107 protein-coding genes and 3 tRNA genes (2 of these 110 only partly in view) are annotated in these 112,326 nt (G+C 68.7%); 69 read left to right on the top strand and 41 right to left on the bottom strand.

Annotation, left to right across the window (positions count from 1 at the left end; translation table 11 throughout):
* From dnaE to MRBLMI1x_RS13465, 5 genes are all read left to right on the top strand, one after another.
* A protein-coding gene (gene dnaE / locus MRBLMI1x_RS13485) for a DNA polymerase III subunit alpha (protein ID WP_018186469.1) crosses the window boundary here: on the top strand, positions 1–2,563 show its 3' portion. It extends 956 nt beyond the left edge of the window; 2,563 of the gene's 3,519 nt are visible here — the last part of the coding sequence; its start codon lies beyond the left edge, outside the window; it ends in the stop codon at positions 2,561–2,563.
* A gap of 64 nt (positions 2,564–2,627) precedes the next feature.
* The gene (locus tag MRBLMI1x_RS13480; RefSeq protein WP_363459305.1) at positions 2,628–3,752 is read left to right on the top strand and encodes a hypothetical protein; all 1,125 of its coding nucleotides are present in this window, start codon (positions 2,628–2,630) and stop codon (positions 3,750–3,752) included.
* Positions 3,753–3,772: 20 nt separating this feature from the next.
* The gene (gene hisD / locus MRBLMI1x_RS13475) at positions 3,773–5,074 is read left to right on the top strand and encodes a histidinol dehydrogenase (protein ID WP_363459303.1); all 1,302 of its coding nucleotides are present in this window, start codon (positions 3,773–3,775) and stop codon (positions 5,072–5,074) included.
* Positions 5,075–5,087: 13 nt separating this feature from the next.
* On the top strand, positions 5,088–5,561 hold the full coding sequence (nrdR, locus tag MRBLMI1x_RS13470; protein WP_018186472.1) for a transcriptional regulator NrdR: 474 nt from the start codon (positions 5,088–5,090) through the stop codon (positions 5,559–5,561).
* Positions 5,562–5,586: 25 nt separating this feature from the next.
* A complete protein-coding gene (locus MRBLMI1x_RS13465) occupies positions 5,587–6,606 on the top strand; it encodes a quinone-dependent dihydroorotate dehydrogenase (protein ID WP_363459301.1) in 1,020 nt (339 codons plus the stop codon).
* Between the two features lie 67 nt (positions 6,607–6,673).
* On the opposite strand, the gene MRBLMI1x_RS13460 is transcribed toward MRBLMI1x_RS13465, so the two are convergent.
* Positions 6,674–7,234, bottom strand: coding sequence for a DUF3043 domain-containing protein (locus MRBLMI1x_RS13460; RefSeq protein ID WP_018186474.1), 561 nt, complete (start codon positions 7,232–7,234; stop codon positions 6,674–6,676).
* Between the two features lie 52 nt (positions 7,235–7,286).
* Between MRBLMI1x_RS13460 and MRBLMI1x_RS13455 the strand changes: the two genes are divergently transcribed.
* The 5 genes from MRBLMI1x_RS13455 to MRBLMI1x_RS13435 all read left to right on the top strand — a co-directional run bounded on the left by MRBLMI1x_RS13455 (position 7,287) and on the right by MRBLMI1x_RS13435 (position 12,353).
* A complete protein-coding gene (locus tag MRBLMI1x_RS13455; protein ID WP_018186475.1) occupies positions 7,287–8,678 on the top strand; it encodes a dipeptidase in 1,392 nt (463 codons plus the stop codon).
* A gap of 115 nt (positions 8,679–8,793) precedes the next feature.
* A complete protein-coding gene (gene erpA, locus MRBLMI1x_RS13450) occupies positions 8,794–9,159 on the top strand; it encodes an iron-sulfur cluster insertion protein ErpA (RefSeq protein WP_018186476.1) in 366 nt (121 codons plus the stop codon).
* A gap of 114 nt (positions 9,160–9,273) precedes the next feature.
* Positions 9,274–10,176 (top strand): cytochrome c oxidase subunit II, encoded by a 903-nt coding sequence (gene coxB, locus MRBLMI1x_RS13445; protein WP_018186477.1) that lies wholly within the window; start codon positions 9,274–9,276, stop codon positions 10,174–10,176.
* Positions 10,176–11,918 carry a cytochrome c oxidase subunit I gene (gene ctaD, locus MRBLMI1x_RS13440; protein ID WP_018186478.1) on the top strand — a complete coding sequence of 581 codons (1,743 nt, stop codon included), beginning with the start codon at positions 10,176–10,178 and terminating at the stop codon, positions 11,916–11,918. Before coxB ends, ctaD begins: the two co-directional genes overlap by 1 nt.
* Positions 11,919–12,353: a cytochrome c oxidase subunit 4 gene (locus tag MRBLMI1x_RS13435; protein ID WP_018186479.1), complete on the top strand. Its 435-nt coding sequence runs from the start codon at positions 11,919–11,921 to the stop codon at positions 12,351–12,353.
* Between the two features lie 424 nt (positions 12,354–12,777).
* Here MRBLMI1x_RS13435 and MRBLMI1x_RS13430 read toward each other — a convergent pair whose 3' ends face one another.
* The 5 genes from MRBLMI1x_RS13430 to MRBLMI1x_RS13410 form a co-directional block, all read right to left on the bottom strand.
* A complete protein-coding gene (locus MRBLMI1x_RS13430; RefSeq protein WP_020097529.1) occupies positions 12,778–13,203 on the bottom strand; it encodes a rhodanese-like domain-containing protein in 426 nt (141 codons plus the stop codon).
* Between the two features lie 79 nt (positions 13,204–13,282).
* On the bottom strand, positions 13,283–15,106 hold the full coding sequence (locus MRBLMI1x_RS13425; RefSeq protein ID WP_414685630.1) for a cytochrome b: 1,824 nt from the start codon (positions 15,104–15,106) through the stop codon (positions 13,283–13,285).
* Positions 15,103–16,179, bottom strand: coding sequence for a ubiquinol-cytochrome c reductase iron-sulfur subunit (locus MRBLMI1x_RS13420; RefSeq protein WP_018186482.1), 1,077 nt, complete (start codon positions 16,177–16,179; stop codon positions 15,103–15,105). The genes MRBLMI1x_RS13425 and MRBLMI1x_RS13420 overlap by 4 nt, the downstream gene beginning before the upstream one ends.
* Before the next feature lie 39 nt (positions 16,180–16,218).
* Positions 16,219–17,019, bottom strand: a complete 801-nt coding sequence (locus MRBLMI1x_RS13415) for a cytochrome c (protein WP_363459296.1) — start codon at positions 17,017–17,019, stop codon at positions 16,219–16,221.
* Between the two features lie 24 nt (positions 17,020–17,043).
* Entirely contained in the window at positions 17,044–17,688 is a 645-nt protein-coding gene (locus tag MRBLMI1x_RS13410; RefSeq protein ID WP_018186484.1) for a cytochrome c oxidase subunit 3, read from the bottom strand.
* Positions 17,689–17,810: 122 nt separating this feature from the next.
* On the opposite strand from MRBLMI1x_RS13410, the gene trpD reads away from it, so the two are divergent.
* Entirely contained in the window at positions 17,811–18,863 is a 1,053-nt protein-coding gene (gene trpD, locus MRBLMI1x_RS13405) for an anthranilate phosphoribosyltransferase (protein WP_363459293.1), read from the top strand.
* 9 nt (positions 18,864–18,872) lie between these two features.
* Positions 18,873–19,865, top strand: a complete 993-nt coding sequence (locus tag MRBLMI1x_RS13400) for a PHP domain-containing protein (RefSeq protein ID WP_311870598.1) — start codon at positions 18,873–18,875, stop codon at positions 19,863–19,865.
* A 4-nt stretch (positions 19,866–19,869) separates the two neighbouring features.
* Here the strand turns inward: MRBLMI1x_RS13400 and MRBLMI1x_RS13395 are convergent, their stop codons facing one another.
* A complete protein-coding gene (locus tag MRBLMI1x_RS13395; RefSeq protein WP_020097524.1) occupies positions 19,870–20,787 on the bottom strand; it encodes a 5'-3' exonuclease in 918 nt (305 codons plus the stop codon).
* Positions 20,788–20,803: 16 nt separating this feature from the next.
* The gene (locus MRBLMI1x_RS13390; protein ID WP_363459291.1) at positions 20,804–21,676 is read right to left on the bottom strand and encodes a hypothetical protein; all 873 of its coding nucleotides are present in this window, start codon (positions 21,674–21,676) and stop codon (positions 20,804–20,806) included.
* A gap of 769 nt (positions 21,677–22,445) precedes the next feature.
* Between MRBLMI1x_RS13390 and MRBLMI1x_RS13385 the strand changes: the two genes are divergently transcribed.
* From MRBLMI1x_RS13385 to uvrB, 6 genes are all read left to right on the top strand, one after another.
* On the top strand, positions 22,446–22,742 hold the full coding sequence (locus tag MRBLMI1x_RS13385; protein ID WP_018186490.1) for a YchJ family protein: 297 nt from the start codon (positions 22,446–22,448) through the stop codon (positions 22,740–22,742).
* 147 nt (positions 22,743–22,889) lie between these two features.
* Positions 22,890–24,341: a 30S ribosomal protein S1 gene (gene rpsA, locus MRBLMI1x_RS13380; protein WP_018186491.1), complete on the top strand. Its 1,452-nt coding sequence runs from the start codon at positions 22,890–22,892 to the stop codon at positions 24,339–24,341.
* A gap of 162 nt (positions 24,342–24,503) precedes the next feature.
* Positions 24,504–26,156 carry a sensor histidine kinase gene (locus tag MRBLMI1x_RS13375; RefSeq protein ID WP_363459288.1) on the top strand — a complete coding sequence of 551 codons (1,653 nt, stop codon included), beginning with the start codon at positions 24,504–24,506 and terminating at the stop codon, positions 26,154–26,156.
* Positions 26,153–27,340: a hypothetical protein gene (locus MRBLMI1x_RS13370; RefSeq protein ID WP_018186493.1), complete on the top strand. Its 1,188-nt coding sequence runs from the start codon at positions 26,153–26,155 to the stop codon at positions 27,338–27,340. Before MRBLMI1x_RS13375 ends, MRBLMI1x_RS13370 begins: the two co-directional genes overlap by 4 nt.
* A 23-nt stretch (positions 27,341–27,363) precedes the next feature.
* Entirely contained in the window at positions 27,364–27,960 is a 597-nt protein-coding gene (gene coaE / locus MRBLMI1x_RS13365) for a dephospho-CoA kinase (RefSeq protein ID WP_363459286.1), read from the top strand.
* 61 nt (positions 27,961–28,021) lie between these two features.
* Entirely contained in the window at positions 28,022–30,103 is a 2,082-nt protein-coding gene (uvrB, locus tag MRBLMI1x_RS13360) for an excinuclease ABC subunit UvrB (RefSeq protein ID WP_336123477.1), read from the top strand.
* A gap of 16 nt (positions 30,104–30,119) precedes the next feature.
* Here uvrB and MRBLMI1x_RS13355 read toward each other — a convergent pair whose 3' ends face one another.
* Entirely contained in the window at positions 30,120–30,356 is a 237-nt protein-coding gene (locus MRBLMI1x_RS13355; RefSeq protein ID WP_018186496.1) for a hypothetical protein, read from the bottom strand.
* Positions 30,357–30,396: 40 nt separating this feature from the next.
* Here MRBLMI1x_RS13355 and MRBLMI1x_RS13350 point away from each other — a divergent pair, with 40 nt between their 5' ends.
* The 11 genes from MRBLMI1x_RS13350 (at position 30,397) to MRBLMI1x_RS13300 (ending at position 42,227) form a co-directional block, all read left to right on the top strand.
* The gene (locus tag MRBLMI1x_RS13350) at positions 30,397–30,837 is read left to right on the top strand and encodes a MarR family winged helix-turn-helix transcriptional regulator (RefSeq protein ID WP_020097516.1); all 441 of its coding nucleotides are present in this window, start codon (positions 30,397–30,399) and stop codon (positions 30,835–30,837) included.
* Between the two features lie 54 nt (positions 30,838–30,891).
* Complete coding sequence (gene uvrA / locus MRBLMI1x_RS13345) at positions 30,892–33,777, top strand: excinuclease ABC subunit UvrA (RefSeq protein WP_116229253.1); 2,886 nt, start codon at positions 30,892–30,894, stop codon at positions 33,775–33,777.
* 1 nt (position 33,778) lies between these two features.
* On the top strand, positions 33,779–35,698 hold the full coding sequence (gene uvrC / locus MRBLMI1x_RS13340) for an excinuclease ABC subunit UvrC (protein ID WP_116229252.1): 1,920 nt from the start codon (positions 33,779–33,781) through the stop codon (positions 35,696–35,698).
* Positions 35,699–35,731: 33 nt separating this feature from the next.
* Positions 35,732–36,604: an RNase adapter RapZ gene (rapZ, locus tag MRBLMI1x_RS13335; protein ID WP_018186500.1), complete on the top strand. Its 873-nt coding sequence runs from the start codon at positions 35,732–35,734 to the stop codon at positions 36,602–36,604.
* A 56-nt stretch (positions 36,605–36,660) separates the two neighbouring features.
* Positions 36,661–37,638: a DNA-binding protein WhiA gene (gene whiA, locus MRBLMI1x_RS13330; protein WP_018186501.1), complete on the top strand. Its 978-nt coding sequence runs from the start codon at positions 36,661–36,663 to the stop codon at positions 37,636–37,638.
* 113 nt (positions 37,639–37,751) lie between these two features.
* Positions 37,752–38,378: a superoxide dismutase gene (locus MRBLMI1x_RS13325; protein ID WP_020097512.1), complete on the top strand. Its 627-nt coding sequence runs from the start codon at positions 37,752–37,754 to the stop codon at positions 38,376–38,378.
* A 137-nt stretch (positions 38,379–38,515) separates the two neighbouring features.
* Positions 38,516–39,526, top strand: coding sequence for a type I glyceraldehyde-3-phosphate dehydrogenase (gene gap / locus MRBLMI1x_RS13320; RefSeq protein ID WP_018186503.1), 1,011 nt, complete (start codon positions 38,516–38,518; stop codon positions 39,524–39,526).
* A 2-nt stretch (positions 39,527–39,528) separates the two neighbouring features.
* Positions 39,529–40,746 (top strand): phosphoglycerate kinase, encoded by a 1,218-nt coding sequence (locus tag MRBLMI1x_RS13315; RefSeq protein ID WP_018186504.1) that lies wholly within the window; start codon positions 39,529–39,531, stop codon positions 40,744–40,746.
* Positions 40,734–41,525, top strand: a complete 792-nt coding sequence (gene tpiA / locus MRBLMI1x_RS13310) for a triose-phosphate isomerase (RefSeq protein ID WP_363459281.1) — start codon at positions 40,734–40,736, stop codon at positions 41,523–41,525. The genes MRBLMI1x_RS13315 and tpiA overlap by 13 nt, the downstream gene beginning before the upstream one ends.
* Positions 41,526–41,622: 97 nt before the next feature.
* A complete protein-coding gene (secG, locus tag MRBLMI1x_RS13305) occupies positions 41,623–41,871 on the top strand; it encodes a preprotein translocase subunit SecG (RefSeq protein WP_018186506.1) in 249 nt (82 codons plus the stop codon).
* Positions 41,871–42,227 (top strand): RNA polymerase-binding protein RbpA, encoded by a 357-nt coding sequence (locus MRBLMI1x_RS13300; protein ID WP_018186507.1) that lies wholly within the window; start codon positions 41,871–41,873, stop codon positions 42,225–42,227. Before secG ends, MRBLMI1x_RS13300 begins: the two co-directional genes overlap by 1 nt.
* Positions 42,228–42,264: 37 nt before the next feature.
* Here MRBLMI1x_RS13300 and pgl read toward each other — a convergent pair whose 3' ends face one another.
* The 5 genes from pgl to tkt are packed head-to-tail and all read right to left on the bottom strand — an operon-like array spanning position 42,265 to position 48,722.
* A complete protein-coding gene (gene pgl, locus MRBLMI1x_RS13295; protein ID WP_363459278.1) occupies positions 42,265–43,044 on the bottom strand; it encodes a 6-phosphogluconolactonase in 780 nt (259 codons plus the stop codon).
* Positions 43,045–43,051: 7 nt separating this feature from the next.
* Positions 43,052–43,984: a glucose-6-phosphate dehydrogenase assembly protein OpcA gene (locus MRBLMI1x_RS13290; protein ID WP_018186509.1), complete on the bottom strand. Its 933-nt coding sequence runs from the start codon at positions 43,982–43,984 to the stop codon at positions 43,052–43,054.
* Positions 43,981–45,528, bottom strand: coding sequence for a glucose-6-phosphate dehydrogenase (gene zwf, locus MRBLMI1x_RS13285; RefSeq protein WP_116229246.1), 1,548 nt, complete (start codon positions 45,526–45,528; stop codon positions 43,981–43,983). Before zwf ends, MRBLMI1x_RS13290 begins: the two co-directional genes overlap by 4 nt.
* 3 nt (positions 45,529–45,531) lie before the next feature.
* Positions 45,532–46,644: a transaldolase gene (tal, locus tag MRBLMI1x_RS13280; protein ID WP_116229245.1), complete on the bottom strand. Its 1,113-nt coding sequence runs from the start codon at positions 46,642–46,644 to the stop codon at positions 45,532–45,534.
* Positions 46,641–48,722, bottom strand: coding sequence for a transketolase (tkt, locus tag MRBLMI1x_RS13275; protein ID WP_311870578.1), 2,082 nt, complete (start codon positions 48,720–48,722; stop codon positions 46,641–46,643). Before tkt ends, tal begins: the two co-directional genes overlap by 4 nt.
* Positions 48,723–48,941: 219 nt before the next feature.
* Between tkt and MRBLMI1x_RS13270 the strand changes: the two genes are divergently transcribed.
* Positions 48,942–49,868, top strand: a complete 927-nt coding sequence (locus MRBLMI1x_RS13270; protein WP_018186513.1) for a heme o synthase — start codon at positions 48,942–48,944, stop codon at positions 49,866–49,868.
* Between the two features lie 22 nt (positions 49,869–49,890).
* On the opposite strand, the gene MRBLMI1x_RS13265 is transcribed toward MRBLMI1x_RS13270, so the two are convergent.
* Together MRBLMI1x_RS13265 and MRBLMI1x_RS13260 are read right to left on the bottom strand one after the other, a co-directional pair.
* Positions 49,891–50,259 carry a dinucleotide-utilizing enzyme gene (locus MRBLMI1x_RS13265; RefSeq protein WP_363459274.1) on the bottom strand — a complete coding sequence of 123 codons (369 nt, stop codon included), beginning with the start codon at positions 50,257–50,259 and terminating at the stop codon, positions 49,891–49,893.
* 95 nt (positions 50,260–50,354) lie between these two features.
* A complete protein-coding gene (locus MRBLMI1x_RS13260) occupies positions 50,355–51,284 on the bottom strand; it encodes a COX15/CtaA family protein (RefSeq protein WP_018186515.1) in 930 nt (309 codons plus the stop codon).
* Positions 51,285–51,504: 220 nt separating this feature from the next.
* On the opposite strand from MRBLMI1x_RS13260, the gene sufB reads away from it, so the two are divergent.
* The 5 genes from sufB to MRBLMI1x_RS13235 are packed head-to-tail and all read left to right on the top strand — an operon-like array spanning position 51,505 to position 55,569.
* Positions 51,505–52,923 carry a Fe-S cluster assembly protein SufB gene (gene sufB, locus MRBLMI1x_RS13255; RefSeq protein ID WP_036308589.1) on the top strand — a complete coding sequence of 473 codons (1,419 nt, stop codon included), beginning with the start codon at positions 51,505–51,507 and terminating at the stop codon, positions 52,921–52,923.
* Complete coding sequence (gene sufD, locus MRBLMI1x_RS13250; RefSeq protein WP_363459272.1) at positions 52,923–54,119, top strand: Fe-S cluster assembly protein SufD; 1,197 nt, start codon at positions 52,923–52,925, stop codon at positions 54,117–54,119. The genes sufB and sufD overlap by 1 nt, the downstream gene beginning before the upstream one ends.
* The gene (locus MRBLMI1x_RS13245; protein ID WP_018186518.1) at positions 54,116–54,445 is read left to right on the top strand and encodes a non-heme iron oxygenase ferredoxin subunit; all 330 of its coding nucleotides are present in this window, start codon (positions 54,116–54,118) and stop codon (positions 54,443–54,445) included. Before sufD ends, MRBLMI1x_RS13245 begins: the two co-directional genes overlap by 4 nt.
* A gap of 14 nt (positions 54,446–54,459) precedes the next feature.
* On the top strand, positions 54,460–55,230 hold the full coding sequence (gene sufC, locus MRBLMI1x_RS13240; RefSeq protein ID WP_116229242.1) for a Fe-S cluster assembly ATPase SufC: 771 nt from the start codon (positions 54,460–54,462) through the stop codon (positions 55,228–55,230).
* Positions 55,231–55,239: 9 nt separating this feature from the next.
* Positions 55,240–55,569, top strand: a complete 330-nt coding sequence (locus MRBLMI1x_RS13235; protein ID WP_018186520.1) for a metal-sulfur cluster assembly factor — start codon at positions 55,240–55,242, stop codon at positions 55,567–55,569.
* 61 nt (positions 55,570–55,630) lie between these two features.
* On the opposite strand, the gene MRBLMI1x_RS13230 is transcribed toward MRBLMI1x_RS13235, so the two are convergent.
* The 7 genes from MRBLMI1x_RS13230 to MRBLMI1x_RS13200 form a co-directional block, all read right to left on the bottom strand.
* Positions 55,631–56,536 carry a siderophore-interacting protein gene (locus tag MRBLMI1x_RS13230; RefSeq protein ID WP_363459269.1) on the bottom strand — a complete coding sequence of 302 codons (906 nt, stop codon included), beginning with the start codon at positions 56,534–56,536 and terminating at the stop codon, positions 55,631–55,633.
* Between the two features lie 15 nt (positions 56,537–56,551).
* Entirely contained in the window at positions 56,552–57,376 is an 825-nt protein-coding gene (locus MRBLMI1x_RS13225; protein ID WP_363459267.1) for an ABC transporter ATP-binding protein, read from the bottom strand.
* Entirely contained in the window at positions 57,373–58,422 is a 1,050-nt protein-coding gene (locus MRBLMI1x_RS13220; RefSeq protein WP_020097498.1) for a FecCD family ABC transporter permease, read from the bottom strand. The genes MRBLMI1x_RS13225 and MRBLMI1x_RS13220 overlap by 4 nt, the downstream gene beginning before the upstream one ends.
* The gene (locus MRBLMI1x_RS13215; protein ID WP_414685626.1) at positions 58,419–59,465 is read right to left on the bottom strand and encodes a FecCD family ABC transporter permease; all 1,047 of its coding nucleotides are present in this window, start codon (positions 59,463–59,465) and stop codon (positions 58,419–58,421) included. Before MRBLMI1x_RS13215 ends, MRBLMI1x_RS13220 begins: the two co-directional genes overlap by 4 nt.
* Before the next feature lie 19 nt (positions 59,466–59,484).
* Positions 59,485–60,522 (bottom strand): iron-siderophore ABC transporter substrate-binding protein, encoded by a 1,038-nt coding sequence (locus MRBLMI1x_RS13210; protein ID WP_363459265.1) that lies wholly within the window; start codon positions 60,520–60,522, stop codon positions 59,485–59,487.
* A gap of 72 nt (positions 60,523–60,594) precedes the next feature.
* The gene (locus tag MRBLMI1x_RS13205) at positions 60,595–63,153 is read right to left on the bottom strand and encodes a bifunctional lysylphosphatidylglycerol flippase/synthetase MprF (protein WP_363459263.1); all 2,559 of its coding nucleotides are present in this window, start codon (positions 63,151–63,153) and stop codon (positions 60,595–60,597) included.
* Entirely contained in the window at positions 63,150–64,472 is a 1,323-nt protein-coding gene (locus tag MRBLMI1x_RS13200) for an alpha/beta hydrolase (protein ID WP_363459261.1), read from the bottom strand. Before MRBLMI1x_RS13200 ends, MRBLMI1x_RS13205 begins: the two co-directional genes overlap by 4 nt.
* Before the next feature lie 189 nt (positions 64,473–64,661).
* Here MRBLMI1x_RS13200 and MRBLMI1x_RS13195 point away from each other — a divergent pair, with 189 nt between their 5' ends.
* Positions 64,662–66,260, top strand: a complete 1,599-nt coding sequence (locus MRBLMI1x_RS13195) for an ABC-F family ATP-binding cassette domain-containing protein (RefSeq protein WP_026302832.1) — start codon at positions 64,662–64,664, stop codon at positions 66,258–66,260.
* Positions 66,261–66,285: 25 nt separating this feature from the next.
* On the opposite strand, the gene MRBLMI1x_RS13190 is transcribed toward MRBLMI1x_RS13195, so the two are convergent.
* From MRBLMI1x_RS13190 to MRBLMI1x_RS13175, 4 genes are read right to left on the bottom strand one after another with little or no spacing between them, the layout of a single operon-like run.
* Entirely contained in the window at positions 66,286–67,119 is an 834-nt protein-coding gene (locus tag MRBLMI1x_RS13190) for an SURF1 family protein (protein ID WP_018186529.1), read from the bottom strand.
* A complete protein-coding gene (locus tag MRBLMI1x_RS13185) occupies positions 67,116–67,319 on the bottom strand; it encodes a hypothetical protein (protein ID WP_363459259.1) in 204 nt (67 codons plus the stop codon). Before MRBLMI1x_RS13185 ends, MRBLMI1x_RS13190 begins: the two co-directional genes overlap by 4 nt.
* The gene (locus MRBLMI1x_RS13180; RefSeq protein ID WP_336123497.1) at positions 67,316–67,807 is read right to left on the bottom strand and encodes a DUF3099 domain-containing protein; all 492 of its coding nucleotides are present in this window, start codon (positions 67,805–67,807) and stop codon (positions 67,316–67,318) included. The genes MRBLMI1x_RS13185 and MRBLMI1x_RS13180 overlap by 4 nt, the downstream gene beginning before the upstream one ends.
* Positions 67,690–68,217, bottom strand: coding sequence for a DUF4190 domain-containing protein (locus tag MRBLMI1x_RS13175; protein WP_363459257.1), 528 nt, complete (start codon positions 68,215–68,217; stop codon positions 67,690–67,692). The genes MRBLMI1x_RS13180 and MRBLMI1x_RS13175 overlap by 118 nt, the downstream gene beginning before the upstream one ends.
* Before the next feature lie 91 nt (positions 68,218–68,308).
* On the opposite strand from MRBLMI1x_RS13175, the gene fabG reads away from it, so the two are divergent.
* Positions 68,309–69,019 carry a 3-oxoacyl-ACP reductase FabG gene (fabG, locus tag MRBLMI1x_RS13170; RefSeq protein ID WP_018186533.1) on the top strand — a complete coding sequence of 237 codons (711 nt, stop codon included), beginning with the start codon at positions 68,309–68,311 and terminating at the stop codon, positions 69,017–69,019.
* 6 nt (positions 69,020–69,025) lie between these two features.
* On the opposite strand, the gene MRBLMI1x_RS13165 is transcribed toward fabG, so the two are convergent.
* The 3 genes from MRBLMI1x_RS13165 to glgC are packed head-to-tail and all read right to left on the bottom strand — an operon-like array spanning position 69,026 to position 71,669.
* Entirely contained in the window at positions 69,026–69,709 is a 684-nt protein-coding gene (locus MRBLMI1x_RS13165) for an alpha/beta fold hydrolase (RefSeq protein ID WP_018186534.1), read from the bottom strand.
* A gap of 40 nt (positions 69,710–69,749) precedes the next feature.
* Entirely contained in the window at positions 69,750–70,385 is a 636-nt protein-coding gene (gene serB / locus MRBLMI1x_RS13160; protein WP_363459254.1) for a phosphoserine phosphatase SerB, read from the bottom strand.
* Positions 70,386–70,424: 39 nt separating this feature from the next.
* Positions 70,425–71,669 carry a glucose-1-phosphate adenylyltransferase gene (glgC, locus tag MRBLMI1x_RS13155; protein WP_018186536.1) on the bottom strand — a complete coding sequence of 415 codons (1,245 nt, stop codon included), beginning with the start codon at positions 71,667–71,669 and terminating at the stop codon, positions 70,425–70,427.
* Between the two features lie 76 nt (positions 71,670–71,745).
* Between glgC and glgA the strand changes: the two genes are divergently transcribed.
* The 3 genes from glgA (at position 71,746) to MRBLMI1x_RS13140 (ending at position 74,081) form a co-directional block, all read left to right on the top strand.
* Positions 71,746–72,954, top strand: coding sequence for a glycogen synthase (glgA, locus tag MRBLMI1x_RS13150; protein ID WP_018186537.1), 1,209 nt, complete (start codon positions 71,746–71,748; stop codon positions 72,952–72,954).
* Positions 72,955–72,963: 9 nt separating this feature from the next.
* Positions 72,964–73,749, top strand: coding sequence for an ABC transporter ATP-binding protein (locus MRBLMI1x_RS13145; protein WP_018186538.1), 786 nt, complete (start codon positions 72,964–72,966; stop codon positions 73,747–73,749).
* An 80-nt stretch (positions 73,750–73,829) separates the two neighbouring features.
* On the top strand, positions 73,830–74,081 hold the full coding sequence (locus MRBLMI1x_RS13140; RefSeq protein ID WP_018186539.1) for a type B 50S ribosomal protein L31: 252 nt from the start codon (positions 73,830–73,832) through the stop codon (positions 74,079–74,081).
* 60 nt (positions 74,082–74,141) lie between these two features.
* On the opposite strand, the gene MRBLMI1x_RS13135 is transcribed toward MRBLMI1x_RS13140, so the two are convergent.
* Entirely contained in the window at positions 74,142–74,969 is an 828-nt protein-coding gene (locus tag MRBLMI1x_RS13135) for an exonuclease domain-containing protein (RefSeq protein WP_363459251.1), read from the bottom strand.
* Between the two features lie 87 nt (positions 74,970–75,056).
* On the opposite strand from MRBLMI1x_RS13135, the gene MRBLMI1x_RS13130 reads away from it, so the two are divergent.
* Complete coding sequence (locus MRBLMI1x_RS13130; protein WP_363459249.1) at positions 75,057–75,953, top strand: alpha/beta fold hydrolase; 897 nt, start codon at positions 75,057–75,059, stop codon at positions 75,951–75,953.
* Here the strand turns inward: MRBLMI1x_RS13130 and MRBLMI1x_RS13125 are convergent.
* Entirely contained in the window at positions 75,913–76,470 is a 558-nt protein-coding gene (locus MRBLMI1x_RS13125; RefSeq protein WP_018186542.1) for a CGNR zinc finger domain-containing protein, read from the bottom strand. The genes MRBLMI1x_RS13130 and MRBLMI1x_RS13125 overlap by 41 nt on opposite strands.
* Before the next feature lie 103 nt (positions 76,471–76,573).
* Between MRBLMI1x_RS13125 and MRBLMI1x_RS13120 the strand changes: the two genes are divergently transcribed.
* Positions 76,574–77,563, top strand: a complete 990-nt coding sequence (locus tag MRBLMI1x_RS13120; RefSeq protein WP_363459247.1) for an EamA family transporter — start codon at positions 76,574–76,576, stop codon at positions 77,561–77,563.
* Here the strand turns inward: MRBLMI1x_RS13120 and MRBLMI1x_RS13115 are convergent.
* Entirely contained in the window at positions 77,511–77,984 is a 474-nt protein-coding gene (locus MRBLMI1x_RS13115; protein ID WP_018186544.1) for an Lrp/AsnC family transcriptional regulator, read from the bottom strand. The two genes, MRBLMI1x_RS13120 and MRBLMI1x_RS13115, sit on opposite strands and share 53 nt — an antisense overlap.
* 177 nt (positions 77,985–78,161) lie before the next feature.
* Here MRBLMI1x_RS13115 and pdhA point away from each other — a divergent pair, with 177 nt between their 5' ends.
* The 4 genes from pdhA to MRBLMI1x_RS13095 are packed head-to-tail and all read left to right on the top strand — an operon-like array spanning position 78,162 to position 82,772.
* A complete protein-coding gene (pdhA, locus tag MRBLMI1x_RS13110; protein WP_363459245.1) occupies positions 78,162–79,283 on the top strand; it encodes a pyruvate dehydrogenase (acetyl-transferring) E1 component subunit alpha in 1,122 nt (373 codons plus the stop codon).
* Complete coding sequence (locus MRBLMI1x_RS13105; protein ID WP_018186546.1) at positions 79,280–80,290, top strand: alpha-ketoacid dehydrogenase subunit beta; 1,011 nt, start codon at positions 79,280–79,282, stop codon at positions 80,288–80,290. The genes pdhA and MRBLMI1x_RS13105 overlap by 4 nt, the downstream gene beginning before the upstream one ends.
* Positions 80,287–81,609 (top strand): dihydrolipoamide acetyltransferase family protein, encoded by a 1,323-nt coding sequence (locus MRBLMI1x_RS13100; RefSeq protein ID WP_363459242.1) that lies wholly within the window; start codon positions 80,287–80,289, stop codon positions 81,607–81,609. The genes MRBLMI1x_RS13105 and MRBLMI1x_RS13100 overlap by 4 nt, the downstream gene beginning before the upstream one ends.
* Before the next feature lie 8 nt (positions 81,610–81,617).
* Positions 81,618–82,772 carry an acyl-CoA dehydrogenase family protein gene (locus MRBLMI1x_RS13095; protein WP_363459240.1) on the top strand — a complete coding sequence of 385 codons (1,155 nt, stop codon included), beginning with the start codon at positions 81,618–81,620 and terminating at the stop codon, positions 82,770–82,772.
* Positions 82,773–82,786: 14 nt separating this feature from the next.
* Here the strand turns inward: MRBLMI1x_RS13095 and MRBLMI1x_RS13090 are convergent, their stop codons facing one another.
* Entirely contained in the window at positions 82,787–83,392 is a 606-nt protein-coding gene (locus MRBLMI1x_RS13090) for a histidine phosphatase family protein (protein WP_363459238.1), read from the bottom strand.
* 28 nt (positions 83,393–83,420) lie between these two features.
* Positions 83,421–84,266: a Sir2 family NAD-dependent protein deacetylase gene (locus MRBLMI1x_RS13085; protein WP_020097480.1), complete on the bottom strand. Its 846-nt coding sequence runs from the start codon at positions 84,264–84,266 to the stop codon at positions 83,421–83,423.
* A gap of 103 nt (positions 84,267–84,369) precedes the next feature.
* On the opposite strand from MRBLMI1x_RS13085, the gene MRBLMI1x_RS13080 reads away from it, so the two are divergent.
* Complete coding sequence (locus tag MRBLMI1x_RS13080) at positions 84,370–85,161, top strand: TrmH family RNA methyltransferase (protein WP_018186551.1); 792 nt, start codon at positions 84,370–84,372, stop codon at positions 85,159–85,161.
* A 2-nt stretch (positions 85,162–85,163) separates the two neighbouring features.
* Here the strand turns inward: MRBLMI1x_RS13080 and MRBLMI1x_RS13075 are convergent, their stop codons facing one another.
* On the bottom strand, positions 85,164–86,006 hold the full coding sequence (locus MRBLMI1x_RS13075; RefSeq protein WP_363459236.1) for an SGNH/GDSL hydrolase family protein: 843 nt from the start codon (positions 86,004–86,006) through the stop codon (positions 85,164–85,166).
* Positions 86,007–86,104: 98 nt separating this feature from the next.
* On the opposite strand from MRBLMI1x_RS13075, the gene MRBLMI1x_RS13070 reads away from it, so the two are divergent.
* The 7 genes from MRBLMI1x_RS13070 to MRBLMI1x_RS13040 all read left to right on the top strand — a co-directional run bounded on the left by MRBLMI1x_RS13070 (position 86,105) and on the right by MRBLMI1x_RS13040 (position 93,662).
* Positions 86,105–87,949, top strand: coding sequence for a DEAD/DEAH box helicase (locus MRBLMI1x_RS13070; protein WP_026302836.1), 1,845 nt, complete (start codon positions 86,105–86,107; stop codon positions 87,947–87,949).
* Positions 87,950–88,029: 80 nt separating this feature from the next.
* The gene (locus tag MRBLMI1x_RS13065; protein WP_363459234.1) at positions 88,030–89,133 is read left to right on the top strand and encodes a VIT1/CCC1 transporter family protein; all 1,104 of its coding nucleotides are present in this window, start codon (positions 88,030–88,032) and stop codon (positions 89,131–89,133) included.
* Positions 89,134–89,238: 105 nt separating this feature from the next.
* A tRNA-Leu gene (locus MRBLMI1x_RS13060) sits at positions 89,239–89,323 on the top strand.
* 147 nt (positions 89,324–89,470) lie between these two features.
* The gene (locus tag MRBLMI1x_RS13055; protein ID WP_363459232.1) at positions 89,471–90,457 is read left to right on the top strand and encodes an ABC transporter ATP-binding protein; all 987 of its coding nucleotides are present in this window, start codon (positions 89,471–89,473) and stop codon (positions 90,455–90,457) included.
* Positions 90,450–91,478 (top strand): ABC transporter permease, encoded by a 1,029-nt coding sequence (locus MRBLMI1x_RS13050; protein WP_363459230.1) that lies wholly within the window; start codon positions 90,450–90,452, stop codon positions 91,476–91,478. The genes MRBLMI1x_RS13055 and MRBLMI1x_RS13050 overlap by 8 nt, the downstream gene beginning before the upstream one ends.
* Before the next feature lie 42 nt (positions 91,479–91,520).
* A complete protein-coding gene (locus MRBLMI1x_RS13045; protein ID WP_363459228.1) occupies positions 91,521–92,819 on the top strand; it encodes a M20/M25/M40 family metallo-hydrolase in 1,299 nt (432 codons plus the stop codon).
* 9 nt (positions 92,820–92,828) lie between these two features.
* Entirely contained in the window at positions 92,829–93,662 is an 834-nt protein-coding gene (locus MRBLMI1x_RS13040) for an undecaprenyl-diphosphate phosphatase (protein WP_363459226.1), read from the top strand.
* 10 nt (positions 93,663–93,672) lie between these two features.
* On the opposite strand, the gene MRBLMI1x_RS13035 is transcribed toward MRBLMI1x_RS13040, so the two are convergent.
* Positions 93,673–94,536 (bottom strand): PAC2 family protein, encoded by an 864-nt coding sequence (locus MRBLMI1x_RS13035; RefSeq protein WP_363459224.1) that lies wholly within the window; start codon positions 94,534–94,536, stop codon positions 93,673–93,675.
* 78 nt (positions 94,537–94,614) lie between these two features.
* On the opposite strand from MRBLMI1x_RS13035, the gene MRBLMI1x_RS13030 reads away from it, so the two are divergent.
* The 8 genes from MRBLMI1x_RS13030 to MRBLMI1x_RS12995 all read left to right on the top strand — a co-directional run bounded on the left by MRBLMI1x_RS13030 (position 94,615) and on the right by MRBLMI1x_RS12995 (position 102,866).
* Positions 94,615–95,295 carry an HAD family hydrolase gene (locus MRBLMI1x_RS13030; RefSeq protein WP_018186560.1) on the top strand — a complete coding sequence of 227 codons (681 nt, stop codon included), beginning with the start codon at positions 94,615–94,617 and terminating at the stop codon, positions 95,293–95,295.
* Positions 95,292–96,305: a tRNA (adenine-N1)-methyltransferase gene (locus MRBLMI1x_RS13025; protein WP_018186561.1), complete on the top strand. Its 1,014-nt coding sequence runs from the start codon at positions 95,292–95,294 to the stop codon at positions 96,303–96,305. The genes MRBLMI1x_RS13030 and MRBLMI1x_RS13025 overlap by 4 nt, the downstream gene beginning before the upstream one ends.
* A gap of 4 nt (positions 96,306–96,309) precedes the next feature.
* A complete protein-coding gene (locus MRBLMI1x_RS13020; protein ID WP_018186562.1) occupies positions 96,310–97,278 on the top strand; it encodes an FKBP-type peptidyl-prolyl cis-trans isomerase in 969 nt (322 codons plus the stop codon).
* Positions 97,279–97,322: 44 nt separating this feature from the next.
* A complete protein-coding gene (locus tag MRBLMI1x_RS13015; RefSeq protein WP_363459221.1) occupies positions 97,323–98,321 on the top strand; it encodes a helix-turn-helix transcriptional regulator in 999 nt (332 codons plus the stop codon).
* On the top strand, positions 98,318–99,277 hold the full coding sequence (locus MRBLMI1x_RS13010; RefSeq protein ID WP_018186564.1) for a helix-turn-helix transcriptional regulator: 960 nt from the start codon (positions 98,318–98,320) through the stop codon (positions 99,275–99,277). The genes MRBLMI1x_RS13015 and MRBLMI1x_RS13010 overlap by 4 nt, the downstream gene beginning before the upstream one ends.
* A gap of 58 nt (positions 99,278–99,335) precedes the next feature.
* The gene (gene tatA / locus MRBLMI1x_RS13005; RefSeq protein WP_018186565.1) at positions 99,336–99,590 is read left to right on the top strand and encodes a twin-arginine translocase TatA/TatE family subunit; all 255 of its coding nucleotides are present in this window, start codon (positions 99,336–99,338) and stop codon (positions 99,588–99,590) included.
* 64 nt (positions 99,591–99,654) lie between these two features.
* Entirely contained in the window at positions 99,655–100,410 is a 756-nt protein-coding gene (tatC, locus tag MRBLMI1x_RS13000) for a twin-arginine translocase subunit TatC (RefSeq protein WP_026302837.1), read from the top strand.
* Positions 100,407–102,866: a DEAD/DEAH box helicase gene (locus MRBLMI1x_RS12995; protein ID WP_363459218.1), complete on the top strand. Its 2,460-nt coding sequence runs from the start codon at positions 100,407–100,409 to the stop codon at positions 102,864–102,866. The genes tatC and MRBLMI1x_RS12995 overlap by 4 nt, the downstream gene beginning before the upstream one ends.
* A gap of 16 nt (positions 102,867–102,882) precedes the next feature.
* Here the strand turns inward: MRBLMI1x_RS12995 and MRBLMI1x_RS12990 are convergent.
* Positions 102,883–102,956, bottom strand: a tRNA-Gly gene (locus MRBLMI1x_RS12990).
* A 94-nt stretch (positions 102,957–103,050) separates the two neighbouring features.
* On the opposite strand from MRBLMI1x_RS12990, the gene MRBLMI1x_RS12985 reads away from it, so the two are divergent.
* The 5 genes from MRBLMI1x_RS12985 to clpX all read left to right on the top strand — a co-directional run bounded on the left by MRBLMI1x_RS12985 (position 103,051) and on the right by clpX (position 107,575).
* Positions 103,051–103,124: transfer RNA gene (locus MRBLMI1x_RS12985), tRNA-Pro, on the top strand.
* A gap of 70 nt (positions 103,125–103,194) precedes the next feature.
* On the top strand, positions 103,195–104,730 hold the full coding sequence (tig, locus tag MRBLMI1x_RS12980) for a trigger factor (RefSeq protein ID WP_363459216.1): 1,536 nt from the start codon (positions 103,195–103,197) through the stop codon (positions 104,728–104,730).
* Complete coding sequence (locus MRBLMI1x_RS12975) at positions 104,660–105,493, top strand: ATP-dependent Clp protease proteolytic subunit (protein WP_363459214.1); 834 nt, start codon at positions 104,660–104,662, stop codon at positions 105,491–105,493. The genes tig and MRBLMI1x_RS12975 overlap by 71 nt, the downstream gene beginning before the upstream one ends.
* A 17-nt stretch (positions 105,494–105,510) precedes the next feature.
* On the top strand, positions 105,511–106,176 hold the full coding sequence (locus tag MRBLMI1x_RS12970) for an ATP-dependent Clp protease proteolytic subunit (protein WP_018186570.1): 666 nt from the start codon (positions 105,511–105,513) through the stop codon (positions 106,174–106,176).
* 130 nt (positions 106,177–106,306) lie between these two features.
* The gene (gene clpX / locus MRBLMI1x_RS12965; RefSeq protein ID WP_311870529.1) at positions 106,307–107,575 is read left to right on the top strand and encodes an ATP-dependent Clp protease ATP-binding subunit ClpX; all 1,269 of its coding nucleotides are present in this window, start codon (positions 106,307–106,309) and stop codon (positions 107,573–107,575) included.
* A gap of 66 nt (positions 107,576–107,641) precedes the next feature.
* Here clpX and MRBLMI1x_RS12960 read toward each other — a convergent pair whose 3' ends face one another.
* Positions 107,642–109,699 (bottom strand): M3 family metallopeptidase, encoded by a 2,058-nt coding sequence (locus MRBLMI1x_RS12960; RefSeq protein ID WP_363459211.1) that lies wholly within the window; start codon positions 109,697–109,699, stop codon positions 107,642–107,644.
* A gap of 94 nt (positions 109,700–109,793) precedes the next feature.
* Between MRBLMI1x_RS12960 and MRBLMI1x_RS12955 the strand changes: the two genes are divergently transcribed.
* Together MRBLMI1x_RS12955 and MRBLMI1x_RS12950 are read left to right on the top strand one after the other, a co-directional pair.
* The gene (locus tag MRBLMI1x_RS12955; RefSeq protein WP_026302839.1) at positions 109,794–110,396 is read left to right on the top strand and encodes a winged helix-turn-helix domain-containing protein; all 603 of its coding nucleotides are present in this window, start codon (positions 109,794–109,796) and stop codon (positions 110,394–110,396) included.
* Positions 110,393–110,608, top strand: a complete 216-nt coding sequence (locus tag MRBLMI1x_RS12950) for a hypothetical protein (RefSeq protein WP_018186574.1) — start codon at positions 110,393–110,395, stop codon at positions 110,606–110,608. The genes MRBLMI1x_RS12955 and MRBLMI1x_RS12950 overlap by 4 nt, the downstream gene beginning before the upstream one ends.
* A gap of 7 nt (positions 110,609–110,615) precedes the next feature.
* Here MRBLMI1x_RS12950 and MRBLMI1x_RS12945 read toward each other — a convergent pair whose 3' ends face one another.
* Positions 110,616–110,864 (bottom strand): hypothetical protein, encoded by a 249-nt coding sequence (locus tag MRBLMI1x_RS12945; protein WP_018186575.1) that lies wholly within the window; start codon positions 110,862–110,864, stop codon positions 110,616–110,618.
* 1 nt (position 110,865) lies between these two features.
* Positions 110,866–112,326, bottom strand: the 3' portion of a protein-coding gene (gene valS, locus MRBLMI1x_RS12940; protein WP_363459208.1) for a valine--tRNA ligase. Its footprint extends 1,116 nt past the window's final position; only the last 1,461 of its 2,577 coding nucleotides appear in the window; its start codon lies off the right edge, out of view — the gene reads right to left on this strand; its stop codon occupies positions 110,866–110,868.

The following is a 112,326-nucleotide window of genomic DNA, read 5'->3' as shown; positions in this document are numbered from 1 at the left end:
AGCGGGCCTGCACTACCGCTACCCGGGCGGCATCCCCGATCGCGTCCGCAAGCAGGCCGAGTACGAGACCGGGATCATCCTCCAGATGGGGTTCCCGGGGTACTTCCTCGTCGTCGCCGACTTCATCAACTGGGCCAAGGACAACGGCATCCGCGTCGGTCCCGGCCGCGGTTCCGGCGCCGGTTCGATGGTCGCGTATGCGATGCGCATCACCGACCTCGACCCGCTCGAGCACGGCCTCATCTTCGAGCGCTTCCTGAACCCCGACCGCGTCTCGATGCCCGACTTCGACGTCGACTTCGACGACCGGCGCCGCGGCGAGGTCATCGACTACGTGACCGAGAAGTACGGGTCCGAGCGCGTCGCGCAGATCGTCACCTACGGCACGATCAAATCGAAGCAGGCGTTGAAGGATGCCGGTCGTGTCCTCGGCTTCCCGTTCTCGATGGGCGAGCGCCTCACGAAGGCCATGCCGCCGCCCGTCATGGGCAAGGACATGGAGCTCGGCGGCATGTTCGACGCCAAGCACCCGCGCTACAAGGAAGCCAGCGAGTTCCGCTCCCTCGTCGACACTGACCCCGACGCCAAGACGGTCTTCGACCGCGCGCTCGGACTCGAGGGCCTGAAGCGTCAGTGGGGCGTGCACGCGGCCGGCGTCATCATGTCGAGCGAACCGCTGATCGACATCATCCCGATCATGCGCCGCGAGCAGGACGGCCAGATCGTCACGCAGTTCGACTACCCGTCGTGCGAGACGCTCGGGCTCATCAAGATGGACTTCCTGGGGCTGCGAAACCTCACGATCATCTCGGACGCGCTCGACAACATCCGGACGAACCGAGGCGAGGAGCTCGACCTCGAACACCTCGAACTCGAGGACCGTGCCGCGTACGACCTCCTGAGCCGTGGTGACACGCTGGGCGTGTTCCAGCTCGACGGCGGGCCGATGCGGTCGCTCCTGCGCCTCATGAAGCCCGACAACTTCGAGGACATCTCGGCCGTCATCGCGCTGTACCGACCCGGGCCCATGGGTGCGAACTCGCACACCAACTACGCGCTCCGCAAGAACGGCGTCCAGCCGATCACCCCGATCCACCCCGAGCTCGAAGAACCGCTGCGGGACATCCTCGACACGACCTACGGCCTGATCATCTATCAGGAGCAGGTCATGGCCATCGCGCAGAAGGTGGCCGGGTTCTCCCTCGGTCAGGCCGACATCCTCCGCCGGGCGATGGGCAAGAAGAAGAAGTCCGAGCTCGACAAGCAGTACGAGGGCTTCTCGGGCGGTATGAAGGAGCGCGGCTTCGGCGAAGCGGCGATCAAGTCCCTGTGGGACATCCTCCTGCCGTTCTCGGACTACGCGTTCAACAAAGCCCACTCCGCCGCGTACGGCCTCGTCTCCTACTGGACGGCCTACCTGAAGGCGCACTATCCCGCCGAGTACATGGCCGCCCTCCTCACGAGCGTCGGCGACTCGAAGGACAAGATGGCGGTCTACCTCAACGAGTGCCGCCGCATGGGCATCCGGGTGCTGCCGCCCGACGTGGGGGAGTCCATCCGGTTCTTCGCCGCCGTCGGCGAGGACATCCGTTTCGGCCTCGGCGCCGTCCGCAACGTCGGCACGAACGTCGTCGACGGGATCGTGTCGGCCCGCTCGGACGGTCCGTACGCGAGCTTCCACGACTTCCTCGGCAAGGTCCCGGTCCACGTCGCCAACAAGCGCACCGTCGAATCGCTCATCAAGGCCGGCGCCTTCGACTCGCTCGGATCGACCCGGCGTGCCCTCATGGAGATCCACGAGGATGCGGTCGAACAGGCCGTCCTCGACAAGCGCCGCGAAGCGAACGGCGAGGTCGGCTTCGACTTCGACAGCCTGTGGGGCGACGACGAGCCGCAGCAGGTCGCGCGCGTGCCGGAGCGGCCCGAATGGACGAAGAAGGACAAGCTCGCCTTCGAGCGCGAGATGCTCGGTCTCTACGTCTCGGATCACCCGCTCGCGGGTCTCGAGATCCCGCTCGCCAAGCACGCGTCGACCTCGATCCACGACCTGCTGGTGTCGGAGGACATCTCCGACGGCGACACGGTGACCATCGCCGGGCTCGTCACGAGCGTCCAGCACCGCGTCGCCAAGCAGAGCGGCAACCCGTACGGCATGATCACCGTCGAGGATTTCGACGGTGAGGTGACCGTCATGTTCATGGGCAAGACGTACACGGAGTTCCAGTCGATGCTCGTGGCGGACTCGATCCTCGTCGTTCGAGGTCGCGTCTCGCAGCGCGACGACGGCCGCAACCTCCACGGTCAATCGGCGTTCGTCCCCGATCTCGGATCGGTGGATGCCGCGGGCCCGCTCGTCTTGCTGCTGCCCGAACACCGCGCGACCGAGACGACGATCGGACAGCTCGCCGCCGTCCTCGACCGCCATCCCGGCGACACCGAGGTGACCCTCAAGTTGCATCGCGGCGGTGTCGCGAAGGTGTTCGAGGTCCCGGCCCAGGTCGGGGTGACGGTCGACCTGTACGGCGAGTTGAAGGGCTTGCTCGGGCCGCAGTGCCTCGGCTGATTCGCTGAGACGACGCGGGTAGGATCGCAGGCGGCGCTGATCAGCGCTGTTCGGAAGGAGCATCGTGACCGACCAGAAGACGAACCCCGAATCGCCGGACGACGCCGGGAGCCCCGTCGAAGACCTCGACGTCACGGTGGTCCGCGCGCCCGAGGCTGCGCCGCACGAGACGTCCACTCTCGACATGGAGACCCAGGCCTACGACTTCTCCACGGATGCCGCGGATGCCCCCGGTTCCCCCGCGGAGGCCGTGCCCGCATCGGTCGATCACGACGCCGCCGATACGGTCGCTGACGTCGAGCCGCAGGTCGCGCCCGTCGAGCCGCAGCCGTCTCCGGACGAGCCGGCGACGGTCGAAGCCTCGGAAGGCCACATCCCGCCGCAGTACGGCATCGGCCCGTTCTCGCTCCGCGAGATCTCGTTGCTCGGTGTGTGGGTGCTCGCCTTCCTGTTCTCGTTCTTCCCCCTCTATGCCGACAACCAGTACACGAGCCTCCTCGGCGGAACGAGCGTCTGGACCTCGGGAATCGACTGGGTCCTCGCCATCGGCGCGCCCACGGTCGCGGTCTTCCTGATCACGCTCCGCCGGTTCTCGCCCGACGGCATCCGTCGGGTCGGATCCCTGGGGATCGACCAGTTCGCCTCCGTCGCCTTCGCCGTTTCGGCGGTCGTGTGGTTGAGCTGGTTGTGGACGAACATCGCGCGCGGCGTCGCGGTCGGCGTGTGGCTCAGCAGCTGGGTCGTCTGGGTCGAGGTGCTTCTGATGGCTGCGGGCGTCGTGCTGACCGTCCTCGCTCCGTTCATCCCGCCGTTCCACGAGGACTTCCTGCACCGTGCCGAGACCTTGTCGCACCGCGTCGCCCGTCGCGCGCGCCCGGTCGTGGCGCGGCCGATCTCGGACGCGCGTTACACGATGGCGGCGCCGTCGGTCGATCCCGACCCGGCCCCGTACGGAGACCCCATCGACGACGACGAGCCGGCTCCGGCTGCGACTTCCGCCCAGCAGGCGTTCTGGGCGTTGGCTCCTGTCGAGCGCGACGTCGTCGACGAGAGCGGCGCGCCGGTCTTCCGCATCGGCCCGACGGCCTGGGCGCTCGTGATCGAGGACCGTGGCGATTCCTTCGTGGTCCGCCACGAGGACGGCCGCATCGGTTACCTCACGGACGTCTCCGGCGTCACCCGGGGCTGACCCGCCGTTACCCTGGAGGGATGCTCCGCACGATCGACCTCCGGGGTCGCGCCGTCACACCGGCCGACCTGCTCGCCGCCGTTCCCCGAGCCACCGCAGCGCGGGATGAGGCATTGGCCACGGCTGCCGCCGTCGTCGCAGATGTGGCGGAGAGGGGCGAGGTCTCGCTCCGCGAGCAGGCGGCACGGTTCGACGGCGTCCGCGATCACGCCATCCGCGTTCCCGCCGCGCACCTCGACGAGGCGCTTGCCTCCCTCGATCCATCCATCCGGGGCGCGCTCGAGAACGCGATCTCACGGGTCCGCCTCGCGTCGGCCGCTCAGGTGCCCTCGCCGGTGGTGACCGATATCGGTCCGGGCGCGCGGGTTGAGCAGCACTGGCGTCCCGTGCGCCGTGCGGGTGTCTATGTCCCCGGTGGCAAGGCGGTGTACCCGTCGAGCGTCGTCATGAACGTCGTCCCGGCGCAGGTGGCGGGCGTCGCCGAGGTGGCGCTGGCCTCGCCCCCGCAGCGCGACCACGGCGGACGGGTGCACCCCGTCATCCTGGCTGCGGCCAAGCTCCTCGGCATCACCGAGGTCTATGCCATGGGCGGCGCGGGCGCCGTCGCGGCGTACGCGCACGGAGTGGCCGAGCTGGACCTCGCACCCGTCGATGTCATCTCGGGTCCCGGCAACAACTTCGTCGCGCTCGCCAAGCGGGTCGTCGCGGGCATGGTCGGCACGGACTCCGAGGCAGGCGCCACCGAGATCCTCATCGTCGCCGACGACTCCGCCGACGCGCGTCTCGTCGCCGCCGACCTCGTCAGCCAGGCCGAGCACGACGAGCAGGCCGCAGCGGTCCTCGTCACGGATGCGGCCGGCCTCGCCGAAGCCGTCGTCGAAGAGGTCGAGCGCCGCGCAGCGGCGACTCACCACGCCGAGCGGGTCGCCCAAGCCCTCGCCGGCGTGCAGTCCGCCGTGGTCCTCGTCGACGACCTCGCGACGGCGACCGCCTTCAGCAACGCGTACGCGCCCGAGCACCTCGAGCTGCACCTGCGCGATCCTCGTCCGGAGGACTTCGTCAACGCGGGTGCCGTCTTCGTCGGCTCGTGGACCCCCGTGAGCCTCGGGGACTACCTCGCGGGCAGCAATCACGTGCTCCCCACGGGCGGTCAGGCCAGGTACGCGTCCGGGCTGTCGGCATCCACCTTCCTGCGTCCTCAGCAGGTCATCACGTACGACCGCGACGCATTGCGGGCCGTCCACGACGACATCGTGACCCTCGCGACGGCCGAGGTGCTCCCCGCCCACGGCGAGGCCGTCACGGCGCGCTTCGACGCGTAGGCTGGATGCCGCCATGCACTGCCCGTTCTGTCGTCACTCCGACTCCCGCGTCATCGACTCCCGCACGAGCGACGACGGACTCAGCATCCGTCGTCGTCGCCAGTGCCCCGAGTGCGGGGGCCGGTTCTCGACGATCGAGACCGCGAGCCTGAACGTGATCAAGCGCTCCGGCGTGATCGAGTCGTTCAGCCGCGAGAAGGTCATGTCCGGCGTCCGCAAGGCGTGCCAGGGTCGACCGGTCACCGAAGCGGATCTCGCCATGCTCGCTCAGGCCGTCGAGGAGGCGGTGCGTCAGACGGGCGTCTCGCAGATCGATACGAACGAGATCGGGCTCGCGATCCTCGGCCCCCTGCGCGAACTCGACGAGATCGCGTACCTCCGGTTCGCGAGTGTGTACCAGGCGTTCGAGACGCTCGATGACTTCGACGCCGCGATCGCTCTGCTGCGCGCAGACCAGGCACAGCGCGTTCCGCGACAGGACGCCTGAGCGCTCACCTCTAGGCTGGGAGCCGATGTACCGACTCCTCTTCGACCTCGTCCTCCGTCGCCTCGATCCCGAGACCGCCCACCATCTCGGGATGGCCGTCATCCGCGTCGCCGCCGTGCCGCCCTTCTCGGCTGCGGCCCGGGCGCTGACCCGTCCGGCCCCGGAGCTTCGGACCGAGGCGCTCGGTCTCGTCTTCGACTCGCCGTTCGGGATCGCCGCCGGCTTCGACAAGAACGCCATCGGCGCCCTCGGCTTGCATGCCCTCGGGTTCGGTCACATCGAGGTCGGTACCGTGACGGCGATCCCGCAGGATGGCAATCCCCGCCCGCGCCTGTTCCGCCTGCCGGCGGACCGCGCCCTCATCAACCGGATGGGGTTCAACAACGAGGGCGCCGCCGTCGTCGCGCAGCGGCTCGCTCGTATGCGCCGTCGCCGACGGCGACCGGTCCTGGGCGCCAACATCGGCAAGTCCCGCGTGGTCGACGTCGCGGATGCGACAGCGGACTACGTCGCCAGCACCCGCCTGGTCGCCCCGGTCGCGGACTACCTCGTCGTCAACGTGTCGTCGCCGAACACGCCCGGGCTCCGCGGCCTGCAGGCGGTCGAGACGCTAAGGCCATTGCTGACGGCGGTGAAGGATGCCGCAGGAGACACGCCCCTGCTCGTCAAGATCGCTCCCGACCTCTCCGACGACGAGATCGACGGGATCTCGAGGATGGCGGTGGACGCCGGCCTCGCCGGGATCGTCGCGACCAACACGACGATCGCTCGTTCCGGGCTGACGACGGATGCTGCCCGCGTCGACGCGATGGGGGCGGGCGGCCTCTCCGGCGCACCGTTGCGCGAGCGTTCGCTCGAGGTTCTCCGTCGCGTCCGAGCCGCGGTCCCGGCCGAGTTCTGCGTCATCGCCGCCGGGGGAGTGGAGTCGGCCGACGACGTCCGCGAGCGTCTCGCAGCCGGTGCCGACCTCGTTCAGGGCTACAGCGCGTTCGTATACCGCGGACCCCTGTGGGCAAGGCAGCTGAACCGGGGCCTCGCGCGCTGACAGGCGGCATCCCATCTGAAGGACGAAGGGCCCGCACGATCGTGTGCGGGCCCTTCGTCGTCGGAGATCAGTGCGGGTATTCGCCGCGCTTGACCTGCGGCTTGGGGAGGCGCATGAAGCGCATCTGGACGGAGCGCATCGCGGCGTACCAGCCGAGACCCTTCTCGCGGCGGTCACCCCACTTCGCGGCGGCGAGCTTCTTCACCTTGCGGGAGAGGATGGCCATGTCCGCGACCACGAAAAGCAGATAAGCCCAGAGCCCCACGTACGCGTAGAACACGATCGCGGTGTTCGGAACGAGCGCGAAGAGGATCACGATCACCAGGAGCGGCATGATGAGCTCGCCGAAGTGCCAGCCGGCGTCCGTGTAATCGCGGGCGAACCGGCGCTGGGGACCGCGGTCGCGGGGCGTCAGGTATCGCTCGTCGCCGTTGGCCATGCCGACACGGGCCTTCTCGCGCTGGGCAGCGAGCTCAGCCTTCGCGCGGGCGCGGGCCTCCTTGGTGTTGGCGACGAGGGGCCGCTTCCGTGCCGCTTCCTGCTCGGCGCGCGTCGGCGTCGGGCGGTTCTTCCCCGCGCCCGTGGGGGCGTCGGGGGCGGTGTCGGCAGGGGGAGGTGTCTGTGCCACGGGGCGCTTCCTCGGAATCGGCGGAAAAGGCGTGCCACATAAGATTACCCGCATGACTTCCGACACCTCTCGGTCCGCCGCGGTGCGGGAGGCGGCCCTCACCCAGGTCCCCGCCGCCCTCGCCGATCTCGGCTCCCTCGTCCGCATCCCGTCCGTCGCCTTCCCGGGGTTCGACCGCGCCGAGGTGCAGCGAAGCGCCGACGCGGTGAAGGCCCTCGTCGACGACCTCGGCATCTTCGAACGCGTCGAGGTCAAGACGGCCGTCATCCCCGAAACGGGGGAGGAGGGGATGCCCGCCGTCCTCGCCACCCGTGCACCCCGCAACGGCCGGCCGACGATCCTGCTGTACGCGCACCACGACGTTCAGCCCGTCGGCGACGAGTCCCTGTGGGAGTCCCCGCCCTTCGAGCCGACGCTCCGCGACGGCCGGATCTACGGGCGTGGCGCAGCCGATGACAAAGCGGGCATCATGGCCCACATCGGCGCTCTCCGGGCGATGAAGGAGGCGCTCGGCGACGACTTCGACCTCGGCGTGAACCTCTTCTTCGAGGGCGAGGAGGAGGCGGGCTCCGCATCGTTCGCGCCGTTCCTGAGCGACAACGCCGACGCCCTTCGCGCTGATGTCATCGTCGTCGCAGACTCGGGGAACTGGGACTCCGAGACCCCCGCTCTGACGGTCTCGCTCCGCGGCAACGCACGGTTCACCCTTGACATCGAGACGCTCGATCACGCATCCCACTCCGGGATGTTCGGCGGGGCGGTGCCCGACGCCATGATGGCAGCGGTCACGCTGCTGGCCACGCTGTGGGATGAGGACGGCGCAGTCGCCGTCGACGGCCTCGCGATCCGGGATGCCGCGACCCCGCCATACACCGAGGAGACCCTCCGCAGCGAGGCGGGGCTTCCCGACGGTGTGTCGCCGATCGGACGCGACGCGATCCTGAGCCGCATCTGGAACAAGCCCTCGATCACGATCACCGGCATCGACGCTCCGAGTGTCCGCAACGCGTCGAACACGCTGTCGCCGAAGGTGACGGTCGTCATCAGCACGCGCGTCGCGCCCGGCCAGCCCGCCGCCGAGGCCTTCGCCGCCGTCGAGGCGCACCTGCACGCCCACGCGCCGTTCGGTGCACGCCTCACGTTCCGCGACGTCGACTTCGGCAACCCGTTCCTCGTCGACACGTCCGGCCCTGCCGTCGAGAAGGCGCGTTCCGCCCTCGAGAGTGGCTACGGACGCACGCCCGTCGACATCGGCGTGGGCGGATCGATTCCCTTCATCGCCGACCTCGTACGCGAGTTCCCGGGCGCGGAGATCCTCGTGACCGGGGTGGAGGATCCTCATGCGCGGGCTCACAGCCCGAACGAATCCCTGCACGTGGACACGTTCCGACACGCGCTGGTGTCCGAGGCGCTCCTGCTCGAGTCCCTCGACGCATCCGAGTGAACCCGCCTGCAGATACTCGCGCCGCCGGGCCAGAGCCCGAGAGGCGACGTAGAATCGTGTCAGCACGCCGCCCCCGTTCCTCAAGAGCACTGGCGGCCCGACCATGGGGAGAGTCATGACCGACATCGCCACGCAGTCCACCGAGACCGTTCCCGCCCACGGCGTCGCCCTCACCGAGGCTGCTGCCGACAAGGTGAAGAGCCTGCTGTCGCAGGAGAACCGTGATGACCTCCGGCTCCGCGTCGCCGTTCAGCCCGGTGGATGCTCGGGTCTGATCTACCAGCTCTACTTCGACGAGCGTTACCTCGACGGAGACAAGACCGTCGACTTCGACGGTGTCGAGGTGATCGTCGACGACATGTCGGTGCCCTACCTCGACGGCGCGAAGATCGATTTCAAGGACACGATCTCGGAGCAGGGCTTCACGATCGACAACCCGAATGCTGCGGGCAGCTGCGCCTGCGGCGACAGCTTCCACTGATCCATCCCCGGGCACCTCAACCGGTTCCGGCATCCTGAGCGGATGGCCGGAATCCCGTAAGAGGTTGCCCTAGACTGGCATGAGTCTGACCTTCATGTCCCCGAAAGGTGCACCGTGCGCGTCAACCGCCGACTCCGTTGGGTAGCCCTCCCGCTCACGATCGCCTCCGCGGTCGCGCTTGCGGGATGCAGCCCCACGACAGCGAACGGCTTCCTCCCCGGCTTCGATGAGGGGGGCGGGCAGGCGACGAACCACACGTCGATGATCGCCGGCCTCTGGACCACGTCGTGGATCGTCGTCCTCGCCGTCGGTGTGATCACCTGGGCCCTCATGGGCTGGGCTGCGATCGCGTACCGGCGTCGCAAGGGGCAGTCGGGCCTGCCGGTCCAGCTCCGCTACAACATGCCGATCGAGATGTTCTTCACGATCGCCCCCGTCATCCTCGTGCTCGGCTTCTTCGCCTTCACGGCGCGCGACCAGGCGATCCTCGAGACCCAGTACGAGAAGCCGGATGTCTGCATCACGGCCATCGGCAAGCAGTGGGCGTGGGACTTCCAGTACAACGGCGACAACTGCGACGACCCCCAGGACCCGGTGTGGACCATCGGTGTGCAGGCGCAGACCGACGCACAGGGCAACATCACCAACGAGGTCCCCGAGCTCGTCCTGCCCGTCAACAAGGAAGTGACGCTGCAGCTCGAGTCGCGCGACGTCATCCACTCGTTCTGGATCGTGGACTTCCTTTACAAGAAGGACATGTATCCCGGTCGTGAGAACTACTGGTCCTTCACGCCCACCAAGGAAGGCACGTTCGTCGGCAAGTGCGCCGAGCTCTGCGGCCAGTACCACTCGATGATGCTCTTCAACGTGAAGGTCGTCTCGGATTCGGAGTACCAGAGCTACATCGCGTCGCTCAAGGCCAAGGGGCAGACCGGCGACATCGACGACGCACTGGATCGGCAACAGAACGCGCCCGGCACCGGCGCGCCCGCCGCTGAGGGAGAGCACAACAACTGATGGCCACCATCGCACCCCCCGCACCCACGCTTCCCCCTCGCCAGGCCGCGCTGCTCACCAGCTCGCGCGTCGAGCACAAGGGCAACATCGTCGTGAAGTGGATCACGTCCACGGATCACAAGACCATCGGGTACATGTACCTGATCGCCTCCGTGCTGTTCTTCATGCTCGGTGGCGTCATGGCCCTGATCATCCGTGCCGAGCTTTTCGAGCCCGGCATGCAGGTCGTGCCGACCAAGGAGCAGTACAACCAGCTGTTCACGATGCACGGCACGATCATGCTGCTGATGTTCGCGACGCCGCTGTTCGCGGGCTTCGCCAACGCACTCCTCCCGCTGCAGATCGGTGCTCCGGACGTCGCGTTCCCGCGTCTGAACGCCTTCGCGTTCTGGCTGTTCACCTTCGGTTCCACTATCGCCGTCGCAGGCTTCCTCACCCCTCAGGGTGCGGCCGCGTTCGGATGGTTCGCCTACCAGCCCTTGGCGAGTGAGAGCTTCAGTCCCGGCGCCGGTGGCGACCTCTGGATGCTGGGTCTCGGCATGAGTGGTTTCGGCACGATCCTCGGTGGTGTGAACTTCATCACGACGATCATGACCATGCGCGCTCCGGGTATGACGATGTGGCGCATGCCGATCTTCAGCTGGAACACCCTGGTCACCAGCATCCTGATCCTGATGGCCTTCCCGGTCCTCGCAGCGGCGATCTTCGCCGCTGCGGCCGACCGCATCCTCGGTGCCCACATCTACGACCCGGCCAACGGTGGCGTCCTGCTCTGGCAGCACCTCTTTTGGTTCTTCGGTCACCCCGAGGTGTACATCATCGCGCTGCCGTTCTTCGGCATCGTGTCCGAGATCTTCCCGGTGTTCAGCCGCAAGCCGATCTTCGGATACAAGACGCTGGTCTACGCCACGATCGCCATCGCGGCTCTGTCCGTCTCCGTGTGGGCGCACCACATGTACGTGACCGGCGCGGTGCTGCTGCCGTTCTTCGCTCTCATGACGATGCTCATCGCCGTTCCGACGGGTGTGAAGATCTTCAACTGGATCGGCACGATGTGGCGAGGGTCGATCACCTTCGAGACGCCGATGGTCTTCGCGCTCGGATTCCTCGTGTCGTTCGTGTTCGGTGGTCTGACGGGCATCATCCTGTCGTCGCCGCCGCTCGACTTCCACGTCTCCGACTCGTACTTCGTCGTGGCCCACTTCCACTACGTCGTCTTCGGCACCGTCGTCTTCGCGATGTTCGCCGGCTTCTACTTCTGGTGGCCCAAGTGGACCGGAAAGATGCTGAACGAGCGCCTCGGCCTCGTGCACTTCTGGCTGCTGTTCATCGGCTTCCACATGACGTTCCTCATCCAGCACTGGCTGGGTGCGGACGGCATGCCCCGCCGGTACGCGGACTACGCGAGCCAGGACGGCTGGACGTGGCAGAACCAGGTGTCGACCGTCGGCTCGATGATCCTCGCGGCATCGATGGTTCCGTTCCTGCTCAACGTCTGGATCACGGCCCGCAAGGCGCCGCGTGTGACCGTCAACGACCCGTGGGGCTACGGCGGGTCGCTCGAGTGGGCGACCAGCTGCCCGCCGCCGCGCCACAACTTCACGTCGATCCCGCGCATCCGCAGCGAGCGGCCCGCCTTCGATCTGAACCACCCCGAGGCCGGGATCCCGGTGGGTGTCGGTCCTGCGAAGGATGCACCCGACGCGCCCGTGGTCGATCTGACGAATGGTGAGGTCAAGTAAGTGAAGACCAACGTCAACCTGTGGTGGGTGCTCTCCGCCTTCTTCGCGCTCGTCGCTGTGGTCTACGTGGGCTGGAACATCCTGGCCCATCCGCAGCTGCCGGTTTTCAACCGCATCGAATGGGTCGGTTCTGTCGGCCTCGTCTTCGTGACGATGATGGCCGCCATGATCGCCTTCTACTCGAGCCGCGTCGAGAAGGCCCAGGGCGGAACCCTCCCCGAGGACTCCCTGACGGCCGACATCGATGACGGCGACCCCGAGATGGGCGAGTTCTCGCCCTGGTCGTGGTGGCCGCTGGTGCTCGCCGGCTCCGCGGCGATCGCCTTCATCGGCCTTGCCGTCGGCGAGTTCATGATTCCGATCGGTGTCGGCATCTTCGTCGTCGCCATCGTCGGCTGGGTCTACGAGTACTACCGGGGCTACTTCGCCCGCTGAGCCGCGCATACACAACGCCGTCCGCCACACCACCGTGGCGGACGGCGTTGTTCTTGGCATCTGAGGACCCCGACTGGGCGCGCCGGCAGCCGAGTCGCACACCCATAGCGACGAGCTCGAGAGGCCAGCAACGCTGATCCCCCCCGCTGTGCTGGTCGCGTGTCGGTCATCGATGATGCTCTTGGATCCCACCGCTTCGGAAGATGCAGCGGGTGACCGCGAGCAGGATGCCCCGCTGCGCTCCGGGGCCGCGGACACAGCTCCCCCTGCATCCCCACGTGCCTATCCTCATCCGAACCAGGGCCAGGCTCAGGTGGGGCACATGACGCCGACGCGCACACCCTGGCGCCCCGGGCGAGGCCACCGTGGGCACTGATCGCCATAGCTTTCGGACGCGGGCCCACGCGCCGGTCTCAGGCGGGTGTCACCGCGGCGGGCGTACGGGCATCACCAGGGGGTCGAAACGTCGGGGGAGCGGCCCTTCTAGGCCCTCGACGGGCAGCCCCTCTCGCGCCCAGTACTCGAACCCGCCGATCATCTCCCGCACCGCGTAGCCGAGTCGTGCGAACTCGACAGCACCGCGGGCTCCGCCGTTGCATCCCGGGCTCCAGCAGTAGACGACCACCGGGATGTGCTGCGCGATCTCGCTTGCGGCGCGCGACGCGATCTGACCGTGAGGGATGTGGATCGCTCCCGAGGCGTGACCCTGATCCCAGGCATCGGTGTCGCGCACATCGACGAGCACGAAAGCATCGCCCGCGCGCTGCGAAGCATAGACGTCGCTCGGATCGGTCTCGACGAGGAGCTTCGTCTCGAAGTAGGAGAGGACGGATGCGGGGGAGGGGATCATGTGATCGACGCTACGGGCACACGAAAGCGGCGGGGTCCGACCATTCGGTCAGACCCCGCCGCTTTTCTGCCAGACGAGCTCAATCGTTCGAGCGGTCGTCCTTCTTGGCGGGTGCGTCGTCCACCACGATGATGTTCGACGGGCGGTTGGCCGTCTCAGGGTTGTGGCCGTCGTCGATCGGGCGCAGGGGTGCGTCCGGAGCTCCGGCGCGCTCGTGGGCGCCACGGATCTCCTCCTCCTCCTCGTGCTCGATGTGCTCGAGCGCGTGGTGCTGGTGGGCGATCGCGGCATCCACCTCAGCCTGCGTGACGGGGGAGAGGCGATCCTCGAAGAACCACCGCGACAGCGATGCGCGGACGTTCTGGTGCCACGCGATGCGACCGTTGTCGTTGGGCCGCACGACCAGGGGCTCGTGGATCTCGAAGTCGATGAGCTTGACGCGCTCGTAAGCGTCGACAGGCTGGTGGACCTCGATGTACTCGCCACCCGGGAGGCGCACGATGCGACCGGATTCGTAGCCGTGCAACGCGATCTCGCGGTCCTTCTTCTGCAGGGCGATCGCGATGCGCTTCGTCACGAAGTACCCGACGATCGGCCCGATGAACAGGAGCGCCTGGAGCGAGTGGATCACTCCCTCCATCGTGAGATGGAAGTGCGTCGCGATGATGTCCGAGGAAGCGGCGGCCCAGAGCACGGCGTAGAAGATCACGCCGGCCACACCGATCGCGGTGCGCGTCGGTGCGTGACGGGGACGCTGGGCGATGTGGTGCTCGCGCTTGTCGCCGGTGACCCACGCCTCGATGAACGGGTAGATCGCGACGAGGACGATGAACAGGCCGAGGACGGCGACCGGCAGCAGGATGCCGAAGGACCAGGTGCGGTCGAACAGGACGACGTCCAGGTTGGACGGGGCCAGGCGGAGCGCACCATCGGCGAACCCGATGTACCAGTCCGGCTGGGTTCCCGCAGACACGGGCGACGGGTCGTAAGGACCGTAGTTCCAGATCGGGTTGATGGTGAACATCGAGGCGATCAGCACGAGCACACCGAACGTGATGAACAGGAAGCCGCCCATCTTCGACATGTAGATCGGCACCATCGGGTAGCCCACGACGTTGTCGTTAGTGCGGCCGGGGCCGGCGAACTGCGTGTGCTTGTTGATGATCATCAGCATCAGGTGCGCCGCGATGAGCGCGATGAGGATGAGCGGAAGCAACAGGATGTGCAGCGTGTACAGACGGTTCACGATCGCCGTACCCGGGAACTCGCCTCCGAAGAGGAGATACGAGGTCCACGTGCCGATCAGGGGGAGGCCCTTGATCATTCCGTCGATGATGCGGAGACCGTTGCCCGAGAGCAGGTCGTCGGGGAGCGAGTACCCGGTGAATCCGAGCGCCATTGCCAGGATGAACAGCACGAAGCCGATCACCCAGTTCAGCTCGCGCGGCTTGCGGAACGCACCCGTGAAGAAGACACGCAGCATGTGCACGCCGATGGCGGCGATGAACAGCAGGGCTGCCCAGTGGTGCAGCTGTCGGACGAGCAGGCCACCGCGGAGGTCGAACGAGATGTTCAGCGTGGACTCGAGGGCCGCCGACATCTCGATGCCGCGCAAGGGTGCGTACGCGCCGTTGTAGTGCGTGGGAGCCATCGACGCTTCGAAGAAGAACGTCAGGAACGACCCCGACAGGAAGACGACGACGAAGCTCCAGAGCGCGATCTCGCCGAGCATGAACGACCAGTGGTCGGGGAAGATCTTGCGCCCGATCTCCTTGACGAGGCCCGAGATGCTCGTTCGCTCGTCGAGGTAGTTCGCGGTGGCGCCGATGAAGCGGCCGCCGAGGGGCTTGTCAGCCGGTCGGGCCACCGTGGTGGCCGGTGCGGATTCAGTCGCGGTGCTCAATGACGCTCCCAGAAGCTTGGCCCGACGGGCTCTTCGAAGTCGCTCTTAGCGATCAGGTAACCGTCTGCGTCCACCGTGATGGGCAGCTGGGGGAGCGGTCGGGCGGCCGGGCCGAAGATGACCTCGGCGCCGCGGGACACGTCGAACTGCGACTGGTGGCACGGGCAGAGAAGGTGGTGGGTCTGCTGCTCGTAGAGTGCCACGGGGCATCCGACGTGGGTGCAGACCTTCGAGTACGCCACGATCCCGTCGTAGGACCAGTCGAGGCGGTTGTACTCGGCGGGCAGCTGCTCGGGGAGCAGCCGCATGAGCAGGACGATCGCCTTGGCCTTCTCTTCGAGGTAGCCGTCGAGGTGGTCGACATCCTTGAGCGATTCGGGCATCACGTGGACGGCGGAGCCGAGGGCGATGTCCGCAGCGCGGATGGGGAGGCCGGAGGGGTCGTGCGCGAGGCGCTCACCCTCCTTCCACATGGTGTGCTTAAGAAGCGCGACCGGGTCGCCGGCGAGCGGCTTCTCCTCGGAGGAGTGCGGAGCGAGCCCGCGGAAGAGCGTCACGCCGGGGACGATGGACGCGACGACAGCGGCGATGAGTCCGCCGCGGATCGCGGTTCGGCGTCCGAACCCGGACTCCTCGTTCGCCTCGCGGAAGACGTCGACCGCTGCTTCGCGGGTCGACTCCTTGCCGCGGGTCGAGTGACGAGCCTCGATGTGCTCCTTGTCGGGCATGATCGCCTTCGACCAGTGGATCGCAGCGATGCCGATGGTCAGCAGAGCGAACCCGATGCCGAGACCGATGAAGAGGTTGTTGCTCCGGATGTCACCGAAGTCGCCGCTCTCGATCGGGAACAGCATGTACGCGGCGACGGCCCAGAGGCTGGCGGCGAGAGAGATGTAGAACAGCGTGTAGACGGTACGGACCGCGCGATTCATCGCCGCCGGGTCCTTGTCGGTCATCCGCTCACGGTGGGGCGGCAGACCGGGGTTCTGCACGGGGTCGGCGACCGCGACGACGAGCCCCGACGAAGGCTGAGGAGCCTTCTCGAGCGCCTGCGGCTCTTCCTCGTGTGACATTGTGCTCCTCGCCTTGAAATTCTTTACGTCAGTGGTGGGTCAGTTGGACTTCGCGGTGATCCACACCGAGATGCCGATGAGAGTGCCGATGCCGAAGATCCAGATGAAGAGACCCTCGGACACGGGACCCAGCGACCCGAGCGTGAACCCGCCTACGGGTTCGCTCTTCTGCAGGTACATGAGGGACGAGATGATGTCGCGCTTCTCGTCCGGCGTGATGGTCATGTTGTTGAAGACCGGCATGTTCTGCGGACCGGTCACCATCGCGGCGTAGATGTGCAGCGGGCTGGTCTTGGTGAGCGCGGGGGCGTACTTGCCCTCGGTCAGCGCGCCACCAGCCGCGGCGACGTTGTGGCACATCGCGCAGTTGATGCGGAAGAGCTCGGCACCCTTCGTCAGGTCGCCACCGCCGTCGAGGATCGCCTCGTCAGGGTAGGTCGGCCCGGGGGCGACGGACTGCACCCACGCCGCCATCGCCTTGATCTGGTCCTCGGTGAACTGCGGCGCCTTCTGGGGAGCCTGCGGTCCCTGAGCCTGGAGCGGCATGCGGCCCGTCGAGACCTGGAACTCGACCGACAGCTCACCGACTCCGTACAGGGAGGGACCGTCGGCGGTGCCCTCGAGGTCGAGACCGTGGCAGGTCGCGCAGTTCGCCTGGAACAGCTTCTTGCCGTCTTCGACGGTGAGCGCGGATGCCGTGTCGGTGGACGTGGTCGACGCCATGGCGGCGGATGCGCCGGCGTAGATGCCACCCGTGAGCAGCAGGCCGACGCCGATGAGAGCGGCTGCCGCCCACTTGCTGCGACGGCCCGTGTGCCGACGCGGGGTCTTGGATGCCATTGAGGAACTCAGCTCCGCTCTGTATTACCGGATGAAGTAGATGACGGCGAAGAGGATGATCCACACGACGTCGACGAAGTGCCAGTAGTAGGACACGACGATCGCGGAGGTCATCTCCTTTCGGCCGAAGTTCTTGACCGCGAACGCACGCCCGATGATGAGCAGGAAGGCGATGAGGCCACCCGTCACGTGAAGAGCGTGGAAACCGGTCGTGATGTAGAAGGCCGACGCGTAGGAATCCTCGCTGATCGGCAGGCCCTCGGCGACCAGGGTGGCGTACTCCCACACCTGGCCCGAGACGAAGACGGCGCCCATGATGAACGTCAGGTAGAACCACTCGACCATTCCCCACTGGCGGAAGTTCCAGAAGGATCCGCGACGGTAGGGCTGGAACCGCTCGGCGGCGAACACACCGGCCTGAGCGGTGAACGACGACAGCACGAGGATGAGCGTGTTCACCGCGGCGAACGGCACGTTCAGCAGCTCGGTGCGACTTGCCCACAGCTCCGGCGAGGTGTTGCGGATCGTGAAGTAGATGGCGAAGAGGCCGGCGAAGAACATGACCTCGCTGCCCAGCCACACGATCGTGCCGACAGCCACGGGGTCCGGTCGTTTCACCGAACGCAGTGCCTGGTTGTATGTCGCGGGAGTGGTCGTCACGCTCCCCATTATGGCCGATGTTGGGGGAGGGTTTCGCATTCCTGAAGGTACTTGTGTCTTTCCGCCGGGTCGGCGCCGTCGATGGGCCCGCCGGGAGTCGCCTGCCAGAGTGCTGAGTAGGATCGGGGGTCATGGCGGACATGTACTCCTGGCCCGAGATTCTCTCCACGGTGCTGGACGGCAAGAACCTCAGCGTGTCCGAATCGACCTGGGCGATGCGCCAGGTGATGAACGGTGACGCGACCTCTGCGCAGCTCGCCGGGTTCCTCGTCGCGCTGCGGGCCAAGGGCGAGACCGTCGACGAGATCGTGGGATTCCGCGACGCCATCCTCGAGGCTGCGGTGCCGCTCCCCGTGCCGGCAGACGTGCTCGACATCGTCGGCACGGGAGGCGATCGTTACGGGACCGTGAACGTCTCGACGACCGCCTCGGTCGTCGTGGCGGCCACCGGCATCCCGGTCGTGAAGCACGGCAACCGCGCGTCGAGTTCGAAGTCAGGGTCATCGGACGTGCTCGCTGCACTGGGTGTCGATCTGACGCAGACTCCGGAGCGTGTCGCGGAGGTCCTCGACGAGGTCGGGATCACCTTCGCTTTCGCCTCCGCCTTCCACCCCGGCTTCCGGCACGCCGGACCGACGCGGGCGGAACTCGGCATTCCGACCGTCTTCAACTTCCTCGGGCCGCTGTGCAATCCGGCGCGCGCCGAAGCCAACGCCGTTGGTGTCGCTCACCTGGACCGTGTGCCGCTCATCACCGGTGTCTTCCAGACGCGCGGTGCGACGGCACTCGTGTTCCGTGGCGACGACGGGATGGACGAACTCACCACGACAGGCCACAGCCGCGTCTGGGAGGTCAGCCGGGGAGACGTGCGCGAGCACGACCTCGATCCTCGCGACCTCGGCATTCCACGGGCGGAGATCGCTGACCTGCTCGGCGGCGATGCCGAGCACAACGCGGCGATCGTGCGTCGCGTGCTCGACGGCGAATCCGGTCCGGTCCGCGACATCGTCCTGTTAAACGCCGCCGCCGGCATCGTGTCGTATCGGCTGTTCCAGGATGCAGCCGAGCTCCAGCGTCCGTTCGTCGAGCGACTCGCGAACGCCTATGCCGAAGCGGCAGCCGCCGTCGACGCGGGCGCCGCGCGGGCCAAGCTCGATGCGTGGGTCGCCGCGTCCGGACGCTGAGCGCGCACCGTGGACCCGATCGAAGCCCTCACGGAGATCGCGGAGCTCCTCGAGCGCGATCGCGCGTCCCGGTACAAGTCGAAGGCCTTCCGAGCAGCCGCAGAGTCCCTAGCGGGTCTGAGCCCTGCTGAGCGGGCTGACGTCTCCCGCCTGCGCGCCCGGAAAGGCATCGGCGCCTCCACCTTCGCCGTGATCTCGGAGGCGCTTTCCGGGCGCGTGCCGACCTACCTTGCGGACCTGCGGGAACGAGTCGCGCCCACCGAGGTGTCGGCATTGCGTCCGCTCCTGCGGGGCGATCTGCACGCCCACTCGGAGTGGTCCGACGGGTTGACATCGATCGAATCGATGGTCGACGCCGCGCGTTCGCTCGGCCATGACTACCTCGCTCTGACCGACCATTCGCCGAGGCTCAGGGTGGCGCGCGGACTGTCTGCGGAGCGGCTCCGCGAGCAGCTCGCACTCATCCCTGATTTCTGCGACGAGACGTTCACCCTGCTGAGCGGGATCGAGGTCGACATCCTCGACGACGGCTCCCTCGACCAGGAGGACGATCTCCTCGAATCCCTCGACATCGTCGTCGCGTCCGCGCATTCCGCCCTGCGGATGGAGCAGGCGCCGATGACGCGCCGCCTGGTGGCTGCGGCATCCGATCCCCGCGTCGACGTGCTGGGCCATGTCACCGGCCGCCTCGTGTCGGGGGCGCGGGGGACCCGTCCGCCGTCGGTGTTCGATGCGAGAGCCGTCTTCGAAGCGTGCGCCGAACACGGCACCGCGCTCGAGATCAACTCCCGCCCGGAGCGGGAGGATCCGCCGGACGATCTGCTCGCCCTCGCGATCGAGATCGGATGCCTCTTCTCGATCGACTCGGACGCGCACGCCCCGGGGCAGCTGTCGTTGCTGGACCATGGCGCGGCGCGCGCGGAGCGCGCCGGTGTGCCCGCTGACCGCGTCATCACCACGTGGCCGCTCGAGCGACTCCGTGAATGGGCGTCGACGAGCTGAGAGGTCAGGCCCGGGCGGTGAGCGCTGCCCGTGCGCGGGTCGCCGAGGATCCGAGTGACCAGGTGCCCGCCAACTGCGCCACCGCCTCCTCGTCCGGCGCGGTGATGCGGGCATCCACGGGCGGTAGATCGAGCGTCCGCACGACCTCGACCACGCGCGGCGCGACGTCGAGGTAGTCGGAGGCAGCGAGGATCTTCGCCCTGACGCCCGCGCTCATCCCTTCGCCGGCCTCGGCAGCGCTCCGGATGCCGGTGAGATCGCCGTGCGCGGCCAGCAGCGTCGCCGCGGTCTTCTCGCCGATGCCGGCGACACCCGGGAGTCCGTCGGACGCGTCGCCTCGCATCGCGGCGAAGTCGGCGTACTGCGATGGGAGGACGCCGTATTTCGTGACGACGACGGCGTCGGTGAGTACTTCGAGCTTGCTCATCCCGCGGCCCGTGTAGATGACGCGGACGCCACGGTCGTCGTCGACGAGCTGGAACAGGTCGCGGTCGCCGGTCACCACGTCGACGGGGATGGTGTTCGTCGACGCGAGCGTCCCGATGACGTCATCGGCCTCGTGGTCCGGAGCGCCGATGATCGGGATGCCGAGTGTGCCGAGCGCTTCACGGATCACCGGGACCTGGCTCTCGAGAGGGTCGGGGATCTCCTCGACGTCGGGGGCCGACGCGACCGCCTCGGCGACGCGGTGCGTCTTGTAGGACGGGATGAGATCGACGCGCCACTGCGGCCGCCAATCGTCGTCCCAGCAGGCGACGAGGTGGGTCGGCTCATACGTGTCGACGAGCTTCGCGATCATGTCGAGGAAGCCGCGGACGGCGTTCACAGGACGACCGTCTGCCGCCTTCACCGTGTCGGGCACGCCGTAGAACGCGCGGAAGTAGAGGCTGGCGGAGTCGAGCAGCATGAGGCGGTCGGTCACGCGCTCATCCTCGCACTCAGCAGCCGGGACCGCTCGGGTCCTCGTCGCAGGTGCGTTCCACGAGTGCCGTGTCCACCTCGACGACGCGGATGACGGTGGTCGGCGTGTTGAGCTCCAGGAGTCCGGCGATCGGGAACCAGCCGCCGCCGGCATCCGCTTCCGCCGCGTAGCGGATCGTCACGCTCGCCTCGTACTCCCCGGCTGCGCCGTAGCTGTGGCTGGTGTCCGTCGCGGTGAACTGTGGGACGTCGAGATCGTCCCACGACGTTCCCGGTGAGGTCGTCTCGCGCGTGCTCCCGTCGCCGTAGTCGAAGGCGTACGAGACGGGCGTGAAGCGGACGGTCACGGGGACGTCGAAGATCCGGCCGGTGACGGTGTGCTCGGCGGCGTCGACGACGAAGTTCGTGGGCATCCCGACCACCCCCACACCGTCCGGTTCGCCGATGACCCGCGGCGGCTGGGGCGCGAACTGCGCGACGTCCTCGATCGTCGCGGTGGTCGGGTCGGGCGCCGCCGGCGCGGGAGCCGGGTCGGCGGGCTGCTGGTCGGCCTGTTCGGTTCCCGGTAGCGGTGCTCCGCCCGGGGCCACGACTGCGTCCGCGCACGCCTGGTCGAATGCGCACTGCGCGAGCCACTCGTCGCGGGTTCGTGCGCCGGGGTAGTACGCGTCGGGGTCCGGGGGCGGGGGAGGGACGTTCACCCAGCCGCCGCCGCCTCCGCCTCCGCCGCGGTTCGAGCCGCGATCTGGGACGGCGGGTGCTGAAGCGGATTCGCGCGTCGCGCCGATCGAGACGGAGGAGCCGTTGTTGGTGGAGTCGCAGACCCAACCTGTCCCATCGGAGCAAGCGTCTCCGCCGACCGTTGCCGCGAACTGGACACCTGTGAGCATGAGGGCCACGGCTACGACACCCGTTAACACTCTGGACTTCCCGTCCGAGAACTGAACTGAGTTATCAACGAAGTCGAAGAGGACCGGGGGTCTGGCACCGCTCGAACCAGCAAACTCTGAACATCTGGTCGGGAACCGACTACTGATTTACCGTCTGCGTTGAGCACTTTGACTGCTGACACATCGACGCACACCGCGAGTTCGACCTCATCGCCCGAGGAGCTGATCGGCTCGACAAGTCGAACTACGCTGTCGCCAGTTACGTCCCATCCGTCGGCATGCATTTGTGAGAATGACTTGCGAGACGCGTCGCCAGCCTCGCCCCGAAGGTGCGCATACACCGGCTCGAACGTTGCCGGGTCTGACAGGTCCACCTCGTTGAGCGCGTCGACGTACGCCCGGTACGTCTTCTCGGCGGCGGCGAACGCCTCCTCCTTTGACGCGAAGCCTGTCGGCGTGGGGGAGGGCTTCGGGGCGGCAGCCGGTGCGCAGGCCGCGAGGGCGGTGACGAGCGCGACCGTGGCGAGCAGCACTGCGGAACGTCGAGCGATCATGCCGTCCACGGTAATGAAAGCGGGCCGCCCGGCGAACGATTCTCCACAGCGCGTAGGCTCGCTGACGTCATTCGCGGATATGGGGAGGGACCATGTCGTTCGGGGCTGCGGCATCCGCTCGTCGGCGACGTCGGGTCGCGCTCGACGCACCATGTCCTTGCGGTCGGCGCCCGTTCGGGTCGTGTTGCGGACCCGTTCTCGACGGTCATGCCGCCGTGACGCCCGAAGACCTGATGCGTTCGAGGTACACCGCCTTCGCGCTCGGCGATGCGCGCCACCTGCTTGACACGTGGTTCCCTGGGACCAGGCCCGACGACCTCTCGCTCGATGACGCGGTCACCTGGACGCGGCTCGACATCCTCAGCGCGAACACGTCGGAGGACGGTCGCTCCGGCAGGGTGCGCTTCCGCGCCCACTGGGTCGACGGTGACGCAGGCGATCCCCACGTCATGGAGGAGGACAGCCGCTTCGTGCGGCGCTCGGGCGTCTGGTATTACGTCAGCGCTGTCTGATACCCTGGAGCGTCGCACGCGTGGCACCTGTGCCGCGCCCGCGCAGCATCGCAACACCAACCACCTTGCCCCGATCGGCTTCCGCGCGTCCTCGTGCGGATGAGCTCCTGGGCCCGAATACAACACCATCCAAGGACAACCCCCTACATGACTAACGCAACGACCGCCCCGGCCACCAAGCAGGTCGCCATCAACGACATCGGATCTGCTGAGGACTTCCTGGCCGCGGTCGAGAAGACCCTGAAGTTCTTCAACGACGGAGACCTCATCGAAGGCACCGTCGTCAAGATCGACCGCGACGAGGTCCTCCTCGACGTCGGCTACAAGACCGAGGGCGTCATCCCCTCGCGCGAGCTGTCGATCAAGCACGACGTCGACCCCAACGAGGTCGTCAACGTCGGCGACCAGGTCGAGGCCCTCGTCCTCCAGAAGGAGGACAAGGAAGGCCGCCTGATCCTCTCCAAGAAGCGCGCACAGTACGAGCGTGCCTGGGGAGACGTCGAGAAGATCAAGGAGAACGACGGCGTCGTCACCGGTTCGGTCATCGAGGTCGTCAAGGGTGGTCTCATCGTCGACATCGGCCTCCGCGGCTTCCTCCCCGCCTCGCTCATCGAGCTCCGCCGTGTCCGCGACCTCACGCCGTACCTCGGCCAGGAGATCGAGGCCAAGATCCTCGAGCTCGACAAGAACCGCAACAACGTCGTCCTGTCGCGCCGCGCCTTGCTCGAGCAGACGCAGTCCGAGTCGCGCTCGAACTTCCTCAACAACCTCCACAAGGGTCAGGTCCGCAAGGGCACCGTCTCGTCGATCGTCAACTTCGGTGCGTTCGTCGACCTCGGTGGCGTCGACGGTCTCGTCCACGTCTCGGAGCTCTCGTGGAAGCACATCGAGCACGCATCCGAGGTCGTCGAGGTCGGTCAGGAAGTCACCGTCGAGATCCTCGAGGTCGACCTGGACCGCGAGCGCGTCTCGCTCTCGCTGAAGGCGACGCAGGAGGACCCGTGGCAGGTCTTCGCCCGTACCCACGCGATCGGTCAGGTCGCTCCGGGCAAGGTCACCAAGCTCGTCCCGTTCGGTGCGTTCGTCCGCGTCGCCGACGGCATCGAGGGCCTCGTGCACATCTCCGAGCTCTCGGGCAAGCACGTCGAGCTCGCCGAGCAGGTCGTCTCCGTCGGTGAAGAGGTCTTCGTCAAGATCATCGACATCGACCTCGAGCGTCGCCGCATCTCGCTCTCGCTCAAGCAGGCGAACGAGTCGGTCGACCCCAACGGCACTGAGTTCGACCCGGCGCTGTACGGCATGGTCACCGAGTACGACGAGAACGGCGAGTACAAGTACCCCGAGGGCTTCGACCCCGAGACCAACCAGTGGAAGGAAGGCTTCGACGAGGCCCGCCTCGCCTGGGAGGCCGAGTACGCCGCTGCTCAGGGTCGCTGGGAAGCCCACAAGGCTGCCGTCGCCAAGGCCCTCGAGGCCGAGGCCGCTGCTCCCGCCGACTCGGGTTCGTCGTCCTTCTCGTCCGAGGTCTCGAACGGTGCAGGTACCCTCGCCGACGACGAGGCGCTGGCTGCTCTCCGCGAGAAGCTGTCCGGTCGCTGATCGACACCATCTGAATCGAGGGGTCGGAGCCATGTGCTCCGGCCCCTCGGTCGTTCCCGGGCGGATGCCGCGCCGCCGGTAGCCCGGTAACGTGCAGGTGTGGCGCAGGAGAACGAGGGATCGACCGCAGATCGATCGTCGTCCGACAGGACGGGCACGCGAATGCGCCGACTCTTCGATGCGCCGTCCCGTCAGCTCCCGCTGACCGAGCTCCGCGATCGAGTCGCGGCGAACAACCAGTTGCTCCTCACGGCGATCGTCGCAGTCATCTTCCTCTCCGGCATCCCCGCCGGATGGCTGCCCGACGCGCCCCAGTTCGCTCCCGGTGCGGTGCTCGTCATCGTCGCGGCCATCGCCAGTCTCGCCGTCCCCTGGTCGCGATTGCACCCTTCGTGGGTCGCGGTCATCCCACTGTGCGACATCGTCGCGATCGGGCTCATGCGGACCTCGGATGTCCCGGGTATCGGTCTCCTGTGGGCCTTTCCCACGATGTGGCTGTCGTCGATGGGGCGGTTGTGGTTCGTCGTCGCATGCGTCGGATCCATCGGGTCGTATTGGGTCGCACTCCTGTTCGTTCCGGACTTCCAGCTCACCTGGGCCGTCATCGTCCTCCCGGCCGTCGTCATCGCGATCGGCGCGTCGACGTACAACGCCACTCGACGCTTCCTTGCTCAGCGCGCGCTGCTCGACCGGCAAGCTGAGCGCCTGGTGGCCGCCCTCCGGCATGCCAGCCGCCAGGAGCAACTGCTGACCGAGGTGCTCGACACCGTCGACTTCGGCGTGCTCCGAATCGGCGCGGACGGCGAGATCACCTTCGTCAACGATGCCCTCGGACGGTTCCAGCGACGCATCCCGGGGTTCGGCAGACCCGATGGCAGCGAGACGATCTTCGCGGCGGACGGCGAGACGCCGCTCTCCTCCGAGGATCGGCCGCTGGCCCGCATCGTCCGAGGCGAGACGTTCGATGACGTCGTGGTCTGGTATTCCGTGTCCGAGTCGCGTCGCGCGGCCCTCAGCCTCACCGCGCGACGGATGCGGGATGCCGACGGCAACCCTGCGGGCGTCGTCCTCGTCGCGCGCGACGTGACCGATGAGCGCACCGCTCTGAAGGCGCGCGACAGTCTCGTCGCGTCGGTGTCGCACGAGCTGCGCACACCGCTGACCTCGATCATCGGCTACCTCGAACTGGTGCTCGACACCGAGGACCTGCCCGAGACCGTGCACCGACAGGTCGATGTCGCCTATCGCAACAGCGAGAGGCTCCTCGGCATCGTCTCGGGGATCCTCGCCGCGTCGACCGCCTCGAGGATGTCGGCCGAGGTGACGATCTCCCCTGTGCTCCACGACCTCGGCGCGGTCGTGCGGGCGGCGGCATCCGATCTCACCCCGATCGCCCGCGAGCGAGCCATCCGCATCGATGTGGACGAGGTCGGCGACACGCCGGCGTTCATCGACCCCGCGCGCGTGCGTCAGGTCGTCGACAACCTCATCAGCAACGCGATCAAGTTCAACCGCGACGGCGGCTCGATCACGCTGAACAGCGCGACGGACGGCGATGTCTCCTGGTTCCTCGTGCGCGACACCGGGATCGGGCTCTCGCCGGAGGATCAGGACAGGCTGTTCGAGCGGTTCTTCCGAGCCGAGTCCGGGGTCGCCGGGACGGGTCTGGGGCTCGCGATCAGCCGCGAGATCGCCCGCGCGCACGGCGGCGACATCACCGTCACCTCGACGAAGGGAGTCGGGACGACGTTCATGGTCAGGCTCCCCGCGCATGCGACCAGCACGCCCGTTGCCGCTCCGGAGGGGACCGCATGAAGCTCGACCTCTTCTCGGTGACCGTCATGACGGCTCTGGTCGCGTTCGTGGCGACGGGCATCTTCGTCATCGAGACCCTGCGACGGCGCGACGCGGGCGCGGGCCGGCTGTGGGCGGTCGCGTACCTGTGCGGCACGGCGACCGCCTTCGCGTACATCTCCTGGGCTGCCGGCATCGGGGGCGAGATCGCCATCGCGATCGGGAACTCCGCATTCGTCCTCACTCCGGCGTTCATGTGGCTCGGCAATCGACGCTTCAACGACCGCCCCATCACGTGGCCGTCGGTGGTCGTCGGCGTCCTCGCGGTGACGACGTTCCTGGCGGCCGTCATCCGCGTTCCGGTCGATGGAGCATGGGGCGGGTGGACCGTCATGGCCGCCCACATCGTGCTGTTCTTCCTCGCGGGTGGCTGGGAGGCGCTGCGGAGGCCCATGGGACGCATCGGCAATGCGAAGCTGCTCACAGGTGTCCTCTTCGCCGCAGCCGCGTACTACGCCGCCCGGCTCCTCTGCTTCGTCATCGACGGGCCGGAGGGCGCGTTCTTCCAGACCTGGTTCGGTTCCATCTCGGCGAACATCGCGACGGTCGTCCTGACCATGGTCGCGGTCGTCGTCACCTCGATCCTGCGCGCGACCAAGAGCGCGACGCAGCGTTACGAATGGCTCAGTGAGAACGGCGTGGCCTCCGACGGCATCCTGCTCGGGCGGACCTACCGCGACGCGCTTCGCGACATGGCGGAGCGCGCCGGGTGGCGTCAGGAGCTCGTCAGCGTGATCGTCGTCCACGTCGACGGACTCGATGAAATGGCGGCCGCCTTCGGGTCGGATGCCGCCGACGAGCTCGCCGCCCAATGGCGCCGGTCCGTGCGTCGACACGCGCCGGCCTCGGCGTTCGTGGGCGAGGACGGCGATTCCACACTCGCGGTCTGCGGTGTCGCCAGCACCGCGGCCGATGCGCGTCGTCAGGGCGCGGTGATCTACCGCGGCTGCATCGACGACCTAGCCGGCAACCCGACCGGACTCCTGCCCGTCGTCGGTGTCGGCATCGGACTGACCGAGACCGTCGGCTACGACACGGACGTGCTGATGGAGTCGGCGCGCGGCGCCGCGGTGCGCGCGTCGCGGAGCCTCGAGGCATCCGTCCTCTTCGGCGGACTGGATGAGGCGCGTTCTCACCTGACGTAGGCGGTCCGTGGCATCCTCGAGGGGTGCCACTCATCGCGTTGACCGGCGGAATCGCATCGGGGAAGTCCACCATCGCTCGCCGGCTGGCCGAGCGCGGGGCGGTCGTCGTCGACGCGGATGCGATCGTCCGGGACGTTCAACGGCCCGGCTCTCCGGTCCTCGACGCGATCGCGGCGGAGTTCGGGCCGGACGTGCTGACAGCGGCGGGCGAGCTCGACCGTGCAGGCCTCGCCTCTCGGGTCTTCGGTGATCCGGATGCCGTGGCTCGACTCAACGCGATCGTGCACCCCGCCGTGCGCGAGGAGTCGGCACGGCGCTTCCGCGCTGCGGTCGACGCCGACCCGCGAGCCGTCGTGGTCTACGACGTGCCGCTCCTGCTCGAGGCTCGCGCGGAGGACCCCTGGGAGCTGATCGTCGTCGCCCACGCACCCGCCGCGCTCCGCCGGGAACGGCTGATCTCCCTTCGTGGGATGACAGAGGCGGAGGCGGACGCGAGGCTGGCGGCGCAAGTCGACGACGCGCGGCGTCTGGCGATCGCGGACGTCGTCATCGACACGGCGGGCTCGATCGACGTGACGCTCGCGCAGACCGATGACCTCTGGGCCCGCCTCACGGCCTGACCCGCCCACGCCGACGGCGAACGCCGGAGCCGGTGTCGGGACCCCGGCCTACGCTGGATCCATGCAGACCACGCGATCCGTCCGGCCGTTCGAGGTCATCAGCGAGTACGTCCCGAGCGGCGACCAGCCGCAGGCGATCGCCGACCTCGCCGCGCGCATCAACGCGGGCGAGACCGACGTCGTCCTGCTCGGAGCCACCGGTACCGGAAAGTCCGCCACCACAGCGTGGCTCATCGAGCAGGTGCAGCGGCCGACCCTCGTGATGGCGCACAACAAGACGCTGGCGGCGCAGCTCGCGAACGAGTTCCGCGACCTCCTGCCGAACAACGCCGTCGAGTACTTCGTCAGCTACTACGACTACTACCAGCCCGAGGCCTACGTCCCGCAGACGGACACATTCATCGAGAAGGACTCCTCGATCAACGCCGAGGTCGAGCGCCTGCGCCACTCGACGACGAACTCGCTGCTGAGTCGTCGCGACGTGGTCGTGGTGTCGACCGTCTCGTGCATCTACGGCCTCGGCGCGCCGGAGGAGTACCTCCGCGCGATGGTGGCGCTGCAGGTGGGGGAGCGGTACGACCGCGACGCCCTCATCCGCAAGTTCATCGCGATGCAGTACAACCGCAACGACGTCGACTTCTCGCGAGGCAACTTCCGCGTGCGCGGCGACACCATCGAGATCATCCCCGTGTACGAGGAGTTCGCGGTGCGGATCGAGCTGTTCGGTGACGAGATCGAAGCCCTGTACATGCTGCATCCGCTCACCGGCGACGTCGTGCAGAAGCTCGACAGCGTGCCGATCTTCCCCGCGTCCCACTACGTTGCGGGTACCGACACCGTGCAGCGGGCGATCGGGACGATCGAGCACGAACTCGAGGAGCGTCTCAAGGAGTTCGAGTCGCAGGGCAAGCTCCTCGAGGCGCAGCGTCTGCGGATGCGCACGACGTTCGACCTCGAGATGCTGCAGCAGCTCGGCTTCTGCTCCGGCATCGAGAACTACTCGCGGCACATCGACGGCCGGATGCCGGGGGAGGCTCCGCACACGCTCCTCGACTTCTTCCCCGACGACTTCTTGCTGGTGATCGACGAGTCCCACGTCACCGTGCCGCAGATCGGCGCCATGTACGAGGGGGATGCCTCCCGCAAGCGCACCCTCGTCGACCACGGCTTCCGGCTGCCGAGCGCGATGGACAACCGTCCGTTGCGCTTCGACGAGTTCAAGCAGCGCATCGGGCAGACGGTCTACCTCTCCGCGACTCCGGGGAAGTACGAGATGGGGATCGCCGACGGCGTCGTCGAGCAGATCATCCGGCCGACGGGTCTCATCGACCCGGAGATCATCGTCAAGCCGTCGAAGGGACAGATCGACGACCTGCTCGAGGAGATCCGCATCCGCGTCGGAAAGGACGAGCGCATCCTCGTGACGACGCTCACGAAGAAGATGGCCGAGGAGCTCACCGACTTCCTCGGCGAGCACGGGGTGCGCGTGCGCTATCTCCACTCCGACGTCGACACGCTCCGTCGCGTCGAGCTGTTGACCGAGCTCCGCCAGGGCGTCTACGACGTGCTCGTCGGCATCAACCTCCTGCGTGAAGGTCTCGACCTCCCCGAGGTGTCCCTCGTGGCGATCCTGGATGCCGATAAGGAGGGCTTCCTCCGATCCGGCACCTCCCTCATCCAGACGATCGGTCGCGCGGCGCGAAACGTGTCGGGTGAAGTGCACATGTACGCCGACAGGATCACCGATTCGATGGCCGCGGCCATCGATGAGACGGAACGACGCCGCGAGAAGCAGATCGCCTACAACCTCGAGCACGGCATCGATCCGCAGCCGCTGCGCAAGAAGATTGCCGACATCACCGACGCCCTCGCGCGAGAGGCGAGTGACACGCGCGACATGATGGACAGCCGCGGCAGGAGCAAGACGAAGTCGGGCAAGGGCAAGAGCCCGACCCCGCAGCTGCGGCGCGAAGGCATCGCCGCCGAGGGGGCGAACCAGCTCGAGGCGACCATCGAGGACCTCACCCGCCAGATGCTCGCGGCGGCGGACGAGCTCAAGTTCGAACTCGCCGGCCGGCTTCGCGACGAGGTCCAAGACCTCAAGAAGGAGCTGCGGGCGATGGAGCGGGCCGGTCACGCCTGACCGGCTCCCACGCCGATCAGGGGCAGTGCATGAGGGGGCGCTCGCCGGAGCGGTCGAACGTGTGCTGCGACATCGGCTGCCCGCACAGGGGGCAGGCGCGCTCCGTGCGGACCGGCTCCGGCTCGCTCTCGTACGGACCCACCGACGCGGGACCGGCGTAACGGATGAGGCGGCTGTTCCACCACGAGTAGAACCCGCCGGCGGCCCGAATCCGCTGACGCAGCGGCGGCCGTGATTCCCGTTCCTCGTTCATAATGATTAGTGTACTAACTATTAGGGGAGTGAGGACCATGATGGACGAAGACGTGCTGAAGCTGGAGAGCCAGCTCTGCTTCGCGATCGTGACGGCGGCGCGGAACGTCGTGTCGATCTACCGGCCGGTTCTCGAACCGCTCGGCCTCACCCATCCGCAGTACCTCGTGATGCTCGCACTGTGGGAGAAGGCGCCCCAGTCGCTGGGGGAGTTGGCCTCGACCCTCGCCGTCGAGCCGGCGAGTCTCTCCCCGACGATCAAGCGCCTCGAATCGCAGGGGCGTGTCGCCCGTCGACGCCGCACGAGCGATGAGCGCGTCCTCGACATCGAGCTGACCGAGGACGGACGTGCGCTGCGCGAACGCGCCCTCGACGTGCCCCGACAGATCATGGAGCGGGTCGGGCTCGGCATCGACGACGTGGCGCGTCTCCGTGACGGCCTGCAGCCCTTCGCCGGAGGGCGGGCGACGGTAGCGGACTGATCGCCCGGAGCGAAGACCGGAGCCCGTGTCGGTGGCCCAACCTAGGATTGACCGGTGCCCATCGTCCCCGTTCCCCACGCCTCCAAACTCAGTGTCCGCGGCGCTCGCGTCCACAATCTGAAGAACGTCGACCTCGAGATCCCGCGCGACTCGCTCGTCGTGTTCACCGGCCTGTCCGGGTCGGGCAAGTCGAGCCTCGCCTTCGACACGATCTTCGCCGAGGGCCAGCGCCGGTACATCGAGTCGCTCAGCTCCTACGCGCGGCAGTTCCTGGGGCAGGTGGACCGTCCGGACGTCGACTTCATCGAAGGACTCAGCCCTGCCGTCTCGATCGACCAGAAGTCGACCAACCGGAACCCTCGGTCGACGGTGGGCACGATCACCGAGATCAACGACTACATGCGACTGCTGTGGGCGCGGGTCGGCGTGCCCCACTGCCCCGAGTGCGGTGAGCGCATCCAGCGCCAGACGGTCCAGCAGATCGCCGACCAGCTCATGGAGCTGCCCGAGCGGACGAGGTATCAGATCGTCGCTCCCGTCGTCTCGCAGAAGAAGGGCGAATTCGTCGACCTCTTCAAGGAGCTGTCGGCGAAGGGCTACGCCCGGGCGATCGTCGACGGCGAGGCCGTGCAGCTGGCCGAGCCCCCGACGCTGAAGAAGAGCTACAAGCACGACATCGCCGTCGTCGTCGACCGCCTCGTGGCGAGCCCCGACATCCTGACCCGTGTCACCGACTCGGTGGAGACGGCGCTCGGCCTGGCCGGCGGCATCCTGCAGGTCAACTTCGTCGACGAAGAGGGTGACGATGCCTGGCAGAGCTACAGCGAGAAGCTGGCCTGTCCGAACGGCCACCCGCTCCAGCTGACCGAGATCGAGCCTCGGACGTTCTCGTTCAACGCACCGTTCGGTGCCTGCCCGGCGTGCTCCGGGCTGGGCACGCGTATGTCCGTCGACACCGAGCTGCTCCTCGGCGACGAGGAGCTCTCCATCGCCGAGGGAGTCATCGTCCCGTGGACGACGCAGGGTAAGGGCCTGTTCCAGTACTACGAGCGTCTGCTCGTCGGGCTCGCCGACGACCTCGGCTTCTCCCTCGACACCCCGTGGAAGGACCTGCCCGCCGACATCCAGGACGCGGTCCTCTCGGGCGAGAACTACAAGGTCACGGTCAAGTGGAAGAACCGCTACGGACGTGAGATGCGGTACGCGTCCGGGTTCGAGGGAGTGATCCCCTACATCGAGCGTCAGTTCACTCAGGCCGAGACCGACACGCAGCGACAGCGGTGGTCCGAGTTCCTGCGCGAAGTGCCGTGCCCCGTCTGCAACGGCGACCGTCTCAAGCCCGAGGTCCTCTCGGTCCTCGTCCACGGGCACTCGATCGCGGATGCCTCGCGCCTGAGCCTCGGCGAGGCGCAGGCCTTCTTCGCCGACATGGCCCTCACCGATCGCGAGGCGACGATCGCGGCCGCGGTGCTCCGCGAGATCCGCGCCCGTCTCGACTTCCTCATCCAGGTGGGACTGAACTACCTGAGCCTCAGTCGCGCCGCCGGTTCGCTCTCGGGTGGTGAGGCGCAGCGCATCCGTCTGGCGACGCAGATCGGCTCCGGCCTGACAGGGGTGCTCTACGTCCTCGACGAGCCCTCGATCGGACTCCACCAGCGCGACAACCGTCGACTCATCGAGACGCTCGTGCGACTCAAGAGTCTCGGGAACACGCTCGTCGTCGTCGAGCACGACGAAGAGACCATCCACGCGGCCGACTGGATCGTCGACATCGGCCCGCGCGCGGGTGTCGAGGGCGGCAACGTGGTCCACTCCGGTCCCGTCGACCAGCTTCTGACCGACGAGGAGTCCATCACGGGCGCCTACCTCAGCGGACGCCGCGCGATCACCATGCCGAAGAAGCGTCGGAAGATCGACAAGGGCCGGCAGCTGCGTGTCGTCGGTGCGCGCGCGAACAACCTCCAGAACGTCACGGTGGACTTCCCGCTGGGCGTCCTGACCGCCGTCACGGGTGTGAGCGGGTCGGGCAAGTCGTCTCTCGTGAACGGCATCCTCTACGAAGTCCTCGCGACCAAGCTCAACGGGGCGCGTCGCGTCGCCGGCAAGCACACCCGCGTGACCGGCCTCGAGCACCTCGACAAGGTGGTCCATGTCGATCAGGCACCCATCGGGCGGACGCCCCGCTCGAACCCGGCCACCTACACCGGCGTCTTCGACCGGATCAGGTCGCTGTTCGCCGAGACGACTGAGGCCAAGACGCGCGGCTACCAGCCGGGGCGCTTCAGCTTCAACGTCAAGGGTGGACGCTGCGAGGCGTGCTCGGGCGACGGCACGATCAAGATCGAGATGAACTTCCTGCCCGACGTCTACGTCGACTGCGAGGTGTGCCACGGCCAGCGCTACAACCGCGACACCCTGACGGTCCACTACAAGGGCAAGAACATCGCCGAGGTCCTCAACATGCCGATCTCCGAGGCGGCCGAGTTCTTCGAACCGATCCAGGCGATCCACCGGTACCTCAAGACGCTCGTCGACGTCGGCCTGGGCTACGTCCGGCTCGGGCAGTCCGCGACGACGCTCTCGGGCGGCGAGGCTCAGCGTGTCAAGCTCGCCACCGAACTCCAGCGTCGATCGAACGGCAGGACGATCTACGTGCTCGATGAGCCGACCACGGGTCTCCACTTCGAGGACGTCCAGCGCCTGCTCGAGGTACTGAACAGCCTCGTCGACAAGGGCAACTCGGTCCTCGTCATCGAGCACAACCTCGACGTCATCAAGTCGTCGGACTGGGTCATCGACCTCGGCCCCGAGGGCGGGTCCGGCGGCGGCACGATCGTCGCGACCGGCACGCCGGAGCAGGTCGCGGCGGTTCCCGAGAGCCACACGGGTCAGTTCCTCGCCGAGCTCTTGGACGTGGCGCCCGCGCGTAAGGCGGGCTGAGGTGGCCTCCGTCCTGCCGTACAAGCCGAAGCCGGGGGAGATCCCCACCGACCCCGGCGTCTATCGGTTCCTCGACGCGGATGGCCGGATCCTGTACGTCGGCAAGGCGAAGAACCTGCGGGCGCGACTGTCGAACTACTTCGCGCCGCTGCACACGCTGCACGAGCGCACGCGGCGCATGGTGACGACGGCCGCGAAGGTCGAGTGGACGGTCGTGGCGACCGACATCGATTCGCTGCAGCTCGAGTACACGTGGATCCAGGAGTACTCGCCGCCGTTCAACGTCCGGTACAAGGACGACAAGTCCTACCCGTACATGGCGGTGACTCTCGGCGACGAGGCGCCGCGGGTGATCGTGACACGGAACCGCCGCATCCGTGGTGCGAAGTACTTCGGCCCGTACCCCAAGGTGTGGGCGGTCCACGACACGATCGATCAGCTGATCAAGGTGTTCCCGATCCGCACGTGCAGTGACTCGTCGTACAAGAAGGCCATGGCGACGGGGCGGCCGTGCTTCCCCGGCCAGATCGGCCGATGCGGCGGCCCGTGCTCGATGAAGGTCACCATCGAGGAGCATCGCGCGATCGTCGACGACTTCATCGCCTTCATGTCAGGCAGCGATAAGCGCTACACGAAGCGGATGGAAGCGCGCATGCGCGAAGCGGCGGCCGCGATGGACTACGAGACCGCGGCCTCGTACCGCGACAAGCTGCAGGCTCTCGACGCCGTCCTCAACCGCAGCGCGCTCGTCCTCAGTGAGGACACGGATGCCGATCTCTTCGGTGTCGCCGAGGACGAGCTGTCCGCGGCGGTGCAGCACTTCATCGTCCGCGGCGGGCGGGTGCGCGGCGTGCGCGCGACGACGATCGACAAGGAGCTCGACATCTCCGGCCCGGAGCTGGTCGACCAGATCCTCCAGCGCGCGTACGGAGCCGCCGGGGCCGAGGACATCCCGCGTCAGGTGCTCGTCCCGACTCTGCCCGACGACACCGCGGAGCTCGAGGAGTGGCTGCAGTCCCGGCGCGGCAAGAAGGTCGCCGTCCAGATCGCGCAGCGCGGTCAGAAGGCGGACCTCATGCGCACAGCGACCCTCAACGCGCAGCAGGCGCTCATGCTCCACAAGACCCGCAGGACGAGCGATTACACGTCCCGCACCAAGGCGCTCACCGATCTGCAGGAGGCGCTGGGGATGTCCGAGGCGCCGCTGCGGATCGAGTGCTTCGACGTCTCCCACCTCGGGGGGACGGGTGTGGTCGCCTCGATGGTCGTGTTCGAGGACGGCCTGCCCCGCAAGGATCAGTACCGTTCCTTCTCGGTGAACGAGACCACCGACGACACCGACTCGATGTACCAGGTGCTCATGCGGCGTCTGGCCCACATCGACCGCGATGAGGCCGAGCAGGAGGCCATCGATCCGATGGCTGACGGTGAGGTGGACACCACGCGCAAGCGGCCCCGCTTCGCCTACCGTCCTCAGCTGCTCCTCGTCGACGGCGGCCAGCCGCAGGTGGCGGCCGCCGCTCGGGCCCTGCGCGACGCAGGTCACGAAGAGATCGCGCTCTGCGGGATCGCGAAGCGCCTCGAGGAGGTCTGGTTGCCGGACGACGACTTCCCGGTCATCCTCCCGCGGTCCTCCGAGGCCCTGTACCTGCTGCAACGCCTGCGCGACGAGGCTCACCGCTTCGCGATCACGCATCAGCGCAAGAAGCGCGGACGCGACATCACCACGGTCCTGGCCGAGGTCCCGGGCCTCGGGGAGGCGCGCATCAAGGCGCTGCTCCGGCACTTCGGATCGGTCAGCAAGTTGAAGCAAGCGACCCCGGAGGAGATCCAGGAGCTTCCCGGTATCGGTCCGCGTCTGGCCTCCAGCATCCACTCGCATCTGGCGGTTGGGTCGGTCACTGCCGGATCCGGTGGTTAGGCTGGGATCACACGCGTGGAAGGCGGGACGGGCATGAACGGCCAGACGGCGGGCGAGGTCCTGATCGTCACCGGCATGTCCGGAGCAGGACGCACCACAGCGGCGAACGCCCTCGAGGACCTCGACTGGTACGTCGTGGACAACCTCCCGCCGCAGATGCTGTCCCACCTGCTCGATCTCACCGCTCTCGCGGCGGATGCCCTACCCAAGGTCGCAGCGGTCGTGGACGTTCGCGGCCGCCAGCTGTTCGGCGAGCTGCCGTCGGTGACCCGATCGCTCCGCGACGGACGCCAGCTGCGCGTTCTGTTCCTGGATGCCTCCGACGACGTCCTCGTCCGCCGGTTCGAGGCGGTGCGACGGCCGCACCCGCTCCAGGGCGAGGGGACGATCCTCGACGGCATCCGGCGGGAGCGCGAACGCGTCGCCGCCATCCGCGAAGCGGCGGATGTCATCGTCGACACGAGCGGGCTGAACATCCACCAGCTGGCGAATCGGATCGTCGATCTCTTCAGCGCCGACGGGGATGCCCGTCACACGGTCACGGTCATGAGCTTCGGCTTCAAGTACGGGCTCCCGCCCGACGTCGACCTCGTGGCGGACATGCGCTTCCTGCCCAACCCGTACTGGGAGCCCTCGCTGCGGGCCCTGACGGGGGAGGACGAGGACGTGCGGGACTTCGTCCTCGGCCAGGACGGTGCGAGAGAGTTCATCGACGCCTATGCCGCCGCCCTCCACCCGGTCCTGCAGGGCTATCAGCGGGAGAACAAGCGCCACTCCGTCATCGCCATCGGATGCACCGGAGGCAAGCACCGCTCGGTCGTCACGTCGATCGAGCTCGCCGAACGATTGGCCGTGGAGCAGGGTGTCGCGGTGAGGGTCACGCACCGTGACCTGGGTCGCGAGTGAGCAGTGCGCGAGTAAGCTGATCCTTTGTCCCCGATCGCCCCCACCGAAGGATCCCCGTGCCGCTGACTGCTGACGTGAAGACGGAACTCACCTCGGTGCGAGACCCGCGGCCCACCGCACGCGTCGCAGAACTCACCACGATCCTGCGCTTCTCCGGCGGCCTCCACTCGATCGCCGGCCGCGTCGCCGTCGAGGCCGAGGTCGAGACGGACGTGCTCGCCCGCCGGGTCGCCCGCGACCTCGTCGAGATCTACGGCGTCCGCCCTGAACTCGCCCACGTGCAGTCGTCGGGTGGGCGCTCCGCCAACCTCGTCGCCGTCCGCGTCATCGAGGGCGGCGAGACCCTCGCCCGGCAGACCGGACTGCTCGACAACCGACGACGCCCGGTCCGCGGTCTCCCCAACAAGCTCACCACCGGCGCCCGTCCCGACCTGGCCGCCGTGTGGCGCGGGGCGTTCCTCGCAGCGGGCAGCCTCTCGGACCCCGGGCGCTCCGCCGCCCTCGAAGTCGCCTGCCCCTCGGGGGAGGCCGCCATGGCGCTCGTGGGCGCCGCTCACCGCCTCGGGATCGCAGCGAAGGCCCGCGAGGTGCGCGGCGTGCCCCGTGTCGTCGTCCGCGACGGCGAGGCGATCCGCGCCACCCTGCTCATGATGGGCGCGCAGAAGACCGCCGCCGCGTGGGAGGAGATGCGCCAGCGCAGGGAGGTGCGTGCCGGCGTGAACCGCCTCGTCAACTTCGACGACGCGAACCTCCGTCGCTCCGCGCAGGCAGCCGTCGCCGCCTGCGCCCGCGTCGAGCGCGCGCTCGAGATCCTCGGCGACACCGTGCCGGACCACCTGAAGCAGGCCGGAGATCTGCGCCTCGCCCATCGGGACGCGAGTCTCGACGAGCTCGGCCACCACGCCGATCCGCCGATGACGAAGGATGCCGTGGCGGGCCGCATCCGGCGCCTCCTCGCCATGGCCGACAAGAAGGCCGCGCAGGATGGCATCCCGGACACCGAGTCCGCCGTTCCTGCCGGCCTCGAAGACTGACGGGATACATCCCCTCTTCCCGGGAAGCAACCGGGTGCCCGGTGGGTTGGCCCTCAATAGGATGAATCCGACCGGCTGCGCCGTGTGCGCAGCACCGACAGAAGGAAGAGGACATGGCGAAGTACACCCTGCCTGAGCTCCCGTACGACTACTCCGCTCTCGAGCCGAGCATCAGTGGCAAGATCATGGAGCTTCACCACTCGAAGCACCACCAGGCCTACGTGACGGGCGCGAACACCGCCCTCGAACAGCTCGCCGAGGCGCGCGAGACCGGCAACCTCGCGAACGTCAACAAGCTCGAGAAGGACCTCGCGTTCAACCTCGGCGGACACGTCAACCACTCGATCTTCTGGACCAACCTCGCTCCTGCGTCGCAGGGTGGCGGCGGCGAGCCCGAGGGCGAGCTCCGTTCGGCGATCGACGAGTTCTTCGGCGGTTTCGACAAGTTCCAGGCGCACTTCACGGCGGCAGCCACCGGCATCCAGGGATCGGGCTGGGCCGTGCTCAGCTGGGATCCGATCGGTGAGCAGCTCATCATCCAGCAGCTCTTCGACCAGCAGTCGAACACGGCGCAGGGCACCGTCCCGATCTTCCAGCTCGACATGTGGGAGCACGCCTTCTACCTCGACTACCTCAACGTCAAGGCGGACTACGTCAAGGCGGCGTGGAACATCGCGAACTGGCAGAACGTCGCACAGCGTCTCGACGCCGCGCGTGAGAAGACGGCGGGCCTGCTCTAGTAGTAGGGTCGTTCACAGGTGAGGATGCCGGGCTCCTCCCGGCAACGGGGGCTGAGCCCCGGCATCCTCTCTCATTTCCAGCACATCGCGGGTCGACCCCGTTCATGGGGCGTGCGCGAAGAAAAACGGGAGACAACGTGTCTGTCAAGATCGGCATCAACGGCTTCGGCCGTATCGGACGCAACTTCCTTCGCGCGGCGCTCGCGCAGGGAGCTGACCTGGAGATCGTGGCGGTGAACGACCTCACCGACAACAAGAGCCTCGCTCACCTCCTCAAGTACGACTCCGTCGGCGGTCGCCTCGACGCCGAGGTCTCGTACACCGAGGACTCGATCACGGTCAACGGCAAGACCATCAAGGTCTTCGAAGAGCGCGACCCCGCCAACCTCCCCTGGGGCGACCTGGGCGTCGACATCGTCATCGAGTCGACCGGTCGTTTCACCAAGGCCGCAGACGCCAAGAAGCACATCGCCGGCGGCGCCAAGAAGGTCATCATCTCGGCTCCCGGCACCGACGTCGACGGCACGTTCGTCATGGGCGTCAACGACGGCACGTACGACTCCGAGACGATGCACGTCATCTCGAACGCGTCCTGCACCACGAACTGCCTCGCGCCCATCGCCAAGGTCTTCAACGACAACTTCGGCATCGAGCGCGGCTTCATGATGACGGCCCACGCCTACACCGCCGACCAGAACCTCCAGGACGGCCCCCACGGCGACCTGCACCGCGCCCGCGCCGCGGCGATCAACATCGTCCCCGCCGCGACCGGTGCCGCGAAGGCCATCGGCCTCGTTCTGCCCGAGCTGAACGGCAAGCTCAGCGGCTCGTCGTACCGCGTGCCCGTGCCCACCGGCTCGATCGTCGACCTCACGGTCGTCACCCCGACCGAGGGCCTGACCGCCGAGGTCATCAACGCCGCGTTCGAGAAGGCCGCTGCCGAGGGCGACCTCGTCGGATACATGAAGTACAACACCGACGCGATCGTCTCCAGCGACATCCAGCTCGACCCGCACTCGTCGGTGTTCGACGCCGGCCAGACCAACGTGTCGGGCAACCTGGTCAAGATCTCGTCCTGGTACGACAACGAGTGGGGCTACTCGAACCGCCTCGTCGACCTCACCGAGCTCGTCGCCAGCAAGCTCTGACGATGGCTCTGCGCACCCTCGATTCGCTGGGTTCGCTCGCAGGCAAGCGCGTCATCGTCCGTGTCGACTTCAACGTCCCCCTGAAGGACGGCGTCATCACGGACGATGGCCGCGTGCGTGCGGCCATCCCCACGCTCCGCGCGTTGGTCGAGCAGGGGGCGCGCGTCATCGCGGTCTCCCACCTCGGCCGCCCCGACGGCGCACCGGACGCGAAGTACAGCCTCGCTCCGGTCGCGTCGCGTCTGTCCGAGCTGCTCGGCCAGGAGGTCGCGTTCGCGACCGACACCGTCGGCGACTCGGCTCGTGACGTCGTCGCCGCCCTCGCGGACGGTCAGGTCGCCGTCCTCGAGAACCTCCGCTTCAACGCGGGGGAGACGGCTAAGGATGACTCGGCCCGCCGCGCCTTCGCCGAGCAGCTCGCCGCCCACGGCGACGCGCTCGTCTCGGACGGGTTCGGTGTCGTGCACCGCAAGCAGGCGTCGGTCTATGACCTCGCCGAGCTCCTGCCGTCCGCTGCCGGCCTTCTGATCGAGAAGGAGGTCGACGTCCTCGACCGCCTCACCGAACGCCCTGAGCGTCCCTACGCGGTCGTTCTGGGCGGTTCCAAGGTCAGCGACAAGCTCGGCGTCATCGAGCACCTCCTGCCGCGCGTGGACAAGATCCTCGTCGGCGGCGGCATGCTCTTCACCTTCCTCGCGGCACAGGGCCACAAGGTCGGCAAGAGCCTCCTCGAGGTCGACCAGCTCGACACCGTCCGCGGCTACATGGAGACGGCGCGCGAGCGCGGCGTCGAGCTGATCCTGCCGGTCGACGCCGTGATGGCGTCGGGCTTCGCGGCGGACGCGGACCACGTCGTGGCATCCGCCGACGCCCTCGAGGACACCGACTTCGGTGCCGACGGCATGGGACTGGACATCGGCCCGAAGACGGCGGAGCAGTTCGCCGAGGCGATCCGCGGCGCGAAGACGGTCTTCTGGAACGGCCCGATGGGCGTATTCGAGATGGAGGCCTTCGCCGCCGGGACGAAGACGGTCGCACAGGCGCTCACCGAGGTCGACGGTCTGTCGGTCGTCGGCGGCGGCGATTCGGCCGCTGCCGTCCGGCAGCTCGGCTTCGCCGACGACGATTTCGGCCACATCTCCACCGGTGGTGGAGCCAGCCTCGAGTTCCTCGAGGGTAAGAAGCTGCCCGGATTGGAGATCCTCGGATGGGAAGCGTGACCCGTAAGCCGCTCATCGCCGGCAACTGGAAGATGAACCTCGACCACCTGCAGGCGGTCGCGTTCGTCCAGAAGCTGCATTGGACGCTGAAGGATGCGGCGCACGAGACCGACTCGGTCGAGGTGGCGGTCTTCCCGCCGTTCACCGACCTCCGCACCGTGCAGACGCTCATGGACGCCGACAAGATCCCGTTCGCCCTCGGCGCGCAGGACGTGTCGGCGAAGGATTCTGGAGCGTACACGGGCGAGGTCTCGGGCGCGTTCCTGAAGAAGCTCGACGTGCACTACGTGATCATCGGTCACTCGGAGCGTCGCGAGTACCACGCGGAGTCAGACGAGATCGTCGCCGGAAAGGTGCAGGCCGCGCTCCGGCACGGTCTCGTACCCGTGATCTGCGTCGGTGAGACGCTCGAGCAGCGCGAGGAGTCCGGCCCCACGGCCGTGTCCGTCGCGCAGCTGCGCGCCGCCCTCGAGGGTGTCGCGTCGGACGCGGACATCGTCGTGGCGTACGAGCCCGTCTGGGCGATCGGCACCGGTCAGGTCGCATCGCCCGAGCAGGCTCAGGAAGTCTGCGCGGCGCTGCGATCGGTGGTCGCGGATTCCCTGGGGGATGCCGCAGCCGAGCGCACCCGCATCCTCTACGGCGGATCGGTCAAGTCGGGCAACATCGCCAGCTTCATGCGCGAGCCCGACGTCGATGGAGCCCTCGTCGGTGGTGCGAGCCTGCTGGCGGACGAGTTCGCCGCGATCATCCGATACCAGAAGCACGTCGGCGTATGACCTCGAGCGGTGCGGCGCCTCACGGCGTCGCACCGCTCAGCCGGTATACTCGTGCGAACGCCGAGTCATTCGGCGACCCGAAAGGCTTTCAACGACTGTGGACATCCTCCAGCTTGTGCTGCAGGTGCTGCTGGGACTCACCAGCCTCCTGCTCACGCTCCTGATCCTTCTGCACAAGGGCCGCGGCGGCGGCCTCTCCGACATGTTCGGCGGCGGTATGAGCTCGGCGATGGGCTCTTCGGGCCTCGCTGAGCGCAACCTCAACCGCTTCACGGTCGTCCTGGCGCTCGTGTGGTTCGTCTCGATCGTGGCCCTCGGCCTGATCACGAAGTTCCAGAGCATCTGATGGCGACCGGGGGGAACGCGATTCGGGGCACCCGCGTGGGTGCGGGCCCGATGGGGGAGCAGGACCACGGTCACCACGCCGACCGTGTGGCGGTCTCGTATTGGGATGCCCTCGGAAACGAGACGGTGCGCTATTTCGCAGCCGGGATCGCCGAGGACGAGATCCCCGAGACGATCGACTCGCCGCACTCCGGTCTTCCGGCAGGTCGCGACAAGGCCAATCCGCCGGCGCTGGCCAAGACCGAGCCGTACAAGACGCACCTCGCGTACGTGAAGGAGCGGCGCTCCGACGAAGAAGCGGAGTCGATCCTCGGCGACGCTCTGCAGCAGCTGCGCGAGCGGCGCGGTCAGGACTGAGCGGCGCTCGACGCACCACGACAGACCCCGGGTTCGTTCAGAACTCGGGGTCTATCAGTTCCTCCGGGACGTTCTTCGCGGCAGCCTCATCCACGAAGAACACGGTCTGCTTCCGCCCCTTCGCGCCGGCCGCCGGGACCGAGTGGTAGCTCGCGCCGGCGAGGGCCAGCCCCAGCGCCGACGCCTTGTCCGTACCGGGCAGGACGAGCCACACCCGCCGGGACGAGTTGATGACCGGTCGCGTCAGGGTGATCCGGTCGGACGGTGGCACGGGAGAGTCCCGCACGGCGAGGACCGAGTGGTCGGTGTCGCCGATCTCGCTCCGGTCGGGGAACAGCGAGGCGATGTGCCCGTCCGGTCCCACCCCCAGGAAGGCGATGGTGAATCGGGGCCAAGCCTGCCCGGCCGCACCGTACTCCGCGAGCTCAGCGGCGTAATCGGTCGCGGCCTCGTCATGGCTCCGACCCGCACCCGCTGCCGAGATCGGGTGGATGTTCTGCTCGGGGACGTCGATCTGCGACAGGAACGCGTGACGGGCCGCCACCTCGTTGCGGGCAGGATCGTCGGCCGCGACGAAGCGCTCGTCACCCCACCAGAAGTGAACCTTCGACCAGTCCACATCGCGACGGGCTGAGCTTTCGCCGGCTGCCTGGAGGACGGACGTACCCGCCGTGCCGCCGGTCAGCAGGACGTGCGTGGTCTTCCCCTCGCTCGCGCGTGAAGAGATCCGTTGGAAGAAGCGCTTCGCGACACCTTCGGCCAGGGTCCGGGCATCCGGACTGACGACGACGCGCTTCTCCGCGCGGAACTCCGACATGCGACTCCTACCTCGTGGGAGGGTCGAGGAGCTCCCACCCTTCGGTGATGACTCGACCATACAAGAGGTCGGGATCGAGACGGCGCAGCTCCTCCGCGAGGCACTCCCGCAGCGACCGGCGCGGCAGAACGATGTCGTGCGTGGGCTGACCGGGCTGGGTGAGCGTCGCATCCGTCGCGCTGGTGCGCTCCAGGACGATGTCGCCCGACTCGCGTGAGAGCGTGACCGATCGGATGCCGTGCGTCCACTCCTCCTCGTCGGTGTAGTGCCACTCGACGGCGACGTCCAGCTTGAGGCGCAGCCATGCGGCGAGCAGCCCCGTGGACGGCGAACTCCCCGCGCCCACGACCGTGACAGCGGAGACCTGCTCGAACGGCGGCTGGTCCAGGACAGCGGCGAGCTGTTCCCGCCAGTGCGTCAGGCGGGTCCACGCGAGATCCGTGTCGCCGGGGGCGTACGCGGAGCCGAGCTGCGCGAGACGGTCCGGTGCGAACGGCTCGGTCGAGGCATCCGTGATGCGTCGCTGAGCCATGTGGCCGATCGGCGACTGAGCCGGGTCGGTGGGCGGGTCGTCGGGCCACCAGGCCACGACCGGCGCGTCGGGGAGGAGGAGGCCGTTGACGAGGCTCTCTTGGTTGTCGGCGGCCTCGCCGCGTGCCCGAAGGACGACGACCTCGCTCGCACCGGCGTCGCCGCCGACGCGGATCTGCGCGTCGAGGCCGGTCGGAGCGTCCGGCTCGACGACGAGGACGATGACGCGCATCGGGTGCTCACGCGATGCCGCGTTGGCGGCGTCGATGGCTTCCTCGTCGAACCCTCCGGTCGAGACGATCACGAGGGTCAGGACGCGTCCGAGGGCGACGGCGCCGCCCTCTTCGCGGACGCTGACGAGCTTCTTCGCGATCGTGGACACCGTGGTGTCGGGCAGATCGACAATCATGGACGCCTCCAGACGCGGCCGTCACGGGCCAAGAGTTCATCGGCGGACGGGGGACCCCAGGAACCGGGGGAGTACTGCTCGAGCGGCTCGTCCTGCTCGGCCCAGAAGCGTTCGACCGGGTCCAGGATGCGCCACGAGAGCTCCACCTCTTCGTGCCGGGGGAACAGGGGAGGATCGCCCAGGAGGACGTCGAGGATGAGTCGTTCGTAGGCCTCGGGGCTCGACTCGGTGAACGCGTGGCCGTAGCCGAAGTCCATCGTGACGTCGCGCACCTCGTTGCCGGCGCCGGGGACCTTCGAGCCGAATCGGAGCGTCACGCCCTCGTCGGGCTGGATGCGGATGACGAGCGCGTTCTGGCCGAGCTGCAGTGCCTGCGAGCGCAGGAACAGAAGCGGGGGCGTGTGCTTGAACACGACGGCGATCTCCGTGACGCGGCGTCCGAGCCGCTTTCCGGTGCGCAGGTAGAACGGGACGCCGTTCCACCGGCGCGTCGCGATCTCGAGCTTGATGGCGGCGTACGTCTCCGTCTTCGACTGCGGATCCATGCCGTCCTCGTCGAGGAACCCGGTGACGTGCTCGCCGCCCTGCCATCCGCCGGCGTACTGACCGCGCGCGGTGGCGGTCGCGAGATCCTCGGGCAGCGTGACCGCCGCGAGGACCTTCTCCTTCTCGGCGCGCAGGTGCTCTGCGTCGAGGGAGATGGGCTCCTCCATCGCGGTGAGAGCGAGGAGCTGGAGGAGGTGGTTCTGGATGACGTCGCGTGCCGCGCCGATGCCGTCGTAGTACCCGGCACGGCCTCCCACGCCGATGTCCTCGGCCATGGTGATCTGGACGTGGTCCACGTAGTTCGCGTTCCACAGCGGCTCGTACAGCTCGTTGGCGAACCGGAGCGCCAGGATGTTCTGGACCGTCTCCTTGCCGAGGTAGTGGTCGATGCGGAAGATCGCGTCGGCCGGGAAGGCGACTTCGAGAGCCTCGTTCAGCTCGCGGGCCGTCTGCAGGTCGCTGCCGAACGGCTTCTCGATCACGACGCGGCGCCACGTGTCTCCGCCGGCGGACTCATCGACCAGTCCGGAGTCCCGCAGCTGCCGTGCCACGACCGGGAAGTCCTTGGGCGGGATCGACAGGTAGTAGGCGTGATTGCCCATGGTGCCGCGCTCGGTGTCGAGCTTCTCGACCGTCTCTCGGAGACGAGCGAAGGATGCCGGGTCGTCGAACTCGCCCTGGACGAAACGGATCCCCTGGAGGAGCTGGTTCCAGGTCTCCTCACGGAAGGGGGTGCGGGCATGCTGTCGCACCGCCTCGTACACGACCTTCGCGAAGTCCTGGTCCTCCCAGTCGCGACGCGCGAACCCGACGAGGGCGAACCCGGGGGGCAGAAGTCCGCGGTTGGCGAGGTCGTACACGGCAGGCATGAGCTTCTTGCGCGACAGATCGCCCGTCACGCCGAAGATCACGAGCGCGCTCGGCCCCGCGATGCGGTTGAGGCGACGATCGTCGGGATCGCGGAGGGGGTTGATCCCCCGCGAGATCTCAGCAACCATCGGTCAGTTCGCGCCGTCGAGGGCCTGGCGCACCGTGCCCTGCAGATCGTGCCACGAGACGATGAACTTCTCGACGCCCTCATCCTCGAGCACCTGGGTGACGTCGACGAGGTCGACCCCGGCCTCCGCCAGCTGGTCGAAGACGCGGTGAGCGTCCTCGTAGGCGCCGGTGACGGTGTCACCGGTGACCTTCGCGTGGTCGAACGTGGCCTCGAGCGTCTTCTCGGGCATCGTGTTCACGGTGCCCGGCGCGACGAGCTCGGTCACGTAGAGGGTGTCGGGAAGGGCAGGGTCCTTGACGCCGGTCGAGGCCCAGAGGGGACGCTGCACCGTCGCGCCCGCGGCGATCAGCTCGGCGGCATCCGACTGAGCGAATCGCTTCTCGAACAGCTCGTACGCCAGGCGCGCGTTGGCGACGCCCGCCTTGCCCTTCAGCGCTGCGGCTTCGCTCGTGTCGATCGCCTCGAGGCGCTTGTCGACCTCGGTGTCCACGCGCGAAACGAAGAACGAGGCAACCGAGTGGATCGTCGCGATGTCGTGACCGTTCTCCTTCGCCCGGCGCACACCCTCGAGGTACGCGTCGATGACCGCCGCGTAGCGCTCGAGGCTGAAGATGAGGGTCACGTTCACCGAGATGCCTTCGGCGAGGACGGCGCTGATGGCCGGAAGGCCCGCGAGGGTCGCGGGGATCTTGATCAGCGTGTTCGGGCGGTCGACCTTCGCCCACAGTTCCTTCGCCTGGGCGACGGTCGCGTCGGTGTCGTGTGCGAGGTCGGGGGAGACCTCGATCGACACGCGTCCGTCGACGCCGTCCGTGCGGTCGAACACGGGACGGAAGATGTCGGCCGCGTCACGCACGTCGGTGGTCGTGATCTCGAAGATCGCCGTGTCGACATCCGCGCCCTGGGCCGCAAGAGCCTGCAACGGAGCGTCGTACGAGTCGTCGTCCTTGTTGCCGATTGCGGCCTGGAAGATCGACGGGTTGGTGGTGACGCCGACGACGTCGCGCGTCTCGATCAGCTGGGCGAGGTTGCCGGTGTCGATCCGCGATCGCGAGAGGTCGTCGAGCCAGATGCTGACGCCGGCGGCGGACAGGTCCTCGGTGGGGGTGCTCATGCGTTCTCCTTGACGGTTGCGCGGGCCGCTTCGACGACCGCATCGGCGGTGACGCCGAACTTCTCGAACAGGGTCTTGTAATCGGCGGAGGCGCCGAAGTGGTCGATGCCGACGGTGCGTCCGCTGTCGCCGACGACCGCGCGCCACAGGCCCGTGGCTCCCGCCTCGACCGAGACGCGCGCCGTGACCGCGGCGGGCAGGACCGACTCGCGGTAGTCCGCATCCTGTTCGGCGAACCATTCGAGGCTGGGTGCGGACACGACGCGTGCGCCGATGCCCTCGGCGGCGAGCGTCTCGCGTGCCGCCACGGCCAGCTGGACCTCGGAGCCGGTGGCGATGAGGATCACGTCGGGCTCTCCCTCGGGAGCGTCGAGGAGCGTGTACGCACCCTTAGCGACGCCATCCGTCGTGGCGTAGCCGTTCTCTCCGCGCGGGAACACGGCGATGTTCTGGCGGGTGAGAGCGATACCCGTCGGGCCGTCCTGGCGGCGGAGGATCTCGAGCCAGGCCGCGGCCGTCTCGTTCGCATCGGCGGGACGGACGACCGTGAAGTTCGGGATGAGCCGCAGCGTCGCGAGCTGCTCGATCGGCTGGTGCGTCGGGCCGTCCTCGCCGAGGGCAACGGAGTCGTGGGTCCACACGAACACCGAGGGGATGTTCATGAGGGCGGCCAGTCGCACCGCCGGGCGCATGTAGTCGCTGAAGATCAGGAACGTCCCGCCGAACGGACGGGTCGGACCGTGCAGCTTGATGCCGTTGACGATCGCGCCCATGGCGTGTTCGCGGATGCCGAAGTGCAGCACGCGTCCATAGGGGTCGCCCGACCACTCGTGCGTGGACCACTCGGCCGGGATGAAGCTCTTCGCGTCCTTGATCGTCGTCAGGTTCGACTCGGCGAGGTCGGCCGAACCGCCCCAGAGCTCGGGGAGTTCGGCGGCGAGGGCGTTGAGGACGAGGCCCGAAGCGGCACGGGTCGAGACGTCCTTGCCGGCCTCGAAGGAGGGGAGGGCGTCGGCGATTCCGTCGGGCAGGGCTGCCGCCTCGAGGCGGTCGAGCAGCGCCTTCCGCTCGGGGTTCGCGGCGGCCCAGGCGTCGAAGGACTCCTGCCAGGCGGCGCGGTCGGTCGCTGCGCGCTGGGCGAGCGAACGGGTGTGGGCGAGGACCTCGTCCGCGACGGCGAAGTTCTCTTCGGGGTCGAAGCCGAGGACCTTCTTCGTGGCAGCGAGTTCGTCGGCGCCGAGGGCGGAACCGTGGATCTTTCCCGAGTTCTGCTTGCCGGGCGAGGGCCAGCCGATGATCGTCTTGAGGACGATGAGGGAGGGCTTGGACGTCTCGGCCTTGGCGGCCTCGATCGCGGCGTGGAGGGCAGCGACATCCTCGACGTACTCGCCGGTCTTCTTCCAGTCGACCGTCTGCACCTGCCAGCCGTAGGCCTCGTACCGGGCCTGCACGTCCTCGGTGAAGGCGACGTTGGTGTCGTCCTCGATCGAGATCTGGTTCGAGTCGTAGATCGCGATCAGGTTGCCGAGCTGCTGGTGGCCCGCGAGCGAACCGGCCTCCGAGGTGACACCCTCCTGGAGGTCGCCGTCACCGGCGATGACGAAGATGTGGTGGTCGAACGGCGAGGTGCCGGCTTCGGCCTCGGGGTCGAAGAGACCGCGCTCGTACCGGGCGGCGTAGGCGAAGCCGACGGCCGAGGCGAGCCCCTGGCCGAGCGGACCCGTCGTGATCTCCACACCCTTCGTGTGGCCGTACTCGGGGTGGCCGGGGGTCAGCGAGCCCCAGGTGCGGAGCGCCTTCAGGTCATCGAGCTCGAGACCGAAGCCGCCGAGGTAGAGCTGCACGTACTGCGTCAGCGACGAGTGACCGGCGGACAGGATGAACCTGTCGCGACCGAGCCAGTGGGTGTCGGCGGGATCGTGGCGCAGCACACGCTGATAGAGCAGGTACGCCGCGGGCGCGAGGCTCATCGCGGTCCCCGGGTGGCCGTTGCCGACCTTCTCGACGGCATCCGCCGCCAGCACCCGCGCGGTGTCCACCGCGCGTCGATCGATCTCGTCCCAAACCAGCTCTGACACCTGGAAGCCTTTCGTCGGTGAGTCGGCGCGGACGACTGCTGATCATTGAAGAAGAGGGACGTCCCGCGTCGGGATTTTCAGCATATCGACCCGAGGCACCCGCCGAGGCCGGGGCGGCGCTCTGTGACGTGCGCTGTCAGCGAAGCGTCCGATCCCGTCGAGAAGTACCGCCCGCGGAGGATGCCGTAGACTCGGGGGACGATCTACACGGCAGGGGCGATGGCACTCACGGACACCGGCGCGCGCGTATCCGCGCCCGCTCGACAGTCGTTCGGCCGAACCCTCCGCGCGTACGTCCAGCTGACGAAGCCGCGGGTTCTCGAACTGCTGCTCGTCACGACGATCCCGGTGATGTTCCTGGCCGCGAACGGTCTCCCTGATCTCTGGCTGATCCTCGCGACGGTTCTGGGCGGCGCCATGAGCGCAGGCTCGGCGGCATCCTTCAACATGTACCTCGATCGCGACATCGATGCGCACATGAAGCGCACCGAGAACCGACCGCTCGTCACGGGTGAGGTCTCACCCCGCGGCGCGCTCGTCTTCTCGTGGACGCTCGCCATCGTGTCCACGGTGTGGCTCTGGGTGTTCACGAACTGGGTCGCCGCAGCCCTCAGCGCCGCAGCCATCTTCTTCTACGTCGTGATCTACACGATCCTTCTCAAGCGCCGCACCGAGCAGAACATCGTGTGGGGCGGGATCGCCGGGTGCTTCCCGGTCATCATCGGGTGGTCGGCCGTCACGGGTTCTCTCACGTGGACGCCCTTCATCCTGTTCCTGCTCGTGTTCCTCTGGACGCCGCCGCACTACTGGCCGCTGTCCATGAAGTACAAGGGCGACTACGCGGAGGTCGACGTGCCGATGCTCGGTGCGACCCGCGACGGTGCACAGGTCGGCCTGCAGGTCATCCTCTACGCGTGGGCGACCATCGCGAGTTCACTCCTGCTGATCCCGGTCGCCGGCATGGGCATCGTCTACACCGTGTCCGCGCTCGTGTTCGGCGGCTGGTTCATCTACGAGTCCCACGTCCTGTACGCACGTGCTGTGCGCGGCGACAAGATCCAGCCGATGCGCGTGTTCCACGCCTCCATCACGTACTTGACGCTGCTGTTCGTCGCCATCGCGATCGACCCGCTGCTGCCGTTCTGACCGCAGCGGGCCGATCACTCGGTCAGCGTGCCGCGCCGTCGAGGACGGGCTCGGTCGTGTCGTGGTCTTCCGGCTGGTCGACGGGCTCGATGGCGTCGTCCGCCTCGGGTGCAGTCTGCGCCTGAGGGGTGACGGCGAAGGCGCGCAGGGCGCCCAGCATGAAGGCCAACAGGAGGCCGATCGCGCCGACGCCGATCAGGATCGCGCCCAGGACAGCCCAGATCTGCCCGACATAGACCTCCACGCCGGTCGCGGTACCGGCGGTCAGCGCGGTCTCCATCGTCCCGAGCTTGTCGATCAGGACGACGGCGCCGGCGGCGCTGGATGCGAGGGAGCCTGCCACGAGCAGCCAGAACGGGATGCTGCGGGTCAGGCGGGGGCGGGTGTTCATCGAATCTCCTCCGGGTCGGAGCCGTCCGGATTCGAACGGCCCGGGCCACTGTGGTCGATGGACCCTGCGGGAGGTGATGCGGAACCTATGAACTTTCAGTGAGAGGTGGCGACGTCTTCGGCCGGTACGGGCGCCTTGAGGCGCAGGATGACCACGGTCATGGTGGCCGCCGTCAGTGCAGCGAGCACCATGTGGACGCCGACCGCGATCTCGGGGAGACCGTTGCGCGCCTGGTAGAGACCCACCGCGATCTGGACCGCTTCGGCGAGCAGGAGGACGGAGATCCACGTGCGGGGCCGCAGGCGCTTCGCCCAGGCGACGCCGACCAGCACGAGCGTCAGAGCGAGAAGCGTGTATCCCGGCCAGGCGTGGACGTGCTCGAGGATCTCGGCGTTGAAGCCGTTCCGGCCGGCCGCCGCGTCGCCCGAGTGGGGGCCGGCGCCGGTGGTGAGGACTCCGAAAGCGATCGTCACCGCGAGGACGGCGGTCGTGGCGTGCGCGAGCCCGGCGTACCACGTCGGTACCACGCGGAGGCGGGGGGCGGCCGGCTCCTTCATGCGCACGAGGAATGCGGCGCAGACGCAGACGAGGACCAGCGATACGACGTAGTGGAAGCCGACGATGAACGGGTTCAGGCCCGTCAGGACCGTGATGCCGCCGACGATGGCCTGCGCGACGACGCCGCCGAGGACGATGAGCGCCATGACGAACAGGTCGCGGCGGGCACGCCGCATCCGCCACACGAGGATGACGACGATCAGCGCGAGGATGCCGACGAGCCCCGTCAGCGTCCTGTTGCCGAACTCGATGACGCCGTGGATGCCCATCTCGGGAGTCGCCACGAGCGATTCCGGCGTGCAGGTGGGCCACGTAGGGCAGCCGAGGCCGGAGCCGGTGAGCCGGACGGCGCCGCCGGTGCCGATGATGAGCGTCTCGGCGATGAACGAGAGCCAGGCCACGAGGGGCAGCAGACGCGGCATCCGCGTGACGGGCGGGGCGGTCGGTGTCGACGCGGTGATGAGCATGGGGTCGCCTCCGGGCGAGGGCCGGCACGCCGCGGGGGACGGCCGTGCCTGTAGAATGAAGCAGTCGGCGAGCGCGATCCCCATCGCAGCCCGCACAACGATTCTAGGCGCGGTATCGCGTCGTCAGAGCGGCCAGCAGCGGCATCCCCCTCGTGCACTCCTCTCACGGGAGGGAATGCCGGAACGGATGACACCGTTGCCGCCCGTGAGGAGGAAATTCATGTCGGATGTGCTCATCGACCGTCCCGAACTCGAAGGCCTGGGGGTGTACGAGTTCGGCTGGCACGACGCGGATGCCGCCGGTGCCATCGCCCAGCGAGGTATCAACGAGGACGTGGTCCGCGGGATCTCCGCTCTCAAGAGCGAACCCGAATGGATGCTGAAGACCCGCCTCAAGGGGTACCAGCTCTTCGGGCGCAAGCCCATGCCGACGTGGGGCGCCGACCTCTCGGGCATCGACTTCGACAACATCAAGTACTTCGTGCGCTCGACCGAGAAGCAGGCGCAGACGTGGGAGGACCTCCCCGAGGAGATCCGCAACACGTACGAGAAGCTCGGCATCCCCGAGGCGGAGCGTCAGCGCCTCGTCGCCGGCGTCGCCGCTCAGTACGAGTCCGAGGTCGTCTACCACCAGATCCGCGAGGACCTGGAGCAGCAGGGTGTCATCTTCATGGACACCGACACAGCACTGCGCGAGCACCCCGAGTTCTTCGAGGAGTACTTCGGCACGGTCATCCCCGCGGGCGACAACAAGTTCGCCGCGCTGAACACCGCTGTGTGGTCGGGTGGCTCGTTCGTCTACGTCCCCAAGGGCGTGCACGTCGAGATCCCGCTCCAGGCCTACTTCCGCATCAACACCGAGAACATGGGCCAGTTCGAGCGGACGCTGATCATCGCCGACGAGGACAGCTACGTCCACTACATCGAGGGTTGCACCGCTCCCATCTACAAGAGCGACTCGCTGCACTCGGCCGTCGTCGAGATCATCGTGAAGAAGAACGCCCGCGTTCGGTACACGACGATCCAGAACTGGTCGAACAACGTCTACAACCTCGTCACCAAGCGCGCCGTCGCCCATGAGGGCGCGACCATGGAATGGGTCGACGGCAACATCGGCTCCAAGGTGACGATGAAGTACCCGTCGATCTACCTGATGGGCGAGCACGCCAAGGGCGAGACCCTGTCCGTCGCTTTCGCCGGTCCCGGCCAGCACCAGGACGCCGGCGCGAAGATGATCCACATGGCGCCGTACACCCAGTCGTCGATCGTCTCGAAGTCGATCGCGCGCGGCGGCGGCCGCGCCGGCTACCGCGGTGAGGTGCGGGTGGACGCCAACGCGCACCACTCGGCCAACACGGTCCGCTGCGACGCGCTGCTGGTCGACACGATCTCGCGCTCCGACACGTACCCGGCGATCGACATCCGCGTCGACGACGTCCAGCTCGGCCACGAGGCGACCGTCTCGAAGGTCAGCGAGGAGCAGCTGTTCTACCTCATGAGCCGCGGCATGCCCGAGGACGAGGCGATGGCGATGATCGTGCGCGGCTTCATCGAGCCGATCGCCCGCGAACTGCCCATGGAGTACGCCCTCGAGCTGAACAAGCTCATCGAGATGGGCATGGAAGGATCCGTCGGCTGATGACGACAGCGACTAAGGCCCCCGCATCCGATGCGAAGGGCCACATCGACCCTGCGGCGAAAGTGACCGACCGGAACGTTCCCGTGCAGACCCGCTCGGAGCGTCCGTGGTCATTCGACCCGGCCGACTTCGGCGCGCCGACCGGCCGCGAGGTCAACTGGAAGCACACGCCGCTCGACCGCGTCGCCGCGCTGCTGGCCGACGAGCCCGCTCCGCACGACGTCATCGGCGTCGAGGTGACCGGACCGGATGCCGTCGAGCACCGCCGTCTGCAGAAGGACGAGGCGCCCCGTGGCGAGGTCTTCCGCCCCGAGGATGTCGTCAGCGCGATCGCGTGGGCTCAGGAGCCCGAGGCGCCGCTCATCCGGATCCCCGCGAACACCGAGATCGACGAGCCCGTCGTCGTGACCCTCACCGGTCGCGGGGGCGTCGCTCATGCGCACGTCGTCATCGAGGCGCAGGTGAATTCGCGCGGTACCGTCGTGCTGCGCCACGAGGGAACCGCCGCTCAGGCGCAGAACGTCGAGATCATCGTCCGTGACGGCGCCGCCCTCACGGTCGTGTCGGTCCAGCGATGGGACGACGACGCCGTGCACCTCGCCGCGCACCAGGCCCGCGTGGACCGCGATGCGACCCTCACCCACATCGTCGTCAGCCTGGGCGGCGGCCTCGTGCGGGTGAACCCGTCGGTAGAGCTCGCCGGTTCCGGCGCGCAGGGACGCCTGTACGGTCTCTCGTTCGCCGACGCGGGGCAGCATCTCGAGAGCCAGGTCTACCTCCACCACAAGGGCGACCACACGAACGGCGACGTCCTGTACAAGAGTGCGCTGCAGGGTGCCTCGGCGCGGACCGTCTGGATCGGCGACGTCCTCATCGGACCGGATGCCGTCGGTACCGACTCCTACGAAGCGAACCGTAACCTCGTCCTCACCGACGGAGCTCGCGCAGACTCCATCCCGAACCTCGAGATCGAGACCGGCGACATCGTCGGTGCCGGGCACGCGAGCGCGACGGGCCGGTTCGACGACGAGCAACTCTTCTACCTGCAGGCCCGCGGGATCGACGAGGAGCAGGCACGACGTCTGGTCGTCCTCGGCTTCCTCGCCGAGATCGTCCAGAAGATCGGCATCCCGTCCCTCGAGGACGAGTTCATCGCCGCCATCGAGGCGGAGCTCGTCGGGGAGGTCACGCGATGACCGCCGAGAAGGTGCTCCAGCTGAGCGAGCTCGAGCAGGACACCGCCGTGCGCGTCGAGGTCGGCGGTGTCGCCATCTCCGTGGTGCTCGACGGTCAGGGCGAGGTCCACGCGATCGGCGACACCTGCACGCACGGTGACATCTCGCTGGCGGACGGCTTCGTCGAGGGCGAAACGCTCGAATGCTGGGCGCACGGGTCCGCGTTCTCGCTCCGCACCGGCCGCCCCCTGAATCTCCCGGCCTACGAGCCGGTGCCCGTCTACGTGGTCACGATCGACGGGGACGACATCCTCATCGATCCCGCCGTGACCAAAGCCGTGAACTGAAGAAAGAAGCTGACATGTCTGTCCTCGAGATCCGCGACCTCCATGTGACCGTCGAGACGGAAGCCGGCGAGACCCCGATCCTCAACGGCGTCACCCTCACCGTCCGCACGGGCGAGACCCACGCCATCATGGGCCCGAACGGCTCCGGCAAGTCGACGCTCGCGTACACGATCGCCGGCCACCCCAAGTACACCGTCACGGGTGGCACCATCACCCTCGACGGCGAGGACGTCCTCGCGATGTCGGTCGACGAGCGTGCGCGCGCCGGTCTTTTTCTGGCGATGCAGTACCCGGTCGAGATCCCCGGTGTGACGGTCACGAACTTCCTGCGTACCGCCAAGACGGCGATCGACGGCGAAGCGCCGTCGATCCGCTCGTGGACGAAGGACGTGAAGGGCGCCATGCAGAACCTGCGCATGGACCCGAAGTTCGCCGCCCGCAACGTCAACGAGGGCTTCTCCGGCGGCGAGAAGAAGCGCCACGAGATCCTGCAGCTCGAGCTCCTGAAGCCCAAGCTCGCCATCCTCGACGAGACGGACTCCGGCCTCGACGTCGATGCGCTCAAGATCGTCTCCGAGGGCGTCAACCGCGCCAAGGAGGAGAGCGACATGGGCGTCCTGCTCATCACCCACTACACCCGCATCCTCCGCTACATCCAGCCCGACTTCGTCCACGTCCTCGTGAACGGTCGCGTCGCTGAGGAAGGCGGCCCGGAGCTCGCAGCGCGGCTGGAGGACGAGGGTTACGACCGTTTCCTCGCCCCGGTCGGCGGCGAGCAGGCCTAGGATCGTCGCATGACCGAGACGCTCGCACCCGAGAAGTACGACGAGGTCACCGAGGCGCTCAAGGACGTCATGGACCCCGAGTTGGGGGTCAATATCGTCGACCTCGGCTTGATCTACGACCTGGGATGGGACGACGAGAACGACGCACTCGTCATCCACATGACCCTGACGTCGGCCGGCTGCCCCCTGACGGACGTCCTCGAGGAACAGACCGGCCAGGCGCTCGACGGCGTCGTGGACCGATTCCGTATCAACTGGGTCTGGATGCCGCCGTGGGGACCGGAGAAGATCACCGATGACGGTCGCGACATGATGCGCGCGCTCGGATTCTCGATCTGACCCGAAGACCGCGGCCACCCGGCCGATGGAAGAAGCGGTGCGACTGTGTCGCACCGCTTCTTCAGTTCTCCGACCGGCCGAGTCGCCAGTAGCCCATGAAGGCGACGGCACGGCGGTCGACGCCGACCTCGCTCACCAGGTGACGACGCAGTGCCTTGATGGCTGAGGCCTCGCCGGCCAGCCACGCGTACAGCGGCGCGCTCTTCAGGGCGGCTCCACCCTTCGCCGTGCGGGGGACCTCCCACAGGATGTCGTGGTCGACGTCGATCTCCTCGACCTCCGCACCGATACCGCGGGGTGCGAGACGGTGGGCGACCTCGCTGACGGCGGCGATGAGGTGATCGTGTCGGCGGTTCTCGCCCGCCCGGGCCGCGGTGATGAGCTCGAATCCCGGATGAGTGGGCAGATACGCGATGTCATCGGCATGCGGCACCTCGAGGACGACGACGCCGCGAGCGTCGGCGGGGAGCTGCTCCAGAATGCGGGCGATCGCGGGCGCCGCGGTCTCGTCTCCCGCGAGGAGGATGTTCTCCGTCTTGGCGGGCGGGACGAAGTCGATGCCGTAATTGACGCCCGTGTGGGAGGTCGTCGGCGCGAGGATCAGCACCTCGTCGCCTGCCTTCGCCTCGGCGATCCACGCCGAAGCGGGGCCCATGACGTCGTGCGCCACCATGTCGATGTCGACCTCGTTGGCCTCGTTCCGCACGGCGCGAGTCGTGTACGTCCGCATCACGGGACGGGCGTCGTCGGGCAGTGCGCGCCACTGGTCGTACCAGTCCTCACCGGTGGGCATCGAGTCGATCGGCGCGGTCGGAGTGGGGAAGAGGATCTTCACCCGCTGGTCGAACCCCGGGTCACCGTAGGCGGAGAGCGCGGTGTCCTTGAAGGTGAAGCGGCGGAAACTGGGGGTCACGTCTGCGACGAACGCCACCGGTGCACGGAAGAAGGCCATGGTGTTGAGGGACATCGGTCACTCCGGGTATCAGCTGACGGCGCCGTCGAGGCGCGCGGGGACGTGGTGTCGACCGATGGGGAGAACCAGCGGTCGACCGGTGAGCGGGTCGGGGATGACGCGGCTGTCGAGACCGAAGACCTCGTAGACCGTCTCCGCAGTCAGGACCTGCTCAGGAGCGCCGGAAGCATAGATCCGTCCGGCGGACATCGCGACCAGGTTGTCGGCGTAGCGTGCGGCCAGGTTGAGATCGTGGAGCACCATGACGATGGTGGTTCCGCGCGACCGGTTGAGGTCGGTCAGCAGGTCGAGCACATCGATCTGGTGGCTCACGTCGAGGAACGTCGTCGGCTCGTCGAGCAGGAGGACATCCGTCTGCTGGGCGAGGGCCATCGCGATCCAGACGCGCTGGCGCTGGCCGCCGGAGAGCTCATCGACGGGACGGTCCGCGATCGCGACGATGTCGGTCGCTTCGAGGGCTTCTGCCACGGCGTTGTCGTCCGCCGGCGTCCAGCGTGCGAGCGGCCCGTGGTGGGGAGTACGTCCGCGACTGACGAGGTCGGAGACGGCGATCCCCTCGGGAGCGATCGGCGACTGCGGCAGCAATCCGAGATCGCGGGCGACCTGCTTGGTCGGCATCCGGTGGATGTCCTTGCCGTCGAGGAGGACCTGACCTGCTCTGGGGGGGAGGAGGCGCGCCATCGCCTTGAGCAGGGTCGACTTGCCGCAGGCGTTCGCGCCGACGATCGCTGTGACTTTGCCTGCGGGAACGGTGAGATCCAGCGTGTCGACGATCGTCCGGTCACCGTAGGCGAGCGAGATCCCCGCCGCGGTGAGGGTGCGGTGGGCGGTCATAGGGTGCCTCCCGAGCGGCTGCTGCGGATGAGAAGGAAGATGAGGTACGGCGCGCCGAGCACGCCCGTGACCACGCCGACGGGCAGTCGGAGACCGAGGAGATACTGTCCGACGAAGTCCGCGACGAGCACCAGGAGGGCGCCGAACAAGCCGGCGACGAGGACGGGGGATCCGACGGGTCCCAGCATCCGTGCCGCGATGGGGCCAGCCAGGAAGGCGACGAACGAGATGGGTCCTGCCGCCGCGGTCGCGAACGCCAGCAGGGTCACGGCGGCGATGATGAGCATGACGCGCCGACGCTCGACGGGGACTCCGAGCGCTGCGGCGGTGTCGTCGCCGAGTCGCATCAGCTCGAGGTCGCGCGAGAGCCAGAGGATGACGGGGACTCCGATCACCACGGCGACGGCGAGAGGGACGGCCTCGTTCCAGGATGCGCCGTTGAGGTTGCCCGTGATCCAGCGCATCGCGGCCTGGAGGTCCCACTCCGCGGCCCGCGACAGGACGTACGCCACGACGCTGTTGAAGATCGCGGCGACGCCGATCCCGATGAGGATGAACCTGGCGCCCGCCCCGCCGTCCTTGAACGCCAGGAGGTAGATGGACAGGGCGGTGACCAGAGCACCCACTGTGGCGAGGATCGCGACCGGGGTCTGGTCGAGCGAGAGGAACACGATTCCGACGACGGCCGCGGCGCTGGCCCCCGCGTTGATTCCGATGATGTCGGGGCTGGCGAGCGGGTTGCGGAGCATGGTCTGGAACACCGCGCCGCCGATGCCGAAGCAGGCTCCCGCGAGCAGGCCGACCGTCGAACGGGGCAGTCGGAGCTCGCCGACCGTGAACGAGGCGCCGGGAACGAGCTGCCCGGTGATGACGCCCCAGACCTCGGCGGGGGAGTAGAAGCTCTGACCCACCATCAGCGAAACGAGGTAGGTGGCCGCGACGGCGATCACGAGAATGCTCGTGACGAGCACACGTCGACGCGCTCTGCGTGCTCGACCTCGCGTGACGAGGTCGAGCGTCGACTGCTGAACGGATGCCGCGGTCACAGTGCACGCATCTTCTGTCGACGCACGATGGCGATGAAGAACGGGGCGCCGATGAGCGCGGTGACCACACCGACCTCGACTTCCTGCGGCGGGGCGATCACACGACCGACGACGTCCGCGACGGTGAGGAGGCCGCCACCGACGAGCGCCGAGATAGGCAGGAGCCACCGGTGATCGGGGCCGACGAGAAGCCGGCAGACGTGCGGGACGATGAGGCCGACGAACCCGATGGGGCCGGCGACGGCGGTCGCCGCTCCGCAGAGGATGACGGCTCCGAGCGCGGCCAGGAGCCGCGCCGTCTGCACCCGCTCGCCGAGGCCCGCGGCGAGGTCGTCGCCGAGTGCCAGGGAGTTGAGGCCGCCGGCGGAAGCGAAGCAGATCGCTGCGCCGACGATGAGGAACGGGAGGACGAGGAGGATCTTGTCGGGGGATGCTCCGCCGACTCCGCCGATCTGCCAGAAACGGAAGACGCTCATGACGTCGATGCGGGGGAGCAGGATCGCGCTGATCAGCGAGGTGAAGGCGACCGCGGTCGCGGCGCCCGCCAGCGCAAGTTTCAGCGGGCTGGCGCCGCCCCGGCCGAGCGAACCCACCGTGTAGACGAACACGGCGGCGACGGCAGCGCCGAGCATGGCGAGCCAGATGTAACCGAAGGCATCCGTGATCCCGAAGAAGGCGAGCCCGACGACGACGGCGAGAGAGGCGCCGCCGTTGATCCCGAGGATCTGCGGGTCCGCGAGGGGGTTTCGCGTCACACCCTGCATGACGGTCCCTGCCACGGCGAGCGCCGCCCCGATGAGCAGGGCGAGGATCGTCCGCGGCACGCGCTTCGCGACGGCGGCGGCGGATGCCGTGTCGACGTCCCCGGACAACCCTGCCCAGATGTCGTTGATTTCCACGGATCTCGCCCCCAGCGTCACAGACAGGACTGCAGCCACAGCCACGAAGGCGATGAGTGCGACCAGCCAGATCACACGCCGACGCCGCGGTCGCCGTCGCAGGGACGGGACCGCGGTGGCGGCGGGAGCGAGAGTAGTGGACACGTGGATCGATCCGAAGGGCTCAGGAAGCCTTCTTCGCCGCCTCACCGAGCATCTTGACGAACTCCGCGGTGTGGGGGTCGGTGATCGAGAGCGGGGTCGGGTTGGCTGCTGCCGCGAGCGGGTCGTTCACCGACGGCAGGACGACGACGGCCCCGTTCTTCACGGCGGGGATGCGGGACAGCAGCGGGTCCGCCTGCATGGCGGCCAGCGTCGAGTCGTCCCCGTACGTCACGAGCACCTGCAGGTCACTGAACCGCTCGATGTCCTCCGTGCTGTTGACGATCCAGAACTCCTTCGAGGTCTTCGACTGCTCCTCGATGGTCTTCGGAGGCACGGTGCCGAGATCCTTCAGGAACTTCGCGCGGGGGTCTTCGAGCGTGTAGAAGCCGATCTGGCTGAGGTTGCTCGGGTCGAAAGAGCTGAACATCGCCTTCTTGCCGGCGATCTCCGGGTACTTCGCCACCTCGTCGTCGAGGGTCTTCGTCAGCGTCGACACGAGGTCTTCCGCCTGCGTCTTCAGCCCCAGCGCGGTGCCGTTGGTGATCGTCATGTCCTGCCACGTGGTGCCCCACGCGACCTCCGGGTAGGCGACGACGGGCGCGATCTTGCTGAGCTTGTCGTAGTCCGCCTGGGTCAGCCCCGAGTACGCGGCGAGGATGACATCGGGTCGGGAGTCGGCGACTCCCTCGAAGTCGATGCCCTGCGCCTCGTCGAACAGCGTGGGCGTCTTGGCACCGAGCTCCGTGAGCTTGTCCTCCACCCAGGGCAGGACACCGTCGCCGTCGTCATCGCCCCACGTCACCTTGGGCATTCCCACCGGAACGACGCCCAGGGCGAGGGCTGCTTCCTGGTTGCCCCACGCCACCGTGGCGACGCGCTCGGGCTTCTTCGCGATGGTGGTCTTACCGAACGCGTTCTCGACGGTGACGGGGAATGCGTCGCCGGCAGCTGCAGACGATGAGCCACCACCCGCGGCCGGCGCGGCGTTGGTCGCGCACCCGGTCAGAACGAGGACGGATGCTGCGGCGAGGGCGAGGGCAGTGCGGATGCGAGGCACGGAGGTCTCCTGAGGGGAATGATTAGGGTCGCCTAACCTTACCCCGAGCCGGACGGCTCCGGAAACCAGAGGTCACCTGTCAGAGGCGACTCTCGGCGTCGCCCGCGGACCGAACGCTCGCACCGCTTGCCGGGCCGTGAGGGTGGGCAGGTACGCGCGGGCCAGTGCCAGTCCGATGGCGGGAAGTGCGAGCGAGTCCGCGTACATCAGGTGCAGTCGGCGGAACTCCGGCCGGAACTTCGTCTTGAACCGGAGGAGCGATCGGAAACCGTAGACAGGTTCCAGCGATCGGCTGAGAACCGCCAGGATGGCGCGCAAGGAGGCCGACTGGCCGTCCGGATCCACATCCACCGCGAGGGGAGCTCCCGACAGGCTGACGAAGTCGAGTCCGTCGTCGCCGGCCCGGAGGATCGTCCGCGCGATGAGGAACTCCATGACGCCGTTCATGCTGTCCGGTGCCCGGCGCATGAAATCGAGCGTCCACCCGCGCACCCGCCCGTCGCTGAAGCTGGGCAGCCAGCTCGTCACGGCGTGGACGCGTCCCTCAGCGTCGACGGCGACCATGAGCATGACGGCGTCGTCCAGCAGTTCGTCGATGCCGCCGAGCGTGAACCCCATCTCGGGGAGGTCCCGTTCAGCGACCCACATCTCTGAGATATCCCGGACCTGCGCGGCCTGGCGCGGTGCCAGATCGCCGAAGCGCACCCACGACGCAGACAGTCCCTCTTTCTCCGCACGATTGATGGCGGTACGGATGTCCTTCATCTTTCCGCCCTGCAACGACCAGCCCGCGGGATGGATGACCGTCTCCTCCGCGACGGCGATCGAGTTGTACCCCCGCTCGCTCAGCCCTGCGCGGAGCTCGTCCGTGACCGAATAGAAGGCGACCGTCCACCCGTGGTGGGCGCAGTGCCGTGCGAAAGCTTCCGCGACGGCGGCGCCCTCGCCCGTCGGAGCGATCGGGTCGCCGGTGGTGATGGCCACGTCGTTGATCACGCGGTACGCGACTGCGCCGCCGCCGGGTGCGAACCAGTACTCGTTCCCCTCCCACGTCGTCATCCACGACAGTGTGCTCGGCGACCCCGCTCGCAGCAGCGTCGAGATGCGGGCGAGAGCAGGACCTCGAGCCGTGTCGAGCGGGGACCCGCTCTGCATCCCGCGGTGCGCGATGACGATGAGGACGATCCAGAAGAGCGGACCGACCCACTGCGACGCGGCGATCGCCACAGGACCGGTCGCGACCATGTCCACCGGCTCGAAGGCCAAGAAACCGACCGGGATGAAGTGCTCCGGAAGATCGAGGATGAGGGCGCTCACCGACGCAGTCGGGGAGAACTGATCCCGGACGATCCACGCGACGACGAGGTAGGCGGCAGCGGTTCCGACGAACGCGAGCAATGCCAGCCCGACGAACTTCACGGCCACGCGTCCCGCGTCCCTCGTGGGGAAGAGCGGCCGAGCGACCATCAGCATGATCGCGATGCCCGCCGGAACCAGGGTGGCGACCAGATCGAAGGCGCCGAACTGCTCGGCGGCCGTCGACTGGAACCGCGTGTACTGGCCGGACGCGACGAGAGGGAGGAATCCGTAGTAGACCGCCGCGATGACGGCCATCAGGATGTTGAGGCCGATCGCGAGGTACAGCCCGACGCGGCGGCCGCGATGGATGCCGCGCGCGGCGAGCAGCAGGGCGACCAACGGAAGCAGGGTGACGAGCACAGCACCCGGTCCGTCCAGGCGGGTCAGCGCGACGGCATCCAGGCACTGACGGGTGACATCGCCCGTCTCGCAGCGCGCCGCCACGAACGTGGGATCGCGGAGCGGGTCGCGGAACAGCGAGCCCAGCGGGTTCAGGACGCCGATGCTGTGCGGCGCGAGGATCGATACCAGCGGACCGAGCGCCGTCACGGCGACGACCGCCGAGAGGAGCGTGCGCGCCTCGCGGCGGGTCGCGCGAGGCCGTTTGATCTCGGGGCGACGGTGAGTCAGCAGGAGACCGGCGAGGACGCCGGCGACGCCGGCGCCCAGCCGGTACTGGTCGGCCGGCGCGCCCGCGTACAGGACGAGCACCGACAGGACGGCGAACCCGATGATCCGCACCCGTCGGCGCAGGAGAGGACGGGCGAAGGCGCTCGCCGCCATCATGGTGCCGGCCACCGCGATCGTCGGGTCGAACACGTGATGCCCGCGGGTCGCCTGCGCGCCGTACAGGTTGGATGCGAGCCCGAGCGCCTGCGCGGACAGGCCAAGGGCTATCCCGAGCACCGTGACCGCGGCGAACACCGCGAGAGTGCGGACATGGCCCATCCGGCGTTCGCTCCACCCGATCCCGACGATCACCGCGAGAAGGGTGAGGAACAGGCCGCCGGGCTTCGGGACGAAGAAGACGGCGGTGAACACCGAGAGCCAGTCGTGGTTGAGCAGGACGGTATCGAACCCGGTCGACGCGATCGCATCGAGCGTGCGGCGGAAGTCGCCCGCCGGCCGTGTGAAGCGGTAGACGCTGGCGAGGGTGACGACCGCGGCGATCGCCCAGGTGACGGGGACGGATCGGGCCAGGCGCGCTGCGCTGCGACCCGCGGTGCGGCACCGGTCGGTGAACCCGGATGCCGCGGGCTCCGCCGCCGTCATCGGTCGAGTCCCTGGTGATCGAATCCCCAGTGGTCGGCGATCAGGACCAGACCGCGCGAGAGGATCGCGCTCCAGGCATGGGAGTCGTGCGCCGTGTCCGGCACCTCGATGTAGTGGGTCTCCATGCCCGCGGCCCGCGCGTCCGAGACCAGGGTCCGGATGCCCGGGCGGAAGCGGTTGTCCTGTGCGCCGACGCCGAAGACGGCGATCGTGTCGGCGTAGGGAGCGTGCGCAGCCATGATGGCCGATGGGGCGGCGGCCGCGAACGCGCCGGCGTCTCCGCTGAAGCCCTCCGCGATGGTCTTCTCGTCGGGTCCGAGGGACGGATGCAGCTGGCCGGAGGCGTCGAGGATCGCGTCGAAGAGCTCGGGGTGCTCCGCGCCGAGCTGGCTCGCGCACGTCCCGCCCTGCGAGAGACCGCCCACGCCCCACGAGCCGGCGGCGAGCGTGACCGGCAGGTGCGCGCGGATCCAGCGGGGCACGTCCACCGTCAGATAGGTCGCCGAGTTGCCGGCGCGCGCGGAGTCGATGCACAGGGGATTGGTGCCCGGCGAGCCGAGCTGGTCCGGCGACACGACGATCGGCGCCAGCCCGCGATGGGCAGCCGCGTAGGCATCGAGATGGTCGCGGAGGTGATCGGTGAGGAGAGGGTCGGAGGGGGAGCCGGGCTGACCCGACATCACGATGAGGACAGGCAGGCGCGGGGGATGCCGCACCAGTGCCGCGGGGGGCAGGTAGACCACCGCCGGGCGGGCGACGAACCCGGACACCGTGGCGGGGATCTCGACGGAGGCGAGCCGGCCGCGCTCCGGCATCCCTTCCGGCTCCTGCCAGGACGCGATCGACGGTGCGTCCTCGCCGTCGGTGGCCAGGGGAGGCAACCCCTCGTCGATCGAGGTGATACCGAGGGCGCTGCCGATCGTCGGATACTGGCCGAAGTCGATGTTCACACCCATCGCGGCCGTCCCCACGAACAGAGCCGCGGCGGCGGCGCTCGCGATCGCCCGCGGCCAGGTCGGGTGCCAGAGCGAGGCGATGGCGACGCCGAGGGCGCCGGAGCACGCGATGACCCACCCGCGGACGACCGGCGTCAGGTCTGCGTCGAAGAGATCGAGGCGATCGGACAGCAGCCACGTGAGACCCCACCCGATCATCCCGCCGAGAAGCGTCGAGATGGTTGCCGTCGCGAGCCAGGGCCGCCGCCGCCAGCGGGCCGAGGGCCTTCGTGCCACCATCGTGACGAAGGAGGCAGCCGCCAGGAGGTAGACGAGGACCACGACGGGACCGTCGGTGATGTCGACGTCCAGCAGAACGTTCATGGAGCTCCTTACCCGCCCAGTCTGGTTCTGACGTCCGCCCAACCCGTCACGGACCGGGCACATCGCGGGGAGTTCATAGCTGCGCCATAGGAACGGAGTCCCGAGAGGACGAGCGTCGGGGGAGGGTGGCGGTCGTATACTGGGGGTTTGGCCACTCGGCCGCTTTCCCCCGAAGAACGGATGTCCGCTGTGCTCGCCGTGCACGATCTCGAGATCCGCGTCGGTGCACGCACGCTCATGTCGGACGTGTCGTTCCGCGTGTCGCCCGGCGACAAGATCGGTCTCGTCGGTCGCAACGGTGCAGGGAAGACGACGCTGACCAAGGTGCTCGCGGGTGACCTCATGCCGGCCGACGGCAGAGTGGACCGCACCGGTGAACTCGGCTACCTGCCGCAGGATCCGCGCACCGGGGACCCCGAGATGCTCGCCCGCACCCGCATCCTCGACGCCCGAGGGCTGGGTTCCCTCGTGATCGGTATGCGCGAGGCCGCCGAAGGCATGGCGTCGACGGATGCCGCTGTCGCCGACCGCGCCATGCGGAAGTACGGTTCGCTCACCGAGCGGTTCGAAGCCCTCGGCGGATACGCGGCGGAGGCCGAGGCGGCGTCGATCGCGCACAACCTCTCGCTCCCGGACCGCATCCTCGACCAGCCCCTCAAGACGCTGTCCGGCGGTCAGCGGCGCCGCATCGAACTCGCCCGCATCCTGTTCTCCGACGCGCAGACGATGATCCTCGACGAGCCGACGAACCACCTCGATGCCGACAGTGTCGTGTGGCTCCGCGAGTTCCTCAAGGGGTACAAGGGCGGGCTGATCGTGATCAGCCACGACATCGAACTCGTGGGCGAGACGGTCAACCGCGTGTTCTACCTCGACGCGATGCGCCAGGTCATCGACGTCTACAACATGAACTGGAAGAACTACCTCCGTCAGCGCGCCGCTGATGAGGAACGGCGTCGCAAAGAGCGCGCCAACGCCGAGAAGAAGGCCACTGCTCTCCAGCAGCAGGCCGCCCGGTTCGGCGCCAAGGCGAGCAAGGCCGCGGCCGCCCACCAGATGGTCGCCCGCGCCGAGAAGCTCCTGGCCGGCCTCGACGACGTCCGTCAGGACGACCGCGTCGCCAAGCTGCGGTTCCCCAAGCCCGCACCGTGCGGCAAGACGCCGCTCATGGCCAAGAACCTGTCGAAGTCGTACGGCTCGCTGGAGATCTTCGCCGGGGTCGACCTCGCGATCGACCGCGGGTCCCGCGTCGTCGTGCTGGGGCTGAACGGTGCCGGCAAGACGACCCTCCTGAGAATCCTCGCGGGCGTCGACAAGGCGGACACCGGCATCATCGAACCCGGCCACGGCCTGAAGATCGGGTACTACGCGCAGGAGCACGAGAACCTCGACGTCGGGCGGTCGGTCCTCGAGAACATGATGTCGGCCGCGCCGGACATCACCGCGACCGAGGCTCGCAAGGTACTCGGATCGTTCCTGTTCACCGGCGACGACGTCCTCAAGCCCGCGGGCGTCCTCTCCGGCGGCGAGAAGACGCGACTGTCGCTGGCGACGCTGGTCGTCTCGTCGGCCAACATGCTGCTGCTCGACGAGCCCACGAACAACCTCGATCCGGCATCCCGTGAGGAGATCCTCGGGGCGCTCGCGCACTACGAGGGTGCGGTCGTGCTCGTCTCGCACGACGAGGGTGCCGTCGAGGCGCTGAACCCCGAGCGCGTGCTCATCCTGCCCGACGGGGTCGAGGACATCTGGGGCCGCGACTACATCGACCTCATCACCCTGGCCTGACGCCTACCGGCGGGCCCGACGCGGGTCAGCGGGCGTCGAGGAGTTCGTCCTCGGCTTCCATGTCGCGGTCGCGACGTCGCTGCGTCGGTCGGCGCGGCGGGGCATCCGGTCCGGCCTCCTCGTCCTCGCGTCGGTGACGGATCTCGGTGCGGATGATGTACCCGATGAAGGCGAACCCCATCACGGCGAACAGGATCCACTGGATCGCATAGGACAGGTACGGTCCCGGGTCGGCCGACGGGTCCTCGAGCGGGTTCGGGCGGTCCGCGGGGGCGGGCGACTCGGTCGTCATGAGCACGTAGGCCGAGTCGAGGAGGGCGGAGGACTGTCCGGTCTCGGTTCCGATCAGCTGCAGATCGATCGTGGGGACTTGTCCCTCGGGAGCGGAACGTCCCTCGCGAGCGGGACGTTCGCCCGGTTGCAGGCGGCCGACGACAGTCACCTCACCCGTCGGCGGCGCCGGGATGCTGTCGGGCTCAGGCTGGTCGTCGCCGGGCGGCACCCAGCCGCGGTCGACCACGACGACGCGTCCCGAATCGGTGCGGAACGGCACCAGGACCTCGAAGGCGCTCGTCCCGCCGTGCGGGCGGTTGCGGGCGAGGAGGGTCTGATCGGTGAGGTATTGGCCGGTCATCTCGACGGGTCGCCACTCGTCGTCCGGGGCGAGCGAACTCCCGTCGGGGATCAGTTCTCCCACGGGGACCGGTTCGCGCGAATAGTTCTGCGCCACGAGCCTGAGCTCGGCGTCGCGCTCGGCGTTCCGGGAGAACTGCCAGTTAGACAGGAAGGCGCAGGCGACGGCGAACACGATCGCCATCGCCAGGTATCCGCTCCAGCGGAGCGCGGTCTCGCGGTTCACGACGTCGGGGAGGGGGTCAGCGAGGCCACTTCGACGGGGAAGCTCCGTGACGCGAGGTAGTCGCGCAGGAACTCCACGTGGTCGGGACAGGCGACCCAGATCTTGCGGCGATCAGGGGAGTGGATGCGGGGATTGCGCCAGATGACCTGCCACTCGGCATCCGCCCGGCATCCGGCGCGCGAGCACTGCGCGGACGTCATCGGTCCTCCCGAGGCGGGCTCTCCTGGATGCGGATCACGCCGTCCGTCGGTTCTTCCGGGGTTGCGGGCCGGGTGGGCGTCGATTCGATCTCGCGAGAGGGGCGTTCGGCGATGATGACCTCCTCGCCCGTCCCGACGTTCGCCACGACGACAGCCAGGTACGGAAGGACAGCGGCGCCGGCGGCGAAGATCCAGGTCTGCCAGCCGTAGGGCGTGACGGTGACCATCAGGATGAAGCACGCCACGCGGACCGTCATCATGATGACGTAGCGACGGGTGCGGGAGCGGGCATCGACCTCGGGCGCCGTGGCGAGCGATGTCGCAGAGGGCGTGTGGTCGTGCTTGGTGCGGCGGGACGTGGGAGGGCTCCTCAGGAATACTGGCCGACGCTGGATGCCGTCGCAGCGAGCCCGATCACGACGACCAGCCAGATCACGAGCAGCAGCAGCCAGAAGCCGGCGCCGATCCAGCCCAGGATGGTGCCCCACAGCGCCATGCCGCGACCGTTCTCACCGGACGTCTTGAGCTGCTTGAGTGCCATGTGGCCGGTGATGATGCCGGGGATCGAGGCGAGGAACGGGATGATCGTCAGGCCGACGATCGATGCCACGAGCGAGATGATCGCCAGCACGTTCGTCGGACGGGCCGGCGCGACCGCGTAGCCGTAACCCGGCTGCCCGTACGCGGGCTGGCCATAAGGCTGTCCCTGGTACTGCTGACCCTGGTACTGCGGCTGACCGTAGGCCGGGGCGGCCGTGGGCTGCGGGTGGCCGTAGGGGGACGCCTGCGGATATGCGGGCGGTGCGTACGGCGGCGCCGCGGGCGAGGAGGCGTCCGGTGCGGGCGGGGTCGGCGGCACGTCCGGGTGCTGCGGCGAGGTGTTCGTGGCGTCGGTCACGGCCGTCTCCTTCAGGCGAGTTGCCCCCAGCCTACCGCTCGGCCGCGCCGCTAGGCTGGTGCGGTTCACCCGGTCTGGAGCAAGGAGAAGCATGACCCGCGAGCGCGTCGTCCTGGTCACTGGAGGCAACCGCGGCATCGGCCGCGCGATCGCCGAGCGGTTCGTCGCGGAGGGGTTCGCCGTCGCGGTCACCGCGCGCTCCGGAGAGGGGCCCGAAGGCACACTGACGGTCCGTGCGGACGTCACCGACGCCGCCTCGCTGGATGCCGCCTACACCGAGGTCGAGCAGAAGCTGGGGCCCGTCGAGGTGGTCGTCGCGAATGCCGGCATCACGAAGGACACCCTGCTGCTCCGCATGACCGAGGACGACTTCGACTCGGTCGTCTCGACCAACCTGGGCGGCGCCTTCCGCGTCGTCAAGCGTGCCGCGAAGGGCATGCTGCGGGCCAAGTGGGGTCGCGTCATCCTCATCTCCTCGGTCGTCGGCCTCTACGGCTCCGCCGGGCAGATCAACTACTCGTCTTCGAAGAGCGCCCTCGTCGGCTTCGCCCGTTCGCTCACCCGCGAGCTGGGTTCGCGGGGCATCACCGCGAACGTCGTCGCCCCCGGGTTCATCGAGACGGACATGACGGCGGCGCTCCCCGACGAGACGCAGGCCGACTACAAGAAGAGCATCCCGGCGGGCCGATTCGGTGCCGCTGACGAGGTCGCTGCGGCCGTCGTGTGGCTGGCGTCGGACGACGCGGCGTACATCTCCGGCGCCGTCATCCCCGTCGACGGTGGCCTCGGTATGGGGCACTGACCCGCGTCAGCGCACCGCGTCAACGATCCGCCGCGACAGTTCGGCCGGCGCCGAGAACTGCGGCCAGTGTCCGGTGCCGAGCCGGACGATCTCGGCGTCCTCGATCGCGGCGAACTCTGCGGCGAAGTCGCCCCACGCCGTGACGACCCGACGGAACGTCTCATCGTCCATGGATCCCATGAGCATCGTCACCGGCACGCGGTGACGCTCGGTGCCCTCCATCACGACGGGGTCGGTCGGCACGCGTCGGGGGACGGATGCCGCCATCGGCGCCGTGCGGGCGCGTGTCTGCTCGTCGAGGTCCGCGGTGTCCTCGGCGTCGAAGAAGTCCCACCCCGGAAAGGGGATCACCCCGTCCACGACGGGGAACTCCGAGATCTCGGCTCCGGGTGGGGGAGGCGTCGTGTCGACCAGGACGACCCGCCGGATGCGGTCGGCGCGCTGCTCGGCGGCGGCCCACGCGACGTTGCCGCCTCCGCTGTGGCCCACGAGGACCAAGGGTCCGTCGATGCTGTCGACCTCGGCGACGACCGCGTCGACCCAGTCGGCGAGGCCGATGTCGGACTCGGGGGCGCCCACGCCCGGGAGGGTCAGCGGATGCGGCGTGTGCCCCGCGTCGCGGAGGGCGGGGACGACGTCGTCCCAGGAGGAGGCTGTCAGCCAGAGGCCGGGGATCAGGATGATGTCCATGTCGGCAGGGTAAGCCGCGCCCCCGACATCCCGCACGGGGTCAGGGGAGCAGGGGGATGAGTTCCGCCAGATCGACCCGCCCGGCGACGAGGTCGGCGCGCAGGCGTACGGCGGGTTTCGCGTTGAAGGCGATGCCGAGGCCGGCGGCATCCATCATCATGAGGTCGTTCGCCCCGTCACCCACCGCGATCGTCGCAGACGGGTGCACACCGTAGGCGCCCGCCCATTCGCGCAGCGCCGAGGCCTTCGCCGCGGCGTCGACGATGTCGCCGTCGACGGAGCCGGTGAGGATGCCGTCGCCCACCGCGAGGCGGTTCGCCCGCCACACGTCGACACCGAGGTCAGGAGCGACCGTGTCGAGGATCTCGTGGAAACCGCCCGAGACGACCGCGGCGAAGCCGCCGCGCTCATGGATCGCCGCGATCAGCTCGCGGACGCCCGGGGTGGGCTCGATACGGGAGAGCACTCGCTGGAACGACGCGATCGGGACGCCCGCGAGTTCGCCCACGCGCGAGCGCAGGCTCGTCGCGAAGTCGACCTCGCCCCGCATCGCCGCTTCGGTCGCCGCGGCGACCTCGGCGCCGCGGCCGGCTTCATCGGCGATGAGCTCGATGACCTCGTTGCGGATGATCGTGGAGTCGGCGTCGAACACGACGAGGAACCGGGCGTCAGGCACCCGACCACGCTATCGGCTCCGACGCCGTCGCGACGTCCGTCAGGACGGGATGCGGATGTTCTTGCCGACGACGGTGAGTCCGCTGTCGGTGACGGTGAACCCGCGGGAGAGGTCGAGCTCCCGGTCCACGCCCACCGTCGCACCCGGCTCGAGGACGACGTTCTTGTCGAGGATCGCGCGGTGCACGCGGGCGCCGGCGCCGACACTCACGTGGTCGAAGAGGACCGAGTCGGTGATGGTCGATCCGCCGCCCGACAGGGTCCAGGGACCGAGGACGCTCCGCTCGAGGTGTGTTCCCGAAAGGACGCATCCGAGCGACACGATCGAGTCGATCGCGTTCCCGATGCGGCCCACCCCGTCGCGGACGAACTTCGCGGGCGGGGAGTTGACCGACTGCGAGCGGATGGGCCAATCCATGTTGTAGAGGTTGAAGATCGGCAGCGCGGAGATCAGATCCATGTGCGCGTCGAAGAAGGAATCGATCGTGCCCACGTCGCGCCAGTAGTCGCGGTCGCGGTCGGTGGACCCCGGCACGTCGTTGCGCTTGAAGTCGTAGACCGCCGCCTCGCCGCGCGAGACGAAGTAGGGGATGATGTCGCCGCCCATGTCGTGGTTGGACGTGGGCAGTTCGCCGTCCGCTTCGACGGCCTCGATGAGGGCGTCGGTGTCGAAGATGTAGTTGCCCATCGACGCGAGCACCTCGCCCGGGTTGTCGGGGAGGCCCGCGGGATTCTGGGGCTTCTCGAGGAAGTCTCGGATCGTGATGCCGTCTGCGGGATCGACGTCGATGACGCCGAACTGGTTCGCGAGGCCGATCGGCTGGCGGATGCCGGCGACCGAAGCGCGGGCTCCCGACGCGATGTGCGCGTCGATCATCTGCTGGAAGTCCATGCGGTAGACGTGGTCGGCGCCGATGACCGCGACGATGTCGGGCTTCTCGTCGTGGATGAGGTTCAGCGACTGCAGGATGGCGTCGGCGGAGCCGGAGAACCACCGCTTCCCCAAACGCTGTTGTGCGGGCACGGACGTGACATACGACCCCAGCAGCGCCGACATGCGCCACGTCTGCGAGACGTGGCGGTCGAGGCTGTGCGACTTGTACTGCGTCAGGACGACGATCTGACGGAGCTCCGAGTTGATGAGGTTGGAGATCGCGAAGTCGATGAGACGGTACTGCCCGCCGAAGGGGACGGCGGGTTTCGCGCGATCCTGGGTGAGCGGCATGAGGCGCTTGCCCTCGCCACCGGCGAGGACGATACCGAGGACCTTGGGTGATGCTGGCATGTGCTCACACTAAGGCGATTTGCAACGGGCAAGCGAGGACTTTGGCGCGTGTTCCGCGTGGCCTAGAGTTCGGTCCATGCGCGTCGACATCGTCACGAAGGAGTACCCGCCGGAGATCTACGGCGGTGCGGGGGTCCACGTCACCGAACTCGTCTCGGCGCTGCGATCGCGTATGGAGGTTCAGGTCCGCGCGTTCGGCGCTCCGCGCGACGAGCCGGACACCACCTCGTACGCGGTCCCCGAGGGACTCATCGAGGCCAACGCCGCGGTGCAGACGCTCGGCACCGATCTCGAGATCGTCGGCGACGTCGCCGGCGCCGACGTCGTGCACAGTCACACCTGGTACGCCAACTTCGCCGGATTCCTGGCCTCGAAGCTGCACGGTATCCCTCACATCGTCACCGCCCACTCGCTCGAGCCCCTGCGTCCGTGGAAGGCCGAGCAGCTCGGCGGCGGGTACGCCGTCTCGAGCTTCGTGGAGCGCACCGCCTACGAGAACGCCGCCGCCGTGGTCGCCGTGAGCGACGGGATGCGGCGCGACATCCTGCGGAGCTACCCCGCCCTCGACCCGGCCAAGGTGCGCGTCATCTACAACGGGATCGACGTCGAGGCCTGGCAGCCCCGCGAGGATCCGGAGCTCCTGTCGCGCTGGGATATCGACCCGTCGCGGCCGTCGGTCGTCTTCGTCGGCCGCATCACACGTCAGAAGGGCCTGCCGTACTTCCTCCGGGCGGCGGAGCTCCTGCCGCCCGAGGTGCAGCTCGTCCTCTGCGCCGGCGCTCCCGACACCCCGGAGATCATGGCGGAGGTCCAGGGTCTGGTCCGGAAGCTCCAGGAGACGCGCGACGGTGTCGTGTGGATCGAGGAGTTCCTGCCGCGGCCGGATCTCTGCGCCATTCTGACCTCGGCCACCACGTTCGTCTGCCCGTCGATCTACGAGCCCCTCGGCATCGTCAACCTCGAGGCGATGGCGTGCGGCGCCGCAGTCGTCGGGACGGCGACCGGCGGCATCCCGGAGGTCGTCATCGACGGCGTCACGGGGCGCCTCGTCCCGATCGACCAGGTCGAGGACGGCACGGGAACACCGGTCGATCCCGATCGTTTCGTCGCCGACCTGGCCGCGACGCTGACCGAGGTCGTGTCCGACCCCGAGAAGGCCCGCGCCTACGGCCGGGCCGGTCGCGAGCGGGCGGCATCCGACTTCAGCTGGGAAGCGATCGCGGATGCCACGGCGGAACTGTACCGAGAGGTCGCCACGACCGGCCGGGGCTCAGCCGGTCGATAGGCTGGGAGCATGCCTCAGGTGCTCGAACTCGCCGACGTCGTCGTCCGCCGCAATGCCCGCAACATCGTCGACGGGATCGACTGGACCGTCGACGCGGATCAGCGGTGGGTCGTCCTCGGCCCCAACGGTGCCGGCAAGACCACGGTGCTCCAGCTCGCCGCGACCCTCGCCCATCCGAGTTCGGGCACGGTCACTGTCCTCGACGAGGTCCTCGGGCGCACTGACGTGTTCGACCTCCGCCCCCGGATCGGGTTCGCCTCGTCGGCCATGGCCAAGCGGGTGCCGCAGGACGAGACGGTCCTCGACGTCGTCCTGACCGCTGCCTACGCCGTGGTCGGACGCTGGCGCGAGGACTACGAGGCGATCGACGAGCGTCGTGCGCGACGGGTCCTCGGGGAGTGGGGGCTCGCCGACCTGGCCGACCGCACCTTCGGCACCCTCTCGGACGGGGAGCAGAAGCGCGTCCAGATCGCGCGCGCCGTCATGACCGACCCGGAGCTCCTCCTACTCGACGAGCCCACGGCGAGCCTCGACCTCGGCGCCCGCGAAGAGCTCCTGAGCCTGCTGAGCGGGTATGCGAAGGAGGAGTCGACGCCCGCGATGATCATGGTCACGCACCACGTCGAGGAGATCCCCGTCGGCTTCACGCACGTCCTCCTGCTGCGCGACGGCGCCGCGGTCGCCCAGGGACCGATCGCGGAGACCCTGACGGCGGAGAACCTGACGGCGACCTTCGGGATGCCGATCACGCTGACGTCGGAGGACGGCCGGTTCGCCGCGCGCGCGGCATCCTGATAGAATCTTGCGTTGGCGCGTTCGCGCTGCAGACTTTCACCCGCTCCTGGCAAAATCCAGGGCAATTCGTGAGGAACCCAATGAAGACTGACATCCACCCCGAGTACCGCGCCGTTGTTTTCCGCGACCTCGGCTCCGGCGAGACCTTCCTGACCCGTTCGACGGTCTCGAGCGACAAGACGATCGAGCTGGACGGCGAGACCTACCCGGTCATCGACGTCGAGATCTCGTCCGCTTCGCACCCGTTCTACACGGGCAAGCAGCGCATCATGGACTCGGCCGGTCGCGTCGAGAAGTTCAACCAGCGCTTCAAGAACTTCGGCAGCAAGTAAGCAGCCGTCCTCGAAGGCCCCGCTCCGGCGGGGCCTTCGTCGTTTCCGGATGCGGCCCGGTCAGCGGATCGGCCAGCTGCCGTCCACGTCGGCGTCGAGTCGGCCGATGCGGACGAAGAACTCGGTGAGGCTCTCGGCCTGCGCACGCGCCCAGGCCACCTGCTGCGTGTGGAGGTCGTGAGCCGAGACATCGAGGTCGAAGCGCGCGGCGATCGCCTGCGCGACGCGGCCCGCGGCGATCGCATCGGCCGCGGCGTCGTGCGCCCCTTCGAGGGCGACGGAGTAGTGCGCGGCGACGACCTCGAGCGTGCGCTTGCCGCGGCGGTACCGGTCGTAGGTCTTGTCGACGACGAGCGGGTCGATGACCGGCGACGGTGACTCGATCGGCGCGACACCGTGACGGATGCCCTCGTATTTGAGCAGCGAGAAGTCGAAGGGCGCGTTGTAGGCGACGACCGGGATGCCGGCGGCGAACAGGTCGCGCAGCGTGGCGGTCACCTCGGCGACGACCTCCGCGGCAGGGCGGCCCTCGGTGCGGGCCCGCTCGGTCGTGATGCCGTGGACCGCCGTCGCCCCTGCGGGGATCTCGACCCCGGGGTCTGCGAGCCAGGTGCGCGCGTCGATCACGGCGCCGGAAGCGTCGAGCACGCCGACGTGGGCGCTGACGATCCGGTCGGAGCGGACGTCGATACCGGTCGTCTCGAGGTCGAAGACGCCCAGCGGGCCCGCACACGGACCCGGCGAGACGGATTCGGTGGGGACCTCGGCGACCACGACGGACTCGACCGTGGCGGGCTCGGGGCGGGCGATCGCGGAGGCGACCTCAGCAGGAGCGGCCTCGTCCCACGTGTCGTCATCCCACAGCGGAAGTTCGTGCCAAGCGCCCATGCTCCGACGCTACGGTCGACCGCGGACATCGGGTCGGACGACGCGCCGCCGGGCAGGAGGCGGATCGCCCCCTCGTAGACTCAACGGGTGACTGCCGTGAATCCGTACGCCGAGCGCCTCGCGGCCGTCCCCGTCGAGCGACACGAGGTGACCGTCGCGGGTACTCCGACGGCGTACTGGGTCTACGGACCGGCGGATGCCGAGACCACGATCCTCGCGGTCCACGGCTTCCGCGGCGACCACCACGGTCTCGAACCGATCGTGGCGCAGCTCGACGGCATCCGCGTGATCTCGCCGGACCTCCCCGGCTTCGGTGAGACCCCGGCGTTCCCGGGCCGGCATGATCTCGACGCCTACGCGTCGTGGCTGACCGCCTTCGCCGACGAGGTCGCACCCGGGGCGGTCGTCCTCGGGCACTCCTTCGGCTCGATCGTCTCGTCGGCGGCCGTTGCACGCGGGCTCGCGACGCCGCGACTGATCCTCGTGAACCCCATCGGGGCGCCCGCGCTCGAGGGGCCCCGCGGCATCCTCACGCGCCTCGCGATCTTCTACTACTGGGCCGGCGCGCGGCTGCCCCGGCCGCTCGGCGACGCGCTGCTGCGCAACCGTGTCATCGTGCGGGTGACGAGCGTCGCGATGGCCAAGACACGGGACCGTGGCCTCCGCGCCTTCATCCACGACCAGCACGACACCTACTTCTCGCGGTTCGCCGACCGCGACACCCTGCACGAGGCGTTCGTCACCTCGGTGTCGCACGACGTGCGCGAAGCCGCCGGGCGCATCGACGTCCCGACGCTCCTCATCGCGGCCGAGAACGACGACATCACGCCGCTGTCGGCCCAGTTCGAGCTGCAGCAGATGTTCCGGGATGCCGACCTCGTCGTCATCCCCCAGGTGGGGCACCTGATCCACTACGAGACGCCGCGGGCCGCGGCATCCGCCATCACGCGCTTTCTTCGGCCTTACGCCGACGGTACGCGTTAACGTTCATGCGGTTGCCGCAGTTGCCGGTGTCGCAGTAGCGCTTCGAGCCGTTCTTCGAGTAATCGATGTAGACGGCCTCGCAGTCGTCGGCTGAGCAGACGCGCACGCGGTCGAACTCGTCGGAACGGATGACGTCGACGAAGGCCATGGCCACCTCGACGGTGATGCGGGTGGCGAGCGGTGCGGCGTCGTCGGTGGCGTGGATGTGCCAGTCGTAGCCGTCGTGGATGACGAGCTGGGGGAGCGCCCGGCCGTCACGGAGCATGGCATTGACGATCGGCACCGCGGCGACGCGGTCGCCGGTCCAGAGCTGACGCAGTTGCGACCGAGCGGAGCGGAGTTGGTCCAGCTCGACATCGTCGCGGCGGATCGCTCCCGTGTACGGATACTCCTGCAGGAACTCGGTCATGTCGTCGAGGTTCGCGAGTCTGTCCACCCCCTCGCCGTCGATCTCGGGGAGGGAGTTCACGAGCGCGGTCGCCGCGCGCAACGCATTTTCCGTGTCATGGATGAACATGGTGTTGACTCCTGACGCGTGCCATCGCTAGTGTCACCAGTGTAATGACACTTAGGTCATGACGAATCGATCTCGCCCCTGAGGACAGCAGATGACTCGCACGATGTCCGTCCGGCCTTCCGCGCTTCCGGCGCGCGGCACGCTGCCGCCGAGCGGGCTGGTCCTGGCCGTCGTCAGCGCGCTGACGTTCTCGGTCAGCGGTCCCATAGCCAAGCCGCTGCTCGAGGGCGGGTGGTCGCTCGCGGCCGTGCTCGCCATCCGGATGGGGGTGGCCGGCCTCGTGCTCTCGCCCGCGCTCATCCGGACGCTCGTCCGACGGCGCGACTTCCTCCGCGTGCACTGGCTCTCGCTCGTCGCCTTCGGGCTGATCCCCGTGGTCGGCTGCCAGATCTTCTACTTCTCCGCCCTGCAGCGGATGCCGGTGGGCATCGCCCTGCTGATCCAGTACCTCGCGCCCGTCATGCTCGTCCTCTTCGTGTGGGCGCGGACCCGCCGTGCTCCCTCGCGCGTCGTGATCGTGGGTTCCGTCGTCGCGATGACCGGCCTCGTCCTCGTGGTGGACATCGCCGGCGCGCGTTTCGACCTGCTGGGCACCGTGTTCGCGCTCCTCGCAGCGGTGTGCGCCTGCGTCTACTTCGTGATGAGCGAGCGGACCGGCGACGATCTGCCGCCGCTGTCGCTCGCCGCGGGCGGGCTGCTCATCGGCACGGTGACGATCCTGCTGCTCGCGGCCGTCGGCATCCTGCCCCTCTCGGCGTCGGCCGCTGCCGTGGACGTGCTGGGGGCGACCGTCTCGCCGCTCGTCCCGCTCGTGCTCGTGGGACTGTGCACCGCGACCGGGTACGCGCTCGGCATCATGGCCGTTCCCCGTATCGGGTCGCGGTTGGCGTCGTTCGTCGGGCTCTCGGAAGTGCTGTTCGCGCTGAGCTTCGCATGGCTGCTGCTCGGGGAGGCGCCGGCAGGCGTGCAGTTCGCGGGCGGTGCGCTCATCCTCGCGGGCGTGATCCTCGTCCGCCTCGAGGAGCGCGCGCCCGCGGATGTCAGTTCCCCCGCCGAGCCGCTGCCAGGAGAGGTCGCACCCGGTATCCGATGACCTCGCCCATCGCGAGCGACGTCTCCGTGCGTTCGACGCCGTCGATCGCGAGGATGCGAGCGTCGATGTCGAAGAGGTGCTGCGTGTCACGCGCTGCGACGCGGACCAGGAGGTCGACCGGTCCGCTCATGCCGTGGCACTGCACGACCTCGGGAATCTCCTGCAACTCCGCCGTGATGCGCGGCAGATCCGCCTGACGCACCTGCACGTGAAGGATCGCGTCGATCGCGTATCCGAGCGCGGCGGGGGACATGGCCCGTTCGTAGGAGAGGAAGACACCGGAGCGTTCGAGCTTCGCCATGCGCGCCTGAACGGTGTTCCGCGAGAGCCCCAAGCGCTCCGCGAGCGCGACCACAGTGGCCCGGTGATCTTCGGCGAGGGCGTTCAACAGCTCGAGATCCACGTGGTCGAGGGCGCTCATAGTGCCACACCATAGCAGGGGCCACGTCGGCTGCTTACGCATCCTGCTCAATGTTCCGCCCGATGCTTGAGCGAGGTGCGATGTCGGCTTAGTGTCGCATCATCCGGCGACGAAGCCGGTGTTCTGCGCCGGTCGCCCGTCCACAAGACGCGCGTCCGCGATCAGAGAGGGACGATGATGACCGACACTCTGACCCCCGCCGCCGCACTGGCGAGCGATACCGAGGATGTGGCCCGCCTGCTCGACCACGAGGGGTGCCGCGTGCGCGACGAGCGGCTGGACCCGTGGGCCGCCGACGTCGATGCCCCCATGCTCCGCCAGGTGTACCGCGACATGTTCCTCTCACGCCGGCTCGACGCCGAGGGCGTCGCCCTTCAGAGGCAAGGGCATCTGGGCCTGTGGGCGCCGGCGCAGGGTCAGGAGGCCGTCCAGGTCGGTACCGCGTGGGCATGCCACGACGACGACTTCCTCTTCCCGAGCTACCGCGAGATCGGCATCGAGGTCGTCCGCGGCGTGCAGCCGAAGGACTTCGTGATGGTCTGGCACGGCGCGCAGCACGCGAGCTGGAACCCGTTCGACGTGCACGTCGCGAACCCGCAGATCATCATCGGGGCGCAGAGCCTGCACGCCGTCGGCTACGCCATGGGCATCCAGCGCGACGGCGGCGACCAGGTCGCGGTGGCCTACTTCGGGGACGGGGCGACGAGTCAGGGCGATGTCAACGAGGCGATGATCTTCGCGGCCTCGTACGGCGTCCCCGTCGTCTTCGTCTGCTCCAACAACCAGTGGGCGATCTCCGAGCCCGTGCAGTTGCAGTCGCGGACGCCGATCTCCCACCGCGCGCCGGGCTTCGGCATCCCGAGCCTGCGTGTCGACGGCAACGACGTCCTCGCCTGCATCGCCGCGATGCGCTGGGCCGCCGACCACGCCCGCAGCGGCCGCGGTCCCACCTACCTCGAGGCCGTCACCTACCGCGTCGGCCCCCACACGACCTCGGACGATCCGACCCGCTACCGCGACGCCGATGAGGTCGCGCACTGGAAGGCCCGCGATCCGCTGGCCCGCGTCGAGTCGTATCTGCGCTCGCTCGGTGCGTTCGACGACGCCTTCGCCCAGGCGTTGACCGCGGATGCCGAACGTTTCACGGCGGCGATGCGCAGCGCCGTCGTGGGTGCCGAGGCTCCCGAGCCCCTGCGGGTGTTCGACCAGGTGTACGCCGAACCGCACAGCGGGCTCGACGAGCAGCGCGCCCGCTTCGCCGTGTACCTCGACGGCTTCTCGGGCGGAGGCGCACGATGACCGAGATGACGATGGGCAAGGCCCTCACCGCTGCCATGCGCCGTGCGCTCGCCGAGGACGACAAGACCCTCGTCATGGGGGAGGACATCGGCCGCCTCGGTGGTGTGTTCCGCATCACGGACGGTCTGCAGTCCGAATTCGGTCCGCGCCGGGTCGTCGACACCCCGCTCGCCGAGTCGGGGATCGTCGGGACCGCCGTGGGGCTCGCGTTCCGGGGGTTCCGCCCGATCGTGGAGATCCAGTTCGATGGCTTCGTCTACCCCGCTTTCGACCAGATCGTCAGTCAGGTCGCGAAGCTCCACTACCGGACGCAGGGCCGCGTGAAGATGCCGATCACGATCCGCATCCCGTGGGCGGGCGGGGTCGGCGCGGCCGAGCACCACTCCGAGTCGCCCGAGGCGTACTTCGTGCACACGGCCGGCCTCCGCGTCGTCGCGGTGTCGAACCCGCAGGACGCGTACACGATGCTCCGTCAGGCGATCGCGAGCGACGACCCCGTCGTCTTCTTCGAACCGAAGCGGCTTTACCACGCCAAGGGCGAGGTCGACCTCGACGCCGACATCGCCGACGCCGCCCCGATGGGCCTCGCGCGGGTGGTCCGCGAAGGCACGGACGTCACCGTCGTGACCTACGGCGCCCAGGTGACGACGGCGCTGGATGCCGCGCTCGCCGCCGAGGACGAGGGGATCTCCCTCGAGGTCATCGACCTCCGGTCGCTGTCGCCCGTGGACTACGGCACGGTCGCGGCATCCGTCCGGCGGACCGGGCGGGTCGTGGTCACGCACGAGGCGGCCCGTGAGGCGGGCGTCGGCGCGGAGGTGATCGCGAGCATCACCGAGAAGTGCTTCCACTACCTCGAAGCGCCGCCGCTGCGGGTGACGGGCCACGACATCCCCTATCCGCCGGCGAAGCTCGAGCAGCATCACCTGCCCGACCTCGACCGCATCCTGGATGCCGTCGACCGGGTGCTGGGCCGCCCCTCGGGCGTTCCGGAGGTGACCGCGTGATCACCGAGTTCCGTCTTCCCGACCTCGGCGAGGGACTGCGCGAAGCAGAGATCGTGCAGTGGCACGTCGCCCCCGGCGACGAGGTCGCTCTCAATCAGACGATCGCCGAGGTCGAGACCGCCAAGGCGGTCGTCGAGCTGCCGTCGCCGTTCGCCGGCACGGTCTCCGCCATCCACCACGCCGAGGGGGATGTCGTCCCGGTCGGCGAGGTGCTGATCGCGTTCGACATCGCCGGGGCAGTCGATGCACCTGAGCCGAAGCGCGAGCCGAACCTCGTCGGCTACGGGGCCGCGCCGCGTAGCGACGCGCGTCCGCAGCGGCGGGCGCGGGCAGGGGCCGGCGGAGAGGCCGTCGACCTGGCCGTCCGCGAAGCGGCCCCGCACGACGCGATCGAGACCGCCCCTGCCGAGCGCGAGCCGCGCGAGCGTCCCCGGTCCACCCCGCCGGTGCGCAAACTCGCCCGCGACCTCGGGGTCGATCTCGATCTCGTGGCGGCGCAGGGAGTCGACGGCATCATCACGCGCGAGGACGTGGAGTCCTATGCGGCACGGAATCCCGCGGAGTCTGCGGCGGTGGCCCCGGCATCCGCCGCCCCTGTCGCGCCGATGGCGACCTCGCCCGTGGATGAGCGGATCCCGATCCGCGGCGTCCGCAAGCACACCGCCGACGCGATGGTGCGCTCCGCGTTCACGGCCCCGCACGCGGCGACGTTCCTGACGGTCGACGTGACGGCATCCGTCGATTTCGTGGCGGGACTGCGCGCCGACCGGCGCTACACCGACGCCCGCATCGGGATCATGGCGGTCGCCGCGAAGGCCGTGTGCCTCGCCCTCCGCCGGACCCCCGAGCTCAACGCGACCTGGGACGAGGCGGCCGGCGAGATCGTCCGATACGGGCGGGTGAACCTCGGGATCGCCGCAGCGACCGACCGCGGGCTCGTCGTGCCGTCGGTGAAGGATGCCGGTGCGCTGTCGCTCGTCGACCTCGCCCAGTCGATCCGCACCCTCGCCGACACGGCGCGGGCGGGCAAGGCGACGCCCGCCGATCTGTCGGGCGGGACCTTCTCGATCACGAACTACGGGGTGTTCGGCGTCGATGCCGGGACACCCATCCTCGTCCCGGGGGAGGCCGGCATCCTCGGCCTCGGCGCCGTGCAGCGCCGTCCGTGGGAGTACGAGGGAGGCGTCGCCCTGCGCGACGTCATGACACTGAGTCTGTCGTTCGACCACCGGCTGGTGGACGGGGCCGAAGCGGCCCGGTTCCTCACCGACGTGGCCGACGTGTTGCGTGAGCCGGGAAGGGCGATGGTGTTCGCATGAGTCTGCCGATGACGGGATATGACCTCACGGAGGAGCAGGTCGAGCTGGCCGGGCTCGTCCGCTCGTTCGCCGACGAGGTGGTCGCGCCGGTCTCGTACGAGGCCGACCGCACCAAGACGCTGCCGATGGACGTTGTCGCGCAGATGGGCGACATGGGACTGTTCGGGTTGCCGTTCCCCGACGAGGTCGGCGGCCAGGGCGGTGACTACGTCACCTTGGGGCTCGCGATCGAGGCGCTCGCCCGCGTGGACCAGTCGATCGCGATCACGCTCGAGGCGGGGGTGAGTCTCGGCGCCATGCCGATCTTCCGCTTCGGGACCGACGCGCAGCGCGAGGAGTACCTGCCCGACCTGCTGGCCGGGCGCGCGCTCGCCGGCTTCGGGCTGACCGAGCCGGAGGCGGGATCGGATGCCGGGGCCACCCGCACGACGGCGCGCCTCGACGGCGGCGACTGGGTGATCGACGGGGCAAAGCAGTTCATCACCAACTCGGGCACCCCCATCACCCGCTTCGTGACGGTCACCGCCGTGACGAGCGAGCCGGGCGCCGCGGCGCGCGAGATCTCGACGATCATCGTCCCGCACGGCACGCCGGGGTTCACCGTCGGTCCCGCGTACGACAAGGTCGGCTGGCACGCCAGCGACACGCATCCGCTCGTCTTCACGGGCGCGCGGGTGCCCGAGAAGAACCTTCTCGGGCAGCGCGGGCGCGGGTTCGCGAACTTCCTCCACATCCTCGACGAGGGCCGCATCGCGATCGCGGCACTCGCCACCGGGGCAGCGGAGGGATGCCTCGAGGCGGCCGTCGACTACGCGAAGAGCCGTGTCGTGTTCGGCGAGACGCTGGGAACGCGCCAGAGCATCCAGTTCATGCTCGCGCGCATGCAGCAGCGCGTCCACGTGTCACGTCTCGCCTGGCTGCACGCGGCACGCCTGCGCGACGCGGGGCGCCCGTTCAAGACCGAGGCAGCCATCGCGAAGCTCACCTCGAGCGATGCGGCGATGGATAACGCCCGCGACGCCACGCAGATCTTCGGCGGCAACGGGTTCATCAACGAGTACCCCGTCGCGCGGCACTTCCGTGACTCGAAGATCCTGGAGGTGGGGGAGGGGACGACCGAGGTGCAGCTGCTCCTCATCGCCCGATCGCTCGGCCTCGCCTGACCCCGGCGAACGTGTCAGACGGGTCGTGCTGACGAGGTCAGGAGCGACAGCCAGTCGTCCTCGACCCGGAAGGTGTGCGCAGAGCCGTTGGCGAGCTTGTGGCCCGGCTCGGGGTACTCGCCGGAGGTCGCGTGGGAGATCACGGTGCGGATGAGCGCGCCGTGGGCCACCGCGATGACGTGCGGCTCGTCGGGCTCGACCAGCGCGCGGGCATCGGCGACCGCTTCCTGGATCCCGCGCAGTGCTCGGGTCGTGACCTCCGGCCATGGCTCGGCGCCCGGGACCTCCGCGGTCGCCCAGGGCCCCCACCGGTCGAAGAACTCGGTGTCGGTGAGTCCTTCGGCATCCCCGTAGCCGCGCTCCTGAAGTGCGGGGTACGTGCGCGGCTCGGGCAGGTCGAGGATGCCGGCGATGATGCGCGCGGTCTCGTTCGCCCGTGACAGGTCGCTCGAGACGATGACGGTCGGTGTGGACCGGTCGAGTGCATCAGCGAGGGCGACCCCCGCGGCGCGGGCCTGCTGCCGTCCGGTGTCGTTCAGGGGGATGTCGGTCGACCCCTGGATCCGGCGGGCGCGGTTCCAGTCGGTCTCGCCGTGGCGCACGAGGGTGAGAAGGGTCACCGGACGAGCCTACGACGAGGCGGCAGCCTCACCGGCCGGCAAGCTCGCGCCCGAGGACCGTGAGCACCTCGGAGGTCCCGGCGTCGATCTTTACGGTGGCGCGGGTGTCGCCGCGCGTCTCGCCGCGGTTGACGATCACGATGGGCAGCCGCCGGCGGCGGGCGCGGTCGAGGAGTCGGATGCCGGAGTTCACGACCAGGGAGGATCCGGCGATCAGCAACGCGGTACTCGAGCGGACGAGCTGCTCGGCTTCGCGGAACTTCTCGAGCGGGATGTACTCGCCGAAGAAGACGACCTCGGGCTTCAGCATCCCGCCGCAGACGGAGCAGTCGGGGACGACGAAGCCGTCGCTCGCAGCGGGCAGGACGTCGCCGTCGGGACCGAGCTCGACGTTCTCGGGCACCGTGATCCAGGGGTTGTCGCGCTCGATCCGCACGGCCAGGTCGCGGCGGTCGAAGACCTGGCCGCAGTGCAGGCACGACACGCGCCGCATCGTGCCGTGGAGTTCGACCACGCGCCGGCTGCCGGCGCGCACGTGCAGGCCGTCGACGTTCTGCGTGATGACGCCCGACGCGATGCCGGCGTGCTCGAGCGCCGCCAGGGCCCGGTGTCCCTCGTTGGGGGCTGCGGCGGCGAACGTCCGCCACCCGAGGTGGCTGCCGACCCAGTAGCGCCGCCGCGACGAGTCGTCGGCGAGGAACTGCTGAGCAGTCATGGGGGTCCGGACAGGAGCGCCCTTGCCGCGGTAGTCCGGGATGCCCGAATCCGTCGAGACACCGGCGCCCGTGAGAACGGCGACGCGGTGCCCGGCGAGCGCGTCGGCCGCGCGTTCCACGGCAGCCGTCGTCTCGGCATCCAGGTCCAGCACGCTCATGGCCCTCCTCAGGGGATCGAGCCTACGCCGTCGTCGTTTCGCGGAGGTCACCACCATCCGTGACAGCCCGCCCATGACAGCCCGCCCATGACAGCATGGGGCCATGACGACGATCCGCATCGACGATCCGTCGGATCCGCGTCTGTCGGACTACCGGGGACTCACCGACACGGCGCTGCGCCGGATCGCCGAGCCCGAGGGCGGCCTCTACATCGCCGAATCGGCGAAGGTGATCTCCCGCGCGGTGGGTGCCGGGCATCGGCCCAGGTCCGTGCTCGTGCAGGAGAAATGGATCGACGACGTCGCGGTTCTCGCCGGTGACGCGCCCGTCTACGTCGTCCCCGACACCGTTGCGGAGCAGGTGACCGGGTTCGCGGTCCACAGAGGAGCGCTCGCCGCCATGCATCGGCCGGTGCAGCCCGATCCCGCGCAGCTCCTCGAGCACTCCCGGACGGTCGTCGTCCTCGAGGACATCGTCGACCACACCAACGTCGGGGCCGCCTTCCGAGCCGCCGCGGCGCTGGGCGCCGATGCCGTCTTCGTCTCACCCCGGTGCGGAGACCCGCTCTACCGTCGCAGCGTCCGGGTCAGCATGGGAACGGTCTTCCAGGTGCCGTGGGCACGCCTTCCCGAGTGGGATGCCGCCGCGTCCCTGTTCGCGGCCGCGGGAGTGCACCTGGCGGCGATGGCGCTGGCCGACGACGCCGTGTCGCTCGACGCGTTCGCCGCAGCCCGGCCCGGGAAGCTCGCGATCCTCATGGGGTCCGAGGGGGAGGGTTTGTCCGCCTCAGCGCTCGCGGTGGCCGATTCGATCGTCACCATCCCGATGGCGGGCGGTGTCGACTCGCTCAACGTCGCATCCGCGGCGGCGGTCGCCCTCTGGGCCCTGCGCTGAACTCAGTCGCCGGCGTGCGTCGACGAGAACGGCAGCGCGTCGGGGCGCTTGGCCGTGACGTTGTCTCCCGACGACTGGTGGCGCAGGCGTCGCAGCACCCACGGGACGAAGTGCGCCCGCGCCCACACGAGATCGTTCGCCCGGGCCGCCCGCCACGTGGTCGGTGGCAGGGCCTCGGGCGACATCGGCTGCAGGTCGTTCGGCACGTTGAGCGCGCGGAGCACCATGCGTGCGACCTCGTGATGTCCGAGGGAGTTGTAGTGCAGGCGGTCGTCGTCGAAGAAGCGCATGTCCTGCACCTCGTTCAACGCCCACTGGTCGGCCACGATGCAGTCGTAGCGGTCGGCGATCGCCCGGATGTTCTCGTTGTAGATCGCGACGCGACCGCGGATGCCGCGGAAGACCGGCGTGAACTCGGTGTCGATCGCGGTGAAGACCAGCAGCGTCGCGCCCTGCGATGAGAGGCGGGCGACGGCATCCTCGAACAGCTCCGCGACAGCATCCGGATCGCCCTGCGGACGGATCACGTCGTTGCCGCCGGCCGAGAGGGTGATGAGGTCGGGCTTCAGCGCGAGGGCGGGCTCGATCTGAGCGTCGACGATCTGGCGGATGAGCTTGCCGCGGATCGCGAGGTTCGCGTAGGCGAAATCGTCGACCTGCGAGGCCAGCACGGCCGCGACGCGGTCGGCCCAACCGCGGTGCTCACCGGGGCGATCCGGGTAGGGATCGCCGATGCCTTCGGTGAAGGAGTCTCCGATCGAGACCATGCGCCGCCAGGGGTGGGCGGTCGCGTTCGGTATGTACGGCGACCGGTTCTCATCCGGGGCCTGGTCGTTCTCGCGCATGGCACCTCCGCATCGAGGCTACCCGCCGGATGCCGCCGGTCCCGATCGACGACCGGTGTCCCTGGGCGCGATTAGGGTGGATCGACGTGACGAGCGAGATGACGAGCGAAGAGGGGGCGGCCCCGGACGAGCCCCACTTCGGGAGTTTCGCCGCCGAGCACCTCTCTCCCGCCTTCCCGCAGCGTGCGCCGTGGGGCACGGCGCAGAACCTCCGTGCCTGGCAGGCCGAGGCCCTCGAGCGTTACTTCGAGATGGACGGACCCGACGGGATCGGCGGGGGCCCGCGTGACTTCCTCGCCGCCGCGACCCCCGGCGCCGGCAAGACGACCTTCGCCCTCCGTCTCGCGAGCGAGCTGTTGCGGCGGCGGATCATCGACCGCATCATCGTCGTCGCCCCGACCGAGCACCTGAAGACCCAGTGGGCGGATGCCGCAGCTCGTGTCTCCATCCGCCTCGACCCGCGGTTCAGCAACAAGCACTTCTCGCCGGCGCGGCACTACCACGGGGTCGCCGTCACCTACGCGCAGGTCGCGGTGAAGGCATCCGTCCACGAGCGACTCGTCCTCGACTCCCGCGCCCTGGTGATCCTCGACGAGGTCCACCACGGCGGCGACGCGCTCAGCTGGGGCGACGCGCTCCGCGAGGCGTACGGCCGCGCGACGCGCCGTCTGCTGCTGTCGGGGACCCCGTTCCGCAGCGACACCGCGCCCATCCCGTTCGTCGAGTACCACCCGAACGACAAGGGCATCCGCCTGTCGCGGACGGACTACAACTACGGCTACGGCCGGGCGCTCGCCGACGGCGTCGTGCGTCCCGTGCTCTTCCACGTCTACGCCGGGCAGATGAAGTGGCGGACGAAGGCGGGCGACGAATACGAAGCCCACCTCGGCCAGGACAACACGAAGGACATCAACTCCCAGGCGTGGCGGACAGCGCTCAACCCCGAGGGGGAGTGGATCTCGGCCGTCCTGCGCTCGGCCGACCGCCGTCTCACCGAGGTGAGACAGGACGTCCCGGATGCCGGGGGCCTGGTCATCGCGACGGATCAGACGGCCGCGCGCGCCTACGCCGCGATCCTCCGCGACATCACGGGGGAGCCGACCACGGTCGTCCTCTCGGACGACAAGGCCGCGTCGGGGCGCATCGAGACCTTCGGGCAGTCGACGACGCGGTGGATGGTCGCGGTCCGCATGGTGTCCGAGGGCGTCGACGTGCCGCGGCTCGCAGTCGGCGTCTACGCGACGAGTGCGTCGACACCGCTCTTCTTCGCGCAGGCCATCGGGCGCTTCGTCCGCGCACGACGTCGCGGCGAAGCGGCATCCGTGTTCCTCCCCAACGTCCCCCAGCTGCTCGCCCTCGCGAACGAGATGGAGCGCGAGCGCGACCACGCGCTCGATCGCGAGGAGAGCGACGACGATGGCCTCGAGGACTCGCTGCTCGAAGAGGCGGAGCGCGAGGACAAGGCGTCAGACTCGCTCATCGAGGAGGGCAGCTACCAGGCGCTCGGATCGACGGCGCATTTCGATCGGGTGCTCTACGACGGCAAGGAGTTCGGTCAGCTGGCCGTGCCGGGGACGCTGGAGGAGGAGGAGTTCCTCGGGATCCCCGGGCTCCTCGAGCCCGAGCACGTGCACGAGCTGCTGATGCAGCGGCAGTCGCGGCAGACCCGTCACCGCCACGCGCGGGAGGCGCAGGAGAAGACGACGGCCGACGCGACCGGCGAGCCGGAGAACACGCTGCCCCCCGCCCTCCACCGCACGCTCCGCGAACAGCGGCAGCTGCTCAACAGCCTCGTCGGGCTGTACGCCCGGCAGAGCGGCGAGCCGCACGGGGCCGTGCACGCCGAGCTCCGACGGATCTGCGGCGGCCCCGAGGTCGCCCGCGCGACGGTCGCACAGCTGCAGGCGCGCATCGAGGTCCTGCGCAAGCGCGTCCACTCCTGACCCCTTCGGAACCCCGAAATGCTGGCAGTTCCGGCTTTCGGGCGGTTCCCGCGGTTCGCCGTGGCTACCGTGAAAGGGACATGAGCACGATGAACGCGACGCCCCTGCCCGACGCCACCCCGCGAGATCGCCGGCGGTGGGCCGCCTACCTCTCGGACGAACGTGCCGAAGCGCGCGTGTACCGCGAGCTCGCCGCTCGGAAGTCGGGGGAGGAGCGCGAGATCCTCGACGCGCTCGCCGACGCGGAGGGGCGCCACGAAGCCCACTGGTTGGGCCTCCTCGGCGGGGAGCCCGAGCGGCTCCCGCGGGCGTCCATTCGAACGCGACTGCTGGCGACGATGGCCCGCCGGTTCGGGTCGATCTTCGTCCTGGCGCTCGCCCAGAACGCCGAGAACCGCTCGCCGTACGACGACGACCCCCACGCCACCCCGGCCATGCGCGCAGATGAGAAGATCCACGGCGAAGTCGTCCGTGGACTCGCCGCGCGGGGCCGCATGCGACTGTCGGGCACGTTCCGCGCCGCCGTCTTCGGCGCCAATGACGGTCTCGTCTCCAACCTCGCCCTCGTGATGGGCATCGGGGCGACGGGCGTCGCGCCGCAGTTCGTCCTCTTCAGCGGCATCGCGGGTCTGCTGGCCGGCGCGCTGTCGATGGCCGCGGGGGAGTTCGTCTCGGTCCGGTCGCAGCGGGAGCTCATCGAGGCGACGCATCCGAACAACGACACCGACCACGTCCTCCCCGATCTCGACCTCGACGCGAACGAACTCGCTCTCGTCTACCGGACGCGGGGACTCGATGAAGAACAGGCGCTGGAGCGGGCGCGACAGGTCGTCGCGACCGCACAGGCGAGCGACCGTGCCGTCCCCTACCGTCGCGCCGCCGAGCCGCCCGCCGACCTCGAGTCCGTCGGCTCCGCCTTCGGGGCCGCGGCCTCCAGCTTCGCGTTCTTCGCCTCGGGCGCGGTCATCCCGGTCCTGCCGTGGATCTTCGGGCTCTCCGGCCTCGCGGCCGTGACCCTAGCACTCGCCCTGGTGGGCTTGGCGCTGCTCCTGACCGGGGCGACGGTCGGTCTGCTCTCGGGTGCACCGCCCCTTCGCCGGGGACTGCGTCAGCTGGCGATCGGTTTCGGTGCGGCGGCGATCACGTACCTGCTGGGTCTCCTGTTCGGTGTGTCCGCGGCGTAGGCGGACCGGACAGTCGGCCCGATTATCCGCACCGCCGAGAACGTGCTACTGTCGATCCTCGGTTGCGAAACCGAAATCCCGGAGGAAACAAAGGGAGAAAACTCTGCGCGGGTGGCGGAATAGGTAGACGCGCTAGCTTGAGGTGCTAGTGCCCGAATAGGGCGTGGGGGTTCAAGTCCCCCCTCGCGCACAGAGGAAGAAGTGGGTCCCGAGAGGGGCCCATTTCTCGTTTCGGATCGGTGCGGTGTCGCTGACGAGGCACCTCTCCCCTGTGAGGGGGAGAGGCGTCATCCCCGTGGGGGAGGCGTTCTCGAGCGCCGTGCCCTGGACTGTGGACATGGACCGCGATCCCGCCCTGCCCGCTCTCACGACCATCGACCGCGAACGTGCGTCGGTGGTGTCGGTGAGGCGGCTGACGAAGCGGTACGGACGGCGCACGGCGCTCGACGACGTCGACCTCGAGATCTCCCGAGGAACGGTCGTCGGCATACTCGGGCCCAATGGTGCCGGCAAGTCGACTCTGCTGGAGACCGTCGCCGGCTTGCGGGCATCGACATCGGGGGAGGTCTCCGTCCTCGGCGTGGATCCTCGACGAGAGCGACGTCAGACCACCCGGCGGGTGTCGGTGCAACCGCAGTCAGCCAGCGTGTTCGGATACCTGTCCGTCCGAGAGACGGTCAGGTTGTACGCCTCGTTCCACTCGTCCCATCGGGACGTTGCGCAGGTGATCGCCGACCTGGGCCTCTCGGAGCAGGTCGATGTCCGCGCACGCGACCTCTCGGGTGGTCAGCTGCGACGCCTGCTGCTCGCGGTCGCCATCATCGGCATTCCCGAGATCGTCATCCTCGATGAGCCGTCCGCCGGGCTCGATCCCGAGGCGAGGAAGCACCTGCTGGAGCTCATCCGATCGCTCGCCCGGGACGGCACCACCATCATCTTCTCCACGCACGACATGGCCGAGGCCGCCCAGATCTGCGATCGAGTCGTCATCGTCGTCGCCGGACGGATCCGGGCAGATGGGCCGCCCGCAGAACTCATCGACGGCGGGAGATCGACGCTGACCTTCGACGTCGTGAGCGAGGAAGCTCTGAGTCGCACACGATCGGTGCTCCCTGCCGACACCGTGACGTGGTCCCAGGATGCTCGAGGATTCCACGTCAGCCACGCGACAGCCGACCCGGATGGGGCGTTGGACTTGTTGACGCGGGATCGTCAGATTCGCGGCCGGTCCTATCGAGTCGTGAGTCCCACGCTCGAAGACCTCTACCTGTCGATCGTCCGGGATGCCCGTGAGACCGACGAAGGGCGCGACGGCGATGCCTGACACCGCGAGATACGAGCCGCGCTCTGCGTTCGTAGAGCTGGCGACGGCGAGCGCCAAGGACCTCTACCGGGACCGAAAAGGCGCGTTCTCGATCCTGTTCACCTTCTTCTTCTTCTTCCTGCTGATCATCGGGCTCAACTTCGTGGTCAACGTCGGCGGCCGAGAGGATCCGGTGGTCGTCATCGACAGCGCCGTGCCGCAGAGTGCTCAGATCGCCGGCGAACTGGAGTCGGCCGGCATCGTGGTGGCCGAAGCGGAGGAAGCCTCGGCCACCGTCACGATTACCGCGGCGCGCAACGGTGTCGCCATCGTCCTGGACGCCGAGGCGGACCCGAAATGGCTGGCGGTGGCGGCGGCCGTGGAGCGCACCGGGACTGCCTACTCGGTCACGGACACCGACGGTGAGGTGTGGATCGACCTGCTCCGGGCGAACCTCGCTGCGTTGTCGTGCATCGGGCTGCTGGCCATCACCTTCATCGGAACGTCCGTTCCACTCACGAGGATGCGCGAGAACGGCACCCTCCGTCTCCTCGGAACCACGCCCGCCAGCAAGTTCACCTTCATCGCCGCCCTCACCCCCTCGCGCCTGATCTTCGCGCTGTTCGTCATCGTGACGATCCACGCGACCTCGATGATCCTGGGGTACTCGCAGCTCTGGCAGCTCTTCCGCCTCCTGTTCACGATGCTGCTCGGCGTCGCGATGTTCTTCGCGCTCGCCTATCTGCTCGCGTCTCGGACGCGGCGCGCGGAGACGGTGAACAATCTCGCCGCCGTGCTGCCGGTGATGGCGATCTTCGCTTCGGGGTCCGTTCTGCCCTCCCACCTCATACCCGAGCCGGTGACGTGGGTGCTCAACTGTCTGCCCACCACCTGGTACATGCGCGCCGCCGCAGCCGACCTCGCGGGTGACACGACCAGCGCAGGGCTCCTGTTCCTCTACTGGGGGCTGATGCTCGTGACGACGCTCGCCGCCGGCATCCTGGCGGCTCGGCTGTTCATCTGGGACGACCGCGAGCGGTGAGCATGACGCGGCGCGCGGTGCGCCGCGGGTAGCGTGGGGCGCATGTCCGCTCCCGACGATCTGCCCGAGGTCGCGCGCGTCGCCCGCGATCTGATCCGCTTCGACACGACGAACTACGGCGAAGGACGCGCGAACGGCGAGCGCGAGGCCGCCGAGTACGTCGGTGCGTACCTCGAGTCGTTGGGGTTGGTCCCCGAGTACTACGAGCCGATCCCGCGGCGCACGAATGTCGTCGCGCGGGTGCCGGGGCGCGATCCCGACAAGCCTGCGCTGGTCCTGCACGGACACCTCGACGTCGTTCCCGCCGTCGCGGCCGACTGGAGCGTCGATCCCTTCGAGGGTGTCGTGAAGGACGGGATGCTGTGGGGCCGCGGCGCCGTCGACATGAAGGACATGGACGCCATGATCCTCACCTCGGTCGCCGAGCTGCTCAGGGCGGGGGAGAGGCCCGAGCGGGACCTCGTCCTCGCTTTCTTCGCAGATGAGGAGAACGGCGGCGTCGAAGGCTCCCAGCTGGTCGTCCGCGACCGCGCCGAATGGTTCGCCGGCGCGACCGAGGCGATCAGCGAGGTCGGCGGCTACTCGATCGCCGTGGGTGACGAGCGCGCCTACCTGCTGCAGGTCGGCGAGAAGGCGCTCATCTGGATCCGGCTCCACGCCACGGGGCAGGCCGGGCACGGCAGTCGCCACCACCCCGACAACGCGGTGACCCGGCTCGCCGAGGCGGTCGCCGCACTCGGGCGCACCGGGTGGCCGATCGAACTCACCTCGACGACGCGTCAGCTCGTCCGATCGCTCGCCGACCTCTCGGGGACCCTGGCCGACGACCCCGACGCCGTCGCCGACACGGCGGGCGCGGCATCCGCCTTCCTGCGCTCGACCTTCCGGACGACCACCAACCCGACCGGTCTGACCGCCGGGTACAAGCACAATGTGATCCCGGATGCCGCGACCGCCGCGATCGACATCCGCACCCTGCCGGGGCACGAGGACGAGGTCCTCGCGCAGGTGCAGCGGATCGTCGGCGACGACATCCGCATCGAGGTCGTCCACCGCGACATCGGACTCGAGGTGCCGTTCGCCGGAGACCTCGTCGACGCGATGGTCGGCGCGCTGGAGCGCCATGATCCCGGAATCCCGGTCATCCCGTACCTTATGGGGGGAGGGACCGACAACAAGGCCCTCGCCGAGCTCGGCATCGCCGGGTTCGGGTTCGCGCCGCTGCGACTGCCCGCGGACCTCGACTTCACCGGGATGTTCCACGGCGTCGACGAACGCGTCCCGATCGACGCGCTCGTCTTCGGGCAGCGTGTGCTCACCGATCTGATCCGCACGTACTGAAAGGCCCCCATGTCGATACTCGACGCCATCATCCTGGGTATCGTCCAGGGCCTGACAGAGTTCCTCCCGATCTCCTCGAGCGCGCATCTGCGCATCGTGGGGGAGTTCCTCCCCAACGCGCAGGATCCTGGTGCGACGTTCACCGCCATCACGCAGATCGGCACCGAGCTCGCGGTCCTGGTCTACTTCTGGAACCGCATCGTGCGGATCATCGCCGCATGGGCGAAGTCGCTCACCGGGCGTGTTCCGCGCAACGATCCCGACGCCCGTATGGGATGGATCGTCATCATCGGCACGATCCCGATCGGCGTGCTCGGCTTCCTCTTCCAGGACGTCATCCGCGACACCTTCCGGAACCTCTGGCTCGTGGCGACCGTCCTCATCGTCTTCGGCATCATCCTCGGCATCGCCGACGCGCTCGGAAAGCGCGTCCGCACCGAGAAGGACCTCACGATCGGGCACGGGCTCACCCTCGGCGTCGCGCAGTCGTTGGCCCTCGTCCCCGGCGTCTCTCGCTCCGGGGCCACCACGACGGCCGCGCTCGCCATGGGGTACACGCGTCCCGCCGCCGCCGAGGTCGCGTTCCTGCTCGCCGTCCCCGCCGTCTTCGGCAGCGGGCTGTACGAGCTCCTGCAGGCGATCCGCGAGCCCGGTCAGTCGCCGTTCACCCTCGGCGAGACCGCGATCGCAACGGTGGTCTCGTTCGGCGTCGGCCTCGTGGTCATCGCCTACCTGATGCGCTACCTCAAGCGCGGCAGCTTCCTGCCGTTCGTGCTCTACCGGGTCGTCCTCGGCGTCGTGCTGCTCATCCTGCTCGCCTTCGGCGTCCTGCAGGCCTACTGAGCGGGGCCGGTCACCGGCGCGGGTCGTCCTTCGGCCCGCGCGGGCCGTCGCCCCGCCGGCGGAGGTAGCGCTCGAATTCCTGCGCGATCGCGTCGCCGGATGCCTCGGGGGAGTCCCAGGCGTCGCGCGCGGTCTCGAGCTGGCGGATGTACTCCGTCATCTCCTCGTCGTCCGCGGCGGCGGCATCGACCGACGCCTCCCACGCGAGGGCCTCCGCGGGCAGCGCGCCGCGGGTGATCGTCGCGCCCGTGATCTCCTCGAGCTTTTCGAGGAGCGCCAGCGTCGCCTTGGGGGACGGGGTGTGCCCGGCGACGTAGTGGGGGATGCTCGCCCAGAGCCCGGCCGTCGGGATGCCGGCCGCCTCGCCTGCGGCGGCGAGAGCCGACAGGATGCCGACGGGGCCTTCGTAGGTCGATCGCTCCAGCCCGAGCGACGAGCGGAGCTCCTCGTTCTCGGAACCGGCGAACACGGAGATCGGCCGGGTATGGGGGACGTCGCTCATCATGGAACCGAGGGCGACGATGCCGGTGATGTCCTCGCGGAGGGCCGCGTCGATGAACTCGGCGGAGAACGCCTGCCACGCGCGGGCGGGCTCCGTGCCGGTGAGGAGCCACAGGTCGGGACCGTCCTCGCGGGGTGTCGCCGGACGCCACAGCGTCGCGTCGGGCCAGACCAGGCGACGGGCGCCGTCGGCATCCACCTGCATCTGCGGCCGCGTGTACTGGTAGTCGAAGTACAGCTCCGGGTCGACGCCGAACACCTTCTCGAACGTGCCGGAGGTCCGCAGCTGCGAGGCCGCAGCGGTGGCCGCCTCTCCGGCGTCGTTCCAGCCGTCGACGGCGATCACGAGCACCCGCTGTCCCAGTCCCTGCACGGACGTCCTCTCTGTCGGTACCCCCACGATACGCCGCTGCCCCCGAGGCGGGCGGATGCGCTCGCGTAGCATTGACCGGTGATCTCCCCCCTTCCCGCCGCGGTCCTCTGGGACATGGACGGCACCCTCGTCGACACCGAGCCGTACTGGATGGCTGCCGAGACCCCGCTCGTCGAACGCTTCGGCGGCACCTGGACCCATGACGACGGACTGGGGATGGTGGGACTCGGGCTCGAGGACGCGGCCCGCATCCTCCAGGGCGCCGGCGTGCGCATGGAGGTCGACGAGATCGTCGCCCACCTCACCGAGGAGGTCATGCGCCAGCTCCGCGAGGAGGGTGTCCCCTTCCGGCCGGGCGCCCGCGAACTGCTGCGCGACCTGCGGGACGCCGGCATCCCGACCGCTCTCGTCACGATGTCGATGAGCCGGATGGCGCGGGTCATCACCGACCTCATCGACTTCGACGCGTTCGACGTCGTCATCGGCGGCGACGACGTCGCCCGCCCCAAGCCTCACCCGGACCCGTACCTGCAGGCGTGCGAGGCGCTCGGCGTGGACCCTGCCGACACCGTCGCGTTCGAGGACTCGATCACCGGAACGCGCTCGGCGATAGCCGCGGGCACGGCGACCGTCGGCATCCCGCACATGGTCCCGCTCGACGAGGTCGGTGCCCACGTCTTGTGGCCGACCCTCGAGGGACGAACGGTGGCGGATGTCGCCGACCTCCTCGCACAGGTGCGTCAGGGGGTCCGCGCATGAGCGCCGACCTGCGGCCGAGTGGCCCGTTCCGCCTCGGTGACCGTGTGCAGCTGACGGGGCCCAAGGGACGTCTCCACACCGTCACCCTCCGCGAGGGCGGCGAGCTGCACACCCACCACGGCGTGCTCCGGCACGAGGCGATCATCGGGCAGCCCGACGGCTCTGTCGTCGCCAACAGCGGGGGCCACGAATACCTCGCGCTCCGCCCGCTGCTGCGCGACTTCGTGATGTCGATGCCCCGCGGCGCCGCCATCGTGTACCCGAAGGATGCCGCGCAGATCCTCGCCTCCGCCGACATCTTCCCGGGCGCCACCGTCGTCGAGGCCGGCGTCGGGTCGGGCGCCCTCTCGATGTGGCTCCTCCGGGCGATCGGTCCGTCCGGGCGGCTCCTGTCGTTCGAGCGGCGAGAGGAGTTCTCGGAGGTCGCCGAGGCGAACGTCGAGACGTTCTTCGGCCACTACCCCGAGTCATGGCGCGTCGTCGTGGGCGATCTCGCCGAGCAGCTCCCACAGGTGACCGAGCCCGGCAGCGTCGACCGCGTCGTCCTCGACATGCTCGCGCCGTGGGAGTGCATCGACGTCGTCGCCGACGCACTCACGCCCGGCGGCGTGGTCCTCTGCTACATCGCGACCGCGACGCAGCTGAGCCGCGTCGCGGAGTACATCCGCCACTCGGGATTGTTCACCGAGCCCGAGGCGACCGAGACGATGGTGCGCGGATGGCACGTCGAGGGGCTCGCGGTCCGACCCGATCACCGGATGGTCGCCCACACCGGGTTCCTGCTCACGGCACGGCGCCTCGCCCCCGGAGCGATGCCGCCCGACGTCCGCAAGCGCGCCCTCAAGAAGCCGTCGTACGCGGATGAGGATGTCGAGGCGTGGACGCCGGGCGCCGTGGGGGATCGTGAGATCACCGACAAGAACCTCCGCAAGCGCGTGCGCGATGCGCAGCGCGCAGCGGGCGGTGCCCGTCAGGCCGCCGAGGATCGCTCCGGCGAGACCGTAGACTGAACGAATGCGTCAGATCCCCGCTGCCGTGGCCGTACTCGGCCTGACTGCCCTGGCCCTCGTCGGGTGCGCCCCGTCCGGACCCTCCGACAGCGGTTGCGAGCGTGTCACCGCGCCCGCATCGTCGCTCGATCTCGTCGATGTGACGGGTGCCGAAGGCTTGCCGACGGCGTCCACGACCGATCCGGTCTACGTGTCGAAGACCGCGTACACCGACCTCGCCACGGGCAAGGGCACTCCGATCACGTCGGGGATGCAGGATCTGCAGATCGGGATCACGGTGCTGAACGGTCAGACCGGTCAGACGCTCGTGTCGGCGCCGACCAAGCTGGTCGCGCTGAACGTCCTCGAGCAGTCGTTCCCCACGATCGGCAAGGCGCTCGACTGCGCGCGGCCCGGTGCCCGCATCGTCGCGGCGATGCCCGCGAAGGACATCAACCCGACGTTCGTGCAGCAGGCCGGGCTGTCCGAGAGCGCTTCGGCCGTCCTGGTCATCGACGTGAACACCGTCCTCCTGCCGGCGGCCAACGGGGTCCCGCAGTACGTCGACGGTGCCAACGTGCCGACCGTGGTCCTCGCGCCCGACGGGACGCCGGGGATCATCGTCCCCGATGCCGCGCCGCCGAAGGGTCTGGTCATCAAGACCCTCAAGAAGGGCGACGGTGAGAAGATCACCGCCGACTCCCGCGCCCGGCTGCAGTACACGGGCGTCGCCTGGAACACCGGAGAGGTGTTCGATTCGACGTGGCAGAACGGCGAAGCCGTGACGTTCGCGAAGGACCAGTTCTCCGAGGGCTTCGCGCGGGCAATCGAGGGGCAGACGGTCGGCTCGCAGGTGCTCGTGGTCGTTCCGTCCGACATGGCGAAGGTCCAGGGTCAGTCGGCGCAGAACGAGCCGCCGACGGGGACTCTCGTCTACGTGATCGACATCCTCGGGATCGACCCGACGACCGATTCCCCGACCGCGACACAGTGAGCTCCCGCGGGGCCGAGCACCGGTCCCGCGCCTAGTATTGCGATGTGTCCACCGAAGCGATCCGCAGCGCGCCCGAGGAACGACTCGTCAACCTCGTGGTCGCATTGCTCGCGACCGAGCAGGGGCTGACGAAGGACACGATCCTCTCGTCCGTGTCCGGATATCGCGAGCAGGGTGCGGCCGGGGCGTCCAAAGACGCACTCGAGAAGATGTTCGAACGAGACAAGGACAGTCTGCGTTCCCTGGGAGTGCCGATCGAGACGATCGGCGACTACGCCGATCCCGACGATCTGCGTGAGGCGCGCTACCGAGTCCCCACCTCGGAGTACTCGCTCCCCGTCGACATCGACTTCACCCCGGCCGAGATCGCGGTCCTGAACCTGGCGAGCGGTGTGTGGGGCGAGAGCTCGATGTCGGCATCCGCCCGCAGCGGACTCCGGAAGATCCAGGCGCTGGGGATCGAGGTCGACGCCCCCATCATCGGCTACGCGCCGCGCATCAGCTTGCGCGAGCCGTCCTTCGCGCCGCTGCAGCGGGCGATCGAGCAGGGTCGCGTCGTCGAGTTCGACTACATCAAGGGCGGGTCGGATGCCGCGCACCGCCGCCGCGTGCAGCCGTGGGCCCTCGTCGAGTACGACGGTCGCTGGCATGTGTACGGCTTCGACCTCCTGCAGGACGCCGAGCGCACGTTCCTCCTGTCCCGCATCCCTTCGGACGTCGTCGTGACGCGGGCGTCCTTCGATCTGTCCCTGCGAGAGGGAGCGGGCGAGAAGGCGATCGCCGGCCTGGATGCGGTCGCCGCCCGCCAGCAGGCGCGGCTGCAGGTCGAGCCCGGCACCGAGGCGCTCCTCCGTCTCCATCGTCGTGCGCTGTCCGCAGATGAGACGGGATGCCTCGTGCCCTACGTCGACGCCCAGGTCTTCGCGGACGAGCTCGCCTCGTACGGCCCCGAGGTCCGTGTGATCGATCCGCCGTACCTCGCCGAGCTCGTCGCGTCGCGGCTGCGTCGCGCACGGGATCTCCATGCCGAGGTCGGGGCATGAGCGCCCAGCCGCTGGTGGCGACCGATAGGGCGTCCCTCATCCTGCAGCTCGTCCCGTACCTCATCTCCAAGGGCGAGGTCACCGTGGCGGACGCGGCCCGGGACTTCGACGTCGAGGCGGATGAGATGCGGTCGATGGTCGAGAAGCTGACGGTCATCGGGCTCCCCGGCGACGGCGGTTTCTGGCAGATGGCGAATGACCTCTTCGACATCGACTGGGACCTCCTCGACGAGCAGGACACCATCTCGATCACCAATGCCGTCGCGCTGGAGCGGACGCCGAGGCTGACCGCGCGCGAAGCGGCCGCCCTGCTCGCCGGTCTCCAACTCGCCGCCAGCCTTCCGGGCGTGGGTGACAGCGGGGTCGTCCAGGGTCTGCTCGCCAAACTCGCCGCCGGCGCATCGAGCGCTCCCGCCGAGGTGATCGTCGCGACGCCCGTCGTCGACGACGTGCGGACGACGGTGGCGGACGCCGTGCAGCGAGGCGTCGCGGTGTCCTTCTCCTACCGGGCCCCGGATGCGCCCGCGACGACGCGCACCGTCGACCCCGTCAAAGTCCACATCGCCGATGGCCAGTGGTACCTCCAGGGGTGGTGCCATCTGCGGCAGGCGATCCGTACCTTCCATCTCGACCGCGTGTCGGACGTCGTCCTCACCGACATCCCGAGCACGCACGGTGCCGATCCTCTGCCGGGGCTGTTCGAGCCGCGCGAGACCGACGTGGTGGTCGAGCTCCGCTGCCGCAAGGACGTCGTCCCTCTGCTCGGCGAGTTCGCGGCGCGCGCCGTGGTCCGGGGCAAGGGCGAGTTCCGCTCGGTGAGCCTCCGCGTCGGCGATGAACGCAGCCTCAAGCGGCTGGCGGCGCGGCTCGGCGGCGATGTCGAGATCGTCTCGCCCCCCGATGCGCGAGAAGCTGCTCGCACCTGGGCGGATGCCGGGCTCGCGCAGTACGCCTGAGGGTCTCTGTTCATCTGGGGCGGTTAGACTGAGGTCACATCTACCCCGAGGAGCTTTCATGGGCTTGCAAGGATGGCACCTTCTCGTCGTCTTGGCGGTGATCCTGCTTCTGTTCGGAGCGGCGAAGCTGCCTGCCCTCGCGAAGAGCGTCGGCCAGTCCGCCCGCGTGTTCAAGGGTGAGATGAAGGCGATGAAGGAAGAGGACGGTCCGGCCGAGACGCCGGCGCACCAGCAGCCGCAGGCTCCGACGTCGGTGACGGGCCTGACGCCTCCGCCCGCGCAGGGCCCATCGCAGGGCCCCACCTCCTCCTGACGCGGTGACGACCACCGATCGGGACGCCGCCGCCACCGACGACGCCCCTCTCCGGGACAAGCGGATGTCGCTCGGCGACCATCTCCGCGAGTTCCGCAAGCGGCTCATCATCGCCGCCGTGGCACTGGTCGTCGGGATGATCGTGTCCTTCGCGCTCGGCGACGCGATCATCTGGGCGATCACGGAGCCGATCCGCGTGGTGGCGGAGCAACGCGGTCAGGAGAACGCCGTCACCCTCATGTTCGCGACGGTGACCTCCGCCTTCGATCTTCGCGTCCGGATCGCGTTCGCCGTCGGCCTTTTGATCTCGGCACCGGTCTGGTTGTGGCAGATCTGGGCGTTCCTCATGCCGGGTCTGACCCGTAAAGAGGTCCGCTACACGATCGGGTTCGTCGCGGCGGCCGTACCGCTCTTCTTCGCCGGAGCGTTCACGGGGTGGCTCATCCTCCCTCATCTCGTCGAGCTCATGGCGGGCTTCACACCCGACGGGGCGTCGAACTTCTACGACGCCAAGTACTACTACGACTTCGTCTTCAAGCTCCTGATCGTCGTCGGCGTCTCCTACGTGACGCCCGTGTTCCTGGTGGCGCTCAACCTGGCGGGGGTCATGACGGGGCGCGAGATCATGAAGGGCTGGCGGGTGGCGATCGTGATCGCGACCGTGTTCGCCGGTGCCGCCACCCCCTCCGCCGACGTCGTCAGCATGCTCATCCTGGCCGCGATCCTCACGGTCCTCTTCTTCGCCGCGGCCGGCCTGTCGATGCTGTTCGACCGCCGCAAGCGCAAGCGCGAGGCGGAACTCCTCGGCCCGATCGCATGACGGACTTCGCGGCGCGATACGCACGTGCGCAGTCCGGCCGTCGGCATCCGATCTCGGCGTCGTTCGCCGAGATGCAGCGGTTCGACCTCGACCCGTTCCAGGTCGAGGGATGCCAGGCCCTCGAAGACGGTCGCAGCGTCCTCGTCGCGGCGCCGACCGGTGCCGGCAAGACGATCGTCGGCGAATTCGCGATCCATCTCGCGATGCGGGAGCCGGGGGACAAGGCGTTCTACACGACGCCCATGAAGGCCCTGTCGAATCAGAAGTTCCGCGAGCTGCAGGAGGTCTACGGCGAGGACCAGGTCGGTCTGCTCACCGGCGACACGAACATCAACGGGAACGCGCGGGTCGTCGTTATGACGACCGAGGTGCTCCGGAACATGCTGTACGCGGATTCGCCTGCGCTCCGGGGCCTCCGCTACGTCGTCATGGACGAGGTCCACTATCTCGCCGACCGCTTCCGCGGGCCGGTCTGGGAGGAGGTCATCCTCCACCTGCCGCCGGCCGTCCGGCTCGTCTCGCTGTCGGCGACCGTCTCGAACGCGGAGGAGTTCGGCGACTGGCTCGACACCGTGCGGGGCGACACCGCCGTCATCGTCTCCGAGACCCGTCCCGTCCCGCTCGAGCAGCATGTGCTGGTCCGCGGTGACCTGTTGCCGCTGTTCGATGATCGTGCCGGTGTGGCCACCGCGCAGGTGAACCAGGAACTCACCCGCATCCGTTCGCCGAAGGCTGCGACGTACGAGAACAATCGCCGGGCTATGGAGTACCGGTCCCGCGGCGACCAGGAACGCCGCCGCCCCCACCGCGGTGGCAAGCGTCCCGTGCGCCCGTCGACGGCGGCCCGTATCGAGCGCATGGACCGCCCGCAGGTCGTGGAGCTCCTCGGCCGGTCGAACCTCCTGCCGGCCATCTTCTTCATCTTCAGTCGCGTCGGGTGCGATGCCGCCGTCCAGCAGGTGCGGCGGTCGGGAGTGCGGCTGACCGACACGGCCGAGCGCGATGAGATCCGGGCGATCATCGACGATCGCCTTCGCCCGCTGCAGGACGAGGACCTCGCCGTCCTCGGCTACTGGGAGTGGCGCGAGAACCTGGAGCGGGGCGTCGCTGCGCACCACGCGGGCATGCTGCCGGCCTTCAAGGAGGTCGTCGAAGAGCTTTTCCGTCGCAAGCTCGTCAAGGTGGTCTTCGCGACCGAGACCCTCGCGCTCGGCATCAACATGCCGGCGCGGACGGTCGTCCTCGAGAAGCTCGAGAAGTTCAACGGCGAGGCGCGGGTCGCCATCACGTCCGGCGAGTACACGCAGCTGACGGGACGCGCCGGGCGCCGCGGGATCGACGTCGAGGGTCACGCGGTCGTCCAGTGGACCGAATCCCTCGACCCCCAGGCCGTCGCCGCCCTCGCGTCGCGACGCACCTATCCGTTGAACTCGAGCTTCCGCCCGACCTACAACATGGCCGTCAACCTGATCGACCAGTTCGGTCGCGAGCGTGCCCGCGAGATCCTCGAGTCCTCGTTCGCCCAGTTCCAGGCGGACCGCGCCGTCGTCGGCCTCGCCCGCCAGGTGAAGGATGCCGAGGCATCCCTCGCCGGCTACGAGAAGTCCATGACGTGCGACCGGGGCGACTTCGCCGAGTACTCCGGCATCCGTCGCGACCTCAGCGACGCCGAGAAGCTCAACCGTGCCGACCGCACCGCGCCCGCCCGCATCCGGCAGCAGCGGCAGAACGAGATCCAGTCCCTGCGACATCGGATGCAGCGGCATCCCTGCCATTCCTGCCCGGACCGCGAGAACCATGCGCGCTGGGCGGAGCGGTACTGGAAGCTGCGGCGCCGGACGGACCGGACGCGACGCGACATCGAGACCCGCACCGGCACCGTCGCGCGGATCTTCGACCGCATCATCGATGTCCTCGCCGAGCTGAACTACGTCGCCTTCGAGGACGGCGCGGCCGCGCTGACCGCCGCCGGACGCACGATGCGACGCATCTACGGCGAACGCGATCTTCTGGTCGCCGAGTCGCTGCGTCGCGGGCTCTGGAAGAATCTGGATGCCGCAGGCTTGGCTGCCCTCGCGTCGTGCCTCGTGTACGAGCCGCGTCGGGATGAGGCGGGGGAGTACCGCCTGCCGCGAGGTCCTTTCCGCGAGGCCCTGACCAAGACGCAGGAGCTCTGGAGCCGCCTCGACGACCTCGAGCAGGAGCATCACCTGCCGGGAACCGAACCGCTCGCCACGGGCCTGGCGCAGGCCATGAACTCGTGGGCGCGCGGCGGCTCGTTGGATCTGGTCCTCTCAGAGGCCGACCTCGCCGCGGGCGACTTCGTGCGCTGGACGAAGCAGACGATCGATCTGCTCGACCAGCTCTCGATCGTCGCGGACGCGGACGTCGCCGTGACCGCGCGGAAGGCGCTCGACGCCGTCCGGCGGGGGATCGTCGCCTACAGCTCGGTGTGAGCCGCCAGGCGATGCGTGGAGGGGATGACGGGAATCGAACCCGCGTAATCAGTTTGGAAGACTGAGGCTCTACCATTGAGCTACATCCCCGTCGACGCTGAGGACAGCGCCTCGACGAGTGTAGCGGACATGGTCGGCTAGACTTACCAACGGCCGTTTTTCGGCGCTCGCCAGCGTGCGCGCCCGGGGCGTAGCTCAGCTTGGTAGAGCGCCCGCTTTGGGAGCGGGAGGCCGCAGGTTCAAATCCTGTCGCCCCGACAACGGCCCCACGAACCCAGATCACCGAACGGACGCGCGTGTGCGCGGCCGGACAAGGAGAACGACAGGCATGGTCACCAGCACCGTCGAGCAGCTCAGCCCCACCCGGGTGAAGCTCCACATCACGGTCACCCCCGAGGAGCTCAAGCCGAGCATCTCGCACGCGTACGAGCACATCGCTCAGGACGTGCAGATCCCCGGTTTCCGCAAGGGCAAGGTCCCGGCACCGATCATCGACCAGCGCGTCGGTCGCGAGGCCGTCCTCGAGCACGCGGTCAGCGAAGGCCTCGACGTCTTCTACCGCGAGGCCGTGACGGCGAACGACGTCCGCATCGTCGGTCGTCCCGCCGCCGAGATCGTGGAGTGGCCGAGCACGAAGGACTTCTCCGGCGACCTCAAGGTCGAGGTCGAGGTGGACGTCCGCCCCGAGTTCGAGCTTCCCGCCTACGACGACATCACCATCGAGGTCGACGCCGTCGAGACCGATGAGGCTGCGGTGGATGCCGAGCTCGACAAGCTCCGCAGCCGCTTCGGCACGCTCGTGACCGTCGACCGTCCCGCCAAGGCCGGCGACTTCGTCGAGCTCGACCTCGTCGCCACGATCGAGGGCAACGAGATCGACCGCGCCGAGGGCGTCTCCTACGAGGTGGGCTCGGGCGAGCTCCTCGAGGGCATCGACGACGCCATCGAGTCGCTCACCGCCGGCGAGGACACCACGTTCCGTTCGAAGCTCGTCGGCGGCGACCACGCCGGTGAAGAGGCCGAGGTCGCCGTGTCCGTCAAGGCCGTCAAGGAGCGCGAGCTCCCCGAGGCCGACGACGACTTCGCTCAGGTCGCCTCCGAGTTCGACACGATCGGCGAACTCCGCGAGAGCCTCGTCGAGCGCGTCTCGGAGCAGGCCGTCTTCACGCAGGGCTCCGCCGCGCGCGACAAGCTCATCGAGGTCCTCATCGAGAAGGCGGACATCCCCGTTCCCGCCAAGCTCGTCGAGGACGAGGTGCACACCCACCTCGAGGGTGAGGGTCGCCTCGAGGACGACGTCCACCGCGCAGAGGTCACCGAAGCGAGCGAGAAGCAGTTCCGCACGCAGATGATCCTCGACAAGATCGCTGAGAAGCACGAGGTGCAGGTCTCCCAGGAGGAGCTCACCCAGTACCTCATCCAGTCGTCGGCGCAGTACGGCATGTCGCCGCAGGACTTCGTCAACGCCCTGCAGGAGGGCAACCAGATCCCGATGATGGTCGGTGAAGTCGCCCGCAACAAGGCCCTCGCCGTCGCGCTCGGCAAGGTGACCGTCGTCGACGCCAACGGCAAGAAGGTCGACCTGACCGGCTTCGCCGCCGAGGACGACGAGGCTGCAGACGAGGCCACCGAGGCCGCGGACGAGAAGCCCGCCGCCAAGAAGGCCCCCGCGAAGAAGGCTCCGGCCAAGAAGCCCGCCGCGAAGAAGGCGGATGACGCCGACGCCGCCGCGGACGAGCCCGCCGCCAAGAAGGCGCCGGCTCGCAAGCCCGCCGCCAAGAAGGCCGACGCGGATGCCGCAGAGGAGCCCGCGAAGAAGGCTCCCGCCAAGCGCGCCACGAAGAAGGCCGCCGACAGCGAGTGACCCTCATCGACGGGCGGTGGGTGCCTTCGGGCCCCGCCGCCCGTCGTCGTTTCCGGGCATCGTCCACGTCGCCGGAGGCGGTGGATGCCGCCGGTGGTATGCCTACGGCGAACACGGGCGAGACGCTCGGAACGCGCCACTAGATTCGAAGCACGAACACGAATCCAGGAGAGCATCCATGGCTGAACCCCTTATGGCGACCAGTGTCTTCGACCGGCTGCTGAAGGACCGAATCATCTGGCTCGGTTCCGAGGTGCGCGACGAGAACGCGAACGAGATCTGCGCCAAGATCCTGCTGCTCGCGGCCGAGGATTCCGAGAAGGACATCTACCTCTACATCAACTCGCCGGGTGGCTCGATCACCGCGGGTATGGCGATCTACGACACGATGCAGTTCGTGCCCAACGACATCGTCACCGTCGGCATCGGCATGGCCGCCTCGATGGGCCAGCTCCTGCTGACCAGCGGCACCAAGGGCAAGCGTTACATCACGCCCAACGCCCGCGTCCTGCTGCACCAGCCGCACGGCGGCTTCGGCGGCACGTCCAGCGACATCCAGACGCAGGCGCAGCTCATCGTGTCGATGAAGAACCGTCTCGCGGAGATCACCTCCGCCCAGACCGGCAAGTCGGTCGAGCAGATCAACGCCGACGGTGACCGCGACCGCTGGTTCACCGCCGACGAAGCGCTCGAGTACGGCTTCGTCGACCACATCCGCGAACACGCTGCCGACGTCACCGGCGGCGGCGGGACCGAGAACTGAGCGTCGGAGGACAACGCATGAACACCCCCATCTTCGGTCGCGCGCAGAGCGACATGATGCCCTCGAGCCGGTACATCCTGCCGCAGTTCGAGGAGCGCACCGCCTACGGCTACAAGCGCCAGGACCCGTACAATAAGCTGTTCGAAGACCGCGTGATCTTCCTCGGCGTGCAGGTAGACGACGCATCCGCCGACGACGTGATGGCGCAGCTGCTGGTCCTCGAGTCGATGGACCCCGACCGCGACATCATCATGTACATCAATTCGCCCGGTGGTTCGTTCACCGCGATGACGGCGATCTACGACACCATGCAGTACATCTCGCCCCAGGTGTCGACGGTCGTCCTCGGCCAGGCGGCGTCGGCGGCATCCGTCCTGCTCGCGGCCGGTGCGCCCGGCAAGCGGCTCGCCCTGCCGAACGCCCGCATCCTGATGCACCAGCCCGCCGTCGGCGAGTCCGGTCACGGTCAGGCGTCCGACATCGAGATCCAGGCGGCGGAGATCCTCCGCATGCGGACCTGGCTCGAAGAGACGATGGCTCACCACACGAACCGCTCCGTCGAGCAGGTCAACAAGGACATCGATCGCGACAAGATCCTCTCCGCGCAGGAAGCGCTGGAGTACGGGATCGTCGACCAGGTGCTCACGTCCCGCAAGCGCACGCCCGCGGCCATCACGGCCTGAGGTCTGTCAGACGATGCCCCGCCGACCCGTCGGCGGGGCATCGTCGTCCACACCCGTGTCGCAATCCGCCCGGTGTCCGGATCTGCGGTTAGGCTCGACTGCACCGGCCTGAATCCTGAGGGGGAACACCATGGCACGCATCGGTGAGAGCGCCGACCTGTTCAAGTGTTCCTTCTGCGGCAAGAGCCAGAAGCAGGTCCAGCAGCTGATCGCCGGTCCCGGCGTGTACATCTGCGACGAGTGCGTCGAACTCTGCAACGAGATCATCGAAGAGCGGATGGCGGAGTCCGGTGACGGCGAGGTCAAGGACTTCGACCTCCCGAAGCCGCGCGAGATCTTCAGCTTCCTCGAGGAGTACGTCGTCGGGCAGGACCCCGCCAAGCGGGCACTCGCGGTCGCCGTCTACAACCACTACAAGCGTGTCCGCGCTCGCAGCACGATCCAGTCCGCAGAGCAGCGGGCAGACGAGATCGAGATCGCCAAGAGCAACATCCTGCTGCTGGGTCCGACCGGTTGCGGCAAGACGTATCTCGCGCAGACCCTCGCGAAGCGTCTGAACGTCCCCTTCGCGGTCGCGGATGCCACGGCTCTCACCGAGGCCGGCTACGTCGGCGAGGACGTCGAGAACATCCTGCTCAAGCTCCTGCAGGCCGCTGACTTCGACGTGAAGCGCGCTGAGACCGGCATCATCTACATCGATGAGGTCGACAAGATCGCCCGCAAGGCCGAGAATCCGTCGATCACCCGCGACGTGTCGGGCGAGGGCGTGCAGCAGGCGCTCCTGAAGATCCTCGAGGGCACCGTCGCCTCCGTGCCGCCGCAGGGCGGCCGCAAGCACCCGCATCAGGAGTTCATCCAGATCGATACGACGAACGTCCTGTTCATCGTCGCCGGCGCCTTCGCAGGCCTCGAGGACATCATCTCCTCGCGTGTGGGCAAGCACGGTGTCGGCTTCGGCGCTCCGCTGCAGGACAAGGAGCAGGAGCTCGACGTCTTCCGCGACGTGCTCCCCGAGGACCTCCACAAGTTCGGTCTGATCCCCGAGTTCATCGGCCGTCTGCCGGTCGTGACGACGGTGTCGCCGCTGGACCAGAGCGCGCTCATCGAGATCCTGACCGGACCCAAGAACGCCTTCGTGAAGCAGTACCAGCGCATGTTCGAGCTCGACGGCGTCGAGCTCGAGTTCGAGGAGGAGGCGCTCCGCGCGATCGCCGACCTCGCCGTCGCGCGCAAGACCGGCGCTCGCGGACTCCGGGCCATCCTCGAAGACGTGCTCGGTCCGATCATGTTCGAGATCCCCTCGGCGGAGGACGTCGACAAGGTGATCGTCACGCGGGCGGCCGTCGAAGAGGGGGCACCGCCCACGCTCGTCCTGCGGCAGAAGCGCAAGAGCGCCTGACCACCGGCATCCGATATCGAAAAGGGCGCCGCCTCCGGAGGGAGGCGGCGCCCTTTTCGTCCGGGCTCAGCCGGTGAGACCGCGCCGCTGGAGCAGGGGCTCGATCCGCGCATCGCGTCCGCGGAAGTCGCGGTAGGCCTCGAGCGGGTCCTTCGACCCGCCGACGCCCAGCAGCCGGGTGCGGAATCGATCGCCGTTCTCGCGCGTCAGGCCGCCGTTCTCGCGGAACCACTCCACCGTGTCGGCGTCGAGGACCTCGCTCCAGATGTAGGAGTAGTAGCCCGCGCTGTAGCCGCCCGAGAAGATGTGCGCGAAGTAGGTCGACGAGTACCGGGTCGGAACGGCAGGGTTGTCGAGACCGATGTCGGCCAGCGCCGTGGCCTCGAACGCGTCGACGTCGATGGCGACGGCGGTGTCCTCGCCATCCAGACTGTGCCAGGCCTGATCGATCCAGGAAGCGGCCAGGTACTCGCTCGTCGCGAAGCCCTGATTGAACGCCTCGGACTCGCGGAGCTTCTGGACGACGTCGGCGGGGAGCGGCTCGTCGGTGTCGACGTGGCGTGCGTAGGACGCGAGCACCTCGGGCCAGAAGATCCACATCTCGTTGACCTGGCTGGGGAACTCCACGAAGTCGCGGAACACCGAGGTGCCGGCGAAGTGCGGATACGTGACGGTGGCGAAGAGTCCGTGCAGCGCATGGCCGAACTCGTGGAACAGCGTCGTCACCTCGTCGAGGGTCAGGAGCGTGGGGCTGCCGGGAGCGGGCTGGGGCACATTGAGATTGTTGATGACGATCGGCGCCGTGCCGCGCAGTGCGGACTGCGACACGATCGAGTTCATCCACGCCCCGCCGCGCTTGGAGTCGCGCGTGTACAGATCGAGGACGTACAGGCCGAGGTGGGAGCCGTCCTCGTTGCGGACCTCGAAGACACGTGCCTCGGGGTGATACCCGGGAAGGTCGGCACGCTCGGTGAACGTGATGCCGTAGAGATCCGTCGCAGCGCGGAACACGCCGTCGACGAGGACGCGTTCGGCTTCGAACCAGGGTCGCAGGGCCGTCCGATCGAGGTCGTACCGTGCGGCTCGCACGCGCTCCGTGTAGAAGGCCCAGTCGTGCGCGGCGAGGGGGAACCCGTCGCCCTCCCTGTCGATGATCTCCTGCAGGGCTGCCTGCTCCCGGCGCGCGTTCTCTGCGGCGGGGACCGCGAGTCGGCGCAGGAGCTCGTGCACCGCTTCGGGGGAGCCGGCGGTCTCGTCGGCGGTGACGTAGGCCGCGTGCGAGTCGTATCCGAGGACCCGAGCACGCTCGGAGCGCAGCCGCACGATCTCGGTGAGCACCTCGCGGTTGTCGTTGGCGTTGCCTCGGCGCCCCCGGGATCGGGATGCCGCCATGAGGCGTTCGCGGCTCGCCCGGGAGGTGAGCGACGAGAGGTACGGGTGCCCCGTGAAGAGGGTGAGCGTGACGACGTACTTGCCCTCGAGGCCCCGCTCGGTGGCATTGCGTGCCGCCGCCGACAGTTCGCCCTCGGTGAGTCCGTCGAGCTCGGCGGCCTCGTCGAAGACCACGGCGAGGTCGTTGGTGTCGGCGAGGAGGTTCTTCTCGAACGTCGTGGTGAGCATGGACAGCTGCTGGTTCAGCTCCGTCAGGACCGTCTTGTCCGCCTCGTCGAGGCCCGCGCCGGCGCCCGTCATCTCGCGGTAGGTGCGCTCTACGAGGTACCGGTTCTCGCCCTCCAGGCCGAGATCGTCGAGGCGGGCATGCACGTCGGCGACCCGCCCGTACAGGCGCGCATCGAGCGTCACGGCGTCGTGGTGAGCGGCCATGAGCGGGGCGAGCTGCTCGTCGATCTCCTGGATCTCGGCCGTCGCGTGGGCGGAGCTCACGGTGTAGAAGATGCGCGCGACTCGCCCGAGGGTCTCGCCGGACCGCTCGAGCGCGACCAGCGTGTTCTCGAACGTCGGCGCGTCGGAGGACGTCGCGATCGCGTCGATCTCGGCGCGGTGCGAGGCGAAGGCCTGCTCGAACGCCGGGAGGTAGTGCTCCGGGCGGATTTTCGGGTAATCCGGCAGGTCGAAGGGGAGGGGAGAGGGGGCGAGGAGCGGGTTGGTCGCGGCATCCGTCATCGTCCCAGCGTACGTCGCCCGCGCGCGCCGCCCGCGCGATCGAGAATGCAAAGGAATGGTTGCAAAGAATCGCTTGCAAAGATAACTTTGTAACATGAGCGAGACACCGATGCGGCGGGCGGACCGCACCCTTGATGCCGGAGCGTTGCGCGCTCTGGCGCATCCGCTCCGCGTGCAGCTCTTCGACATCCTGTCGCAGTACGGGCCGCAGACGGCGAGTTCGCTGGCCGAGCGCACGGGGGAGTCCTCGGGCGCCACCAGCTACCACCTGCGAGCCCTCGCAAAGCAGGACCTGATCCGCGAGATCCCGGAGCGGGGATCCGCCCGGGAGCGGTGGTGGGAGCGGTCCGACAAGTCCGTGTCGTTCGACAGCCCTGAGGCGATGGCCTCACCGGCTGGTCGCTCGGCGACCCAGCTCATCATGAACGAGTTCCTCGGCCGTCGTCAGCAGCAGCTCATGCGGCATGTGACAGAGAGCATCGCCGATCCCGACAAGGGAGACGACGGCACGGCGATCATCTCGACCGCCAACATCCGTCTGACGCCCGATCAGGCGAAGGACATGATCCGGCGACTGTCCGAGATCGTCGACGAGGTCGCCGCTTCCGCGCGCGGCCACGAGGAAGACCCCGACCGCGTGCCGTTCACCGTCCGGGTGGACGCATTCGCACTACCCGAGGACGGAGACGGACGATGACCACGATCACGATCCCCACGCTGGACGTCACCGTCCGGCCCACACGGCTCGAGGCCGCGCTGTGGGCGGCGACGACCTCGGTCCAAGCGGCGGTCGCCGCACGGATGCTGCGTCGCGCCGATCAGGCGCTCGTTCGATCGGCGGCTGAGGAGCGCATCGACGACACGCGTGCCGACGTCGTCGCGCACCTGGCGCATCACCCCCGCGGCTGAGCCGGGCTCAGGACATGCCGTCGTCGTCGAGATGACCGACGACGACCTCACCCTCGCGGTCCACGCGCACGACTACGCCGGTGTCGAGTTCCGCGACCGGGCGGCCCTCCAGCCAGGTGAGGGTCCACCGCGGTCGCGGCTGACCGAGCGGATCCTGATCCACGGATGCGTCGACCGCCGCGATCTGCTCGCGCAGGACCTGCGGCACGGCTGCGGGCGGCTGGTCGCCGCTGGTCCACCGGGTTCCGAGTTGCACGTCAGGCCTCCTGCGGGGTGAGGACGATGTCGCCGACCGACACGGTGTCCCCGGCGGCGTAGGACACCTGCGCGATGCGTCCGACGGCGGCGAGGTCGCCCTCGGCGGAGCGGATCGCGTCGAGGGCCGCATCCGGGCCGGTGATCGTCAACGAGTCGACGGGGGTCTTCTGCGAGGCTTTCGCCTCGGTCTTCGCGCGGCGCACCGAGATGAGCGCCTCGCCGACCGTGCGGAGCACGGCAGGGTCGCCCTCGATGCCCACGGGCACAGGCCACTCAGCGGTGTGCACGGACCCCTCCTCGAACCACGACCACGCCTCTTCGGCGGCGAACGACAGGACGGGCGCCAGCAGGCGCAGCAGCGTCGACAGCGCCATACGGAGGGCGAGCGCGGCCGATGCCTGACCGGAGTCGGCCTGGTTATAGGCGCGCTCCTTCACGAGCTCGAGGTAGTCGTCGCAGAACGTCCAGAAGAACGACTCGGTGATCTCGAGGGCGCGGGCGTGGTCGAACGCGTCGAACGCTTTCGTGGCATCCCGGACGACCTGATCGAGGGTCGCGAGCATCGACGCATCGAGCGCGTGCGTGATGCGGGCGTCCTCGGGCACGGGGAACGAGAGCACGAACTTCGCCGCGTTCAGAACCTTGATCGCCAGGCGACGACCGATCTTCACCTGCGTCGGGTTCTGCGGGTCGAACGCCGCGTCGGCGCCGAGCCGGCTCGAGGCCGCCCAGTATCGGACGGCGTCGGTGCCGTGCGCGTCGAGGATGTCGGCAGGCGTCACGACGTTGCCCTTCGACTTCGACATCTTCTTGCGGTCGGGGTCGACGATGAAGCCCGAGATGGCGGCATCCGTCCACGGCGCACGGCCGTCCTCGAGGACCGAGCGCACCATGGTCGAGAACAGCCACGTGCGGATGATGTCCTGACCCTGCGGGCGGACGTCGAACGGAGCCACGAGGTCCCAGAGCTCGGGGTCGCGCTCCCACCCGCCCGCGAGCTGCGGGGTGAGGGAGGACGTCGCCCAGGTGTCGAAGATGTCGCGCTCGGCGTCGAAGCCGCCGGGCGCGCCGCGCTGGTCCTCGGTGTAGCCGTCGGGCACGTCCGTGGTCGGGTCGACCGGGAGGCGGGAGACATCCGGGGTCAGCACGCGGTCGTAGTCCCGCTCGCCGTTCTCGTCGAGGCCGTACCAGACCGGGATCGGCACACCGAAGAAGCGCTGGCGAGAGACGAGCCAGTCGCCGGTGAGGCCGTTCGTCCAGTTCTCGTAACGGACGCGCATGAAGTCCGGGTGCCAGCCCATGCCGCGGCCCATCTCGATGAGCTTGTCGCGGAGCTCCGCGTCGCGGGCACCGTTGCGGAGGTACCACTGGCGGGTGGAGACGATCTCGAGCGGGCGGTCGCCCTTCTCGTAGAACTTCACGGGGTGGGTGAAGGGCTTCGAGACCTCGAGCAGCTCACC

The sequence above is a fragment of the Microbacterium sp. LMI1x-1-1.1 genome, from assembly GCF_040676205.1.
In the GTDB taxonomy this organism is placed as follows: Bacteria; Actinomycetota; Actinomycetes; order Actinomycetales; family Microbacteriaceae; genus Microbacterium; species Microbacterium aquilitoris.
The sequence above is the reverse complement of the archived record's forward strand: the minus strand, read 5'-3'. Positions and strand labels throughout refer to the sequence as shown.

Excerpts from the sequence above, each read along its gene's own strand:
- hisD (WP_363459303.1), top strand. The coding sequence starts at position 3,773 with ATGCTCCGCACGATCGACCTCCGGGGTCGCGCCGTCACACCGGCCGAC.
- nrdR (WP_018186472.1), top strand. The coding sequence starts at position 5,088 with ATGCACTGCCCGTTCTGTCGTCACTCCGACTCCCGCGTCATCGACTCC.
- MRBLMI1x_RS13465 (WP_363459301.1), top strand. The coding sequence starts at position 5,587 with ATGTACCGACTCCTCTTCGACCTCGTCCTCCGTCGCCTCGATCCCGAG.
- MRBLMI1x_RS13455 (WP_018186475.1), top strand. The coding sequence starts at position 7,287 with ATGACTTCCGACACCTCTCGGTCCGCCGCGGTGCGGGAGGCGGCCCTC.
- erpA (WP_018186476.1), top strand. The coding sequence starts at position 8,794 with ATGACCGACATCGCCACGCAGTCCACCGAGACCGTTCCCGCCCACGGC.
- ctaD (WP_018186478.1), top strand. The coding sequence starts at position 10,176 with ATGGCCACCATCGCACCCCCCGCACCCACGCTTCCCCCTCGCCAGGCC.
- MRBLMI1x_RS13430 (WP_020097529.1), bottom strand. The coding sequence starts at position 13,203 with ATGATCCCCTCCCCCGCATCCGTCCTCTCCTACTTCGAGACGAAGCTC.
- MRBLMI1x_RS13420 (WP_018186482.1), bottom strand. The coding sequence starts at position 16,179 with ATGTCACACGAGGAAGAGCCGCAGGCGCTCGAGAAGGCTCCTCAGCCT.
- MRBLMI1x_RS13415 (WP_363459296.1), bottom strand. The coding sequence starts at position 17,019 with ATGGCATCCAAGACCCCGCGTCGGCACACGGGCCGTCGCAGCAAGTGG.
- MRBLMI1x_RS13410 (WP_018186484.1), bottom strand. The coding sequence starts at position 17,688 with ATGGGGAGCGTGACGACCACTCCCGCGACATACAACCAGGCACTGCGT.
- trpD (WP_363459293.1), top strand. The coding sequence starts at position 17,811 with ATGGCGGACATGTACTCCTGGCCCGAGATTCTCTCCACGGTGCTGGAC.
- MRBLMI1x_RS13390 (WP_363459291.1), bottom strand. The coding sequence starts at position 21,676 with ATGCTCACAGGTGTCCAGTTCGCGGCAACGGTCGGCGGAGACGCTTGC.
- rpsA (WP_018186491.1), top strand. The coding sequence starts at position 22,890 with ATGACTAACGCAACGACCGCCCCGGCCACCAAGCAGGTCGCCATCAAC.
- MRBLMI1x_RS13375 (WP_363459288.1), top strand. The coding sequence starts at position 24,504 with ATGCGCCGACTCTTCGATGCGCCGTCCCGTCAGCTCCCGCTGACCGAG.
- MRBLMI1x_RS13370 (WP_018186493.1), top strand. The coding sequence starts at position 26,153 with ATGAAGCTCGACCTCTTCTCGGTGACCGTCATGACGGCTCTGGTCGCG.
- uvrB (WP_336123477.1), top strand. The coding sequence starts at position 28,022 with ATGCAGACCACGCGATCCGTCCGGCCGTTCGAGGTCATCAGCGAGTAC.
- MRBLMI1x_RS13355 (WP_018186496.1), bottom strand. The coding sequence starts at position 30,356 with ATGAACGAGGAACGGGAATCACGGCCGCCGCTGCGTCAGCGGATTCGG.
- MRBLMI1x_RS13350 (WP_020097516.1), top strand. The coding sequence starts at position 30,397 with ATGGACGAAGACGTGCTGAAGCTGGAGAGCCAGCTCTGCTTCGCGATC.
- rapZ (WP_018186500.1), top strand. The coding sequence starts at position 35,732 with ATGAACGGCCAGACGGCGGGCGAGGTCCTGATCGTCACCGGCATGTCC.
- MRBLMI1x_RS13325 (WP_020097512.1), top strand. The coding sequence starts at position 37,752 with ATGGCGAAGTACACCCTGCCTGAGCTCCCGTACGACTACTCCGCTCTC.
- MRBLMI1x_RS13315 (WP_018186504.1), top strand. The coding sequence starts at position 39,529 with ATGGCTCTGCGCACCCTCGATTCGCTGGGTTCGCTCGCAGGCAAGCGC.
- tpiA (WP_363459281.1), top strand. The coding sequence starts at position 40,734 with ATGGGAAGCGTGACCCGTAAGCCGCTCATCGCCGGCAACTGGAAGATG.
- MRBLMI1x_RS13300 (WP_018186507.1), top strand. The coding sequence starts at position 41,871 with ATGGCGACCGGGGGGAACGCGATTCGGGGCACCCGCGTGGGTGCGGGC.
- pgl (WP_363459278.1), bottom strand. The coding sequence starts at position 43,044 with ATGTCGGAGTTCCGCGCGGAGAAGCGCGTCGTCGTCAGTCCGGATGCC.
- MRBLMI1x_RS13290 (WP_018186509.1), bottom strand. The coding sequence starts at position 43,984 with ATGATTGTCGATCTGCCCGACACCACGGTGTCCACGATCGCGAAGAAG.
- zwf (WP_116229246.1), bottom strand. The coding sequence starts at position 45,528 with ATGGTTGCTGAGATCTCGCGGGGGATCAACCCCCTCCGCGATCCCGAC.
- tal (WP_116229245.1), bottom strand. The coding sequence starts at position 46,644 with ATGAGCACCCCCACCGAGGACCTGTCCGCCGCCGGCGTCAGCATCTGG.
- MRBLMI1x_RS13270 (WP_018186513.1), top strand. The coding sequence starts at position 48,942 with ATGGCACTCACGGACACCGGCGCGCGCGTATCCGCGCCCGCTCGACAG.
- MRBLMI1x_RS13265 (WP_363459274.1), bottom strand. The coding sequence starts at position 50,259 with ATGAACACCCGCCCCCGCCTGACCCGCAGCATCCCGTTCTGGCTGCTC.
- MRBLMI1x_RS13260 (WP_018186515.1), bottom strand. The coding sequence starts at position 51,284 with ATGCTCATCACCGCGTCGACACCGACCGCCCCGCCCGTCACGCGGATG.
- sufB (WP_036308589.1), top strand. The coding sequence starts at position 51,505 with ATGTCGGATGTGCTCATCGACCGTCCCGAACTCGAAGGCCTGGGGGTG.
- sufD (WP_363459272.1), top strand. The coding sequence starts at position 52,923 with ATGACGACAGCGACTAAGGCCCCCGCATCCGATGCGAAGGGCCACATC.
- MRBLMI1x_RS13245 (WP_018186518.1), top strand. The coding sequence starts at position 54,116 with ATGACCGCCGAGAAGGTGCTCCAGCTGAGCGAGCTCGAGCAGGACACC.
- sufC (WP_116229242.1), top strand. The coding sequence starts at position 54,460 with ATGTCTGTCCTCGAGATCCGCGACCTCCATGTGACCGTCGAGACGGAA.
- MRBLMI1x_RS13235 (WP_018186520.1), top strand. The coding sequence starts at position 55,240 with ATGACCGAGACGCTCGCACCCGAGAAGTACGACGAGGTCACCGAGGCG.
- MRBLMI1x_RS13230 (WP_363459269.1), bottom strand. The coding sequence starts at position 56,536 with ATGTCCCTCAACACCATGGCCTTCTTCCGTGCACCGGTGGCGTTCGTC.
- MRBLMI1x_RS13225 (WP_363459267.1), bottom strand. The coding sequence starts at position 57,376 with ATGACCGCCCACCGCACCCTCACCGCGGCGGGGATCTCGCTCGCCTAC.
- MRBLMI1x_RS13205 (WP_363459263.1), bottom strand. The coding sequence starts at position 63,153 with ATGACGGCGGCGGAGCCCGCGGCATCCGGGTTCACCGACCGGTGCCGC.
- MRBLMI1x_RS13200 (WP_363459261.1), bottom strand. The coding sequence starts at position 64,472 with ATGAACGTTCTGCTGGACGTCGACATCACCGACGGTCCCGTCGTGGTC.
- MRBLMI1x_RS13185 (WP_363459259.1), bottom strand. The coding sequence starts at position 67,319 with ATGACGTCCGCGCAGTGCTCGCGCGCCGGATGCCGGGCGGATGCCGAG.
- fabG (WP_018186533.1), top strand. The coding sequence starts at position 68,309 with ATGACCCGCGAGCGCGTCGTCCTGGTCACTGGAGGCAACCGCGGCATC.
- MRBLMI1x_RS13165 (WP_018186534.1), bottom strand. The coding sequence starts at position 69,709 with ATGGACATCATCCTGATCCCCGGCCTCTGGCTGACAGCCTCCTCCTGG.
- glgC (WP_018186536.1), bottom strand. The coding sequence starts at position 71,669 with ATGCCAGCATCACCCAAGGTCCTCGGTATCGTCCTCGCCGGTGGCGAG.
- glgA (WP_018186537.1), top strand. The coding sequence starts at position 71,746 with ATGCGCGTCGACATCGTCACGAAGGAGTACCCGCCGGAGATCTACGGC.
- MRBLMI1x_RS13145 (WP_018186538.1), top strand. The coding sequence starts at position 72,964 with ATGCCTCAGGTGCTCGAACTCGCCGACGTCGTCGTCCGCCGCAATGCC.
- MRBLMI1x_RS13140 (WP_018186539.1), top strand. The coding sequence starts at position 73,830 with ATGAAGACTGACATCCACCCCGAGTACCGCGCCGTTGTTTTCCGCGAC.
- MRBLMI1x_RS13135 (WP_363459251.1), bottom strand. The coding sequence starts at position 74,969 with ATGGGCGCTTGGCACGAACTTCCGCTGTGGGATGACGACACGTGGGAC.
- MRBLMI1x_RS13125 (WP_018186542.1), bottom strand. The coding sequence starts at position 76,470 with ATGTTCATCCATGACACGGAAAATGCGTTGCGCGCGGCGACCGCGCTC.
- MRBLMI1x_RS13120 (WP_363459247.1), top strand. The coding sequence starts at position 76,574 with ATGTCCGTCCGGCCTTCCGCGCTTCCGGCGCGCGGCACGCTGCCGCCG.
- MRBLMI1x_RS13115 (WP_018186544.1), bottom strand. The coding sequence starts at position 77,984 with ATGAGCGCCCTCGACCACGTGGATCTCGAGCTGTTGAACGCCCTCGCC.
- pdhA (WP_363459245.1), top strand. The coding sequence starts at position 78,162 with ATGACCGACACTCTGACCCCCGCCGCCGCACTGGCGAGCGATACCGAG.
- MRBLMI1x_RS13105 (WP_018186546.1), top strand. The coding sequence starts at position 79,280 with ATGACCGAGATGACGATGGGCAAGGCCCTCACCGCTGCCATGCGCCGT.
- MRBLMI1x_RS13095 (WP_363459240.1), top strand. The coding sequence starts at position 81,618 with ATGACGGGATATGACCTCACGGAGGAGCAGGTCGAGCTGGCCGGGCTC.
- MRBLMI1x_RS13085 (WP_020097480.1), bottom strand. The coding sequence starts at position 84,266 with ATGAGCGTGCTGGACCTGGATGCCGAGACGACGGCTGCCGTGGAACGC.
- MRBLMI1x_RS13080 (WP_018186551.1), top strand. The coding sequence starts at position 84,370 with ATGACGACGATCCGCATCGACGATCCGTCGGATCCGCGTCTGTCGGAC.
- MRBLMI1x_RS13075 (WP_363459236.1), bottom strand. The coding sequence starts at position 86,006 with ATGCGCGAGAACGACCAGGCCCCGGATGAGAACCGGTCGCCGTACATA.
- MRBLMI1x_RS13070 (WP_026302836.1), top strand. The coding sequence starts at position 86,105 with ATGACGAGCGAAGAGGGGGCGGCCCCGGACGAGCCCCACTTCGGGAGT.
- MRBLMI1x_RS13065 (WP_363459234.1), top strand. The coding sequence starts at position 88,030 with ATGAGCACGATGAACGCGACGCCCCTGCCCGACGCCACCCCGCGAGAT.
- MRBLMI1x_RS13055 (WP_363459232.1), top strand. The coding sequence starts at position 89,471 with ATGGACCGCGATCCCGCCCTGCCCGCTCTCACGACCATCGACCGCGAA.
- MRBLMI1x_RS13050 (WP_363459230.1), top strand. The coding sequence starts at position 90,450 with ATGCCTGACACCGCGAGATACGAGCCGCGCTCTGCGTTCGTAGAGCTG.
- MRBLMI1x_RS13045 (WP_363459228.1), top strand. The coding sequence starts at position 91,521 with ATGTCCGCTCCCGACGATCTGCCCGAGGTCGCGCGCGTCGCCCGCGAT.
- MRBLMI1x_RS13040 (WP_363459226.1), top strand. The coding sequence starts at position 92,829 with ATGTCGATACTCGACGCCATCATCCTGGGTATCGTCCAGGGCCTGACA.
- MRBLMI1x_RS13025 (WP_018186561.1), top strand. The coding sequence starts at position 95,292 with ATGAGCGCCGACCTGCGGCCGAGTGGCCCGTTCCGCCTCGGTGACCGT.
- MRBLMI1x_RS13020 (WP_018186562.1), top strand. The coding sequence starts at position 96,310 with ATGCGTCAGATCCCCGCTGCCGTGGCCGTACTCGGCCTGACTGCCCTG.
- MRBLMI1x_RS13010 (WP_018186564.1), top strand. The coding sequence starts at position 98,318 with ATGAGCGCCCAGCCGCTGGTGGCGACCGATAGGGCGTCCCTCATCCTG.
- tatA (WP_018186565.1), top strand. The coding sequence starts at position 99,336 with ATGGGCTTGCAAGGATGGCACCTTCTCGTCGTCTTGGCGGTGATCCTG.
- tatC (WP_026302837.1), top strand. The coding sequence starts at position 99,655 with ATGTCGCTCGGCGACCATCTCCGCGAGTTCCGCAAGCGGCTCATCATC.
- MRBLMI1x_RS12995 (WP_363459218.1), top strand. The coding sequence starts at position 100,407 with ATGACGGACTTCGCGGCGCGATACGCACGTGCGCAGTCCGGCCGTCGG.
- tig (WP_363459216.1), top strand. The coding sequence starts at position 103,195 with ATGGTCACCAGCACCGTCGAGCAGCTCAGCCCCACCCGGGTGAAGCTC.
- MRBLMI1x_RS12975 (WP_363459214.1), top strand. The coding sequence starts at position 104,660 with ATGCCGCAGAGGAGCCCGCGAAGAAGGCTCCCGCCAAGCGCGCCACGA.
- MRBLMI1x_RS12970 (WP_018186570.1), top strand. The coding sequence starts at position 105,511 with ATGAACACCCCCATCTTCGGTCGCGCGCAGAGCGACATGATGCCCTCG.
- clpX (WP_311870529.1), top strand. The coding sequence starts at position 106,307 with ATGGCACGCATCGGTGAGAGCGCCGACCTGTTCAAGTGTTCCTTCTGC.
- MRBLMI1x_RS12960 (WP_363459211.1), bottom strand. The coding sequence starts at position 109,699 with ATGACGGATGCCGCGACCAACCCGCTCCTCGCCCCCTCTCCCCTCCCC.
- MRBLMI1x_RS12955 (WP_026302839.1), top strand. The coding sequence starts at position 109,794 with ATGAGCGAGACACCGATGCGGCGGGCGGACCGCACCCTTGATGCCGGA.
- MRBLMI1x_RS12950 (WP_018186574.1), top strand. The coding sequence starts at position 110,393 with ATGACCACGATCACGATCCCCACGCTGGACGTCACCGTCCGGCCCACA.